This window comes from Robertmurraya siralis (assembly GCF_005502275.1).
GTDB classification, from domain to species: Bacteria; Bacillota; Bacilli; order Bacillales; family Cytobacillaceae; genus Robertmurraya; species Robertmurraya siralis.
This window is the reverse complement of the sequence record NZ_SWLZ01000016.1, coordinates 1-106934: the sequence shown is the minus strand read 5'-3', so window position 1 is coordinate 106934 and position 106934 is coordinate 1. Positions and strand designations below refer to the sequence as shown.

Genomic DNA, 106934 nt, shown 5'->3' with positions numbered 1-106934 from the left:
AGAAAGCAAGCTTTCTTGTGCAAGCGCTCGACTTGCATGTATTAGGCACGCCGCCAGCGTTCGTCCTGAGCCAGGATCAAACTCTCCAATAAAGAGTAAGATTAGCTCTTATGTTTAAAAATAAACGTTGGCTAGTTTCAGCTTCTTAAAGAAAGATAGCCTCCACTATAATTATTTGTTGACGTATGATTTGTTTAGTTTTCAAAGTGCAATAATTTTGGGTGATATAAAAAATATCATAAATCACCTTTGTCATTTCAACAACAACTATATTATAGTAGCACCTCATCAAATTCATGTCAATAATTATTTATGAACAACTTTTCTCCGTAAATAATTATGTTACTTTTGAATTATTATCTAATCAAGACAGCTTAAATATGTTAACACCTATATCGTCAGAGGTCAATACTTAATACCAGAAAAAATTTATAATGAACAATATTGTCGAGCACCTTATCCAGTTTTAACACACATAATATCCAATCGAAGGAGTCTGTACTGCTCTTCTTGGTTGGAGGCTATTTGAGCTCAAGGATAAGCCAATTTGCATTAGACAATGCTTATAATTATGAAATTTAAGCTCTTTCAAAATCATTTTAAAAAATTGATCCTCAATTAGGAATTCGAGCCGCATTTCTTCATACTATTGATTATACCTTTTGATGATCGCTAGATATTTTTTTATCTTTAACTTAAATCCTATCCTATTTTTGTGTACCTATAAAAATGAGAAAAATGAGATATCCCAAATCCATTGATCCCATTATCGGTTTCGGTATTTTTTATCAAATTTATATAATTAATAAATACATATTTTATAAACTTTGATATTGTAAAAAAAATTGATCTTACTTGCAAATGTAGAGAGCACCAAGATTAAATTCTCTTTACTTGATATTGACAAGTAAGCGTTTTATTTTTATACTTTAATCATAATTGAATAATCTTAATTAATCTTTGAATTGTAACTGTATCTCACAGGCAAGATCAAGTTAATGTAGACACTCTATTTCATTGCGTCTACGTTAGGTTGATCTTTTTTTATTTCTACATTTTAATGATAGGGGTGAATTCATTTTGAAACTTAAAAAAGTTTATAATAATAATGTTGTGCTCGCAGAGAACTCTCGAAACTTAGAACATATTATTATTGGCAGAGGAATTGCTTTTAACAAAAAGATCGGGGATCTAATTGAGGATACTAAAATTGAGAAATTATTTGTCTTGCAGTCTGCTCAAACTATGAATAGTTTTTTGAAATTAATGGATGAAATCCCTATAAATCATTTAGAATTAACAAATAAACTAATAGAAGCTGCGGAGAAAAAGTTAAGTGTAAAATTTGATGATAGTGTATATATAGGTTTAGCAGACCACATTAATTATGCATTGGAAAGAAACAAAAATAAAACAGATGTTAAAAATGCATTGTTATGGGAAATAAAACAATTTTATAAAAAAGAATTTGAGGCAGCTTTAGAATCATTAAAAATCATACATTACTATGAAAATGTTATGTTATCTGAAGATGAGGCAGCCTTTATTACACTACATTTCGTTAATGCCCAACAAAATGGCATAGAGATGCAGCAAACAATATTAAGCACTGAAATTATTCACGAAATCATAACTATTATACGTTATCAATTTAAAATGGAACTCAACGAAGACTCATTGAATTATGCTCGATTTGTATCACATTTAAAATTTTTTCTGCGAAGGGTTTTTGCAAATGAGCATACCACTTCAAATAATCTTAGCCTGTTCAAAGACATTGTATTAAAATTCCCAGAAATATTTGCCTGTGTTGCTAAAATCGTAACTCATTTAGAAAAACGATTAAAAATAAAAGTCCATGAAGAAGAAAAATTCTATTTGATTCTCCATATCAATCGAATAATCAATTAAAAAAATTAAGGTTGTAACTGTTAAATCAGGCAATACTTAATAAGTTATTTTACTTATTAAGTATTGCCTTTTTTATATAAAAAACAAAGTTTAGGAGGTTTCTATCTAAATGGGGAAATTTGATGAACTATCGCATTTTATCATCGAAAATGTTGGTGGAAAGGATAATATTATTGGATTGACACATTGTATGACAAGATTACGTTTTACTTTAAATGATTACAGCCTTGCAAACGAATCAAAACTAAAGGAGAACAAAGAGATTGCAACTGCTCAGAAGGCTGGAGGACAATATCAAGTTGTGATCGGCACCCATGTAGGCGATGTTTATACTGCTATTTTAGAAAAAATAGGAGCTGAAAAAAGTGTTGAAAGCAGTGAAAAAAAGAGTGTTCTTAATTCAATTATTGAAATAATCACAAAAGTTATAACTCCGATTTTAGGAATATTACTCGCCAGCGGATTAATTCAAGGTCTCCTTATGATATTAACATTTGCAGGGTTACTACAGGAAACTGACGGAGCCTATTTTATACTAAACGCTATGGGACAAGCTATTTTTAACTTTTTCCCTGTTATTCTTGGCTATACAAGCGCAAAGGCATTTAAACTCGATCCAGCTATAGGAATCATCATTGGAGCGATTATCACTTTTCCAGGCATGGTAGAGAACTTGGCAAGCGGTGATGCAATAATAACACTATTTGAAGGATCATTTGTAGCTACACCTGTCTATCAAACTTTCTTTGGCATTCCTGTTATGTTCCCAGCTATGGGATATGGTTCTACAGTTATTCCCATCATTTTTATTGTGTTCTTTGCATCAAAAATAAATCATTTTTTGAAAAATAAGATTCCAGCAGTTATGGCATTTACTCTCGTTCCTTTTTTAACTATTTTGCTTACTATTCCAATTTCTCTATTAGCCATTGGTCCTATAACAAATATGTTAAGTGAGCTAATTTCAAATAGCATTTCCGCACTTTACGGATTTTCTACAATTTTTACATCTTTTATTGTGGCACTTATTTATCAGCCATTGGTCATTCTAGGGCTGCATTGGCCGCTAATAACTTTAGGCTTACAAAATTTAAGCTTGCATGGTTCAGATTACATTTTACCTACATTATTTACTGCTTCATTCGCTCAAGCTGCTGTTGTAGCAGCAGTTTATTTTAGAACACAGGCAAAAACACAAAAAGAAATTGCTGTTCCAGCTTTTATCTCTGCTCTATTCTGTATTATTGAACCTGCAATTTATGGTGTTACACTTCAGGTAAAAAAGCGTTTTGTATTTTCCATGCTCGGAGGGGCTATTGGAGGAACTTTTATTTCAGCATTTGGCGCTGATATGTATGCTGGCGTTGTTGGAATATTTGGTTTTGTTTCATTCTTAAATCCAAATGGTGAGTACTCAGGTTTAATTATTTCAATTGTTGGTGTACTCATTTCCATTATTATTTCATTCTTATTGACTTACTTAATTTTTGACAAAAAAATTGAACCGAAGACAGAAGAGGCAGTTCATCATAAAAAATCTGGATTAGGCGAAAAATTAATTTATTCTCCATTGAAAGGGAACGTTACAAAGCTAGAAAATGCAACTGACTCAGCATTTGCAAACGGGTTATTAGGTAAAGGCATTTTATTTTATCCAGAAGGAAATCAAGTAGTAGCTCCTTTTGATGGGATGATTACAACGGTTTTTCCAACTGGACATGCTGTGGGGATAACTAGTACGGACGGAGTAGAGATGCTTGTTCATGTTGGGAAAGATACTGTAAGGTTAGAAGGTCAATACTTCAAAAAATTAAAAGAACAGGGAGATTTAGTAAAAAAAGGAGAAGCAATTGTCGAATTTAATTTAGAGGCGATCAAAAAAGAAAACTTTAGTATTGAAACACCGGTAGTTATTACAAATTCAGATAAATATGCGAACATATTAATTACAGGTTCTGGTTTTATTAACTATACAGATGAATTAATATCAATCCAATTGAATAGCGGGACTAGCGTTTTACCTAAGGATGGAGGAGTTTTGCATGACGACAAATGATGAATTATTAAAAAGAATAAAAGGAATCTTAATAGGAGGAGCTGTTGGTGATGCATATGGAATGCCCACAGAATTTTGGACGTATAAACAAATAAAAAGAAACTTTCCTAATGGAATTCAAATGTTGTTGCCATCTTTAGAAAACCCATTAATTCCAAGAAATTTACCTGCTGGATCTATTACTGATGACACAATAAATACTGTTATGATTCTAGAGTCGATTGTTCAAAATCAAGGAAAATTAAACGCAATGAATTATATTGAGCATTTGACAGAGTGGATTTCTAATGCAGAGGATTCTAAATTGGTTTCTGGTCCCTCAACACTTAAGGCTGTCCAAGCAATAAAAAAAGGTGTTCCTATTAACAAAACTGGATTTGGTAATACAACCAATGGTGCAGCCATGAAAATTTCACCGATCGGTCTCATATCTGATTACAAACATTTAGATGAGCTGATGAATAATGTTTATGAGATATGTTTACCAACGCATAATACGAGTATAGCTGTGTCTGGTGCATGCGTAGTAGCAGCCTGTATTAGTTATGTTGCTTCAGGTGGAATGAATCTGGACGAAATTTGGGAAATCGCTATTAAAACAGCTGAAAAATCAAAAGGATTGGGAGCTGAATTTCCGAGCCCGTCCTTATCCTTCCGAATTGAATATGCCCGTGACATTGTTAAAAATTGTACTGAAGAAGAAGCAGTTACACGAATTGTTAATGAGTTAGGAACTGGTGTTGAAACAATCGAAACGATTCCTGCTGTTTTAGCTATTGTGCAGCTCGCTAACGGAGAGCCTATGAAAGCTGCAAAAATCAGCGCAAGTGTCGGAGCTGATACAGATACAATTGGAGCTATTTCAGCAAGTATTTGTGGGGGGATGACTCCATTTTTTGATGAGAACGATGTGTCAACAATTGAAGAAGTCAACTCCTTAGGAATTGTTAGACATGCCGAAACAATACTTCCGTTCTCACCGTATTATAAAGAAAAAGGTGAGTAGCTTAACTTTTCGCCCATATTTATTGCCATTATACTATGCCTGCAGTTGTCTAATTTGTTCTTTGGAGAACTTTTATAGCTTGGCATGTACCTTTATGGCAACATAATAAAAATCAATGCCGTGGCTATTTGCAACATCATTGAATAAAAACATTCAGCGTAAAGTTAAATTAAAGAACTATTTAGAGCGCACTCTCGTTTCACTGGATATTTATAAACAAGAAAATGACACTACAATTTTCTGACAACTAAAACAGCCAAAGAACCAGTATTATAAGGATTCAAGGCTGTTTTTATATTTATTTCACTTGCAAAAATCGAAGATAACAACTTTATACAAGAAATAAATGTATCGACCTCCCAATACGGGGGAGATCGATCAAGTTTCTCCTTATGCTTTTGTGACAGCTACAATATTTTCCTCACCTTTTTCCACAGTACCTTGTTTTTGAATAACAACCTGTTCACCCTCAGCTAGATTTGTAAATACAACTGGTGTAATAATAGAAGGAACTTTATCTTTAATCACTTCAAGATCTACCTTTAATAAAGGTTGGCCTTTCTCCACACGGTCATCTTCATTAACTAAAGCTTCAAAGCCTACGCCTTTTAAATTAACCGTATCGATCCCAACATGAATAAGTATTTCCCGACCGGAGTCAGCTAGTATTCCTAAAGCATGCTTTGTTGGAAAGAAATTAACGATTTTACCATCGACTGGTGAAACAACGATTCCTTCAGTCGGTACGATCGCAAAGCCATCACCCATCATTTTTCCAGAGAAAACCGCATCTGGAACTTCTGTAATCGGCTTGATTTCACCTTTTAACGGAGAAACAAAATCATCCTTGCCCAATTTCATATCAGCAGGTGTTACATCCTCTGTTTGCCCCGCACCTTTAACAGAGTTTTTTTCCACTGGACGAGGTCTCTTTCCTTCCATTATATCTTTCATCTGTCCTTTAATCGTTTCAGAGCGAGGTCCGAATATCGCTTGAATATTGTTTCCCACTTCAAGAACCCCTGATGCGCCTAATTTTTTCAAACGTTCTTTATCTACATTTTCAATATCATTTACCGATACACGTAAACGTGTAATACAAGCATCTAAATGAGAAATATTTTCTTTCCCACCCATTGCATCAAGAATATCGTATGGAAGATCACTCGTTTTTCCTTGCGTATCTTCATCATTTGCATCCTCATCTTCACGGCCAGGAGTTTTCAAGTTAAACTTCCGAATCGCAAATCGGAATCCAAAGTAATAAATAACCGAAAACACTAGACCAACCGGAATAACTAACCAAGCGTTTGTTTGTGGGTTAATTAATCCGAATAAAATATAATCAATTAGTCCACCTGAGAAAGTCATCCCGATTTTTACATTCAACAGATGCATGGTCATAAATGAAAGACCAGCAAAGATAGTATGAATACCAAATAGTACAGGTGCTACGAATAAAAATGAGAATTCAATTGGCTCGGTGATCCCTGTTAAGAAAGCAGTAAGGGCAGCAGATGCCATCAATCCTCCAACCACTACCTTTCTTTCTGGACGAGCTTCATGATAGATCGCTAATGCCGCCGCTGGCAAACCAAACATCATGAATGGGAATTTACCTGTCATAAATGTTCCCGCTGTTAAATCTTGAACATTGTCTGTAATTTGCGCCATGAAAATACGTTGGTCGCCACGAACCAATTGTCCAGCCGCATTGACATATTCACCGAATTCATACCAGAATGGAGAATAGAAAATATGATGCAATCCAAAAGGAATTAACGCACGTTCAATAACACCGAAAATAAAAGCCGATAGTGTTAAATTAGCGTGAACCATGTTTTGCGAGAAAGCATTTAATCCATTTTGAATTGGTGGCCAGATAATCAGCATCAATAATCCTAAAACAACTGCTGAGCCTGCTGTAATAATCGGTACAAATCGCTTACCTGCAAAAAAACCTAAGTAAGATGGCAATTCTATTTCATAAAAACGATTGTAAAGTGATGCAGCAATGATTCCAACAATAATACCACCAAATACTCCAGTCTGTAAGGTCGGAACTCCAAGCACACTAGCATAATTTAATCCGTTGACATCTTCTGCTGTAATCCCAAGAGTTGTCCCCATTGTTACATTCATGATTAAGTAACCGATGATCGCCGCTAGCCCGGCAACACCGTCACCTCCAGCTAAACCAACAGCTACCCCTACAGCAAATAAAACAGGCAGATTACCGAAAACGATATCACCAGCGTTTTGCATAATAGATGCGACCAAATCAACCCCGCTATTATCTAAAAAGGGCGCTAATTCAAGTAAGGCCGGGTTTCTCAACGCAGCTCCCAACGCCAGTAAAATACCTGCAGCCGGCAGTAGTGCTACTGGTAGCATTAGTGCTTTACCAACTTTTTGTAACACCCCAAAAAATTTTTTAAACATGTTGCCAACCTCCTATTAATATTTTTCAACTCATTAAGCTTCATTTCAAAATTTCTGCAAAACTCCAGCTTTGAAAGCACAAAAAAAGGCATGAGGAAAAAATAACTGAATAGAGCTGTTTGGGCTTATCGTACCCTTAACAGTTTGATTCAATTACATTTTTCACTCATGCCTGATCGAATCAGTAACACGTGATATTGAAACCGAAAGGCTTCTTTCGGAATTTAATTAACTATTTAACCTTTTTCTGAAGACGCTGTAAATGCATGGTCAAGTATACTGCTTCAGCATTATAAACAGGCTTCCTCAGCTCTTGCTGCATAACCTTAATGAGTTTCCATGAAAGATTGTAACACACCGGATATTCTTCCTTCAAGAGCAAACTGATCTTTTCTGGTTCTTCTACCTTTTCCCCAGTTTGAACCCGTTCAATCGTGAAACGAATATGGCGTACAAGACGCATATAATCAACGCTTTCCTTATCCAATTTAATCTTCAATCTTTCCTCAATCATGTCCACCAGCTTTGTAACAAGTTGGGAATGACGATTCACATCTGAAAGATTTTTGTTCATGACAGCAGAATGGATATGAAGAGCGATAAAACCAACTTCCCCTTCTGGAAGCTTCACGTCTGTTTTCTCTCCAATCAGCTTGACAACATCTCGGGCAATATCATATTCAAACGGATAGAGCGCTTTCGTTTCAATCAAAAAAGGATTGCTCATTTCCATTCCTTTTGAAAGCCTTGAAACAGCAAACAATAGATGATCCGTTAGCGCAACATGAATATGCTCATTCAAAGTTGCTTTTGTTCTCTTCTTGATTAATTCAATACAAGAAATGAACACTTCTAATAAATCATTATCTAAAAATGGCAGAAGCTTTATATAATTCTTTTGCTCTTTTTCATCTTTCAAAACAAAAAGCTTTTCCACAACGGTCGAATCAATGCTATCTCCTTGCTGGCGATTGAAACCGATCCCTTTTCCGATGATCACAACTTCCCCATATGTCGGATGATTACCAATTAACACATTATTGTTGAGCGCTTTCAATACTTTTAATTGCTCCATCGTATCTCCTCTTTCATCACACCCATTCCTTTATGCTATATAAATATTGATAAAGAATCAATAAGAAAAGTTGCAAAATAACAAAAAAGAACTGCACATTAAAGTGCAGCTCTTCTTTCAGCAATTATTATTTCAAGAAAATAAAGTAAAGAACAAAGACGACAAATAGTCCGTACATAATCGGGTGAATTTCTTTAGTTCTTCCTTTTACAATCATTGTAATTGGATAAAAAATAAAGCCGATCGCAATTCCTGTTGCAATGCTATATGTTAATGGCATTGCTAGAATTGTCAAAAATGCAGGAACCGCAATTTCGAATTTTGTCCAATCAATTTTTCCAAGTGATGCTACCATTAAGACCCCAACAATGATTAATGCCGGTGCAGTAACCGCAGAAGTAACCACTGATAACACAGGGAAGAAAAATAATGATAGTAAGAATAAAACTGCTGTTACAATAGAAGCAAATCCTGTTCTCGCACCTGCAGCAACCCCAGCAGATGATTCGATATAAGAAGTTGTAGTGGATGTCCCTAGCACTGCACCTGACACTGTAGCTACCGCGTCAGCAAAAAGCGCTTTACCGGCGCGAGGCAACTTATTATCCTTCATAAGACCAGCCTGATTTGCTACTCCAACTAAAGTCCCCGCTGTATCAAAGAAGTCTACGAAAAGGAATGTCAGTACAACGACAAGCATTTGTGTCGTAAAGAACGAGCTATCACTAAATGCACCAAATGCTGCACCAAAAGTTGGAGCTATACTTGGAATAGAGTCAACAATTTTTTCTGGTCTATCAATTAATCCTAATAGCATTCCGGCTATGGCTGTAATTACCATCCCGATAAAGATTCCACCATTCACGCCTCTTGTCATTAAAATAACCGTAATGATAATCCCGAATACAGCAAGTAGCACATTGCCATCGTGAATATCGCCTAAAACAACTAAAGTAGCATCATCATTGACAATGATCCCTGCATTTTGGGCACCAACAAATGTAATAAACAAACCGATACCAGCACTTACTGCATACTTTAATTCTGCCGGAATCGCATTTATGATTTTTTCACGAAACCCCGAAAGTGTTAAAATTACAAATATAACCCCAGAAATAAATACTCCACCTAAAGCGTGCTGCCAAGGAACGCCCATCGTTAAAACAACAGTAAACGCAAAAAAAGCATTCAAGCCCATTCCTGGTGCCAAAGCTATCGGATACTTAGCAATCAATCCCATTAAGAGAGAACCGATAGCTGCAGCCACTGCAGTTGCAACAAATACCGCTCCCATATTCATTCGCATTTCATCTGGCAAGTCTGGAACATCTGCTAGAGAAAGCATAAGAGGGTTTACTACTAAAATGTATGCCATTGATAAAAAGGTTGTTACACCACCAATAATTTCGCGACGGTAGTTTGTACCGAGCTGTTCAAACTGAAAATAATTCTTCATTCCTTCGATTCCTCCTAAAGAGTTGTCAGCGTTACTTCATATTTTCAAGAATAAATAAAAAAAACGCCCCGTACATACCAGGAGCGTTGACAACGAGCTTGTGAAACAATCGAAAAAAGAAAAATAAGAGCATTAACCGTTCGATCATCACTTACTTCGTAGTCAAGCCATTTACGGTAGCCTGGTAGAAACTTTTGGGCCATATCCCCAACATTATACGATGTACACGACAATATTAAATTCTTTCTCATTTTAACAAGGACAAAGACCTACGTCAATATATAAAAGCGAACATTATTCAAGGTTATTTTTTTATTGTTCGGATATTATTGTTTAGTTGAGTCCACTTCATAATTGCGCACTTCAAGTAAAAAAACCAACGTTCATTTTAATTTTACATTATTTTAAGGAGTAAATGCGGACATAAATGATTATTAAACGTAATACTGTTCGTTTTTTAATTAGCAATGGTACATGATGAAATCGATTCAGTTACCGAAGAAAACTTCTTCTTTTTGGCCGGATCCACTACTTGTTTCATATTCCAAAAATTATTTAAGGCTTATTTGCTATAATGAAAGTAAAAGCATCGGTTACAAATCATGCCTAATCATCCGAATTTAATTTAAAAATTGCCTGTCTGTAAGGATAAAACTAATTGTTTAGGAGTAGAAAAATGAAAGAAATTTCAATATTGATCGCCGATGACGAAAAGGAAATCGCAGACCTCATTGCAATACATTTAAAAAAGGAAGGCTTCCATGTTATTAAAGCATCAGACGGACTGGAAACAATTCGTATTGTGGAGTCTCAATCAATCGATTTACTAATTTTGGATATCATGATGCCCAAAATAGATGGATATGAGGTGACCAAAAGGATTCGCGAAAAATATAATATGCCTATCATTTTTTTGAGTGCAAAAACATCCGATTTCGACAAAGTACATGGACTTGTTATTGGAGCAGATGATTATATGACTAAACCATTCACTCCGATAGAGTTGATTGCTCGTGTCAATGCTCAGCTTCGCCGTTTCATGAAGTTAAATCAAACCGTTAAAGATATTAAAAATGATTTAGAATATGGTAGCTTAGTTATTTCTCTTGAACAGCGTAAAGTTACTCTTTATGGTGAAATTATCGAGCTTACACCAAAGGAGTTTGATATTTTATATTTGTTAGCAAGTCATCCAAAAAAGGTTTTTAGTGTGGAGAATATTTTTACACAGGTATGGGGAGAAGCATACTTCGAAGGTAGAAACACCGTTATGGTCCATATACGCACACTTCGGAAAAAGCTTGAAGAAGATACACGAAAAGAGAAATGGATCAAAACAGTTTGGGGAGTTGGGTATGCATTCAATGGTTAAGATATCCCGTAGTTTTCGTGCAAAAATGATACTATTATTCGTAATAAGTATGTCTTGTTCAGCAAGTATTACCTATCTATTCTTTAAAGGTTTGCAGTTCTATTATCACACAAGTGCTCAACATGAAGATCTAATTGCTCAAATTCGCATTCTGATAGGTAATTTTGGAGACTTTAATCTCTTTTTCATTTTATTTATTTTGTTATCTTTCCTCTTTTTCTTTTTTCTTACTAAACCTTATTCTGTTTACTTTAATGAAATTTCAAACGGAATTCGTTATCTCGCGCGCGGTGACTTTAATCATAAAGTGCATATCCCATCAAATGATGAATTTAAAGATATCGCTCTAGACATTAATTTAGCAAGCGAGAAATTGCAAGAAGCGATTCAACGAGGAGATTTTTCGGAAAGCAGCAAAGATCAGTTAGTCGTAAATTTAGCTCATGATTTACGCACTCCACTTACCTCTGTTCTTGGATATTTGGATTTAATCCTTAAGGATGAGAACTTAACTAAAGAACAAGTCAGACATTTTTTAACCATTACTTTTAATAAATCCAAACGATTGGAAAGACTAATTGACGAATTATTTGAAATTACTAGAATGAATTATGGAATGATTACCCTTAAAAAAAGTAGAATTAATTTAACCGATCTCCTTAATCAATTAAAAGAAGAAATGTATCCTTTACTTGAAAAAAATCGTTTGACTGTTCGCTTGGATTGCGATCCTCATCTATTCATTGTAGGGGATGGAGATTTACTGGCACGTGTGTTCGAAAATCTTCTGGCTAATGCGATTCGTTATGGAAATGATGGTCAGTACATCGATGTTAACGGTTTTACAGACGACAGCAACGCTGTCGTTCAAGTAATCAATTATGGAGGAAGCATCCCTTCCGATGAACTTCCACATCTCTTTGAAATGTTCTATACAGGAGATAAATCGCGAACGCATAAAGAAAATAGCACAGGTCTTGGATTGTTTATAGCAAAGAATATTGTGGAACAGCATAAAGGAATGATTACTGCCGACAGTAACATAATAGAGACTGTGTTTGAAGTACGATTGCCAAGAGAAGAGTAAAGATACAATACTCTAGCTCCAATTTCTTAATTTAAGAAAAATTTAAGTTTTACCCTACTTAATATTTAAATAGTTTTACCTATACTTTACCTAGCATAAAAGAATATGTTAGCAAAGGGTAGAGGTTACATGAAAAAATTGATAACGTTTATGTTAGTAATTGCAGTTGTAGTGTTGTTTTTTTTATTTAAATTAGAAGATAGCGAAAGTACAGAAATCAAGGAGTCGAATGATTACGTCAATCCAAACATTGATATCATTGATAAAGAAATCCAAAGGGATACGACCGATTACACCAGTCCATATATTTATCTGATCGATAGAAAAACAGGGAGTGTGGTTCATGAAAAAAATGCGAAAGAAAAGGCATATCCCGCATCGCTTACAAAAATAATGACAGCCATCGTAGCACTTGAACATATTAATGATTTATCGGAAACTGCCCCTATAGATATAGATACATATAAAAAAATGGTGGCGAGAAACTCTTCAATGGCAGGTTTTTTTGGAAGAGAAAAAGTAACCTACCGTGATCTATTGTATGGTACGATTTTAAGTTCAGGTGGAGAAGCCGCTAACTCCTTAGCCGTTCACATCGCAGGAAATGTGGACAGTTTTGTTCAAATGATGAATGACAAAGCGGATGAAATCGGCTTAAATGATACGCACTTTACTAACCCAGAAGGTCTCCATAATGAAAATCAGTATACGACGGCATTTGACATGGCCAAACTCTTAGATTATGCATTAGATAACGGTCATTTTAAAGCAATTTTTACAAAAGAGACCTTTCAAACAACATCAACAGCGGAGCATCCCGATGGAATTTTGTTAGAGTCCTCTGTTCTTAAGTTTCTTAATAAAGAGGAGCAGAACGGATTTGAAATTATTGGGGGTAAATCCGGCACAACGTCCGAAGCTGGACAATGCTGGGCAACACTTGGGTTGGTAAACGGTCATGAATATATATGTATTGTCATGGGCGCTCCATTAAAAGATATTCGTAATCCAGATAGAGCACAAATCGCAGATACTCTAAAGCTATATACAAAAGCCAAGTCTAACATATAATCAACTTAACTTATAGATGATATCGCTCACTTAAGGGCTGTTCCGCTCAGTATGAACACAATCAGAAATAAGGATGCTGTAAGCCAACTGTTTTCAGTTGGTTTTTTCTTAATTTGAGGATTTCTCCCCTTCATTTTATATTTAAGAAATACGTAAAGAAATGAAAAAATTGTAATAACAATACAAAGAAAACAGATAAGACCCTAAATCCTTATCCGTTAAAGGCCATCGGTTCACCTTCAATTGCTTCCGCACTATATGGTATTTTCTTTGTTTCACCTGCAAAGCGCGGTAAAATTATTTGCTGCAGGACTCATCATCACAGCCTTGATCTTGCATTTTACCACTATTTGTAATTCGGTTCTCCACGTGTTATTTGGTTGTCATGCATCATCTTCAGAAAACCAGAAGATGATGCATTTTAGTCGTTTGCCATAAGGTGCAACTTCAATTCATTTAATAAATGTCTTTTTATATTTCATCCAGATACTCTCCGGAACCTTGACTGCCGGCACTCATTCGCGACCTCAAGAACGACACCACCACGATCGCAATAGCGACTCCAACCATCCCGACCCATGTAATGGCTGATAGAGACACACGGTCGACCATGATGCCTCCGATTGCAGCGCCCGCAGCCATGGACAACTGCATCATGGATTGGTTCAGGCTCAGCATGATTCCAGAATAATTCGGTTCAATCCGAACTAGATTGACTTGTTGCGTTGGACCGGAGGACCATGCAGCAAACGACCACAAGATCAGGAGGATGACAATCGGCAACCACGAATGCGTATAGGTAACGGTGAAAGAGAGGAGAAGCAGCGCTAAGACATGCAAGAGCATCCCCCCTGACAGTGTCGGAAATACCCCCCATTTATCCGTGCTGAAACCGCCGAATTTGGATCCGAGCAAGCTAGCGATGCCGAAAGCCAACAGCACTCCACTCAGCATCCCTTCTTTCAATCCGGCAACATCAAGTAGATACGGTGAAATGTAGGTATAGGCGATCGAGTATCCGCCAAGCCAGAAAAAGGTAATCGCAAGTCCTAGCGCTACGTTTCCGTTTTTCAAAAAGGCAAGTTGCTTGGACAACGGAATCGGTTTATCCCCTTGAACTCGAGGGATGATGGCGTACAGAACGAACATAGCTACCAGACCGGCCAGTGCCAATATACCAAAAACAGTTTTCCATCCGAACTGTGCTGCAACGATACGTCCAAGCGGCACGCCGATAATCAGGGAAGCCGTAAAACCCATCACCACGGTAGCAATCGCGCTGGCTTGTTTGCCTGGAGCCGCAATTTTTGCGGCGATGTCCAAAGCAGTTACCACGACCATTCCCGCACCTAAAGCCATTATGACGCGAGCGGCGAGAAACGATGCATAGCCAGGCAAAACGAATGACAATACATTCCCAATTACGAAGATACCTAGCGCCCAAACCAGCAGTTTTTGTCTTTCCACCTTAGCAGTCAAAGCCATAAGGATTGGGGTGCCAATGGCGTATACAAAGGAAAAAATCGTGACTAACTGCCCCGCAGAAGTAACGGAAATACCCATTGTATCCGAGATTTTATCTAAGATGCCGGAAATAACGTACTCTGATGTACCCACTAAAAAAGTAACTAAAGCCAATAAATAGACTCTCCACGTGTTAGACATTACGTTCACTTCTCCTTTTTTATTGTTTTTACAATTACCGATATGAGGATCCTTTTAATAAATTTACATATTGCGATATTTCGATATGTAGGGCCGAAAAACTGAATACGTTTAAGGTATTCAGTTCAGAGCTTCTGATTCAAATATGCAGCCAACTCACTGATCTTTTCTTCATCCCGTTTGTAGTACGTGTATTTGCCGATCCGCTTAGTTCGAATCAGTCCGGCCCGTTGTAGAATGAACAAATACTGCGATGCTGTCGACTGTGTCATGTTCAACTTATCCGTCACTTGACTGACACACACCCCGATTTCCCTCATATCCACTCCTTCATGGGGCACAAAATGTTTTTCAGGCTCCTTAAGCCACTGTAAAATCTGTAATCTCGACTCGTTAGACAACGCTTTGAACACTTTAATTGGATCCATGCTTTTATTATATCTACATTTCGCGATATGTCAATCCTAATTAGTTCCCTTCTACTCTCGCTCATTTTATTCCTCTACGGCGATACCGGCAGCCCTTAAGTGCCCATAGGCAACAATTTTACTAAACTGAGATGAAATCTCCTCTTTAGAAAGGGGCTTATCGTTTTTAATCGACCAAATTATAATTCCCATGAAAGCCGATACGAGGTATTCGATCAGTAATTCCTTGGATATCGCTAATGGGGCGTTTTCCTGAGCAGGTTTCCACCCCTCCATTAATTTATCCTTAATGATATTCTCCATTTTCGCTTGAAACTGATAGATTCGATTCTCTTCAATTAACATGGAACGGTAAAAGGTCATATTTAGAGAAATATGCTCCAGTACTGTTTGCATGACTGTCTCGAGTAGAGAAATGCTGAAAGGATTCATGCTGATCGGACAAAGAAGGATTGCTTCTTTTAAATCACTTAACAGTTCATTCACTAGGATCAGTCACAACTGTAAAGGTTTCCTTTTGGCGAAGATAATCCTTCAAAGGATATTTATAAATAGGTTTCCTTTATTAATTTACTCCCCTCACTTTCTAATCACACATGCGCGACAACACTAATAAACAATGACTTAAAAATGATTTAGATTCAAAAAAAGAGCCACTGCTTTTATACAGTAGCTCTACTTCCCTGCCTATTCCTCTGGCGGAATCTTGGCGGAGAACCTATTCATTTTTAATTGTTTTATCCATTTTTCATACCATTAAAATGCAGTAAAATCAACGTTTTCACTTCAAATACCCTTAGTGAACTACTCCCACTCTACTTTCACGGTGCTAGGTATAGAGCAATATCATTGATTTTAAAGGGTTTTTAGGAAGTATCAACTCTTATAATATGATATAAAAAATTAAAATAATGCAATTTTAATGCAATGAATGCAAATTACAGTTTAGAGTTATCACTATGAAAATTTGATATCTCAAACAAGAGACGTTTCAATTGAAGCGTCTTTTTTTATGGAAAAATCGAGTGATAAAAGTATACAACTTCAATTTATACTATGCATTCTTATGATAAGTAAATAAATCTTAATTGTCATTTAAACGGTAAACGTTGACAAATGACATTTTTTTATTGTGCAAATTTGAGGTGATAAAAATGAAATATAACATTATCTATGCTGATCCGCCGTGGCAATACCGACAAAGAAAAGGAAATGGTGTGGCAGAAAACCATTATCAAACAATGAATTTAAAAGATATTTGTAATTTACCTATTGATACTATCTCTCACAAAGATAGTGTTTTATTTTTATGGACGACCTTCCCTATGCTACAAGAAGCATTACAAGTGATAATTGCGTGGGGATATACATTTAAAACGGTTGCCTTTGTCTGGGTGAAACAAAACAAGTCAGGAAATGGCTTTTTCTTTGGTTTGGGTCATTGGACACGCTCAAACGCTGAAATTTGTTTATTAGCTGTAAAAGGACGTCCCAAAAGAATATCGAAGAAGGTTCATCAGTTAATTGTAAGTCCTGTGGAAGGACACAGTAAAAAGCCTGACATTGCAAGAGATAAGATAGTTGAGCTAATGGGCGATTTACCGCGAGTTGAATTATTCGCTAGGCAATCACCTGTTGATTGGGATGTTTGGGGGAATGAAGTGGAAAGTAGTATTTCTTTAGAAACTAAAAAGCAAGATCCTACATTAAAGATTGATTGCTTATGACAGGTCTTACATTAGGTAGTCTTTTTGACGGAATTGGTGTCTTCTCTTTAGCTGCTTCTCTTGCTAATATTACCTCAATTTGGGCAAGTGAGATTGAGAAAGCACCTATATCCATTACAAAAAGACACTTTCCAATGATGGTTCATATTGGAGACATTACAAAACTTCATGGTGGGGCTATCCCTCCCGTAGATATTATTACGTTTGGATCGCCTTATCAAAATCTATCTAATAACGGAAATCGAGAAGGATTGGCAGGAAGTCAATCAAGTTTATTTTATCATGCGATACGAATTATTGAAGAAATGAGGTGTGCAACGGATGGAGAATATCCAGTTATCGCTGTTTGGGAAAACGTCATTGGAGCATTTTCATCAAATAACCGGTTGGATTTTAAAGCCGTGTTGGAGTCGTTCACAAAAACCGATATTCCAATGCCTGCTTCTGGAGAATGGGCCAAGGCTGGAATGGTGCGAGGGAGAAACGTTGAAGTCTGTTGGCGACTCTTGGATGCCCGATATTGGGGAAAGCCCACGCTACCTCAAAGACGAAGACGTATCTTCCTCGTGGCAGATTTTAGAGGAACACGTGCCAGAGAAATATTATTTAAAGCCCGCAATTTGCAATCGTTTCCTACGTCTTGCGGAAAAGACAGGCTGTCCTCCACCAGCACCAGTCGAATATCTGCTCAAAAAACAAGGGGGAAAATACCCATCGTCCGCCCCTTTCAAGAAAGACGTATGCGAAGTACCGCAAAAGACAAAAACAAAACAGGATTCATTGGAAGTTTTGGGCGGACACATGACCCTTTTCCAACTTTGCTTGCAAGTTCCGTAAATTATTTTTCATTTTGGTATGAAGGAAAAGAAAAAGAAGGTTATATACGACAACTCACCCCATTAGAATGTGAACGTTTGATGGGATTACCAGAGGGCTGGACAGCTTTAGGACACAAAGATGAAGCAATTAGTGATCATGCAAGATATAAAGCGCTTGGAAATGGGATCGCTGTACCATGTGCAGCATATATCATGGCTGGCATTGCAGAAGCAATACAGATATAACACATTCACGTATGACAAATCTCCTGTCATGCTTTTTTTATTGTTTCATCTATGAAGGAGTGTGGTTTCTTTGGAAGATAACGAAACAAAGGTAATGGAATGGATCGATGATCATTTTGTTATGAATGAAATTGAGGTGGAGGACTTTCCGTTTTTTCCTTGTGGGAAGTTAATACGTGATAAAAATGGAGAAACGATGGTTGTATTTGGTGCATTATTTATGATCGGGTGGATTATCGTTTTCAAGAAGCATAAGGAGTGATTCATTCATGAAGATGTATTTTTCTCGTTCTCCTCCCTTCTGCCCATGCTCTCCATATGAATAAATAATCAAAAATTAATACAAGAAAAGAGGGCTACATGATGGAATTAAAATATGTGATTCCGAACATGGAAAAAACGTTTGGAAATTTAGAATATGCAGGAGAAGGAAAGGTCGAACAGCGCCGAATTAATGGACGGATGACAACACTATCTCGAAGCTATAATCTGTATTCCGATATTCAACGCGCAGATGATATTGAGGTCGTTCTGCCACAAGAAGCAGGAGAAAAATTCTTTGAACATGAAGAAAAAGTAAAATTAGTCAATGCACGTATCACCGCTGAAGGATATAAAATCGGCGATCGCGGTTTTACAAATTATATCTTACATGCAGATGACATGGTAAAAGCATAAGGAGGAAAAAAGATATGAGATTAGCACAAGGAATTGTGATTGATAAAGAAAAGACATTTGGATTACTAAAGTTTTCTGCATTACGGCGTGAAGTGTTCCTGCAAAACAAAGATGGTACGGTATCATCAGAAGTTAAGGAACGCACGTATGACTTAAAGTCTCGTGAACAAGGTCGTATGATTCAAGTGAGTATTCCTGCTTCCGTTCCCTTAAAAGAATTTGATTATAATGCGGAAGTAGAAATCATTAACCCTATCGCAGATACAGTCGCAAATGCAACATTCCGTGGGGCGGATGTCGATTGGTACATTAAAGCAGATGATTTAGTCTTAAAGGAAAAAGCGGCAACATCAACTAGTAACGTTCCAAAGTCTATCCCTAGTAAGGAAAAATAATGAAAGCTTTTAGAAGACGAGGGAAACGCATTAAAGAAAAAGATGCTTCCCTCGTTTTTCAATTTGTATTCTTTGGGCTGGCTGGTGTATGGCTTTTTTCCTTTATTCCTTTCCATCTGCCATTTTTACTTTCTACAACGTGGCAACTTGATATATTTCAAGCACATTTTATAAGTATGTATGGATTGGTTTCACTAATAATTAGTCTAGGGGCTGTAGCTTGTTGTTCTTATGTTTATTATCGTTATCGATATGATTTTATTAGACAGATTATTCACCGTCAAAAACTCGCTAAAATGATTTTGGAAAACGGTTGGTATGAAACGAAACAAGTACAATCAAGCAGTTTCTTTAAAGATATACCAAATGGAAAAACAAAAGAAAAAATCAGTTACTTCCCTAAAATGTATTATCGGCTGGAAAAAGGATTGCTTCATATTCAAGTGGAAATCACACTTGGAAAATATCAAGAGCAGTTACTAAACCTCGAAAACAAACTGGAAAGTGGTTTGTATTGTGAATTGGTATCCAAAGAATTACATGATTCCTATGTTGAGTATGTCCTTTTTTATGATATGATTGCGAATCGTATTTCGATTGATGAAGTTATCATAAAAGATGGCAGCTTAAAGCTCATGGACTCGATGTATTGGGAATACGATAAACTCCCGCATATGTTGATCGCTGGTGGGACAGGTGGTGGAAAGACGTACTTTATTCTTACACTGATTGAAGCTTTATTAAAAACAGATGCAAAATTGTATATCTTAGATCCGAAAAATGCCGATTTAGCGGATTTAGCCACTGTTATGCCTGATGTGTATTATAAAAAGGAAGACATGATGGCATGTATTGACCAATTTTATGAAGATATGATGGTTCGTAGTGAAGAAATGAAACAGATGGAAGGCTATAAGACAGGGGAAAACTATGCTTATTTAGGCTTATCTCCTCACTTTTTAGTCTTTGATGAGTACGTGGCATTTATGGAAATGCTTGTTTCTAAGGAAAATACAGCGGTGTTAACCAAGCTAAAACAGATTGTTATGTTAGGACGACAAGCTGGATTCTTCCTTATTCTCGCCTGTCAACGACCAGATGCAAAATATCTTGGAGACGGGATTCGAGATCAGTTTAATTTTCGGGTGGCTTTGGGTCGTATGAGTGAGCTCGGGTACGGCATGATGTTTGGCAGCGACGTACAAAAACAGTTTTTCTTAAAACAGATTAAAGGCCGGGGGTATGTCGATAAAGGGGATAATGTCATTTCTGAATTTTATACACCGCTTGTCCCTAAAGAACATGATTTTTTAAAGGAGATTGCTAAACTAGCCCAATAAAGGCTGCCCAGTGCGGCGGCGTGCGAAGCGAAAGCCGCTGTGCTGGGCTAAGCCTGCGTGGCGACAGCCACGCCTTACCCCCCCGTTTCTAACAGGGGGGTAGAAAAACAATAAGAAACTGTTCCAAAAGCTAATAACACCTGATGGCGCAACGGTTTGGAACATATGGAGAAGATGTCAGCTTTTAACCTTTAGTTGACATCTTTTTTAGTTTGGAGGAATGCACATGAACCAAGTACCTTGGTATCAACAATTAAAGGAAAAACGACTGGAATACGGTGTGTCTCAAAATAAACTGGCTGTTCATATTGGGATTTCAAGACAATATATTAGTGAAATCGAAACAGGAAAAGTAACTCCTTCCGATTCACTACAAGCTGCCTTGTTCGATATTTTAGAACAATTTAATCCAGATGCTCCATTAGAAATCTTATTTGATTATGTGCGGATTCGATTTTTAACAACAAATCCGAAGCCCGTTATTGAAGATATTTTGAAGCTCAAGATGGAATACATGTTACATGAAAATTATGCGTTTTATTCTTACCTTGAACAATATGTCTTTGGCGATATTGTGGTGATGGTTTCGCCTGATGAGGACAAAGGTTGTTTACTCGAACTCAAAGGAAAAGGATGCAGACAATTTGAGAATTTCTTATTAGCTCAGCAACGAACATGGTTTGATTTTTTCATGGACGTGTTTCGGATTGGTGGCGTTTTTAAACGAATTGACCTTGCGATAAACGATATGACAGGTATATTGGATATTCCGTTTCTAACTAACAAATGCCGAAATGAAGAATGTATCTCTGTGTTTCGTAGTTTTAAAAGTTACCGTTCTGGTGAACTCGTACAGAGTGAAGAAAAACCTGACATGGGAAATACGTTATATATCGGTTCGTTGAAAAGTGACGTGTATTTCTGTGCGTATGAGAAAGATTACGAACAATACGTGAAATATGGAACATCATTAGAAGATACGGACGTGAAAAACCGTTTTGAAATTCGTTTAAAGAATGACCGTGCCTATCATGCGATTGTGGATTTAATGATGTATGAAGATGCTGGACGAACCGCCTTTTCTATTATTAATCGATATATTCGTTTTGTCGATAAAGACGAGGAAAAACGTCGCAGTAGTTGGAAAATGAATAAAGAATGGCAACGATTTTTGGATTTGGGCGTGAATAGAAAAATTTCATTAACAACAAAACCTGAACCTTATACATTTGAAAAATCACTAAGATGGCTAGCTCGTCAAGTTGCCCCCACTTGGAAATTAGCGACAAAGATAGATGAACTCAACCAAACGAGTGTAATCAAAGACATGTTGGAGCAAGCAGAGCTATCTGAACGTCATCAAAAGATACTCATGCAACAAACCATTCCTATCAAGAAAGTGATTCAACCATCATCAGATAACGAATGATTAACTTATGAAGGGAGAAAATCCAAATGAATTTTGGGCAGAACTTATACAACTGGTTTCTAAGTAATGCACAATCGTTAGTATTAATGGCAATTGTCGTGATTGGCATTTATTTAGGCTTTAAACGAGAGTTTTCTAAACTAATCGGCTTCCTAATCATTGCTTTGGTTGCAGTAGGATTAGTCTTTAATGCGGCTGGTGTGAAAGACGTGTTGTTAAACCTATTTAATCGAATCATAGGATCTTAAATTGTACCGTTTTTTTGTGGAAGATAAGTGGTCTTCTTATTTTCTGCAAAAAAATGGTGGACCAAACGGTAGTGCGGTAGGGATTAAAAAGTCTATTTTGTGTATCAGCAGATAATAAGCTGCTGCTTTTTTTATGGCTATTTTAAATAAAAAGGATGTGAATATCTATGGAAATGCAAGTTTTTATAACGAATCTTGGTAAATACAATGAAGGGGAAGTTAATGGATCATGGTTTTCACCACCTATTGATTTTGAGGAAGTGAAAGAACGTATCGGTTTGAATGGAGAGTATGAAGAATATGCCATCTTTGATTATGATCTTCCTTTTGAAATTGATGAATATACACCTATTTCAGAAGTGAACCGATTATGTGCAATGGTCGCGGAAATTGAAGGTACACCACTTTATGATTCACTTTCCGAAGTTCAAAATTATTGGTTTAATAGTATAGAAGAATTGCTGGAGAACCAAGATGATATTATGTATTACCCTGATTGTGAGGATATGACAGATGTTGCAAGGTATTTTGTAGAGGAAACAGGAGCACTTGGGGAAGTTCCTGCCAATCTACAAAACTATATTGATTATGAAGCTTTTGGACGTGACCTAGAAATAAGCGGTAATTATCTTGTTACATCACATGGTGTCTTTGAGTATCTTGGGTAAATAAATATGTTATAAAACTGTGAAACAGTCTGTCTATATGCAGGCTGTTTCACTTTTTGAAAGGAGAACGTATGAAAAAACTAAAAAGTTATACTCGTATTTGGTCAGTCGAAAAAGTGATTTATGCCATTAATGATTTTCGTTTACCTTTTCCCGTCACATTCAATCAAATGTCATGGTTTGTACTTTCGCTCTTAGTTGTCATGTTGTTAGGAAATCTTCCCCCGTTATCTTTGATTAATGGTGCATTATTAAAATATGTCGGAATACCAGTTGGTTTGACATGGTTCATGAGTCAGAAAACATTTGATGGCAAAAAACCGTATAGTTTTCTCAAGTCTGCATCGACCTATTGGTTTCGACCTAAAGTTACGTATGCAGGAAAACCTATCAAACTACAACATGTAAAGGTAAATGAAAGCTTAACGGCTGTTAGGAGTGAAATCCATGCGTTATCCGATTAAATATCTTGAAAACAATCTTGTTTTCAATCATGACGGCGAATGTTTTGCGTATTATGAGCTGTTGCCATATAATTATTCGTTTTTATCGGAGGATGAAAAAATACAGGTGCATGACCACTTCCGTCAATTAATTGCACAAAATCAAGACGGCAAAATTCATGCCTTACAGATTAGTACCGCAAGCAGTATTCGTTCGGTACAAGAACGTAGTAAAGAGTTAGTGTCGGGGCGTTTACAAGACATCGCTTATGAACGTATCGACGACCAAACGGAAGCTCTAGTCTCCATGATCGGGGAACATCAAGTAGACTATCGTTTTTTTATCGGTTTTAAACTTTTGTTGAATGAAGAAGAAGTCAATATGAAATCAATGGGGAAAAATATTAAAAACTCACTATCTTCATTTGTCCGTGATGTAAACCACCATCTGATGGGAGATTTTGTCTCGATGCCACATGAAGAAATTAGACGTTTTTCTAAAATGGAATCTTTATTACAAAACAAAATATCTAGGCGTTTTAAAGTACGCCCTCTAGATAAAAATGACTTTGGCTATCTAATTGAACATCTTCATGGACAGTCAGGAATTGCTTATGACGAATATGATTATGTCCTCCCTCTAAAGAAATTAAAAAGAGAAACTTTGGTGAAGCGTTATGATCTGATTAAACCGACTCGTTGTTTGATTGAGGAAAACCAACGTTATTTAAAAATCGAACAGGAAGAACAAACAACGTATGTGGCATACTTTACGATTAATTCCATTGTCGGTGATCTTGAGTTTCCATCGGATGAAATTTTTTATTATCAACAACAACAATTTGATTTTCCAATTGATACCTCCATGAACGTAGAAATTGTAACGAACAAAAAAGCTTTATCTACCGTACGAAATAAGAAAAAAGAATTGAAAGACTTAGATAATCATGCCTGGGAATCTGATAATGAAACAGGCAGCAATGTCATCGACGCGTTGGAACAGGTCAATGAATTAGAAGATGTGCTCGATCAAAGTAAAGAATCGATGTATAAGTTAAGCTACGTTATTCGCGTATCTGCTTCTAATGAAGACGAACTCAAACAGCGTTGTAATGAAGTGAAAGATTTTTATGACGATTTAAATGTGAAACTTGTTCGTCCATTTGGAGATATGATCGGTTTACACAGTGAATTTATTCCAGCCAGCAAACGCTATATGAATGATTACATTCAGTACGTTACATCCGACTTTTTAGCTGGGCTTGGATTTGGGGCTACACAAATGCTTGGTGAAACAGAAGGGATTTATTTTGGCTATAACTTGGATACGGGAAGAAATGTCTATCTCAACCCTAGCTTAGCTAGTCAAGGGGTTAAAGGTTCGGTCACAAATGCCTTAGCTTCTGCTTTCTTAGGTTCACTTGGTGGTGGGAAATCTTTTTCCAACAATCTACTAGTCTATTATGCGGTTCTTTTTGGAGGACAAGCACTCATTGTTGATCCAAAGGCAGAACGGGGAAACTGGAAAGAAACGTTGCCTGAAATTGCTCATGAGATCAATATTGTAAATTTAACAAGTGATGATTCCAACAAAGGATTACTTGATCCTTTTGTCATTATGAAAAAGAAAAAGGATTCGGAAAGTCTTGCGATTGATATTCTTACTTTTCTCACAGGTATTTCCAGTCGGGATGGAGATAAATTCCCTGTATTACGACGAGCTATTCGGGCAGTTGGTCAACAGGAAGAACGTGGTTTGCTTCTTGTGCTTCATGAACTTAGAAGTGATCCTAATCCATTAGCTGGACCGATTGCTGACCATATCGAAAGTTTTACAGATTACGATTTTGCTCACCTTCTGTTTTCAGATGGAACGGTGAAAAACTCGATTAGTTTAGAAAAACAGTTAAACATTATTCAAGTGGCAGATTTAGTGTTACCAGATGCAGAAACGAGTTTTGAAGAATATACAACGATGGAACTGCTTAGTGTTGCGTTGTTAATTGTTATCTCTACGTTCGCATTAGATTTTATTCATTCTGACCGCAGTATATTTAAAATTGTTGATTTGGACGAAGCTTGGAGCTTTCTACAAGTTGCACAAGGGAAAACACTTTCCAATAAATTGGTTCGTGCAGGACGTGCCATGAATGCTGGTGTTTACTTTGTCACTCAGAATGCTGCGGATTTAACCGATGAAAAGTTAAAAAATAATATCGGTGTGAAGTTTGCTTTTCGTTCCAGAGATATAAATGAAATTAAAAAGACACTTGAATTCTTTGGAGTGGATAAAGAAGATGAAGCGAATCAAAGGCGACTACGGGAACTCGAAAATGGACAATGTTTGATGCAAGATTTATATGGTCGAGTCGGGGTTATTCAAGTCCATCCTGTCTTTGAAGATTTATTTGATGCATTCGATACGCGACCACCTATTAGGGAAAAGGAAAGGCGGTGACAATATGAACAAACAAAAAATAAAGAAGATCGTCCTAACGGTGGTACTCATTGGTGCCGCCGTTTTTCTTTGTCTTCTTTTACTTGGAACATTTGCACAAGCTGCTGGTTTAGTGGATGATACGGTATCGGAAGACAATTTGTATTCTAAATATGCCCTTGACCATTACCAACTCGATTTTTACGTGGATACGGGTTGGGATTGGCTCCCGTGGAACTGGAATGATGGCATCGGAAAACAAGTGATGTATGGCCTATATACAATCACCAATTTTATTTGGATTATTAGCCTATATTTATCAAATGCGACAGGCTACTTAATCCAACAAGCCTATTCATTGGATTTCATTTCACAAACAGCGGATGCCATCGGGAAGAATATGCAAACATTAGCTGGAATCACCGCCAGTGGTTTTAGCAGTTCGGGGTTTTATGTGGGCTTCCTGCTTATCTTTATTTTAGTAATCGGGATTTACGTGGCCTATACAGGATTAATGAAACGGGAAACGACAAAAGCCATTCGAGCGATTCTCAATTTTTTAGTTGTGTTTATTTTGTCTGCCTCCTTTATTGCCTACGCTCCAACATATATCAGTAAAATCAATGATTTTTCAGCAGATATTAGTCAAGCAAGTTTAGATTTAGGAACTAAAATTTTGATGCCTAACTCTACAAGTCAAGGAAAAGACAGCGTGGATCTGATACGGAATAACCTCTTTTCCATTCAAGTGGAACAGCCTTGGATGTTATTACAATTTGGTGATTCGGATAAAGAAACGATTGGCGAAGAACGTGTCGAAACCTTAGTTTCTATCAATCCTGATACGAATAACGGGAAAGATCGTGAAGATGCTGTCAAAGCAGAAATTGAAGACCATGACAATAAAAATTTAACGATTACGAAGACCACTACACGTTTAGGAATGGTCTTCTTTTTATTTCTATTCAATATTGGGATTTCAATTTTTGTGTTTCTTCTATCGGGAATTATGATCTTCTCGCAAATTCTGTTTATTATCTATGCGATGTTTTTACCCATCAGTTTTTTACTGTCGATGATACCGACTTTTGAAAACATGGGAAAACAGGCGATTATGAAACTATTTAATGTGATTATGCTTCGGGCTGGTATTACGCTCATTATTACAGTTGCCTTTAGTGTTTCATCCATGCTTTACAGCTTAACAACAAGTTATCCATTTTTCTGGATTGCCTTTTTGCAGATCGTGACGTTTGCAGGCATTTACATGAAACTTGGTGACATTATGAGCATGTTTAAACTGCAAAGTAGTGACTCGCAACAAGTTGGACGTCAAGTTATGCGTCGCCCTTACCGAATGTTTACTCGTGGCAGCCGGCGATTACAGCGAACAATCGGACGTACCCTTGCAGGGGCAACAGCTGGAGCAACGGTCGGGGCAATGGTTGGAAAATCAAAGCAAACAAAAGTTTCGTTCTCTCCCCTACGTCCATTGCAACAGTTAACATCGACTACAAAAAATAACAAAGAACGGCCAACTGATCGCACGAAATCAACATCTTTAAGTCAGAAAGTAGGTCAAGTCACAGGAAAAGTGCTTGGTGCGAAAAGTCAGTTCCGTGCAAATATAGATCATCGTAAAGAACAACTACATGATTTACCTACTACTGCTCAATATGCGGTGATGCAAGGAAAAGAACAGCTTACAAAACCCGCCCGTGATTTTAAAGAAGGCATGAAGCAAGCAAAGGAAAAGAGACAAAAAAAAGATGCAGACCGTCAAGCAAAACATCGTCAAACCATTGCAGATAGGCGGCAAGCATTGGATAAAAAACGTACCCCTTCTCGAAAGACTGCTAATTATGAACGACCAGTCACACATGATGTCAATGAATCTGCACATCAAGATAGATTAAAGAACCCAACTGTTCAACAAAAAGAAAAGACAAGACCTGTCACAAAAAGCGAGCATATGAAGCAATTCAAATTACAACGACAGTTATCGAGTCCAGACAGAAAAAAGCATTTTACAGATAATCCCAAACAACCTGTTAAAAAAGAAAACCGATCTCTCAATGAAGAACGTTCTCTACCAAAAAATAGTTTGATATATGTTGTTCAGGGTGAGAAATCCAAGTCTTCCTCTCTACTAGCACGCCTAAAAGAATAACAAAAAGGAATGGAAAAAATAATAGTTGAACGAGAACAGTAATTGGAAATGCAATAACATTTTCTATTACCATCTCTAAATAATTAACATTTGCTTCTTCTGATAATTCCTTAAACAAAGAGAGAAACCACCATCCAGTAGAAATGGTTAGGAACGATAGTGTACCTATAACAAATAGAGCTTTTTCCTTAAATCGTTTCGATTTAAAAATCAATCCTTCTATTAATAGTCCAGCGATCCCATAGAATGCAATGATATCTGCCCCACCTATAAAAACCTGATGTGTGAAGCCAAATAAGATCATGAAGAGCGAGCGTCTTCGCAATAAACGCTTTGATTCATTTACAGATATCCCTTTATCTAGTTGGCGTTTAACCATTAGTGCTATTCCAAACCCAAATAGTAAAGAAAACGTAACAAACGCACGACCATCGACAAAGGTTACTACAAACGCCTTAAATAATTGATCTGAGATTGCAGGTTCATTAACTCCCTCTATTAATTTGTGAAAAAGAGGTGCATGTGCTACAGCGATTAACAAAAGCATAAAGCCACGGCCAATGTCAGGTGTTAAGTAACGCTTGTTATCCATATACTCCACCTATATTTACACTAAATCTTATTTTGTCTTTACTATTTACTTGTTTAGCCATAAACCTTCCGAACATACTGATTCTCCCCCTGATCTTTCACAACTACTCCCAGCTCATTTAGATCCATTTTTAAATTTTTTGCCTTTTTCTTATCACCTTCTCTAATTGCTTTTCTACGTTCATATAAGATGGAATTGACTTTCTCCCCAAGTGTATGATCTTCTAGGGTCCAAAGATTGAATTCATTTACATAAGGGTCCTGTTCACACCAAGGGTAATGATGATACAGGAAGATTTCTCGTATTTTTTCCTTCTTAATATCCGTCTTTTCACTCAAAAGTTCTTGACCTTTATGATCCGTAATTACGACCTCATTATCTTCCATGAATATTGCTTTTATCTCAGATTTTTGAATTGTCTTTTCCTTATCATCTTTATTGATCAATATTTCATGATCGCTTATGTTCATTTTTAGTGCTTCACTATATATTGTTAGTGCTAAAAAAACCCCTATAACTACACCTACGAACATCAAAATAATAGACACCCAAAAAGGGTTGAATGATTCCAACAGTTGAATGGCTTTTGAATCAGAAAAGAAGGATATCCTTTTTATAAAATCAAACAACTTGGGAAGGAACCAACCTATTGTTCCTAAAACAATAGGAAACAATACTGCAATCAAATTTTCCATAAAGCCCATACCAATTTTGGATGTGTTTCCCATTAAAATTATTACCTCCTCCGAGAATTTTACTTATAAGATAGTTGAACTAAGATTTATGGAGTATTTTGGTTTGGACGACAAGAATATTAAATACAAGAGAGTAAAGAATAACTTATTGAATATATATAATTGGCATTCAAAATGTATCTCTTACTATTGAATTAATGGAAATAGTCCTTTTGTTTTTACAAGACTATTTTTGTTATCATTCTGGTTAAATGATCCTTATATTTTTCAAAACTAAAGGAATTATTCTGAGATAGCATGCTTTCCTCTATTGCGCCTTGAATCAAGACGCACATCATTTCTACATCAAATTCATTAGAAAACTCTTGTCTCTTTTGCCCCTCTAATAAAATATCTTTGAGCAATGCATTTAACAGATCTTCTTCGTCATCATCAGCTTTATAATATGGCACACCTTCTTCATTTTTAGCATTAAAAACAATTTCGATTAATGCGATATTATTTTTATAATGTGCTACTTGGTAAGCCAAACTAGCTTCAATATATGCTTTCAATTGTGAAATAGACGTTTCTTCTTGAACAACCTTTCCACTAATAAAATCTAATTTTTTGTTAAGTAAATACAGTAAGGTTTGATTGATTAAATCCATTTTGCCAGAAAAATGATACGAAATTAATCCTGTACTTACGTTTGCCATTTTAGCTACTTTGGTTAAACTGACATTTGTATAACCATATTCGTCAAGTGTATCAATGCAAGCTTGAATAATCTGTTCACTTCGTGCTTTAGCAATAAAAGATTGTTTATCTTCCAACAGAATCTCCCTTTCTACAATTTGATTAATCAATTTTTATTTTGGTTGAACAATTAATTTTATTTTAGTATATATTTCTTGTCCCTGTCAACACAAAAGTAATACGCAATCCACTTCGAATTAATATATAGTTGAACCACACGCATTCTCACACTAACCTGCCTTGACGAAAGAGACCGCCTTACTGAAATCTCCTCGTTGTTTAAAAGCACCTGTTAGTAAATAAAGTGATTTATATTCTATTTTCTCTCTCTGTATTTTTTAACATTCTCTACAAGTATTCATCTAATTGTTACGTAAAGCAAAAAAAATGTCACAAGAAGCTCTTGCAAACATATGTGATGTATCAAGACAAACAATAAATGCAATTGAAAATAACAAATACGATCCAAGTCTTGCTCTTGCATTTAAAATCGCTACTACTCTGAATATAACAGTTGATGAGCTTTTTCAATTTCACTCAGAAAAAAGGAGGGATTTCAATGAAAACTAAAAAGCTAAAAGTAATTAGCGGAATTATACTAAGTATTGTAACACTTGTATTATTAGGACTGTATCTTGTAGATTTTGTTAATGATAGTGAAGGACGATTTACTGATATTATGATGTGGTTTATAATTATCTTAGCATGGTTCCAGTTCGCAACATGGGGTAACGATTCAAAGGCTCAAAAAGATGAAATGGGACAAGAAATCAGGAATAAAAGTGGAAAAATAAGTTATTATATCTTAACCGTTTTCCTATTTGTCTTTTGGATTGCAGATAACCTCATAAATCAAAAACAAGGGGAATTTGGTAATATCTTTTTATTTTCTGCATTGTGTTTAGCGGTCTTAATATTTCCTATATCACAGTTCCTTGTAGCCAGGAAGATTACAAAAGAATAATTTGAAGAGACCGGGACAAAACTAGCCTCAGATAAATAAAAATGCTTGTGTTTATCATGAAAAGATAAGCACAAGCATTTTTTATGTCTTCAGGTGAAAATGTACCATTTTCAGTGTTAATGACGGCGTACTTTCTTATATTTACCGCCATTAACGCAAATCCCATTTCGTTATGCACTTGGGGTTTTCCTCGAACCGACATTCGAGTGAAACCTAAATTAGCCTTCAAAAATCCGAAAAATGGCTCAACATCTATTTTACGTTTCCCGTAAACTTCGCCTGTTTCTTCGTTTGAAAGCTTTTGTCTTATATATTCTTTTTGAGATTCCCATTTTTCATTATAAAACAACTTTCTGTTTTTACCTTCTGTTGCTTTTGTACAGAAAGAGCGTAATGGGCAATCCGTACAATCTTCACATTCGTATACTTTAAAGTTTCGTTTAAATCCATATTTATCTTTTCGATTGGATTGATATGCAAAATATAATCTGCGATTATTTGGACAAATAAACGAACCTGTTTCGCCATCATATTGCCAGTTTGCCGTTTTAAATGGATCATTCTTAAACTTCTTTTTCTTCTCTTTTCTATATTGATTATATGTAATAAGTGGAATTCGCTTACGCACATTTAATACATTATCATAGTTTTGTTCACTACCATATCCGGCATCGGCAACGATATATTGTGGTAGTTCGAAATAATTATCTTCTATATTATTTAAAAACGGAATCAAAGTGCGTGTATCTGTTGGGTTCGGAAATATATCATAAGCTAATGCATACTGACCTTCGGTAGCTACTTGTAGGTTGTACCCAGCTTTTAATTGTCCATTCTGCATATAGTCATCTTTCATTCGCATAAAAGTTGCATCGTGATCTGTTTTGGAATAACTGTTTCTATCTTTAAATATTTCCATATCGCGTTGATATTTTGGTTTGCGCATTAAAAAATTTGTAAAATGCTTACGATATTTCTTTGGTTCCTTGCGCTCTGAGCGCAATTGTTTACGTTCACTTGTTATATCCGATTCATCAATTTTCTTCGTGTATGTATCAATCGTGTCATCTAATTTTTTAACAATAGATTCTAATTCCTCAACCGAAAGTTCCTGTTCATTTTCACGTTCAATTGATGGAATAATTTCCTTTTCTAACAGCTCATCATACATTGCGTTTGACTTCTCAATCAAATTGGAACTATATCTTTCAATGGATTTACGCCAAACGAAAGTAAATTTATTAGCGTTTGCCTCTATTTTTGTACCATCAATAAAGAGAGCTTCTGCATCTATCTCTTCTTCTTGAACAAGTTTAGAACGGAATTGTACAAAGCATTGTCGCAACAATTCAGCTACTAAAGGATTTGTACGAAATCGATTTATGGTGCGATAGGTAGGCTCGTATCCTTGAGCTAACCACATCATACGGATACTGTCTTTGAGTAATGCTTCTATTTTCCGTCCGGAAAATACAGACTGAGTATATGCGCATAAAATAATTTTCATCATCATACGTGGATGATAAGCTGGACAACCTGTACTGCGTTCAAATTTTTGAAAAGATTTTGCAGGAATACTTTCAATTAAATCATTCACTGCAAAGGCAATATCATTTTTTTTCTAATTTAATTTCTAAATCTAAAGGCAAAACGACTTGATTTATGCTATAATATTTATACAAAAGAGCACCTCCGTAAGTTATTGTGTCGTTACTTTAATTTTACCAGAAGGTGTTCTTTTTGTTTAGCTATTTTTTGGAATAATCAACTAATTTTCAAGAAATATAAAACGGAAATCCAGCAAGTGCTGAACTTCCGTTTTTCTATTTAGCTGAGTTTTGTCCCAGCCTCTTGTTTCTTGCAGCATTGAAGAAGTAATAGTATCAAATCGACGCATTACAGTTGTTGGAGATGACAAAGGAATTCATAACAAAGACCCTCCCGAACAATCGAGAGATGTTTCGCTCTTATTTGTTTACAATGCGATTGTACGTATTAACAGTTAATACGTAATAGACTGCATAGATGATAACAAAGAAGACTATAGCCATTAGAATAGGGAAGATAAGATTGATTCCAATGAGATTAGAAATAAAGTTGCTAGTAAAGTACAATGCCACACAACTGTGCAATATTCCTACGGTTAGTGGCAATCCAAACACAAATAATGACTGCCTTTTGATTGATTTACGTATATCCTTTTTATTGACACCGATTTTTCTAAGGATTTCATACTGTCCTTTCGCCTCATTCGCTTCTGTTAACTGTTTGAAATAAATGATACTTCCACTTGCCGCTAAAAATACAAGCCCCAAAAATCCAAAAATAAAAAGAGTAATTGCGTTTCCTTCTTTACCTTGCTTATACTCCGTATAAAATGATGAAGAAACTTGAAAATCGTTTCCAACCAGTTTATTTACTTTCTTTGATGTGGCTTGTGCCGTTACTTCATTTTCCACTTCATATACTTTATAAGTTAATGGAGCCTCTTTTTTGGCTATCTCAGCAAACATTTCGTTACTGACTACGAGAAAGAAATCGGGATAATCGAAAGGTAGCACATTACTTTCAACCATATGAACAAATGGCAGTTCGCTGCTTCCTTGAGGCAATTGAATCGTTATATTTTCTCCTTTAAAAACCGACTTCGTATATTCAGTAAACCTTGGCTGGATTACTGCTGCTTGATTTCTTGATAGTAAGACTGTTTCATCCTTATTTAAAGCATTCGCTGCTTTATTAAATGTACTTTCTGAGATTAATTGCACAGGATTTATGTCATAATCCAGTTGAAATGAGAGTATTCCTTTTACCTGAATGACGGGTATGTCTAGTTGGGCTTTTATTGGATGTCGATGATCTGCTTTTATTATTCTCTCCACCTGCGAATCAAATTCTGGACCTTTTGACAAATGCGAATAGCTGAACGGAACAACTTCCTCAGCTCTTTTTTCGTTGCTGTAATACCCACTGTAAGTTGCACCTAAGAAACAGATCGTTGCAGAACTCAACAATGCAATGACTGTAAAGGTACGTGCATTCCCTCTAATACGAAACAGTAAGCGAGATGTTTCAATTATTCTAGTTCCTCTGTAATAACGCGACTTATTTTTTTGTGATAATCTTAATAAATAGACCGTTACAGATCGAAAAAATAAATGGGTGCCAATGACAAGAGCAACAAAAGCAATACCATAATTTTTCATTAAATATTCCGTAGTAAATTCGTCAGGAAATGGTTTTAATATCAGCCAGTAACTAACGACAAGCAATATAACTCCGATAACAGCCGATATAAGTGAAACCTTTGGAATTTGTTCACCTTTTTTCTCATCATAGAATAATTCGATTAATGTAAAACGATAAATCAAACGGTAACCTTGAACGGAAGTGAATAAAATAATGACCATAAAGACTATGACTGTTTGGGTAATCGCTAGAATGGAAATACCGAAGTCCACCTCGGCAATTGAACCCATAAGTTTTATTAAAATCATTGCAAATAATTTGGAAAGTAAGGTTCCAAGAATAATTCCAATAACTATTGCAATGATTCCCATAATCAAATTTTCATAAAATAACATTTTTGCAATGGTTTTCTTGCGTAAACCAAGTATGGCGTACAATCCGACTTCTTTCTTCCTTTTTCTTGTGAAGAATGAATTGGAGTACAAAATAAAGATTGCTACGAATAAAATTAAGATAATTGATGATACCCCAAACATGAAACTCATTGTATCCGACAATTCAATGCTTTCCTGAATTTTTTCGCTATATTGTAAGGAAGTGAACGTATAATAAATAACCATGCTGAAGACGAGCGTAACAAAATAGACAAAATAATTATTGAAGTTACCTTTAATATTTTTCCTTGCTAAACTAAATAACGTCATTTGCTCCACCCCCCAGTGCGGATAGAACATCCAACACCTTGTTGAAAAATTCTTTGCGGGATCTTTTCCCTTTCACAAGTTCTGTGAAGATTTTACCGTCTTTAATAAATAGGACGCGATTACAATAACTTGCCGCATAAGCATCATGGGTAACCATTAAAATTGTTGCCTTGTCTTGTTCATTAAGATCCTTTAAACTTTCTAATAAGTCTGTTGCTGATTTCGAATCCAACGCACCTGTTGGTTCATCTGCCAATATTAGGTTTGGCTTTGAAATAATCGCGCGTGATGCTGCCGTGCGTTGCTTTTGTCCCCCAGAAATTTGATACGGGTACTTATTTAAAATGTCGCGAATGCCAAACTTATCTGCCACTTCATCTGCTCTTCGTTCCAATTCCTTAACGTTCAATTTTGCCAAGGCTAACGGCAAGATAATATTTTCTTTCACAGTTAGAGTATCTAATAAATTATAGTCTTGGAAAAGGAAACCAAGTTTGTCACGGCGAAAGGCAGATAATTGCTCTTCATTCATCTTTGTCAAATTGATTCCGTCAACCACGATGTCACCAGCAGTCGGCTCGTCAATTGTTGCCAATATATTTAGTAAAGTTGATTTACCAGCACCCGAGGGACCCATAATACCGACGAATTCACCTTCCATGACGGTTAAGTCTATATCCTCCAAAGCTGAAAATACATTTCCCTTTGCACCATAGACTTTTTTTATTTGTTTTGCTTCGATAATAGTTTTCATATTTAAATCCTCCATTCAGAGTTGTTTTGTTTTACGTTTTTATTTTACAATAGGTGTCCTTTATATAAACTTACAGCTTGATCTCGTAACCTTACATTTTCGTCACATTGATAAAAAATATGTTTAAACACGATATTTTCTTTGTATGTTGGTCGATATTCAATTAATATGATGTTAAAGAAGGATGATTGTTTGGAGGGAAGAGGAATGAAAATCATGATTGTGGAAGATGATTTGACCATTCGTGATATGGTAGGGGAAACATTAGAAAAGTGGGGTTTTGAAACCGTTAAGATCGAAGACTTTGACCAAATCATGCAGGTATTTCTTAATCATGATCCTCACCTAGTCATCATGGATATCAATTTGCCATCGTTTGACGGATTTTACTGGTGTAATAAAATCAGAGAAATTTCAAAGGTCCCTATGATCTTTCTCTCTTCCCGTGATACACCAATGGATATAGTGATGTCGATAAACATGGGAGGAGATGATTATATTCAAAAACCTTTCCATATGGATGTATTGATTGCAAAAATTAATGCACTCCTCCGCAGAACGTATTCCTACATGGAAACACAGTCTAAGACAATCGAACATGATGGAATTATATTAAACCTTGAGAACGGAGAGGCCTTACATGGAGATCGAAAGTCGGAACTCACGAAAACAGAATTTCTTATTTTGAAAATCCTGATGAAAAATAAAGGAACCATCGTCAGTCGTACGAAAATGATGCGTAGCCTTTGGAAGAATGAAAATTTCGTAGACGAAAATACATTGACGGTTAATATTGCTCGTCTGCGTAAAAAGCTTACTGAACTTGGAAAAGAACACTTCATTATGACTAAGAAAGGACAAGGTTATATTATCCAATGAGTTTCTTTCAATATCTAAAAGATAAACGGAATTTCTTTATATTAAACGTGATCATTATGTCCTTTGTTTCTTTGATGACGATTGTGAGCACAGATTCCAGAAACACTGTAAGTAATATCGTATATACCAATGTGGTTATCTTTTTTATTGTAGCTATATACGTAATCATCGAATACTATTACAATAGAGAATTTTATCGGGAATTAAATGATTTGGTTGAAAGTAATCATGAAGAATTTCTCGCAACTCTGCCTAAACCGCGAAACGATGAACAACTGTTATATCTTGAGTTATTAAAAAAAGTAAATAGTGTGCATGGCGATCAATTACAAAAGTTGTATAACGAAAAAATGGATCATCAAGACTTTATTACATCTTGGATTCATGAAGTCAAGGTTCCGATTGCGGCAGGTCGCTTGCTTATGGAAAACAGTAATGGAAGAACTGTTGAATACCTTGTGGACAAGTTTGAAGATGAGTTGGATAGAATCGAAAATTACGTGGAGCAGGCTCTTTATTATTCTCGCATTGATTCTTTTTCCAAAGATTATTTTATTTCCGAGGTAGTGTTGGATCAAGTCGCTAAAAACAGTGTAAAGAAATTTGCCAAATCTTTTATTAACAAGCAAATTCGTTTTCATATGGACAATATTGAACAGGTTGTCCATACCGACAGTAAATGGCTTGGTTTTATTATGGATCAAGTTTTTTCAAATTCTTTAAAATATACAGGTGAAGGCGGGGAAATCTCCGTACAATTTGAGGAAGATCTAAAAGAAAAGCGGCTACAGATTCAAGATACAGGCATTGGAATTAAGCCAGAGGATATCAGCCGCGTATTTGAAAAAGGATTTACAGGATCTATTGGGAGAAGTCATGCCAAATCTACCGGTTTAGGTCTCTACCTTGCAAAAGAAATGGCTCTTAAATTAGGACATGACCTTTCCATTCATTCAGAAGATGGGAAATATACGAAGGTCATCATCCACTTTCCAAAAATCAGAAATTATTATCATCTATAAGTATAATGGTGGGGTTAAAGAAATTGGTTAATCGGAAAATAGTATCAAATTAAAGGTGTTCAAGTAGAATAATGTTTATCGTAAGGCTTAAGAAATATTAAATAATATAGCCAATAGTAAGTGAATTAATTGATAAAAAAATAAGTACTTGAAAATAGCTATAACCAGGTTTTTATTATATTTTAATCGAACTTTTCAAATATGGTTTTATTAATACCACGATAAATCAACGTTATATGTCCTCTTTTTATCTCCAGTTCCAAGTATGGGAAATATTATCCATGGTTTTAACATGCATATGCAATGACTTTTGAAAATCAATTGAGGCTCAAACACTTTATTTAAGATTTTTATTTGGTTATATTTTTATGGGGTAATCGGAAAATAGTGTAGAAAGAGGGTTAAAAATAACCCTCCTCCATTGCTTTAGTCAGTGGTGAAAAGTCAGCACCATAGATTTCTTCATAAACCCATTCATAGCCTATTTGACCCCAATTCGGGAATTGATCAGGTAACAATTTTATGAAAGTAGCTTCAACTTCTTTGAATTTCTTTTTCTTTTGGGTATTCGGATTATAGTGTTGAAAAACCCTATTAAATAAATTAATATTCATAGCACTGTAAATCGTATAATTGGATCTACGCCAATATTCTGGACACAAAATAGATGGTGGATTGGACAGAGCTCCATTTCATAAGAGTGGGTTGGTCTATGTCGCTTGACATGGAGCCTCTATGGGCATGGGTGTCTTGCGAAGGGCGAAAGGGTCAAACAATCCTTTCGCAGGCGGACGAGCCTAACATGCCCCCCTCCATGTAAAGCGCCGTGCTCAGACATGATGCAGTGACTAAGCCGCCACCCGGATTTCATCTTCAACCTGTTGTGGGGTCTTATATTGAAGGCTGCCATGCATTCGCTTTCGATTATACCAGCCTTCAATGTATTGGAAGAGATGAATCTTTGCAGAGGCGTAATCCAGATAAGTTACGTGATGTATTTCTTCCTTCTTCAAAATAGCATGGAAGGATTCAATACAGGCGTTATCGTACGGGCAGCCCTTTCGACTGAATGATTGTCTGATCTTTTTTGACTCAGCCTCTTCCATGAAAGCCTCACTCGTATATTGGGAACCCAAGTCACTGTGCAGAATTAACTCCTCTGGTGGTAGCTGCGTGGCATAGGCGTTATCCAATGCTTTAATCACCAGGTCTGTTGTCATTGTACAAGAAAAGGAATAGCCTACGATTTTCTTTGAATGCAGGTCCATCACAGAAGCAAGGTAGCACCAGCCATCCTTTAATGTATGGATATACGTAATATCGGCCACCCATTTTTCATTGATGGTGGTCGTAGAAAAGTCCCTGGCCAGGATATTCTCGCGTTCGATAACTGTTTCTTTGCTTGGTGTTGGCCGATATTTTTTAATGACGATGGAACGGATGCCCTCTTTTTTCATCAGTCTCTGTACACGTTTCAGACTTACTCTATATCCTTCCGCACAGAGATATTGGTGAATTTTTGGGGCTCCATAACGCCCTTTGCTTTCTTCGTGGATCTCTTTGATCCTTTTTGTCAGCTCCTTGTTTTCCCGCTCACGCTTGGATTCGGTTTCTTGGAGTGTTAGGTAGTAGGAGCTTCGCGGCAATTCCAAGACTTCGCACATAGTTTGGATGGGATGTTGGTCTTTATGTTGATCAATCACGGAAGCTACTGCAGATTGGCTTACCTTTTCGCGAATATGGCCATAGCCTTTTTTAAGATTTCATTTTCTTCCTGCAGCCGGCGAAGCTCCTTTTGAATCTTGGTATAGTCATCCGCCGTTGCCACGGTTCCATCTTCAAATTTGACGGGAGAAAACTTTTTGACCCAATTATAAATGGAGACATCAGATACGCCATATTCGCTGGTTAATTGCTTGACTGGAGTGCCAGATTGATATAATTTCACAACCATCCTTTTGAAATCTTCATTAAATTTATTTTGGTTTTTATTATGGCCTTTCATTGGACACACCTCTTCTTAATCTTATTCCTCAAAAATTATGAAACTAACTAGGATGTGTCCATGAAAATATACTAGCACCACATGTTTGGGGTGGGAAAAAGAAAAAAGACCATTATCTTGAACAAAACGTTTGGATCATTTCCAGAAATATTTCATTTCCCTAAACCCTACATCCCAAAGCTTTTCATTCCCCTTAACGATTATCGTAATCTTACTTGCACGTTCAAGTGGAATTTCAAACATTTGTGGAAACAATTCCGGATAATTCAGTTGCTCCGTTCCAGAGCCGGATAATACCTCACGACCATCGACTAAAACTCGTATACTTCCATCACTATCCATTAAGTCCGGTATTCCATAATAAAATGAAAAAATAATCTCCTTCTTGGACGTATAAGTGTAGGTTTCACTTCCTTTGCCTTTGGCGCCAAATATATTATATCCAGGTTCGACGTTTTGACCGCTAACTTTAAAGCTGTACGGTTTTGTTCCCGCTGTTGTATGCCCGGAACTATTTTTCAGTTCATTTAAAGCTATAAAGGGACCCTCTGCTTTGGTGAACGTTTTCTCCACAATTCCGCAAATTGCTAATACCCCGATTAGAATAACAATACACGTGATACCGGTAATAGCCATATTTAGCCAAAAGTTTTTTGTTCGATACCCTAGTTTGTACGCTCCGAATCCGATGCTTGCGCCTAGAGAGTTTTGAATGGCATCGTTAATATCAAAGCTTCCGAGCAAAGTTAGTGCCTGTATGGTTTCGATCACGAGAATAGACAGGAAGAACAATGAAAAGAAACGAATAAACTTCACACGGAATAACAATGGAATCAATATGCCGAATGGAATAAAGGCTGCCACATTTCCTAGATCTACGAAATCCATCAGAGTAGGATGCAGAAAATCAGAAATCTTTGGCAAATGGTAGAACTCAATCGGAAAAAAAATAAAGGTGACCCCAGTCGTGCTTGCAGATGCACCTATTCTGCCGAAAGCGAAAAAAATAAAATATAGTATCAAAATAGTATAAAGAATAGTTACGGTAAAAATAACTGTACTTTTTTGTGGCAATGTTATTTTGCCCTTGGCAGTCATATAAAAACACCTCCTGAAACAGTGTATCAAAAGTCATGTTTAAAATACATGATTTACTATAACCGTTACAGATATCAATGGAACCTAAAAAAGATGACCCCTATTCAATACAGAGATCACCTTCTTAAGTCTGCCTAGCTTTTTTATGATTGTCCTTTACAAAGGGTACAGTTTAAAGAAGGAATGGCTCCTTTTTTGTGGAAATAATCGCACCTCTGGTTGTCTATCCGCTTCGTGGACAGGATTATCCTCCACACCGACTAAATATTTTTATGGTCAATTCCACAAATTTATTGACAGACCTGTTTTAGGACCATTTTGCACAGTGGCAAATCGTGCAGGAGTGACCCTGCCACCTTTTCTAAAGAGTTGATTCATAAATGGTAATGAGGAGTATTTCATAGTACTGGAATCACTTTCTTCAAGTAGCTTGGCCTTATAAAAGTGTCTTTTACAAAGGGTACATTATAAATTTAAAGTCCTCTTTATAAATATATTTAGAATTTGAATCAAACGTTGTTCTTATGCCATTCTTCTCGATTTAATTCTCCGTTTATTGCGGCTGCGGATACAGCTCCTGAAGCAGCTGCAACAATAGATTGGTGCAAGTGTGTAGTTGCATCCCCAGCTGCATAAACACCAGGTACACTTGTTTTTCCAAACTCATCGACTTCAATTATTCCAGTATCCAACATCCGGCAACCAAGTGCGACAGGTAATTCCGATCCAAGTACCAATTCTGCCTTGAAGAAAATTCCTGTGCATGGAATTTCTGTTCCATCCTCAAGCTTAACATGCCTTACCATGCCTTGATTTGATTGGATGGAATGAATTGGTGAATGAAATAACGGGATATTATGCGCACGCAATTCTTCACGTTCTGCTTCACTCAATTCATTGGGACCATTTGTACAAACTACAAACTGCTTTGTCCACCCGTAAAGCAATGGGACAAAATGCATTAGCGCTGCTCCTCTGTTTATGACAACTAATTGCTGATCTCTTAGTTCCCAGCCATCACAATACGGGCATACAAATGCGCTCTTACCATAGACCTCCGCCAACCCTGGTATGCCAAGATCGCGATCCTTCATTCCGATAGCAAACAACAGTTTTCTAGTGGCTATCTTCAACCCTGAAGCAGTTTCCAACAAAAATTGACCATCTTCACCTTCTATCAACTCGATAGTATCTTCCAAATGTGAAACTGACGGATAAGTGTGAAGCTGCGATTTAGCAATATTTCTAAATTCATGTGGGCTAATGCCATCACGTGTTAAAAAGGCATGAGCCTCTCTAGTCACTGCATTACGCGGTTGCCCCTCATCGATAATCAACGTCTTCTTCCTAGCCCGTCCTAGTATAAGTCCAGCGCTTAAACCAGCAGGACCTCCTCCAATAATAACAACATCAACTTCCTTCATGATTAACTCCCTTCCTCTTATTAGTTTAACTTTCCAAATGTGTATACGCCCAATAATTACTCTGTACATCTCATATGTAGTTAAGACCTAACCAGTACTACTGAAATACTGTATTCTCACTCTGCTACGATGTTACATGTTGGCATCACCTCCTTACATAAGAACTTATCCACTAGCTCATTCGACTTTTAAATAATTTGCACATCTTTGAAACATCATCGATAGGCGCTGATTTTACTCTGTATATAGATTTTTCAGTCATAAATCCCTAGTAAAATTCGATGACAGTCAGCGATATGAATATGCAGACTACGTACAGAAACTCTTCCTTAACTTTCGATCTCTTTCCTATAATCTTCCGGGGACATCGTTTCACAATACCGGATTAAAAATCGCTGTATCTTGAATCAACTTATACGGTCCTTTTATACATGTTCATTTTTGGATTCTCCTAATTTTTTATTATAATTTCATTAAAGACTATAGAGACACTTATTATCTATAATTGGTTGAAAGAATATGTGCTAGAAAACGATGTTCATTTCCCGCACAAGATCGGACATTTTTTTATTTCTCAAATGCTCTTCCATTTTTTCCTCTGCTTCCAATACTACTCTTTGAATCGGACAATCTGGTCCGTGATCGAAACTACAATCAAACAAAGAGGCAGATCCCTCAATCGCATGAATAATGTCAAGAAACGAAATATCCTCCCAATTTCGTTTCAGTCTGTATCCACCATTCACTCCTGTTATGGATTCAATCATACCAGCCTTTACTAGCTTGGTCAGTATCTTGGACAGATAAGTTGGTGACACCTTTTGCTTCTCAGCAAGCAGCTGAACGCCCACAGGTTTATCCGGAGTCGCTGCAGTAAGAAAAAGCATCGTATGTAGAGCATAATCTGTAGCCTTTGAAAACTTCATTCATCATCACCCTAATTAAGGATTTTATTTATCTATAATAACTTGAATGTTGTTAAACTCCAAGTATAATGCATGGGCTATTATATTATAGCAGCTAGTCGAACTTCTTGAAAATGCTCTAATCGTGACTATAAAACCCCATTTCTCTCGTTATGAATGGTAATGCTTCTCTTATATATTATTATGTAGACACATTACTACGATATTGTCAATCTATGCCCCCAACTTAATATAACAGCTTATAACCTATCCTTCTTTCTAATAATAGCTTGTAGAAAAATTCTTTTAGTTCTTTTTTATAATTATTTATATATTTGGTTTGAAGGCTTCAATGATTTTCATACATTGTGAATTAAGTAGAGTTTTGGAATTTATTATTTGAAATAACAATTCTACGGTGTAAACTCGATTTGTCTTTTCTGCTTATTTCATTCTAGCCTTGACTTTTATTAAATAGTCTATCAAATTTCGGGTATTCGGATTATAGTGTTGATAAACCCTATTAAATAAATTAATGTTCATAGCACTGTAAATCGGATAATAGTGTGTAAAATCATAAATTGTATGTAATATCTTTTTCTGTATCCATCAAACTGATTAACCTTTAATGTAGTTTTCGTTTTGAACCTTTTAACTATCGAATCATAATTGTATTAATAATATTTACAAATTTAAAGAACCACGTCCAAGTTTTCACTTGGGCGTTTTTACGCTGGGCGAGAAATTCAGTTTTCCTTTCTACAACTCCGTTAAGTTCATTCCAATTCGACTTTTATAAAAAGAATACTTGATGGTTGACTCTCCTCTAAGAGGATAGTTTATAGTTCCTTTTGTAATAAATGAAGGAGGGAACAATATGTATGACCATTTTGAAATAGTTTTAAACGCTGTTAGCAAAACATTTGGCAAAAAGGCAGCCTTAAATAATGTGTCTCTTAAAGTGAAAAAAGGTTCTATCTTCGGACTAATTGGTCCAAATGGTGCAGGAAAATCTACTTTGACGAGTATATTAGCTACTTTATCCTTGCCAAATGAGGGTACTGTCAAAATTTCGGATTTAGACGTTGTTTCAAAGGTGAATGAGGTTCGAAAAAAAGTTGGAGTCACATTCCAACAAACAACTGTATTTTCGACTGGAACAGCTTGGGAAAACATATTGATTGCAGGAAAAATGTATGGCATCAGAACTTCAAAAATAATGGAACGAGGAGAACACCTGTTAAAGGAATTTGATTTGTTCCAAGTATCCAACGATTTGGTTGGTACTTACTCAGGTGGAATGAAAAGAAAATTGGATATTGCAATAAGTTTGCTTCATAAACCTGAAGTTCTTTTACTGGATGAACCTACAGCTGGATTAGACCCAGAGTCAAGAATTACCTTTTGGAAAATAATTACAAAAATTTCTCAAGATGAAGGAACGACAATTTTTGTAACAACACACTATTTAGAGGAAATTCATCACCTAGCAACTGAAATTGCATTGATCAACAATGGAAAGATACTTGATATTGGGACGCCAAAAGAATTGATCAATAAACTTGCGGCTGATCAAATTGAAATCCACTATCACAAATTAGATTTGGCCAGCATTTATAAAATCGAAGAATATATTTCTGACCTAAAAGAGGTCGTTAGCCACGAAATAAAACCAACAGCATTAACAATTATAACGAGTCATGGACAACAAATATTATCTGAATTATTGAGATACTTAATTCAAAGTAATGTCGAAATTGAATTTAGTGAACTGAAACAGGCAACGTTAAATGACGTTTATTTAATAAACTTTAATGAGAAAGGAGCAGAACAATGAATAACATAACATTCGTTTTGTTATTATCAAAAAAGAGGCTAACACCGCTAATTAAAAATCCAATAGCAATTATCATTTCAATGTTCCAACCATTGATTTTCCTAGTGCTGTTTGGAACGATATTTTCAAGCATCTTCCGTTAGTGGATTTGAAGAATCCAATTATGTATCGTATATTTTACCGGGAATTCTGATCATGAATGCTTTATTTGGCGGAATATATTTAGGAATGAGTACTTTAGATGATATGAGAGAAGGAATATTTAACCGATATTTAATCGCCCCGAAGAATAACTTAATTTTCATCATTGGTGATTTAGTCTACATTTTCACTTTTCAATTGATCCAATCCACTTTGCTAGTGATTATTGGCTATTTTATGGGATTCAGACTTCCAATGGGAATCGTTTCACCAATTCTTTTTCTTGCTACACCAGCATTATTTTCGTGTCTAATCGGATCTATTTCAATTGGAATTGCCGTTCTAACCAAAAAGCACTCAACGATGATCACTGTCATGCAGTTTTTCTCTTTCCCATTGATTTTTTTGTCTTCTGCCTTTATGCCAAGCAATTTATTACCAAAGTATATAAGTATCCTCTCAAAAGTAAATCCAGTTGACTGGGTAGTTAGAGCATCACAATCTACTTTCAACCATTCTCCCGCAATTAACTACTATTTACTGATTGTTTCATGTCTTGTTATGGCTGTTTTCTTTTGTAAATTCACGTATGATGTTCAAAGAAAATAGTGAAATAAATGTGTTGACTCTTACCTTAGAGGATACTTTAGTATAAAGAGCATTGAAAGGAGGAGAAGAAATGTATACCGTTCATGAAGTTGCAAAACTAGCTCATACCACAGTAAAGACATTACACCATTACCACAAAATAGGTCTTTTGATTCCGGAGCAGACGACAGAAGCCGGATATCGCCTATATGGAAAAAAAGATTTAGAACGATTACAGCAAATACTTTTTTATAAAGAGTTGGATTTTCCTCTCAAGGAAATAAAACAATTATTAGATGGTGAAATCAACAGGGAAAATACGTTGATTCAACAAAAATATTTACTAGAACAAAAAATTGATCGATTTAAAGGACTAATCAGGACGATCAATTCCTCTATTAAAAATACCAAAGAAGGAGTCGATATAGATATGGAAACCATGTTTAAAGGTTTTGAAACTGAAGACGAATGGCAAGAAGCCTTAAAAGACCAAAACGAACATTTGAAAGAAGAATATGATTTTGACTTAAATCAGACAATTGATGTAGAATCGATGAACGACTCTGCCATGGAAGCACAGTCATTTAATGAAGATATGATTCATTTCTTACAAGAAGGTTTCTCTCCAAATGATTCAAAAATTTTGGATCGTGTAAAAGAACATTTATCCTTTTTAGAAAAAAAAGGTCATCCATCAACGCCGCAAGACTTTCTAAATCAGACTGAGTTTTTCATCGTTGACGACTTTCATAGAAATATGCTTGAGCAATGGCAAGTGGGTTACACTTACTTTCTAAATAAAGTAGCAGCTAGTTATATGGCAAATATTAAATAGAACCAATACCAAATAATATAAATAATAATGGTATCCTTTTTTAAAATGTTTGATTCCCTTCCACCTAGTTGACCAAAGATATGAAATCAAAGGGCTGTTTCGGCAGCTCTTTTTGAATTTCTTTCTATTCATATTGGTAAAAATGAAGTGTCCTGAAAGGAAAGTAAAATGTTAACAAATATGATTAATCTACCAAACTTAAAGATTCTCGATATGAAGGAGAGTGAATATGATTATAGATTCCTAGTAGAGTCTACTACTCCATCTCCATCACATTGTCCTAAATGTGGGGCAATTCCTAACCTGTACAAACATGGTAAAAAGGAACAACTATTCTTTGATCTACCGATGCACACTAAACGTGTAGGGTTAATTATCAAACGGCAGCGTTATAAGTGCCGTGAATGCAATGAAACATTTTTTGAAGATTTACCAGATATGGATGTCAAACGTTCTGTTACTAATAGACTTTTAATTTGGATTCAAGAAACCAGTCTTGAAAAGACATTTACCAGTGTTGCAGACGAAATAGGCGTTGACGAAAAAACTGTACGAAATATCTTTAATGATTATGTAGCTGAGCTTGAAGCTCAAACAGATTTTAGAACTCCTAAATGGCTTGGTATAGATGAAGTCCATTTACTCAAAAACTATCGTTGTGTCATCACAGACGTTGAAAACAAGTCTGTAATTGACATTTTACGAAAACGTAATAAAGATACGGTTATCAGTCACCTTTCAAATCTCCAAGATATTGATAAAATTGAACTCGTAGCAATGGATATGTGGAATCCATATAAAAGTGCTGTTAATACGGTGATACCACATGCAAAAATCGTAATTGATAAGTTCCATGTTGTTAAATTAGCCAATGAAGCGTTAGAAAAAATACGAAAAGCTAACCGTCAAAATGTGTCAGCCAAAGAACGCAGACAACTTATGAGAGATCGTTATGTTCTTCTTACAAGACGAGATGATTTAAATGATTTCGATGATCAAATAAAGTTGCAAGTATGGACTGATAAGTTCCCTTTACTTGGTCAAGCATACGAACTTAAAGAGCAGTTCTTTGACATTTATGAAGCTAAATCAATTAAGGAAGGCTACAAACTGTACCAAAACTGGCTTTCAAATGTTCCTAAAGAGTTAATGACTTATTTTGAAGACCTGATTAAGTCTATGAATAATTGGGAAGAAGAGATATTCAACTATTTCAATTCTCCCATTGCAAACGCCTATACGGAGTCCTTGAATCGTTTGATTAAGACAATGAACCATATTGGCCGTGGTTATTCTTTTGAAGCTCTTAGAGCAAAAATATTGTTTACACAAGGTTATCGTAAAGTAAAAAAGAAAAAGAAATTCAAAGAAGTTGAAGCTACTTTCGGAAAATTGTTACCTGATCAATTCCCAAATTGGGGTCAAATAGGCTATGAATGGGTCTATGAAGAAATCTATGGTGCTGACTTTTCCACACTAACTAAAGCAATGGAGGAGGGTTATTTTTAACCCTCTTTCTACACTATTTTCCGATTACCCCAAATTTCAAGTAATGTAACATGTACTTTGCAAGTGTTATGATTGCAAAAATCAACATTAAAATTATTGTGATGGAAGCGCCTGGTGGTGTACCCAATTCATAAGAAGTGACTAAACCACTTAACATGCCGACAAGTGCAATGACCATTCCATTTAATATGACACCGTAGAAGCTTTTGCTTAAACGAAGCGATATAGCTGCAGGTAAAATGATAATGGCTGAGACAAGTAAAGCCCCGACAATCGGCATTATTACTGCTATTGTGACCCCTGTTAACACATTAAACAAAATCGACATCGTTTTAATAGGCAGGCCAGCTGTAAAAGCTGTTTCCTCATCAAATGTAAGAACATACATAGGTTTTCGATATATTAAATATAATAATCCGATAATTATCGTTAATCCTAGTAACATCCATATTTGTTCTTTGTGAATAGTAACAATAGAACCGAATAGAAATTGCGTTACACTTAATGTAATTCCACCAGCACTTATTTCCATCAGGACAAGCGCTACTGCCATTCCGACAGACATTAATATGGCAATCGAAATTTCAGAATATGTGCGATAAATTTGACGCAAAAATGCAAGCAGAGTTGCGATAATGATTACCACGAGAATATTGGTCCATGTCGGATTGATGCCAATTAACAGACCAAGCGCTACCCCAGATAACGAGACATGGGATAAAGTATCTGCCATTAGTGATTGCCTACGCAATACCAAAAACAATCCTAATATTGGAGTGATTAATGAGATTAAAAATGAAGCTTGGAAAGCTCTTTGCATCAATCCATAGAAAAACATCTCCAAGGTGAGTCCTCCTTCCGTATCAACTCAATGTGTTTATTAGCGTAGTGACGAATCTCTTCATGATCGTGTGTAACCATTAAGATACCCTTGTCATGCTCTGTACTATTGTGCTTCAATAATTTATAAAATTCATTACGTGAACGTACATCCATTCCAATTGTAGGTTCATCTAATATAAACAAATCTGGATCTGTTGAGAACACACGAGCAATTGATATCCGCTGCTTTTGTCCACCTGATAATTCCCCTATCTTTTTATGACGCATCTCCCACATTCCCACTGATTCAAGGGAACGACGAAATTGCCCTTTATCTTCTTTATCTAACCTTTTAAACCATTTGCCTCTTTGAAAACGCCCTGACTGCACCAGTTCTAGTACAGTGCTCGGGAGATAGATGAGCTTGTTCAGCAATGTCTTTGATCGTGATGTCATCCAGCAGATGGGCTTCCATGTATTCGATTGTCTTTTGTAATGATTCTACCAGTGCCATATGATTCACTCCTTTAATGGCATGTTACCTTATTAACTTCTCTAAATCCTGTCATTTTGCGCTCGATCCAGACAGTTGCCTTTACGTAATAAATCATACCAACATAAACCAAACGAATTAGTCAATTTTCATAACCTGTTAGCACAGCAAGTAGTCGATATTTTCTATATCTTTTTTTCAACTCATACCTTAACAATACATTGCCAGAATGAGAGGGAATACCCCGACCTCTCCGCTACTCAAATATGGGACTGGCTAAAGGAGCACGATCCGGAAATTGAAGTTGGGGAAAATACGGTAAGAAGCCGCATCCGGCCGCTGCGAAAGATGTACGGGAGCCCAAAGGAGGTGCAACAAAGGCAGTATGAAGCCGTTCCCAATCCCCCCCAATGGAACAAGAATCATGAATCCACTTTTCTAAAACTCATTTTTTGAAAGCATCGCAGTCAACAGATTCTTGATAGTTGATTCATTGCTTCATATTCTTTGTTTGATAACTCTAAAAGAATATCAGAAGCCTGATTTAGGAATAGTAATTCATGAGTCTCTCCAGCCTTATTAATAAGCTTAGATACCTCCTCCCACATAGGTGCGATTTTAGTAAATAGAATATATCCATTTTGTAAAGGAGTATAATCAACTATACTCAAACATTCTTTTAAGAAATCTCTATACATATTTCTAAATAGGGATTCTCCAGTTCCCCCTCGCTCCATTAGTGTGGCTGCTAAAACTAAATCATCCTCAATATTTTCACTTCTCTCAAACCACTTCTTAATCTCTACAATTGTTTTCTTAATACCTTTATAGCCCAAATTTTTGATAGGAGGATTCTTATAATCTAAAGCGTTATTTTTGATTGCTGTTATAATCACATCCTTTAAATTTGGCATATCCTCTTTTTTCTTAATGGTATAAGACAGATTTTTTGAGACATTGGACCTTTTTCGTTTCTTGCCAATGCCAAATTTTCAAGACTTGTTTTTACCATTCCCCCCTGTTGCTTTGTATCAATCAGGTAGGCAAAACTGTCGTCATATCCATACATTGCCACATAATGACCAGCAAATTGTACCTTATTAGTGAAATAATCCAAGTAATAACTGGCAAGCTTTAAGTCTACTACAACTCCTTGATCTATGTTTTGTCTAACATGTTCCCAAGCCTCCCTTTTTATGTTCTTACTATTTTATTTAGCTGGACCTTTCATGTTTAATTACGTTTAACAGATAAGAAATGACTTTAAAAAACTTTATTTTTGTATTATTCATTATTTTGTTCGATCAGTTTTTATGGAATTGTAATAAAATAGAGTTTGACATTTAAAGTATTTCTTCTTTTGGTCCTTTATATTAAATATTAAAAATGATTCTACCCAACTGTTAATATTCAGTTGTGTTATTGTTTTTTTAAAAATTTTTCTCTGATTTTTGGCATTTTACAAAAAAACTTGTTGAAGGTAATGAAAGGGGAAATCATCACCCATCTTTGCAGTTTCGAAGAGAGTTGAGTGTATGGTACCGAACGGCAGGTGCGTTGTGCATTTAACGCTTTTTGTAAGCGAGTACTGAAAAATGAAGCAATCAACATATACAAAGAAAGGCAGAAACGGAGATAACATTTTCAAATTTAACACCGCTAGAAGAAAAACAGCTCTATACCTTAGACAAACACTAAAAGGGAGAAGAAATAGAAGGACTTCAAGTAGCTGGTAAGAGAATTACTCCTACACTTCTTGCAAAAGCGATGCATAGCTTGCCAGTTGAGAAGCGTACTATCATCCTACTATACTACTTTTTTAATCTTTCTGATGTAAAAATTGATCAATTGTTCAACATTCCACGTTAGTACTGTACAGTATAGGCGAACGAGTTCTTTAAACCGTTAAGACGTTTTTTGGAGGAACATGCAGATGAATGGGATGATTAATACTAATACGGAAAGAAATGAGCGTGGCTTGTTGCCGTATCCAATCATTTTAGCTGCAAATAAGGGTGAGCTAGAAGCAATGAAAGTAGTTGTTCTACATTATAGAAGCTATATGACAAGTTTATCCATGTGTAAGCTCCGTGATGAACAAGGAAACACTTATTGGGGCATCGATGAAGATACACGCGAACGCTTACGAACGAAGCTTATGCAATCTGTTTTAGCTTTCAAAATTTGAATACAGAATGGTTAGGTTTTCCCTTTCATTAATCATATATTTGTTCTTTGACAAAGAAAGCACGGAAGATTACGCCGTGCAGTATAAGCAAAAAATCAGATACGTTCTACTGATGATGAGCCACTTGATTCATACGCCATGACTTTCGTTAGAAACGAGCGATAATCTATGAATCTAATGTAATCGTGGTGGATTGCTGGCGATAACCCATCAGTTAGGATAATGATACTCCCCTATCGTCATGGTTCGAGCGTTTGAACCGTCGCAAGCTATGAGTAGGGCTGGAAGAAATACTTGCAGGGGTGAAATTCCCGTGGAGCTGCACCAGCAGCCGTCTGATTTTTGATATTCAATTTAGCAAGATAGGTTAAAGTAACTATCAAGTTATGACATTAAATCCTTTTAATTTTAGTGCAAGAGCCAAATTCACGCAACGTATTAGAATTAGTTTTATAGACGCGATATAATAATAGACAGATATCAAATAGCATATCCTAGTCTATGGAAAGGAGTTCATATGGTCACAGTCACTAAAAAAGACTTGATAGCACTAGGTTATGGTCCCTCTTTTTCAGCTGATATCATTAGAGAGTGTAAAAAACTAATGATTTCAAAAGGGCATACGTATTATCAATCTAAAAAGTTAGATCGTGTTCCTAAAGAAGCTGTAGAGGAAGTATTAGGGATAACTTTAGATGTGTGATTTGTACTTCTTGCACTAATTGCGTAAGGAGTGAAATCATGACTAAAGATATCGTCAAAAAGGCAAAGAACGGAACTTATTATTTTAGGGCAAATTTAGGATATCACCCCATCACTGGCAAGCAAATTCAGAAGTACCGCAGTGGTTTTAAGACAAAAAAAGAAGCAAGGGAAGAATATTCGAGGTTACTGCTTACAAAGTCAGACGCATTAGAAGAAAAGCAAGATGACGTTTTATTCCAACATTTTATTGAAGATATTTTCTTACCTTGGTATAAAACACAAGTAAAAGGAAGAACGTACGATAATCGATTACCAACTGTAAGAAAACATTTCACTTTTTTTAATAACTTAATCACAACAGAAATTACCCCGATTCATGTTCAAAAATGGCAATTAGCGTTATCTAAAAAGAAGTATCGTTCTTCTTATATTAGAAATGTTCAAGGGTTGTTTTCTATGGCAATGGATCGAGCTGTTGTTTTAGGGTTAGCTGAAAATAATCCATCAAAAATTGTAGGTAATGTGAAGAAAACAAAGACAAAAATAGACTTTTGGACAAAAGAGGAATTTGAAAAAGTCATCTCTCTTTTCTATAAAGAAGATTATTATCAACATTTTTTATTTATTTCATTGTGGTTTTTATTTATGACAGGCATGCGAATTGGAGAAGCCACTGCGGTTCAATGGGAAGATATTGACTTTGACAAAGGTCTGTTATATATCGATAAAACACTTTACTATAAGAATTTGGATAATTATTCTTTTGTAGAACCAAAAACAAAGGCTAGTGTTCGTCATATTGCATTAGATGGAGATACATTAACGTTACTCCGCGAATGGAAGGACGTGCAGCAATCTATCGTCCAAACCAATTTTGTGATGAGCTATAATGGTATCCCTACACAAAAGCATACGTTAGCAAATGCCATTACACGTTATTCAAAAAAGGCTGGGGTTCATCGAATAAGATTACATGCTTTAAGACATTCTCACGCTTCTCTGCTTATTAGTATGGGAGAAAACCCATTAATTATTAAAGATCGCCTAGGACATGAAGATATTGAAACGACACTCGGCACCTATGGACATTTGTATCCAAACAGTAATTTTGAGGTCGCTCATAAACTAAAAGGTATATTGTCTTATCAAACTGCAACTGAAAATAAAGATACTTCTCCCAAAAATCAATTCACAGTTCAATATTTGCGTAAGGACTTAGAAACAAATAATGCAATAACAATGCAATGAAAATAGAGTAAAGAGCCGAAACCCTTATAAACAAAGGGGTTTCAGCTCTCCTTCTACTACTCCCACTCAATCGTAGCTGGTGGCTTACTTGTAATATCATACACTACACGGTTAACGTGGCTTACCTCGTTGACAATGCGCGTTGAAATGACTTCGAGAACATCCCACGGAATTCTTGCCCAGTCAGAAGTCATTCCATCGATAGAAGTAACGGCACGGATGCCGATCGTGTAATCATACGTTCTTGCATCGCCCATTACACCGACGCTGCGAATATCCGGAAGGACAGTAAAGTATTGCCAAATATCACGGTCCAACCCAGCTTTCTTTATTTCTTCACGTAAAATCCAGTCGGATTCACGGACAATTTCAAGCTTGTCTTCTGAAATTTCCCCGAGAACGCGAATGCCAAGACCTGGTCCTGGGAATGGCTGCCTCCAGACAATCTCATCAGGAATTCCTAATTCTGTTCCTAGAGCACGGACTTCATCCTTAAAGAGCGTATTCAACGGCTCAATTAGCTTGAATTGCATGTCCTCTGGAAGTCCACCAACATTATGATGTGATTTAATTGTTTGCGCTGTCGCTGTCCCACTTTCAATAATATCCGTATAAAGAGTTCCTTGTGCTAGGAACTCAATTCCTTCAAGCTTCGTAGCCTCATCATCAAAAACATAAATGAATTCATTTCCGATAATTTTACGTTTTTTCTCTGGATCGCTAACCCCTTGGAGCTTGGATAAGAATCGTTCCTTCGCGTCGACTTTAATGACATTCATGTTAAAGCCGTCAGCGAAAGTTTTCATGACACTATCAGCTTCACCCTTGCGCAATAAACCGTGATCGACGAAAATACAAGTTAATTGATCACCGATCGCTTTGTGAATCAAAACTGCTACAACAGAAGAGTCAACTCCACCGCTGAGGGCACATAAAACTTTTTTATCTCCAACGGTTTGACGAATTTTTTCCATTTCAATTTCAATAAAGTTCTCCATTGACCAATTCCCTTGACACTTACAAACATTGAATACAAAATTTCTCAATAGCTCGTTTCCGTATTGGGAATGACGCACCTCAGGATGGAACTGCACCGCATACAGATTGCGAGATTCATCGCTCATCGCCGAAATCGGACATGAAGGACTCGTTGCATCAACAGTAAAGCCAGCCGGTGCTTCAACAACAAGATCGCCATGACTCATCCACACAATTTGCTCCTGTGGAAGCTGTCCAAAAAGTCTTGTCTCATTTTCAACTTTAATTTCAGCCTTTCCATACTCACGATTCTTCGCCGGCTCCACTTTCCCATTAAAATGCTGAGTCATGAGCTGCATTCCATAGCAAATCCCCAAAATTGGGAGTCCTAAATCAAAAATAGCCTCATCTGCACGGAAGGAATTCTCATCATACACACTATTTGGTCCGCCAGAAAAAATAATTCCTGTCGCATTCATTTGTTTAATTTCTTCTGCCGTAATCGTATGTGGATGAAGCTCACTATAAACGCCAAACTCGCGTATTCTTCTTGTGATTAACTGATTATATTGACTTCCGAAGTCCAACACAACTATTTTTTCTTGTCCTTGTAAACCCTCAATTGTCATCTCTTTCGTCCACCTCGTTATTTAATCTCAGTACTAGTTTGCCTCATTATGTGTTTATAACTCCTGTAAATGAGGTTCTAGCAAGTGTTATTCCATACCGTATTTTATCCATCCTTCATATGAGTGACCATTCTATCTCCGCAATAAAAAAACTAGAGTCTCCTCCAAAAAAAATGACGTGAAGGCAGAATTCTAGTTTCGTAGCTAAAATAGAATATTCCTGCCTTCATAGTCAAATCATTTAAGGTGATTCGGTAGAGACTCTCGGACCATATTACCGAGGATATATGAAGGATTCATGTTATAAACGCTCATCGTTCCAATTAAGACATATTGTAACAACATGCAGATCGACAGGTCAAGCGATTGTTTTTTTAATTAAATTTTCCCACAATTCTTTTGTATTTTCCCAGCTTCCCTCTTGCAACTTCCCCTTATAAAGATACTGCTCATAGGTTGAGGTTAATGCACTCATCTCCCCACTGGAAAAATAATGGTCGACATAGCGGGCATATTCCCTTAAGGTTTGTTCCTGGTTCCTCTTCAAGCCGTACCGATTTAACTGTGTTAATAAGGCGATATATGCTTCAGGGAAATCCTCGTCATTTTTTCTTCTCCTGTAGCGGAAGATTAAAAAGTAAGGAAGCCATTTTAGTCGTGTTTTATACAAAATGTAGGTTGTTAAGGTAAGCACCGCAATCGCAGCTGCAAACCACAGCCAATTTGTGCGCAAAAATTGCGTAGTCTTATCGAAAGTATCTTTCCATGAAAAAGAAGTTTGGGCAGATTGCTCAGGGGCATCCGTTTCTTCTGGTTTATCCACTTCCGGTGCCTCCGGCGCTTCTAAAACATCATCCTGCTGACCCGGCTGCTCACTGTCTAAATCAAATGTAAATTGAGCGTTATTCGAGAATCCTTTCGTCGGCTCAAACGGCACCCAGCCTACTTCAGGAAAAAACACCTCTACCCATGAATGGGCATTATTATTCGTAATGACATACAGCCTCTTACCTGAGTCTGTCATCCCGCGAAAATCGCCTTCCGTGTAACCCTTAACCCAGCGCGCTGGAATTCCAATCGACCTAAGCATCACAACCATTGAAGTTGAAAAATTATCACAGTAGCCTTTCTGCGTCTCAAATAAAAACTGATCTACATAGTCTTCATTTCTTCCTGGAACTGCTACGTCCTTCTGATCATATTGAAAATCTACACGACCAAAATAGTCTTCGATCGCTTTCGCTTTCTCATACCAATTCTCTTTGTCCTGTGTAAGCTCTAACGCCAAGTCTCTTACTCTCTCAGGCAATTCATCAGGCAGCTGTGTGTAACGGGCAAGGAAATCTTCTGTTAAAAGTGGATGGTTTTGATCAACCGTACTCATCATCCCGCGAATGCTGAATCTTGGTGATTCATATTCCACTGTATACTGACCGATACCCGGGAGATTTCCTAAATCAGCACCACTTATTTTTTCTAAGCTCAAATCCACTTCGTATGAATGCCCAATGTCATTTTCAACAACTTTCAATCCTAACGGATAAATAATATGAGGATATTGAAGAAACGGCCTTATCGTCGCTGTTCTTTCATCCACGGTCATTTCTTCATCTGTATAGTTAGAAATCGGAAACTCTTCTCCTTGGGCAAAGGCAATCTTTTCTCCGTTCTCTTCAGCAATAACCCAGCCTTTTCCTGTATAAACATCCTTCGTTTCAACCTTCCAATACTGGCGATGATCCGCTTCCGTCTCATAAACAACGGTATCATCCGGCATGAACGGACCTCCCAAAGTGGAGTCATCCATTCCATACCCGACCTTTCGTATCCCCCCGCTGCCATTTCCATCTTCACGATTATCTTGTGAATAGGATTTAATATATGGAACTGGATCAGGCCAAATAGGACTTGCCTTCGGTGCAGCGTAACCAATAATAATACTTACGCACACCATCCCCACCAATGGAATAAGCCATTTTCTCGCGAAAGCAGCTGGCATTTGCAGGTTTTCCCGATCTAAAATCCGATAAAATGTCAATATTCCCATAAGCGCAAAACCAATTACGATTGTCCGGACAATGGCAAATTCAGCTTCGTAGGGAGTAAATGTATCAAGGACGGTAATATATAATAAAGTCATAAAAAAGAAAACGAAGATTTGCCTTCGACTTATGAGCCAATATCGAAGCAGGTAAGCCATTAGCCCAAGCAAGATGAAAAAAAGGATGCTTCGAAAGTCATCGGTTAAAGATACCCAGCTCCCTTGAAATACAGCTCGCATGTTCTCAATTACTGAATCTGTCACATAAAAGAACCACTTCAGCTTAAAAAAGGAGTCTTCAAAATACAACAGATTTATTGTGTAAAGAACATAAAGCAGCTTAATGCCATTTCGAACAAAAATATTGACCTTAAAATAAGCTAAAACGAGCGATATGACTAGAAAAATGATAAAGACAGTTAAGTTGGCCGTATCCGTCAACTGTTTTAACGGTCTGAGCCATTCCCATAATAAAAGAAAGCCACATATATAAAGCCACATATTCAATATATTGCTTTGTAATTTCCCTCCGTTCATCCTCTACCCACCTCCGAGAAAGCCTGGGAGAACTGACCATTATGAACAAATACAACCCGTACGCCTCTTGAGTTCGCTTCGCTTTTTAAGGCAATTTCTTTGCTGCCGATCGTTTCTTGCTCCTCTTTTAGCAGATATATCGTCATCATTCCTGTTCTCATGGAAAATTGACTTGCTTTCTCTACCAACTCTTTCGTTAATTGGGAAGTGATTAACATAAAGGAAGCATTTTGCCACATCATAAAGCTCTCACTGTCAAGTACAGCATCTAATGCTACTGGACTTCGATCCTTTACTTTCGCCAAATGGTAAAAAAGTTGCTGCTGATGACCCTCACCACCTTGGATCGGAAATAATCTTCTCTCCTCTCCATAAGTAAGAAGTCCGACTTGGGCCCCTTTGCGCAAAATTCCTCTCACCAGCGATGCGGTAAAAGAAACGATTGCCTCAAATCTGATATCTGGAGCACAATCCATCATTAAGAAAACATCATGTGATTTCCGTTGTTCAAATTCTTTAGTCATAATGTCATTTCTCTTCGCTGTTGCCTTCCAGTTAATCCACGAATAACGATCGCCCGGTTGATATTCTCTAATTCCAATCGCCATAGAAGTATCCCTCTGTACTCTTTCCTTTGATGCAGTCATTCCCTGCTCATAATGATTGTCCATCAACCGATAGATGATCTCTTCATAAGCTGGGTAGACAAGGAGCTTATCATCTTCTGTTTCAATATGAATTTGTTTTTCTATGAGCCCTAAAGGATCGCCAAACTTAATGTGAATTCCTTTTAAGTGATGTTCTCCTCGTGGAAGGGATTCAATCACATACTCAAAATCTATTTCCTTACGAAAATGGGGGTAGACAAATGTTTTCATCTGACCTTTCTGAGTCGGGGCCAATAATTCATTGCTTAAGTCATCCTCAATTATCATATAAAAAAGAGGAAAAGATGAGGGGCGTTTCAACTTGATTTTTACTTTAAGTTTTTCTCCTGCGTGGTATTCTTCTTTCAAAAACTCTCTTTTCACTGTCATGTGCCGAACTCCATAAAACACCAGTGCCAGACTATATAAAGCAAAAGGAAGAAAACTATAAAATAGAAACCAACTCACAAACCCTCCCTGAAACATCGCATAGGAAAAGGTCAAGACAACTAAAAATAATAGGACTAACAGCTTCCACACAGGCCTCATGCGATTCATAAATTGTCTCATTTTATTTCACAAGCCTTTGAACTGGAATCGGCACCCGAGCCAATACACGCTCCAGCACATCCTCAGCTGAAATTCCTTCAAACTTCGCTTCCGATTTTAAAATAATTCGATGGGCAAGCACATATGACGCTAAAAATTGCACATCATCCGGTAGTACATAATCACGTTTATACATATAAGCATATGCTTGTGCCGCTTTCATAAGCGCAATCGAACCACGAGGGCTAGCACCTAAGTAGACACTGCTATTTCTTCGTGTTCCATTTACGATATCGACAATGTAACGTTTAATCGTATCATCTACCGTTACAAGTTTAATATTTTCTTGTAGTTCTCTAAGATCATTCAAATCGATAACCGACTCTAGCTCTTCAATTGGCATCGTCCTTTGAGCACGACTAAGCACTTCCATCTCTTCGTTCACATCAGGATAGCCCATTTTCATTTTTAACAAGAAACGATCAAGCTGGGCCTCTGGTAAAGGATAAGTTCCTTCGTATTCAATAGGATTTTGCGTCGCCATGACAAAAAAAGGCTTCTCCAAACGATGGGTTATTCCGTCAACGGTTACACTGCTTTCCTCCATTCCTTCCAGCAATGCCGATTGAGTTTTAGGAGAAGTACGATTAATTTCATCAGCCAATATAATATTTCCCATAATCGGACCTGGGCGAAATTGAAACTCTAATTCTTTCGGATTGTAAATAGACACACCTGTCACATCGGACGGAAGAAGATCAGGAGTGAACTGAATGCGTCGAAACTTGGCATTCACCGATTTTGCAAGCGCACGAACCATCATTGTCTTTCCTACACCTGGGACATCCTCAAGTAGGACATGCCCACCTGATAACAGCGCAACTAAACTTAATTCCGCCACATTTCTTTTTCCAATCATTACTTTTTCTATATTTTCTAAGATCCTTCCGATCGTCGGATTCAATTGTTCGTGTGTCATGCTTTCCCTCCCGCAATTTGCTTTTGATGTTTCTTCTATTTTAACTTATTTTCGATATGATTCTGCAAAATTCCTCTTAAAAGGAGAAAATTAACAATGTATTAATGCAGCAAAAGCCTCTATCCGCTCTTCTCTTACCCTTATTTATTGTCCAAATAACCTTGTACTTTAGAGAGCCCATATTTATAAATTTCTTTAATTTCAAGCAAAAAATAATACTTATTAATTAGACGCTTCCTACTAATGAAAGTTTCAACTCAGCTATTTTAAACATCTCTTCGTACTACTTGACCTTTTCTGAGAATAACTTATAATAGTTAATGCTGATTATTGGAAAAACACGGGGATGTTTAAAGGAAAATTCGTGGACAACATTTCACATGAACGAACTGCTTCTTGAGCATTTCCTTTCACGTGTAAAGTTAATTATGTCCCAGTAGCTCAGTAGGATAGAGCACGTTCGAGTCCGCTTCTCTGATTTTTCTACAGCGTACTGATTGAGTCGCTCCTTGAGTTTGCTTTCTGAAATCAGGACGACAGTTTCCTTTTGTGTGCGTAAATTATCATATATTTTATTTCAATATGTCCCAGTAGCTCAGCAGGATAGAGCACGTTCGAATCCGCTTCTCTGATTTTTCGACAGCGTACTGATTGAGCCGCTCCTTGAGTTTGCTTTCTGAAATCAGGACGACAGTTTCCTTTTGTGTGCGTAAATTATCATATATTTTATTTCAATATGTCCCAGTAGCTCAGCAGGATAGAGCAACAGTTTCCTAAACTGTAGGTCGGGGGTTCGAATCCCTCCTGGGACGTCCTGTATGTTTTAAAGCGTTCTACCAAAAAACGCCAACCCCAATTGTATCAAGGGATTGACGTTTTTTATTTTTCTTAGAATCCTAATGAAAACTAGAGTTTTCGAAATCATTTTGCATTTTTTTGATTTGATTTTAGGCTTCAATTAATTGTTCAGGTGAATAATATTCGCATTCTAATTTTTTTAAATCTTTTTTATCCCATGTAAGTACGGGGAGATTTTCTTTAGATTTTACACTTAGTAATGCGTCGGCAAAATCAACGTTTTTTTCTGCGAAAACTTTTAATGCTTCAATTGTTATACTTTCTTCGGTTCCATTTTCTATAGTATTTACTGTTCCAATGCTTCTGGATAAATAATCGTATCAAATACTTCCCCAGTATCAGCATCTTTTAGAAAGATGGTTACTTTATAATCATCAGGATTCACACCATCAAACATCTGATACAACATACTGCTAATAGCCACACCTAAAACTGCAAAGCCATCAAAACTACCCTCGTATTTTTCTCTAATTACCACCAAAGTGATCTCAGAAAAGGACTTATTATATTCCACATCTTTGATTGAGGCAAAATCTTCACTATTTTTCATTTCTTCAATAGAAGTTTTTGTCTCGTTTTCTAACTCACTCATCATTTCTTTATGTTTTGCTTTTGACATTTTATAAGTTAAGGACCCATCACTATTCTTAGTAACACTAATACCTTCTGATTCTGCCTCGGCAATCACTTGAGCAATATCCTGCTCTTGTTCCTTAAAGAATGACTCAGGTAATGTTACCTCAACATCTAATAAATTTTTATCTACTTCTATCTTTTCATTTCCCTCTGTTTTATTATCGGTTTTCTCGCTGGATTCATTTTGTTTAGCTTCTCGACTTCCACAGGCAGAAACTAAAAGCATTATAGTCGCTAAAAGTATCATTATATTTCGTGTTTTCACTTTGTTACCCTCCAATATTATCTCTATTATTCAATAGTATAATATATTGGGAAAAATAGGCATCATTTTTTTAAACATATAGCTGTAGGGTTTTTCTCCCCTGCTTATAAGCTCATTGTTCCATCCCCTTCACCTATCAAGTATTGCTACCAAAATTTACGTGTACATAAATAAAATATTTAAAGTTACAAATCACCTACATATTAGTGCTTACGTCAGGGAATTTTATCCTTAACGAGAAAAATATAATTTCTTTATTAATCACTTTGCTATTGAATCGTTTTAGTCATTACAGCTGCTAATAAAAAATCGTTTTTATTCACATTTTTAAATGCCCAACTTTCGTTTTTAAACTTGAAGTACACAATTAAAAAATGAACGGACTCTAATTGAATCCCAATTTAGGAGGAAGTGCATCCATGGTAACTAATTTCATTCGAGTTTTATTAATTTCTTCTTTAGGGAGCTTATATTTCATTCCCCGAAAAACAATTAAGCGATTTTTTCCAGTAACTACCATGTCTCTATTAATCACAATGACCATTAATTTTATTGGAGCACATTTTAATTTATTTAAAGTTAAAGGCGGAATCTCAAATAAAATCATTAATATCTTGTCTCTTGTTTTGTGTGGTTTTTCTGTTGCTACATTTTGGACATTCAAATTAACATACGGGAAATTTTGGTTATATTTACTGACAAATTTATTGCAAAATCTGCTTTTTTCATTTCCATTAATAGCCTTTTTTGAAAAAACACAATTTCTTAACTATGTGAAGTTTTCCCGGTATCATCATTTTTACCTCTCGATGGCAATGGCTTTATTTTTATATGGTTATCAAAAATTCATTGACAAGTAAGAGCCAAGAGTTTAACACAGACTCAAATTCGTATTTTAAAACCTAACAAACACCTATATTTTTAATTATTGTTTATATGCCAAGCACTCGATCGCATAAAATTAGTAACAACCCAAAAGGTGGAGTGCGAGTGAAGACAAATAATCATAAATTTATCTTTTACACCATTGAAGGTTCTAAAATAAAATCTATCTTTACGTATGATATTATGCTGGGAACAACCCTTTATTATGTTTTTAAAGCGCTTTTTTCAATTGAAATTCTTTCATTAATTGGTTGTATCGTTGGAACGGAAGCCGTGAAAAGATTACGAAACTGTAAATTTACTTAAACCCAGGTTTCATATTTGCCTCCGCTCAATCTTTACTTTTCTCCCATTCCCTTTAATCAGTCACCTACAGCAAATCGAGAAAATGATATTGGAATGGAACATAGTGCGTACATTGTGCTCAAAATCACCGATAAAGGGGACGCAATTATTTAAAGAGTTAGAGGTATGGGCCTCATTCACAGACTTGAACTGACAGTCACAATACAACCGATATTGCACTAAAGAAAATGGGCTTTGAAATTGAAGGCGGAAAAAAGCATTTTTTAAAAGTCGATCAGCCGTTTATAGATGCATACTACATGGTGAAATGAATGTAAGCTCCACTTTGCTCCTCCTAACAATGCTCACTCGCCTCATGAAACTCGGCTTCACCCAAATTGCCTCTAGCTTCAATCTATATTAAACTTTTATTAACAATACAAGGTAATGAAATCGGAGGAATTTGGATATGAGTGTGTTGGTTTTAGGTGGGGCTGGTTATATAGGCTCTCACGCCGTTTATCAATTAATTGATCAAGGGGAAGAGGTTGTCGTTGTTGATAATCTCGAGACAGGACATAAAGATGCGGTTCATCCAAAAGCAAAATTTTATAAAGGGGACATTCGTCATATCGAATTCCTTCGATCCGTGTTCGAACAAGAAGCGATCGATGCGGTTCTCCATTTTGCAGCCCATTCTTTAGTCGGAGAATCGATGGAAGTTCCACTTAAATACTTTAATAACAATGTTTATGGAACACAAATTTTGCTTCAAGTAATGAACGAATATGATGTTAAAAAAATAGTCTTTTCTTCCACAGCAGCTACTTACGGTGAGCCTGAGACTATACCCATTTCGGAAACGATGCCGACGAATCCGACGAATACATACGGAGAAACAAAACGAATGATGGAAAAAATCATGAGCTGGGTCGAGAGAGCTCATGGTATTAAGTATGTTTCCTTACGATATTTCAATGTGGCTGGCGCTAGAGAATCTGGAGAAATCGGAGAAGATCATTTTCCCGAAACCCATTTAATTCCGCTCCTGCTCCAAACAGCACTTGGACAGCGACCGCATATTACCATTTTTGGAGAAGATTATGACACAGCGGACGGGACATGCATCCGTGATTACATTCATGTAGAAGACCTCATTGCTGCCCATCTATTGGCGTTAAAACATTTAAGAGAAGGCGGAAAAAGTGGTATTTTCAATCTCGGCAGCAGCCAAGGTTTTTCTGTTAAAGAAATGATTGAGACGGCAAGACAAGTGACAGGTAAGGAAATTCCCGCACTGTCAGGGCCACGCAGAGCTGGCGATCCTAGTATTTTAATTGCAAGCTCGGAAAAAGCTCAGCAAATGTTAGGCTGGAATCCTATTCGTACCTCCATTACGAAAATTATGGAAGACGCTTGGAGATGGCATTCTACACATCCAAACGGCTATCCAAAAGAGAAATAGCTTAATGATCCACTCTAAAATTAGGAATGAACATGCATCTCATCATAAGTGTTGCACATCCCAAATGAGGTTTATCGGCGGTTATGGTGATATATCGGCGAAAAATTGAATTTATCGGCTTTTATAAAGATATATCGGTGAAAAAACAAATATATCGGCGAATCCGCCTTAACTGCTGAAAAAGCTGTGGCAAAATAGCGTTGACACAGCTTTTTTCGTGGTTAATTTAACTCTTTTTTGGCTGCAGACAAAGCTGCAGCTATCACCTGATGCATATCATAGTACTTATACATCCCTAATCGGCCACCAAAAATGATATGTGGTTGTTCTTCGGCAAGCTTGGCATACTGCCTGAATATCTCATTGTTTCGGGTATCGTTCATTGGATAATAAGGCTCATCACCCATCTCCCATGTTTTCGGATATTCTCTCGTTATGACAGTTTTCGGCTGATTGCCAAATTCAAAATGCTTATGCTCAATAATTCTTGTATATGGGGTTTTGGCGTCCGTATAATTCACGACCGCATTCCCTTGATAGTTTTCCTGTTCCAAAACGGATGTTTCAAATTGTAGACTGCGATATTCTAATTGGCCAAACTGATAATCAAAAAATTGGTCGATCATGCCCGTATAAACAATTCTCGGATAATCTTTTAAATATTCCGCTTTATTTGCAAAGAAATCCTTATTCACTTCCACCTCGATTTTCTCGCTGGAAAGCATTTTCTCAATAATTTGTGTATAGCCTCCGATTGGAATTCCTTGGTAGCGATCGTTAAAGTAATTATTATCATAAGTAAATCGCACAGGAAGACGTTTAATAATAAACGCAGGCAGCTCGCTTGCTTTTCTTCCCCACTGTTTTTCTGTATAACCTTTAATCAGCTTTTCATAAATATCAATCCCCACCAAGGAAATAGCCTGTTCCTCTAAATTGGTAGGGTTTTCGATATTTGCTTCTTTTCTTTGCTCCTCTATTTTTGCCTTTGCCTCTTCAGGGGTAGTAACGCCCCATAATTTATGAAAGGTGTTCATATTAAAGGGCAAGTTATAAATCTCCCCGCGGAAGTTTGCAATAGGACTATTTGTATATCGATTAAACTCGGCAAACTGATTGATATAATCCCATATTTCTTTATCATTCGTATGGAAGATATGTGCCCCATATTTATGCACGTTAATCCCTGCGATATTTTCCGTGTAAATATTCCCACCAATATGCGCTCTTTTTTCAATTACTTTTACTCTTTTTCCTTTTTTGGCTGCTTCATAAGCGAACGTACTGCCAAATAAGCCAGAGCCGACAACTAAATAATCAAAACTCATGTTAATATTCCTCCAACTGAAAATTAAGCAAAAATAGCCCTCTATGAAATTTTTTCATAGAAAGCTATTTTTACATGAACATTAATTGAATCCAACCAATTTCTGTGATATTTTATAGGCCCCGATTGAAACACTGCGTCCTAACCTACCTGGTAAATTCATTAAATGCCCCATCATACCATAACGAATATCATGATACAACTCCGAGTCTTTTTCCTTAATATAGTTCCATAAATCTTTTTTCTTCTGGATATTTTCAGCTGTCCCTGAACGGATCAAAAGGATTGCCGATACAACTGTAACAATTTCAAGATGATGGAATAGATACTGGCGCAAATTCGGATTCTTAATCGTGCTTAATGGGATCGTATCGATCATTAGCTTATTCACTTTAATCTGCTGGTCAATTCTTTTGATCATGATCTTTTCTTGAACAGACTGATCTTCTCTACCAATATAGTATCTGTAAAACTCCACGTTCATATAGTACATCGTCTTAACATGCTTAAGAGGAACATAGACAAATAAATTGTCAACATAAAAAGTATGCTTCGGTAGCTCCAACCCACAATCCTTTAACAATTGTGTTCGATATATAAGCGAATGCATTAAGAGATACTGGCCTTTGCGAAATGGCTCTATATCGTCCCAAGTGAAAATTTCTCCAATTGGCAGCACGTTTTCATATTTCATCACTTTCTTATACTTTGCGCCTTCTTTTTCATAAACAAAATTGCTAACCAGCATGTCGATTGTTTGATTTTTTGCTGTAAATTCTTGAAGCTGATGCAATATTTTCAGATAAGCTCTCGTATCAACCCAATCATCACTGTCAACTACCTTCAAGTATAAACCAGCTGCATGACGAATGCCTGCATTCACAGCTTCCCCATGTCCACCGTTCTCCTGATGAATCGCCCTGATGATTGAAGGATATTTTTTTGCATACTCATCTGCAATTAAAGCGGTATTATCAGATGAGCCATCATTCACTATCAGCAGTTCAACACTTTCACCACCAGGCAAAAGAGATTCTATGCAATATCTCATATAGGCTTCTGAATTATAGCAAGGAATTACCACTGATAATAATTTCATTACTCGCACTTCCTTTACTTGACCTTGTTTTCAGGTTCTTGCTTGAAAATAATTTTGAAAATTGGAAAGAACACCCAGAATGAAATAGCACTATTGATAATCATCGTAATAACATCTGCCGTTGTTTCCCCGACTGCTCCCCATCCCCAAGTATTCATCAATAGGTTATAAATTGGAGCTTTATAGAAGCCTTGTGCTGCCGCTGCCCCAATCGTAATGACAATATAAGCAACTAAGTACCAAAAAGCAGCTTTCCAAATATTACTGTTTGATTTAAATGTAATACTTCTTTGGGCAAAAAAGTTAATGACCTGCGCGATTCCAATCGTAATTTGAACAGCAAGGAAATACGCAAGACCGCCACCACCACCTGAGGCAAGTGATCCTGCCGCATAATCAAAAACGTAGTAAGGACTGCCGTCAAAATTGTGACCAAACTGCAATACTTGAAAATTTGTAGTGACTAAGGCTGTTTTCGCGAAAATACTCTTAAAAACAGGCATTAATACTAGCTGTAATACGGTGATCCCATTACTTAACATAAAGAATACAAGGAACTGTGCAATATTAGGATGTTTTTCTTTATAATTGTTCCAAAAACCTACTGTCCTAGCAAGAACTTTATTATTTTTGTTATTCAGGTTGCTCATTCTATTCTACATCTCCTTCTCCATTCTTGCTAGGGGCTGTTCTACCTTTATCTTTTTTATCATCTTTTTTCTTTCTCTTAGCACATGCCTCAGACCCTTAAAAAATCGACCATTAACAATCATTAAAATGCCGTCTAGCATCGGCATATTAATGATTCCTCCGGTCATTCTCGCTACACCTCTAAACGGCATGTGATAGACTGACATCATGATTAAATTGGCTGTGCTTCTTTTTCCAATTTTCCATAAAAATCTATGGGCAAAAGTAATGGCATGAAAGGAAAATCTTGCAAAAGCACCCTTTGCATACTGGCATTGGGCAATCGTATCATTGTATCCAAGTGGACGGGTACGATTCCATTTCGAGTCCGGCACTTTATAGCCTAGCAGCTCTTCAAATTCTTCAACGCTCACATTATTCGCTTTGCCAGAATAGTAGCTAGGTAGCTTCACCTTCTCATATGGAAGTGGTGCACCTGTACCTGCAACAAAATGAGATTCTACTAAGCGAATATCTTCGCTTGATGCACCAATCATAATCTCATACTCAGCTTCTTCAATTTCCCATTTATTTGTCTTTACATTGAAATAACGGAATGTTTTATCATCAAACGGGATCAAAACCGTTTTTGTTTCACCGGCATTCAAAAATACTTTCGCAAAACCTTTTAACTCTTTTTTCGGTCTAAAAATATCTGTCGACTGACATCCTACGTATAGCTGGGCTACTTCCATCCCCGCCATCTCCCCGGAATTCGTTAAGTTAAAAGTAACTCCTTCGGTTGTGACATGGATATTTGTATACTCAAAGCTTGTATAACTGAGTCCAAATCCAAATGGGAAAAGAACATCTACATTTGCCGTATCATAATAACGATAGCCGATATAAAGACTTTCTCGGTATTCTACACTAACTTCTTTCCCTGGAAAGTTATGATAAGAAGGGGTATCCTCATAACGAAGTGGATATGTTTCCGCTAATTTCCCCGAAGGATTTACAGCGCCGGTAAGAACCCGAAGAATTGCCTTCGTTCCAGCCTGTCCAGCTAAGTATCCATGAACCAACCCTTTCACTTTATCAATCCACGGCATTTCTACTGCTGCTCCACATGAAAGAACGACAACAATATTTTCATTCACTTCATGCAAAGCCGATAATAAATCAACCTGGTTCTGCGGGATCTTCATGTTTTGTCTATCTAAGCCTTCCGCTTCGGTTACTTCATCAAGACCCATATATAAAAGAACAACATCTGCCTCTTTCGCAAGTGCACATGCTTTATTTATCTTCTTCCGACTATTTTTCCCGTAACGGTCAAATCCTGGTTCATAACCAATACTTGTAATCCCCGAATCGTTAAGACTATCCAATGTATTATCAAGTCGCGTTGGGTTAACGATTGATGACCCTGCACCTTGATAGCGTGGATTATGGGCAAAGTCGCCAATAATGGCAACCTTTTTGTCCTTTTGCAGCGGTAAAATATGGTCGTCATTTTTTAGCAGTACGATCGATTCCTCAGCAGCTTTTTGGGCCAGCTTATGATGTTCCTCGACATCGAATTCTCTCTGCGGTTGTTTGTAGACCTCTTCGGTTGTAAAAATTAACTCTAATAATCGATCTACACATTCATCTAAGACTTCTTCTTTTAGATTGCCACTCTTAATGGCAGCGATTATTTCTTCGTTTGTTTCACCTGCTGTCGTTGGCATCTCCAGCTCATTACCGGCAATCAGTCCTGCTACACGATCATTGCTGCCACCCCAATCCGTCACAACAACTCCATCAAATCCCCATTCATCACGGAGAATTTCGCGCATTAAGTGGATATTTTCATTGGTATAGGCGCCATTTAGCATATTGTAAGCAGACATGACTGTTTTTGTTTTGCCTTCTTTTATGGCGATTTCAAATGCTGTTAAGTAAATTTCCCGCAGTGTCCGTTCGTCAACAATCGTATCAATTGACATCCGTCTTTCTTCCTGATTGTTTACGGCAAAATGTTTCACACAAGCTGATATTCCGTGGGATTGGATTCCTCTAATCATGCTTGCAGCCAGCTTACCTGCTAGATATGGATCTTCACTAAAATATTCGAAGTTTCTCCCAGCAAGTGGATTTCTCTTCATATTGATCCCTGGACCAAGAAGGACATTCACTTTTTGGGCAAGTGCTTCTTTTCCTAAATAATCTCCTATTGTTTCTCCTAGTTCAACATTCCAACTATTTGCTATTGTTGCAGCAGTCGGATAACAAGTTGCTGGAATACTTTCATTTAATCCCAAATGATCTGCAGCAGCAGCCTGTTTGCGAATTCCATGAGGTCCATCGGCTAAAAAAATGCTGTTAATGCCGAGACGCTCTATGTCCATCGTTTGCCAGAAATCTTTTCCTGACATCAATGATGCTTTCTCTTCTAAGGTCATTTTGTTTATTAATTCTCTGTATTTCATGCTCAATTCCTCTTTTTATGATAAGGCGATACGTAAAATAGTATCGCCTTATCACTTATTTTTAGTTGTAATTTCATGTAGCGTTATTACACTAAATCGATATTTATTTCGTCTCTCTTCCTGCTATTCCGAAAGACAAAGTAGAATGCCGTTGCAATAACTAAAGCAAGCAGAATGTCAACAATAATAGTAATCACAACCCATTGAGGCATATCCGTGCTCAAGCCTCCATCAATAGCACTACTATTAGCTATCGTATATAAAATATTGTGAGCAGCATCCCTTAATGCCCATAATGTATCATTACTGTCAGTATTTATTTCCGGTACTCCCATTGGTGCAGCACCTGTAAGCATTAAATCATTTCCGTTGCGGACCGCAAGCTCTACATTCATGTATGGATAAGCATTAAGTCCACCACCATTCATATAGAAATCCGTAATCACATGGCCATTGAAACCCCATTCTTTACGGAGGATTTCCTTAAGCAGACCGTCATCAGCTCCAGCCCATTTATTTCCGATACTGTTAAATGAGGACATGACAGCTTTTGCTCCTCCTTCTTTAACAGCGATTTCAAATGGCTTTAGATAAACTTCTCGAATGGCTTGTTCGTTACTCCAAGTCAGCACGCCAAATGTACGGTTTGTTTCCTGATCATTTAATGCAAAGTGCTTGATATAGACATATCCACCTTGGTTTTGGAATCCCTTCGTTACTGCAGCAGCCATTTTACCAGAAAGAAAACCGTCTTCTGAATAGTATTCAAAGTTTCTTCCAGCAAATGCTGTACGATGTACATTTATACCTGGGGCATACCAACCACTAACACCATAGGCTTTAGCTTCGGCGCCAATATGCTCTCCCATCGCTTCGGCAAGCTCAAGATTCCAAGTTGCCGCAATCATGATTTCTGACGGGAATGCCGTACCGGATTGACCATTGGCAGCCATATTCATATTATTAATAGCAGCTGGTCCATCATAGTCTAGTGTTGCAGGTTTTCCTACAGACTCAACCTCGATCGTTCTATATCCACCAAGTGTTGCTAATTCTGCTAATTCTTTGACTGTCAATTGATCAAGTAATTGATTCCATGACTCATCATTAATATCCACACCAACATAATCTTCTAATTTCTTCCCATTATCAGCTCCTGTAGTTGGTGCTGAATCATGCGTATCAGCAGGTACATCATAGCGAATTCCATTAATGAAGTTAACAAATTCTGAATCTACTAATTTACCTAAGACCTCTTTAGTTGTTCCATCCTCTGTTGTTACCGTATAAACTTCATTTTTATTTAATTCTGTTAGGTTTTCAAAGCCGTTGGCTCTTGATAAATAGGTGGAGATACTTCCTTCACCTGTTACTTCATCATCAAACTGGTTAATGGCAATTTGTTCATCAGTAGAACGCCCTGTAGTATCATAGACAACTTCACTAAGGTTTTTACTTCCTACATCAGCAATCTTGTCATGAGAATTGTTCATAAGCATAAGTTTATATTCGCCTGCTTCTAGAACGTATGAACCAGAATTGCTGTATTCTTTGTTCGCATCATAAGCAGCCATGTCTTCCACATTAAATGTAAGTGTTACTGTTTCAGATTCTCCTGGCTTAATGATATCGGTTTTTTCAAATGCGATTAAATCAATGGAGGAGCGTTCAATTTTCCCTGTGTAAGGTGCTGAGAAATATAATTGAACAACTTCTTTTCCTTCTACTGCTCCTGTATTTGTTACTTTTACATCGACCGTTACTTCCGAATCAGTCCAATTTAGACTGTTTGCAACAACTTCTTGTTCAAAATTGGTGTAACTCAACCCATAGCCAAATGGATACTGAACTTTTTCTTCATAATTTATGACACCTAACTCTGCAGCCGTTTCATAGAAGCGATATCCTACATAAATTCCTTCTGAGTAATCCACATATTTTAATGGGACATTGCTTGAGTCAAAGGCCTGTGCATAGGATCCATCTGCGTTTTCAATTACATAATCAAAATCACCAAAGTTTATCATTGCAGGTGGATCAAGAAGATCCTTTGTATAAATATCGACCGTTTTACCTGATGGATTTACTTCCCCAGAAAGAACCTTTCCTAATGAATTAAATCCATTTTGACCCGGTCCGGCGACATTCAATATACTTTTAATTTCTTCGTACTCTTCAACCCACCCTAGTTCAAATGTATTAGCACTGTTTACAACAAGAATAACGTTATCAAAATTTTCTGTGACAGCATCAATCATTCCTTGCTCTCTATTGCTTAATTGTAAATAGTGCTTACTTGCATCTAGATCATCCTCGTAACCAAACTTTTGACCTGTTGGACCAAATGCGCCCCCGTTTGGATCAAATGTATCTGGTCCGTCCATACTTCTAGGTAAGTCTGCACCTTCACCACCTGAACGAGCAATGAAAATAATGGCAACATCTGAGAAATCTTTCGCCTGTTGCATCAATTCACTTGTATAGAATTCAGATGGCTTTGGTTCTGGAATTGACCAATCCTGTCCATCCATTCCAACAATAGGTCTTTCAATCCCTGTATCAACATAAGCTTTATATAAATGCTCATTAATTTCAAAACCTGCGTTTTCAAGGCCCGCCTTCGGTGTTACAGCTTTTGAGGCATCGGCTGAACCTGAACCAGTACCACCATAAATTGGCTCCGTGAAACTCCAACCAAAAACATTTACCTTAGCCTTATTATCTTCTGATGTTTGGATAGGCAAAGTATTATCATTATTTTGTAACAGAATAATTCCTTCATCAGCAATTTGCTCAACAATGCCCTCTGATTTTTGGCGAGCTTCGACTGCCTCAGCACTCTCTAGATCTATCGTTGAAAAATAAGCAGAAATGACATCCGAGAACTGAGCTAACGCAACGTTCGCTGCAACAATAATAACAAGTAAAACTGATAATATAGAGCTCCATACGATACGAAACTTCTTCTTACTCATTTTCTTTTTTTTCATCTTCTTTTCCCCCTATAAGTCTAAAAAAGATAAGTAAGCAAACCATGTACTTCTTTTTACCTCCCTATTAGTCAATGTATTAAGCGCTTTCTTTTCTATTAAAAATATTGAAGGGATCATGACTGTGCCTAACGCTAAAGTCAAAAGCGCTTTCATCAAGCATTTAAGAGAGGTAAACACCCCTATCTCTTTCAACGAAAATGGTAACACATTTACTCCTCGATATTATCGAGCCTTCATAAACTGTTTGATTTTTTGCATGAACTGTAATCGTATACATGAACTAAAGCACGGAGACCCTCGGAACAATTAAAGTTCGAATCGATCATGCGATGCTGAATTAAAGTCATGTTCATTTGTGCCCATCACCGTGCAGCCTGTCTATTGATAATGAAAACCTACGGTTAAAATATCATTGGCTGTAAAAATCCAAGTACCAATATTTACAGGCTTTAGGCTGCTTGCCAAGACTAGATGCACTCATTGAAAGAGCTGTACACAACTAATTTCCTCAACAAAAATGAAAGCTTGGATAGGTATCTCCACACCATCCAAGCCACTAAGTTTTCCAGCAATTAAATACTTCTAAACCAATTGTTGAGGCATTAATATTTTTAATTCAAACCATTTATCTTTCTTCGCTACATTGACAACACCGTTGTATTTTTGCACGGAATAGCGAATACTTTTTAAGCCGTAACCATGGTTGAATGTATCGAGCTTCGTCGTTGTCGGCAATCCACCTTCAAGATTAAGTTCTCCTTCAAAGTAATTTTCAAAGCGGATCATAATAAACCCTTTTTGAGAAAAAAGCGAAACGTGGATCAATCTCTTTTCCCGATCGGCAATTTTTTGCACATACTCAATCGCATTATCAAGGGCGTTCCCAAATATCGTACAAATATCGATGACGTCCATTCCATTCAGCAATGAACCATCTGCAACGCAAGTTAATGTAATCCCATTCTTTATGCAGTGCATGTTTTTACTGGTGAGCACAGTATCCAGCACCTGGTTTCCTGTTTTATTTTGAGCTTCATACGCCTTAATTTCATTTTCCATTTGCGTCAAAAACGCATTTCGTTTTTCCGGATCTTCCTCAGCCCTTAATGCAATAATCTGATTTTTTAAATCGTGATACTTATAATTAATCATTTCAATACTTTCTTTCGATTGCTGATATTGTACGTATTGATTTTGAAGGATATCGTTTACAGCTTTTAATTCATGTTTAATCCTTAAGTCGTTTAATTGAATATGGTAGGCATATAATATTGAAAAACCACCCAAGTCTACTAATGTACGAATATTAAATATCTCCTGGGCATATTGCCCACTAAAAGGGGTACGAGACGAAACAAAGCTTAAATTACTAATTCCAAAAACAGCAACTCCGATTAAAACCGTTGACCATAGTTCTCCTTGTCTTATATTTAGCTTCCCTTCGTCCGGTATATGACGTTTTTCTAAGAACCAGATAAACAAGAATAAAAGTGCAAAAATAAAGACCAAAAGAGTTAAATCTAAAATCAAACGATTTTCTTCTCCACCTAAGAAAAAGAAATGCACCTGCCACTCTAATGAGGCAACAAATTCTGCTGCCACGAATGCTCTTACGCTAAAATAACCTGCTTCTAATGGATTGATGTCGCAACACATATAAATGAATAAATACATGATTCCGATGGCAACAATCATACACGGAATCCAAAAGACAATCGGCAAATTTTTCGTAACGATTAAAAAAACAGACTGTAAAATAAGAATTCCGGCAGCAAAAGAATAAAACTTCCATCCGCAAAGCCTCTTCTTTAAAACAGAAATATAAATCATGCAAGCAATCCATTCAGCCAACGCTGTATAAAACCGTGGAATATCGGGAATGACATCAATCACTTGATCACCTCACCCCAATAATGGGACAGTGCTTCCATAAACGCCTTTCTTCTATTTCGACTTATAAGAAGTTCCTTTCCCTTCACAATTGCACAGTTATCGTTCATTCCTTCTACATGCTCCAAATTAATCAAATAGCCTTTATTCCCACGAAAGAAATGAAAACTAGATAACTGTTTTTCTAATTCCTTTAACGTCCCCGAAGTGATAAAATCTCCTGCCTTGGAAGAAAAAACAAGATTATGCCCCTGGCTTTCAACATAATAAATATCGGAAATTTTAAACCGTTGTACGCCCCCTTTTATCTTTATCGTAAGATGCTGCGTCTCCCTTTTCTTCATTCGTTCTGCCGCCCGATGTAATCGCTGAGAAAATTGGAAATACGAAATCGGTTTCAAAACATAATCTAGCGCATCAACCGCATAGCCTTTGATCGCATACTGCGCCAAATTCGTAATAAAAATAATGACCACTTCCGAGTCCTTATTTCGAATTTCCTCTGCTGCGGACATCCCATCCATAAATGGCATTTGTATATCCATTAAAATAATGTCAAATTGCGCCTGATAATTTTCAACAAATTCATCGCCGTCAGTATAAGTTTCTATTTCAATTTTTTCGCCCCTGTCTTGCTCAAACCTGCGAAGAAATTCGATCAACTGTTCTTGATAATTCATTTCGTCTTCGACTACTGCAATTCTTATCATTCTATCCCTCCTTAATAAACAGCAATAATAAGCATTCATTTATAAGAAGCCAAGAACAACTTATTTTAAACTTTGTTAAATGAAAAAATTATCCCGTGTAGTTATAAATAACGCTATATCCTTCAAATACAAACAACTAAGGACGCAAGTAAAAAATTGACTACACTAATTATAAAAAGATTCTACTGGATCATAAAAGCCTTCCATTATAATAAACTATCGTTCCTTCTGCCTATTATAAGACAAGAATGCCTTTTTAGCATCCAGAGTTGTTAAATCTTTTTTAACAGAAAAAACGCTTCACCATGAACGGCCATAATACGAGAAACAGCTGCTCCTCGAAACAATTTCGGACTAAATAAAGGAGTACAAAGCACCCAGCACCTTGCAACTTATTTCACTCATAACAGCAATTCGTTGATTGCATGATGTCAACACCCGTAGCCAATAAGACGCATGCCTAAACAAAAATTAAATTGCCAGAACGCTCTAGCTAAAAGATAATAAATCTGTGCCCCATAAACCATAAATCGGAACGAATCAGGTGATAAATATGAACACAGCTAATATTTATTTTAAAATTAACGAGCTTGAATACACAGATAGCGGTTACCGCATTTCCGTGTCTTACTCATTTTGGAAGCCGCTTATGAACTATATTTTAGCTATGTCTGATTCGATAGAAATTAGATGCTGGAATGATGAAAAAGAAGTGATAAATGAGCTAAAAGAAAGATTCTTGACGGAGCTTGTCTATAAAGTGGAACGAAATGAAACGGTATTTTCCGGAGCGTTAACACCAAAAATCGCAGAATATCTTACTTCTAATTTTCTTGGCAAGGAAAACCAGCTAAAGTGGTTTTCCCTATTCTTTCATAGAAAAGGTCGTTTCTTGTTTTCTTCTGAACATAATGGGACCGAATTTGTTGGTTATGATTTTAATACAGAACAAATTGAGACAATAAAGAAACGAATGCCTAACAATATAAACTTTCATACGTGGTAATCTTTCTAAAAATAAGTACCACCCGTGAGAACGGGTGGTTTTCTCTGCGGCTGAAAGCCTTTGTTACTGACCAAACCCTAAAGGGCTACTGAAAGGTTCGCCAATTGTACTACTTCTACTGGCCAGACCTCAAAGGCCTTCTCCCCTTAATTTTTCCTTTTCTTTTTCTTCACTTCTTCTCCTGTGAATGGATCGATATATTCCATCATCGTTAATTGTTCTGCGACTATATCATCTTGTATTTGATTACGTATATATTCTTCTATTACCTTCTTATTTCTCCCTACCGTATCCACATAATATCCTGTACACCAAAATTTTCGATTTCCATACTTATATTTCAGTTGCGCATGTCGATCGAATATCATCAAGCTACTTTTTCCTTTTAGATATCCTACGAATGCTGATACACTTAATTTTGGCCGGATACTCACTAACATATGTACATGATCCTTACACGCTGTCGCTTCTATTATCTCCACACCTTTCCTCTCACACAAAGTACGCAAGATTTGTCCAATATCTTTCTTTATTTTCCCGTAAATAACTTGTCTTCTATATTTTGGCGCAAATACTATGTGATACTTACAATTCCAAGTTGTGTGTGCTAAACTATTATTGTCTTTTGACATAAGGACTTCCTCCTGGCTATTTATTTTCGGTTGGCGAACCAAAAATATTTTAGCACCATGAGGAAGTTTTTTTAATACCACGCTGTAAGCTTTTTGGAACCCTAGGCATAGCCCAGGGTTTTCTTTTCTATAAAAACGAAAAGCATCGATTTCAACAATCGATGCTTTTTTAGTTCAATAAGCTTATTTTCCTTCCTTTGGATTTGAGATAGCACCGATAAACAAAATTGTACCGGACTGTTCATCCGTCATGACTATTACAAATGGTCGATTTACATCCATGTAGAATGGCTCTTCAGAAGTGATTTTCGCTGATTCCTCCATTGTTACTGAAGTTACCGCAGCCGCTTCCGACCCTTCTTCATTCACGTTGAGAAATGTTTTCTGCTTTACTTCACTAATTGCCACAGAAGAAGCACCTTCGAACATGTTTGAGAAATTTGCATCATCGTTAAACGCTGAGGGCATTCCAAGAGCGATTAACGCATCATTTAACAATGTTTCATATTCCATTTGAAACTTCGGGAGGAGCATCGTTCCTTCCTTTTCTTGAAAGTGAGAATTCCACTTTATCCAATTATCATATGAGAATATTTGTTCAAGCTCTTCTAAACTGGAGCTTTCTCTCGGCAAGAATATTTTCATACTCATTTCTCCATCGCCGTAAGGAAGAGACACTGCTTGAAAATCCTCGTTCTCCATGTAGGGTAATTCTTCATTAAGAAGCATTGCAGGAAGGTCAATAATAGTTCCACCATCACTATAAAACGGGCGAGACTCTGTTTGATTCTTGTTAAAACCATATTTCCATTCACCATGAAAATAAATGGCGTTAACAAGCATCGCCACTAATGACGGATCCAATTGATCCGAAACAATTTTTTCTATTTTTTTATTTGTGTTTTCCTTAACCCAATTGTTAATCTTCTTGGCTGATTTAGGCGCAGAAGGATCAATTTCTTCGATCATGGCATTATAGTAATCTTGATTATTTTGAGCAAAATCAGCTTGAAACTGATAAGCCTCATTTAGCCATATTGAATTGGCCACATTCAATTGAATTTTCTTGGAGTCCTTTTGCAGCATCGATGCCATAGATGCATTAGCCTGATTCAACTTCTCTGCATCTATTCCTTTACTATTTAAAACATTGGTCATTTCATCTTTCGTTACACCATCTGCTCCATTAAAAACCATTGATAATGCCATAAATAAACTAATAGGTGAAATCAAAATATTTCCATCATCATTAGGCTCCACTTTAGAAAGTAATTCAAACCCTAATTGATTATTAGGTGCAACGATTTCTTGATAATCATCCTTTTGAAAGTCGGCATTGCTAGTTTCTTTCCCACAACCTGTTGTCACTATAACGATTGTCATTAAAATACTAAGCACGTTTAACCTCTTCAAACTATTCACCACACGATCTTTTATAACATTAGACTGTAAAAAGGAAGAAGTCGTTACAGTAAAACCTCTGCTAAATACAGTACTGAATGATGAATAGAAAACGAATTTTTAAAAGAGTATATAACTGAAGATGAATTCATGCTTAAATCCTTTACAACAAATTGATTTTAAGAAAGGAGGTGTTCCCATTGCCAAACAACATAAATAAAATCCAAAATAAACAAGCTAAAGGGTTTAACAAAGAGGGTTCAAATTATCATCAAGAACATGCAGGAAATGTGGAAGGATACGGAGAGCCACATCCTGTGAATGGCAAAACAGCTAAAAATAAAAACTAATTCATTGTTGTTTAAGAGTGAATGATCTCTCATTCGCTCTTTTCAGCTTTTTGTGTCGCCTATGATATTGTCTCTATAATGAGGTGACTATCTATTGTTTAAGAATTTTGGTAGTTGTGTAGCCATTGTGTATAGCCATCACGGCGATTGATAAAGAACAAACAAAAAATCGTGTGTATTACGTAAACGAAGGTGAATTCCGGAAAAATCGTGATTAATTCCGGAAAAAGCAGAGGTATTTCCGGAAAAATTGCCTTAATTCCGGAATTTCACCCTACAATTCCGGAAAACAGATCAAAAGCGTGGTAACTAGTTTCATTTAAAAATACCATCTGACCAGAAGGAAGATTTAACTGTGCCAGCGCCTCCTCCTGAATACCAAATCAACTGCAAGCCGAGAACCTCTTTATACCATGAAATGGACGTCTCCATATTTCTTACAGGTATTTCATTAAACAAGATTTTTTCCAACATCACTTTTTCTCCCTTACATTACTTATAATTTACAGGCGCTTATTAGTGGATGCAATTAAATTTGAGTATACATATTCATTACTATTCAATTAAAGATAGCAAAAAACCTCCTTTCCTCATAATCAGATCGGAGGTCTCTCGCGTATTTACATTTATAATTTAAACTGTTTAATTAAATCTTGAAGGTTTTCTGCTAAATTGGCTAAGGATTGTGCTGATGATGCAATTTCCTCCATCGCTGCTAGCTGTTCTTCGGTCGCTGCTGTAACCGATTGTGTACTAGCGGCAGCCTCCTGTGAAACCCCCTGTACTTCAACAATAGACGTGTAAACTTGATCTGTTCCCGTAAGAAGCTCTTTAATTAGTTCCGAAACCTGATTTATTTGAGGAACAACACCATTAATAGCTGTTTCAATTTCGGTGAAAGTCTTTCCAGCTTCTGCTACAACTAAAATTCCTTCCTTCACTTCAGCAGTTGTATTATTAACAGTTTCCATTGTTTCTTTAGTATCTGTTTGAATATGTGCAACTAATTTGGAGATTTGTTCTGCAGAATGAGCTGATTCTTCTGCCAATTTCCTAACCTCATCTGCGACAACCGCAAAGCCTTTTCCATGCTCACCAGCTCTTGCAGCTTCAATCGCGGCATTTAGTGCCAGTAAGTTGGTTTGTGCTGCGATATTCGTAATCACTTCAATAATATTACCAATCTCTTTTGAACGAGCTGATAAAACATTAAAAGATTCAACCAGTGAAGTCACCTTATTATCAATAAACATCATTTGGTCATTTACTTGGTTAATTACTTTTCTTCCATCTCCAGACATCTGTGCTGCCTGATGTACTGTTCCAGATACCTTTTGTGTATTCTCATATATTTGTTGAGTGCTGTTATTTATTTGACTAAAGACACTTGTACTCTCTTCAATATGCTTCACCTGATCCTCTGCTCCTACAGCAAGCTCTTGAATCGTTTCTGAAATATGCTCACTAGATTTTGTGCTTTGCTCAGCACTTGCGCTCAATTCTTCAGAGGAAGCGGCAACTTGTTCAGATGTTTCCCCGACCGTACGAATAACCTTATTTACACCCTCGATCATGTTATTAAATGATTGATTCAACATTCCAATTTCATCCTTTGAATCATAGCGACCAATAACGGTAAAATCACCTTTTTCAGCTAAACCTAGTAACTTCTGTATATCTTTAATTGGTTTTGTAATTAATCCTGCAATCAATATACCGACTAAAGAAGAGATTAATAAGGAAACAATAATCACAATAATGACAATTTTCGTCGCATTTTCAGAATCGGACACTGCCAATTCATAAGTGGTTTTCGCACTTGTTGAATTTAAAGTTGAAATATTTTCAATAAGGTCATTCAACTCTACTCTTTTATCCTCTATTTTCTCTTGAAACAATTCATAAGCTTGCCCATTCTTGTTCTCCATTGCTAATCTTTTTACGTCTTCTCTTGCAATATTCAGCTCTTCATTAAGCGAAGTTAATAGATCTAATTGTTGTTTTATTTCGGGGTTCAGCTGCATTGAGGATAGTTCTTCTAATATGCTTTGCGAATTTTTGATCGTTTGATCAATATTTTCACTTAAATATAGGTTTCGTCCAGTATCTTCCGTAATTAAAAGTTCTAATAAGTATGAATTTATTGCTCTGTTGTCCTCACTAATTTGACTGAATAATTCAGCTGGAACAAGTTGTTCATGATAAATTGTCGCTGAACTTTTTGCTGTCTCAGATAACTTACTAATACTGACATATGAAATGGCTAGGATGGATATAGCAAAAAATACTATAAGGAAAAGAAGCTTGTGTAATACTTTCATATTTTTTAAGAATTTTATCGTTGTTCTCCCCATCTATAAATTTTTAAATGCATTAATAATGACCCATTTCTATTGATAAATAGAATGGGCCATTTTAAGTTAAAATTTTTTCCATTTTTATTCCTGCTTTTTGTTCACCTTTTCTCTTCTCCCACGCTCTTATAATGGGGTAAGCATTAGAGTAAAGCAACTACGGATTCTCCCCTTTCATGCAAAACTTGTCTCAGCTTTTTTAATGTGTAAACAAATATTATCACAGTTAAAATGAGTTTAATAGTATTATTTTTTCTAATTAGAATATTATTTCAATTCAGACTCATAATGAACAAACACTCATTAAAAATAAGAAAAGTCAATTTACCATTTAAGAGTTTCAGAAAACAGGTTTTATCAATTCAACTCTCCTAATCACAGGGAAATTTTTAATAGATCTTATTAAATATTACTCTCTGACTTGTTCGAGCTATTCAACACTTGCGCCCACAATCCACTCAAAAAAATATATTTCTTTAAAATTTTAATAACTTTTTTGGAGATAGGTTAATTCATTCTGTCGGCACTTTGCCTAAAAAGCTCTCTTTATTTTTGTGCAAGATGCCATTGTCCATCTATACAGCTAAAGGTAGACTATTGTTGTAAGCCTTTTCAAAACAAAAAGGAGGTCATAAAGATGGCTCAATTAAAATTAGATCATGTTTATAAAATATATGACAATAAAGTAACTGCGGTAGAAGACTTCAATTTGCAAATTGAAGATAAGGAATTCATTGTATTTGTTGGTCCGTCTGGATGTGGAAAATCTACAACATTACGAATGATTGCAGGGCTTGAGGAAATCTCAAAAGGCGACCTCTATATCGATGAGAAGCGGGTTAATGACGTACCGCCAAAGGACAGAGATATTGCTATGGTATTCCAAAACTATGCCCTCTATCCGCATATGACTGTATACGATAATATGGCTTTTGGATTAAAGCTCCGAAAATTTTCTAAAAAGGAAATTGATGAGAGGGTTAAAGAAGCTGCAAAAATATTAGGATTGGAATCTTACTTAACTCGTAAGCCAAAAGCGCTCTCCGGCGGTCAACGTCAGCGTGTTGCACTTGGTCGTGCGATTGTTCGTGATGCGAAGGTGTTCTTAATGGATGAACCTTTGTCCAATCTTGATGCCAAACTTCGCGTGCAGATGCGTGCGGAAATCGTTAAGCTTCATCGCCGTTTAGAAACAACAACGATCTATGTTACCCACGATCAAACCGAAGCGATGACGATGGCAAGCCGCCTAGTTGTTATGAAGGATGGAGTGATTCAGCAGGTTGGAGCTCCGAAAGAAGTATATGAGAACCCTGAAAATATCTTTGTAGGCGGCTTTATCGGTTCTCCTTCCATGAACTTTTTCAATGGAATAATTGAAGAAGGCAAATTTGTAACCGGCAGTACAGAAATAGATATTCCTGAAGGGAAAATGAAAATGTTGCGTACTCAAGGATATGTGGGGAAAGAAGTCGTCCTAGGAATCAGACCAGAAGATATTCATGATGAGCAGTTATTTATTGAAGCCTCTCAAGGCTCTAAGCTTCAAGTAAAAGTTGATGTTGCCGAGCTTACAGGTGCTGAAACGATGATCTATTCTTCCCTGGAAGATCAGAACTTTGTTGCCAGAATCGATTCGCGCAGCCAGATCGCGCCAGGTGAAAACATCGATATCGCATTCGATATGAACAAAGTACATTTCTTTGATAAGGAAACAGAAATGAGAATTCGCTAACATAGACAAAGTCAAAGATGATAAATAGCCGTTTCCCTTCAGACTGAATGAAACGTTTGTCTTTCGAGGGAAGGAGCGGAGTTACCTTAATTGGTAATGAGCACCGGACAAGGCGAAGCAACAAAGAAAGCGAGCGTTTGCAGGTAAGTCTGAAAGGAGAACTTTTTCACATGAAAAGGTTCTCCTTTTTTCGTTATTGAAATGGATTGTAAAAACGATTCCCGTCATGAAATGTAATGATAAGACTGGCAGCTAAAATCAGAATAAAGCATGTTAGAACTAGGTAATCACTTTTTTGAAAAGGACGGGAGCTATACCACGTTCTTTTTTTGTTTTTCCCAAAACCGCGGAGTTCCATCGCATTGCTAATAGTTTCGATTTTATCTAAGCTAGATAATATAAGCGGAATAATGATAGAAGCGGCATTCTTCACACGCTTTGGCAGCTTCTCCTTATTCGACATATCCAGCCCTCGAGCCTGTTGGGCCAGAGCGATATTGCGAAAATCTCTCTGCACATCCGGAATGTAACGAAGTGCCAAAGAAACTGCGTAAGATATTCGATAGCTAATTCCAATCTTATTTAAAGAAGCTGCAAATTCACTTGGATGTGTCGTTACAATAAAGAGCAATGCCACAGGGGCAACTGTAAAGTATTTTAAGGTAATATTAAATTGATAAAAAATCTGTTCCAGCGTTACATTGTATCTCCCTGCTATTTCAAACAAAACATGGCTTGTACCATAAATCTTGACTCCTTCTTGAGGAGAAAACCCATAAATCGCCACATTATTCAACAGCAAAAAAATGAAAATAAAAATGAGAACAAAGGAAACCTCTTTTATCTCTATCTTTGAAACAATGAAAATCCAAATGCTCATAAGAAACAAAAAAATAAGGATGCGGGTATCATAAGTAAGCATTGCCGCCGTAGACCAGAGGATAAAGCATAGGAGCTTTGTAACACCAGTTAAGCGGTGCACCGCCGTATTTTTTTCTATATATGAGAGCATTTCTACTGCCATTTCCCTCGCTCCTCCCTATCAAAGACAATGAAGCGTTCAACAAACTCCTTTGGTTCCTCTATGCCGATGCGCTCTGCCAACTCAAATAAGGATGTTTCTTTTAAATTAGCTTGTTTAATAAGTTCCCTATTCGTCAACACAGCCGCTGCAGAATCGTCGGCTATGATTTGTCCATCTGTAATGACAATCGCTCTCGATGTATACTCAAGCATAATGTGCATATCATGAGTAACCATGAGAATTGTCATTCCTTGCCGATTTAATTCAACTAAGAACTCCATAATCTCTGTATAATGGCGAAGATCCTGACCAGCAGTTGGTTCATCAAGAATGAGGATTTCCGGCTCTAAAACAAGAATCGAGGCAATGGTTACTCGTTTCTTTTGCCCAAAGCTTAAAGCTGAAATCGGCCAGTTTCGAAACGGATAAAGGCCGCAAACTTTCAGTGTTTTTTCCACTCTCTCTTTAATTTTGTTTTCCGGGACACCACGAATTGTTAATCCTAAAGCAACCTCATCGAAAATCATGTTTTTGGAAATCATATGATTAGGGTTTTGCATCACCATGCCAACTCTAAGAGCTCTCTCTTTAATCGAATCCGCGGTCACCTCTTGACCATGAAACATAATTTTCCCAGACTGGGGCTTTTCAAATCCACAAATAAGCTTCGAAAGGGTTGATTTCCCTGCTCCATTCTTACCAACGATACTGACCATTTCACCTTTCTGGACCGAAAAAGAAATGTCTTGAATGATTTCTTTACCACCGTGATATGAAAAAGACAGGTGTTCGACTTCTAGCACAGGTGAGCTGCTTTTTGTCTTCCCTTCTCTTTCCACATTTTCATACCATTCTATCAGCTTTTCTTGACAATTTTTTAAAGCAAATGTATGCAGCCGGGAAGGACGCATCTCTGCTGTTAATGCACAGCCAGCGTATTTTGCTGCTTTCACATATAATGGTTCTCGAATATGATGCTGTTCTAAAATTGAGCTTGCCAATATTGCATCCGGATGCTCATCAGCAACGATTCTCCCCTCATCTATAACAATAATGCGATCAACATTTCGGTGTAAAACATCCTCTAAGCGATGCTCGATAATGATGATCGTTTTATTCATCTGCTCATGAATCTGATCAATAAGTTCAATGGCTGATTTTCCTGTCGTCGGATCAAGATTAGCCAGCGGCTCATCAAACAATAAAATATCAACTTGGTCAACCATCACTCCTGCTAATGACACCCTTTGCTTTTGTCCGCCAGACAAATGATGGACAGACGATTGCAAGCGTCTTTCCATATCCACCATTTTCGCAATATCATCGACCATTTGAACCATTTGAGATTGGTCGATACAATCATTTTCTAACGAAAAAGCAATATCTTCCCCAACTGTCAGACCAATGAATTGACCATCCGGATCCTGCAAAACAGTCCCGACCATTTTTGATAAAGTAAAAATATCTAAATTCCTTGCTTCTTGGCCAAAAATCGCAAGGCTTCCAGTCACTTCACCTTTATATGAAAAAGGAACCAACCCATTGAGGCACTGACCAATCGTACTTTTCCCGGAACCAGAGGGTCCCACAATCACCACTTTTTCCCCTTCGTAGATAGTAAGGTTCAGATTGTGCAGAGTGGGCTCAACCTGGCTGTTGTATTTAAAGCTATAATTGCTAAATTCAATGACTGGTTTTTTCATCTTCTTAATCGAATCCTCTCGAAATACTCCTTATAATTCCTTATGCAAGCTGTTGCTCTGACTGCGCGTTTTGGCATAGGCGAATAGCAAAATCGTTCCTAATACCCCCACCGTAACAATGTTAGACAGTCCAGCAAATACACCTTGTGCGAATACTTTATTAGCCGGCTCTGCATAAATAAGAATGTCTAACGCCGGGGCAATCAAAAACCAACCAATTCCTTGAGCCACTGCTTGAATAACATTGAATGTAATGACTTTTTTTACGGTAAAACCACCTGCTTCAATGTTTATTCTCTTCGCAAACAGACCAATCGTTGCTCCTACAAATAAGGATACAATAACCCAGCTCCACCACACTGACCCATAGGAGATCGCATCATTAAGGGCGTGACCGATAAAACCAATTAACCCACCTGCAATCGGCCCAAAAACTGCAGCCATTAACGCTAAAAATGCATAAGAGGTTTGGATTGAAGTATTCGGAATCGGAGAAGGAATGGAAGCAAATTTGGCTAAAATCATAAATAGTGCAGCTCCAATTCCAATAGCTACGATCGTTTTAATGGATAAATAATTTCTGTTCAATATGTCCAGCTCCTTATCTTTTGAATATTACAATTACTAATTATAAACTCTTTTCTAAATATTTGTTACATTTTTCCGCATATTACAAAGGAATTCTCATTAATTGTTCGGAAAAACCACTAATTATAGCTTATATTCTGAACTTTACGTATCGAAATTGTCCAATTAACCCCTGTTTCAACATGGTATGCTTTTGCAAAAGAACCTTGGTTTAGAGCAACGCCTATTTTATCTAAAGAATTGACGTATAGAAGTGGTTCTCCTAAATGACTGTCTGCGAAAGAACGACCAAAAGTCATAATGTTCTTATAGACCTGACGTGTATCATTCTCTATCGTCACTTCAAAGGAATCACCATAGACGATGTCTAATTGCTTAAAAAGTTCTCGCTCGATATTGGTCCATAAGTTTCCAAACCGAACATCAAGAATATCAATGCTGCCAGTCACGCCCCCTTTAATCAATTTTGCTTCAGATACTGGCAATTCAATAATTGAATCGACCTCTACCTCAGGACCAACTTGTTCGTACGTGATGATTCCTGTTGCCAACCTTGCTCCCGTAAACGCATATACATCACGACCATGGAATGTATATGACTCGCCTGATTTCGGAAGGCGATTCACCTTCTCGTCAATAATTCTTGCTTCAACTATTCCTATTTCCTTCTTAATTTGTGTCAATGTTCCATTATCGGGAGTGACAATATAGTGGTTGGTTGCTGTTTTCACGACAACACTCCTTCGTTCAGAACCAACACCAGGATCAACAACAGATACGAAAACTGTACCTTCAGGCCAATAAGAAATGGTTTGATAAAGGCGATAAGCCCCTTCCCAAATATTGTATTGAGGGATGTCATGAGTTAAATCAAATATTCGAATAGCTGGATGAACGGATAAGGCAACTCCATACATCGCGCTCACAGCACCGTCACTGATCCCAAAATCCGTTTGTAGCACTAAATAGTTATTCACAATAATTCCTCCCTATTAGAAAAGTGGAAGCGCCTTGCTCATCGCCGTACGAACTGGAAGGTTTCGACTGAGATACAGAAAACTTGAATGGTGAAAAGCAATCCAAAGTTGACTTATCGTAAGGAAGAAACTGAAGTTTGATAGGCGATAGGCGTTGGAGCTTGACAATTCTCTAAATTAAAATTTAATGTTCCTGTAAAGAAATAAAAAAACACGTCTTTATCCATCACTGGATAAGGACGTGTTTATCATTCACGTGGTACCACCTTACTTCACTGTTTGCTCGCACAAAACAGCCTCAACGAGTACATGGGCATTTTTCTCCCAGATACTGTGGTATTGATAACGAGTACCAAATCTCGTCGGAACCTACTAATATCAATGATGATATGTTCAGCACGAAACTCAGAGGCCATTGTTCAGATTCGAATTTTTGCTTCTTTTCAGCTACCGAAGCTCTCTGTGTAAAATTGCAAAATCCTACTTTTTCTCTTCATCGTCTTTCATTTCTTAAATTTCAATTAATTTTAAAATTGATTATAGAGCATTCTTTTCGTGAGCGCAAGAAGAATTTTTTTAATTATTTTATTGTTGGGTAATTCTTGTCCACAAAACTCATAATAATGCTGATTCTCTTTTTTTATACTAAAAAAACAAAGGAGATTTATTCATGGCAAAAGATAAAGTGAGAAAACCTTTTTATAAAAAATGGTGGTTTTGGTTATTAGCGATCATTATCGTTATTGCCTTAACCCAGTGTGGAGATGAGGAGGCAAACAATAACGAAACTGCCAACAAAAAGGCGCAGACAGATGAGACGAACAATGAACGTGATAAAGAAGCGCCAACGGAGAAAGAAGGGAAAAACGATTCCAAAATTAATGCAGGGGTGTATAAAGTCGGTTCCGATATCCCTGCCGGCGAGTATCTGGTCCTTGCCAATGGAACCGGTTACATCGAAAGCGCATCTGATAGTACTGGACAATTGGATAGCATTATTTTTAACGACAACTTAGTGAGCGGAGGGCACACTTATGTGACGTTAAACGACGGGGAATATTTCAAACTTCAAGGTACAGAAATGTATCCAGTTGATTCGGCTCCATCAATTATTCCAGAAGACGGACTCTATCAAAATGGAATGTTCAAGGTAGGGCAAGATATCCCTGCAGGTGAATATAAAGTAATTCTAGACAGTTCAATAGGGATGGGCTATTTAGAAGTTTCGAAAAACAGTAGACACCAAATCGACAGTATTGTCACAAACGAAAATGTCCAATCTGATATGTACATTACGATTAGCGATGGACAATATATTAAACTTCAAGATTGCCAAATCCAAGCATAATTGAAAAGCTGGTGCCTTAAAACGCACCAGCTTTCATCATTTATATTTTAAACTTCGCAAGTTCATTTTGCAGTGTTTCAGACATCTCACTTAACGACTTAGCTGATTCTGAAATCTCCTCCATCGATGCAAGCTGCTCTCTGGAAGCTGTAACAATCGTTTGAGTTCCTTCAGAACTTTGTGTTGCGATCGTTTGAACTTCTTGAACAGATGCTGATACCTCTTGTGTATTGGCTGACATCTGCTCAGAAATGGCAGAAACTTCATGAATTTGCTCTGCAACCCGGATTTCGGCAGCTAAAATCTTCTTAAAGGCTTCGCCTGCTTCATTGACATCCAATGTCCCTGCCTCAACCTCTTCGACAACTCTCATCATTGACTGAATCGAATCATTCGTGTCTTCCTGTGTCTTTTCAATCAATTCTTTAATTTTCCCTGCTGACTCTTGCGATTGCTCAGCTAATTTTCTTACTTCATCTGCGACGACAGCAAAGCCCTTCCCATGTTCTCCTGCTCTTGCTGCTTCAATAGCTGCATTCAAGGCAAGCAGATTTGTTTGACTTGAAATATCAGTTATCGCTGTAACAATGTCACCAATTTGCTTTGATCTTTCCCATAATTGTTTAATAATTGCAGAAGTCGATTCGACTGTTCCAGAAATTCGACTCATTTGTTCTACTGCTCGGTCAATCTTTGTATTTCCATCTTTGGCTATATCAGTAGATTGCTGCGACATAGCTGCGACTTCTGAAGAGGACTCCGCAATTCTTTGAACACCGATGCTTACCTCTTCCATCGCAAGCGCACTGTTGGTCGCTACTTCTGCCGAAACTTCAGACCCCTTCGCAACTTCATTGATATTATTAACGACATGCTCAGTGGCAGCCGTTGTCAGTTCAGCACTTGCCGACAATTCCTCCGATGATGCAGCTACTTGCTCAGTCACTTTTTGCACACTCTCAACCAAGCCTTTTAAACTTACAGACATCAAATTAACTGAAGTACTTAACTGTCCGATTTCATCGTTAGAAATTATTTTCAAATCATCCCCTGTGAAATCTCCTTTGGCAATTTGGTTCATCTTTTCAACAACATGATGAACCGGTCTCACAATATAATTAGCAAGGAAAAGAGCAACTGCTACGCCAAGTACAATCGCGATAATCGTTAAAATAATCACAAAGCTATTCATGGCAATCCCACGATTAAGCAACTCCTTGCCGCTTTGTTCGACCATTTTTTCTTTCTCGCTAACCCGCTCGTCAAATGAATCCATCAATTGCTGCCCAATCGGGCCTACTTGATCATTGACGATTTTCAAAGCCAGCTCGCGTTCGCCTCTGTCATAAGCTGTAAACACTCGTTCCTGAATGAGCATGCCCCAGTTGTTACTTGCATATAGAAGCTGTTCCAGCTCCTTGGAATTATCCATTTCCAATAGCTTATCTTCTAACTTTTTACTATTTCTTGTGTGTTCATCAAAAAGCTCTTTATCTTGTGTATCGCCGAATAAAAGAAATCCCCTCAACATCGCCATTCGATTGGCGATATTGTAACTCATTTGTGACTCATATGTAAGGGTCTGTACATCCTCTTGAATCGTTTTTTCAATTTGACGATTAAGGCTGTTTACATTAAAAAGAACACTCGCTCCCAATATAATGAGCAATAATAAAACAACCCCATAACCGAGCAAAATTTTCGTTTTTAAGCCTTGTCCTTTTATGTTTATAAACGATAGCCTCTTTAAAGAAATACTTTTCTGCTGAAAGTTTTTCTTTTGAGAATTATTTAATTTTTTAAACTTAAATCTTTTTCTCATATACGAATCCTCCTCTGTTGATAGCGGGCTGTTTGGCGAAACGTTTCGACATTTCTTTCTATAAAATTTTTCACTTCATGCTGTTTATCTTCGTTGCTTCTTTCATTTTTTTATTCATTATTACTATTTTCATATAAAAAAATGTACATGAGTAGATTTTACTGTTTTAAAAGACCTATTTCCATAAAAACATTTCATTTTTTCGAATTCAGAATTAGTATTATATTTCAAAAATTTAAACACACAAAAAAAGAGCTTACACGTTTTGTACTGCACCCCAAAAGTTAGAGTGAAATTTAACTTTTGCGTGTATTTTTATGGCAAAATATAGTGAACAATTTAAGTTAATGCTAGTTAGAGAGTATCAAAAAGGAAAATTAGGATATGATCTCTTGGCAGAGAAATATAAAATGACAAGCAGTTCTCCAATTAAACGTTGGGTAAAACTGTACGAGAAATTTGGGATGGATGGCTTGATGAGGAAGAAGGAAAAGCAAACTTATTCTGTTCAATTCAAGCTTGATGTATTAAGCTTTATGAAGAGAACAGGTTCTTCTGAAACGGAAACAGCCCTCCATTTTGGGTTAACGAACCCTCCCTTAATAGCATCATGGAAGAAAGCTTTTCATGATGGGGGTGTTGAAGGCCTGAATAAACTTAAAGGACGGCCTCCTATGTCTGATAGAGCAAAGAACACAAAAAACACGGAATCAAAAGAAATGACATATGAACAAAAGTTGGAAAGAGAAAACGAACTTCTACGTTTAGAGGTAGAATACTTAAAAAAGTTGCGAGCTTTTCAGATGGATCCAGAGGGCTATCTCGAAAAGCACAAGCAGCGTTATCATTCGAACTCAAAGAAACCTTCAAGCTAATAGATGTTTTACAAAAAGTCGGCATTCCAGAATCCTCCTACCATTATCATATGAAAATGTTGAAGGAGGAGAATCCAGACCAGGAGTTGGAGGAACTTATTCAGTCCATTTTCGAAGAACATAACGGAAATTATGGTTATCGTCGTATTCAATTGGAATTAAAAAACCGTGGGTTTGAAGTGAATCATAAGAAAGTGCAACGTATCATGAATAAACTCGGGCTCAAAGGAGATAAATTCAGATTAAAATTGCGCAAGTACAGTTCTTACAAGGGTACGACTGGAACTGTTGCCAAGAACCTTATCAATCGTCGTTTTTACACAAACGTGTGTCATCAAAAATTAACCACAGATATTACAGAATTTAAGTGTTCAGACGGTGTAAAACTGTATCTAAATCCAATTATGGATATGTTTAATGGGGAAATTCTTTCATTCGGGATAAGTATGCGTCCAACCCTAGAATTAGCAATGAAGCCTCTCGAGGAAGCACTAGAAATTGTAAGAGATTCAAAGTTTAGAACTACTATACATTCTGATCAAGGGTGGCATTATCAACATACTAAATGGGTAAACACGCTCAGAAAAAACAAAGTGTTCCAGAGTATGTCGCGAAAAGGAAACTGTTTAGATAATTCGCCCATGGAGAACTTTTTCGGCTTATTGAAACAAGAAATGTATTATGGAGAATCACTGTGCGCTTTTGATGAATTAAGAAAGAGAATGGAAGAGTATATCAATTATTATAATAACAAGCGTATAAAGCAAAAATTGGCAGGCATGAGTCCGGTTCAATACCGTACCCATACCAGCCAATTAGCTGCTTAAATTAAAACTCTAACTTTGTGGGGTCACCACCAGGTTACTTTTAACCGCGGAGCTTTTTCTGATTTTTATCCAGATTAATCTCTTACTTTAAATTGCTGAACCAATTCATTTAATCTAGTTGCATTCTCTTCCAACAATCTTGCACTATTTGATACTTCTTCCATTGCACTGCTTGACTGCTGTGAAGTCGCTGACACTTGCTCCAAACCAGCAGCACTTTCTTCAGAAACAGAAGCAATATTTTCGATTGAATTATTAATGGATTGAGTGTTATCCAGAATACCATACAACGATGCCGCCATTGATTCGATATTGTTTTCCACTTCTTCAATACTCCCTTGAATTTTCATAAAGGTTCTTCCTGTTGAAGAAATTTGGGCTGTCCCTTCTTGAACAAGTTCGTAACCATTATCTAATGAATCCACCACTTGTTTTGATTCATTTTGAATATCTGTGACAATTGAAGTGATATCTGAAACTGAGTTACTAACTTGCTCAGCGAGCTTTCGTACTTCATCGGCCACAACAGCAAAGCCTTTTCCTTGCTCACCAGCACGAGCAGCTTCGATGGCTGCGTTCAGTGCTAATAAATTCGTTTGGTCAGCAATTTCTCGAATGACATTAACCAATTGTGTAATTTCATTTGTTTTACTGTCTAAACCCTTGACCATAGAATTGGACTTCTTCATACTTTCATTAATCACTGCCATTTTTTGAATCGATTCATCCATCGCATGGCTGCCCTCATTTGTTAATTGAACCATTGAGCCTGCCTTTTCTTTTACCCCTTCCCCTTCAACCACTACTTGCATGATCTCTTGGGCAAAATCGCTCATTTTTTCATTTAAAGAAGCTGATGAACTTGCTTGTTCTTCTGCCCCTTTAGATAGTTCCTCCATCGTGGTGGCAATTTGTTGACTACCAATCTTTACTTCATCAGCATATTGAGTGAGTTCTTCACCTTGGCTCGTTACATCCTCAGAAACGTGTCTGATTTGAATAATCATATTTCTAACATTTTCATTCATCGTATTAACAGCAGTAATTAACTGACCAATTTCATCTTTTAACTTTGTCTTCAGTGGTTCTGCTGGAAGCTCACCTTTAGCAATGATGTTCATCCTATTTACAATTAGTCTGATCGGTTTTGTAATGACTCCAGACGTATATGTGGCGATTGCTAAGCCGATGAGGACAATGGCGATAGAGACAATAATGCCATTCAACTGAATATTTTCTCCAAACTCTAAAGCACTGTTACCATTTTTGATAGCATTTTCCTCTTGCTTCTTTGCAAGCGCCTGATATCGATCTATAAGGTTCTCAGCAACTGGCTGTGATTTCGTTTCTAAAATTCTCGCAGCCTCATCTCTTTCCCCCTTATCGTAAACGGCAAACACTTCTTCTTGGATTACTCGGTGCCATTCTTCTGTTAATTCAAGCAGTCCTAAAATCTCTGCAGATTGCTCACCTTTAAGAAGCTGCTCCTTAATATCTTCACTCTGTAAGTAGTATTCATCATAATCGCTTCTATAGCTCTTGTCCCCATACAGCATAAAGCTATTTAATAGGGAAACTCTATTAGCGATATTATACGATAATTCCTTGCCCGCAATTAACGTTGGCAAGTCATTCGAAAGCATCCCCTTTGTTTTTTGATTCATCATAGAAAGTGAGAAATAATTAAATATGGCTAAGCCCGAGCAAAGTACGATAATCGCCAAAAAACTTAATGTTAGTCTCATGCGGATACTCTTCATATCTGTAAGCGCCTTCTTTCTCTAGTCTTGTATTTAGAGTGATGCATATTCACTCTAAACCCTACAAATGATTCTTTAATACTATGTATTGCTGCTTCTATTATAAAACTATGGAACTATTTACTTTTGACACTTTTCCTATAATAATATCATATTTATATCATAATATACATAAGTCAATGCATCTTTTATCATAAAAAAACATCTTTTTTCCAGCGTCCTTTTATTTTAAAAAACAAGCATTAGTACCTTGACTGTATTTATAAATTTAGAACCCTATGGACTCAAATGGAGTTTCGAGACATCTGGGAAGTTTTTTATTATGTAATTGTTAAAAAACATCTCAACGTGTTTCCTTCAATCAAATAAATGAAATAGTTCTCTTGCATTTCATTATTTCCAACCCCCATATTTTTATTGACAAATCGAAAGACTTCTAATATAATATTATATTGTCAATTAAATACCTTCGTTAGGTGAGGCTCCTGTGCTGGAGATATGCTGCTGCCCAGAAATATCCAAAGATGCCAATGGGTCAACAGAAACCATCGAATTAAGGTGGTTTTTAATGTAGCTGGAATTTATTCCTATGCCGCACAGTGCTAAAACTCTACGAATGAAGGAAATCTCTAAAAAAGTTGTATTTTATTTGATATTACACCTTCATTCTGTGATGGTGTTTTTTTATTTTTAGGGGGTGGTTAAAAATGGATAGTAGTCCTTATTCGCATAGGTTAATGAACAGAATATTAAGAAACAAAAGGATGTATGTCCATTTTAAGCACTCTCAAGAGTTGCCTTCTTTTAAAATGGACTGATACATCCTAGTTAAGTAGAAGAAGGTGAGAACAATGGTAAAAGACTATACGCTAAATGAAATCACAATCCAAGTGATTCAATACCTCAAAGATGCAAAGAGAACTGAATTTAATCGTTTATTAGATGAATTACATCCGTATGATATTGCACGAATTTATGAATTGTTGCCTATTAAGCATCGAAATCGATTTTTATCGTTTCTAAATATCGCTCAATTGGCAAGTATGCTTCAAGAGTTGGACAATGAACAACAACAAAATGTCTTAAATCATTTAGGCATTGAAAAAGCAGTAAAAGTAATGGACAAAATGGATAACGATGACTTAGTAACCCTCCTTGAAGAACTATTGCCAGAAAGTAAAGAAAAATTTTTGGCGAATATGAAAAAGGAGGAGTCGCAAGTAGTTCAAGATTTAATGAACTATTCTCCTGAAACTGCAGGGAGACTTATGACGAATCGATATGTCTGGATCCCCCAACACTATACTGTTAAAGACGTAATGAATAAACTAAGGGAGTATGCAGAAATTGCCGAAAGCATAAACTACTTATATGTCATTAATGATAAGAAGCAACTAATTGGTGTTATTTCCTATCGTGACCTTATTTTATCCGAGCCTAAAGAACAAGTTGAAACGATTATGTATGAACGGGTCATCTCAGTGACAGTCGATACGGACCAAGAGCGCGCTGCCCAAATTATTCAAAGATACGATTTTTTAGCCCTGCCTGTTGTGAATCATGATAATGTTTTAGTTGGGATTCTAACAGTGGATGACATGATCGATGTTTTAATTCAAGAGGCTTCGGAGGACATTGAGAAATTATCTGCATCAGGAAAAGATATTGACTTTGATACAAAGGCTCCAATAGCAGCATACCGTAGACTGCCTTGGCTAATCTTGTTATTATTTATCGGACTAGTCTCAGGAACTATTGTCAGTACTTTTGAGGAAACGCTCCAAAAGGTTGTAGCTTTAGCATTCTTCATGCCCATGATTGCGGGAATGACAGGAAACACAGGCACACAATCTTTAGCAGTTGTTGTGAGAGGACTTACTTCTAGAGATATAAATAAAAAAGTAGTAATGAAGCTAATTTTCAGAGAACTACTTGTTGGAATTATTATTGGACTTACGTGTGGGATATTAATATCGATCATCGCTTATATATGGCAAGGAAATCCACTATTGGGGCTCGTTATCGGCAGTACACTCGTCATTACACTTATTATTGGAACTTTGGCAGGGACCATTATTCCACTAATCCTTCACCAATTTAAAGTCGATCCTGCCGTAGCATCTGGCCCGCTGATTACAACCTTAAATGATGTTTTGTCATTATTAATCTATTTTGGAATAGCATCCATATTTATATCTCATTTAATGTAGAGCCTTCTCTAGAAAGAAAGGGCTCGCTTTGTAAAAAATATGTAAAAACAGGTTGTCTCAAAAATCTATGCTTTTGGGACAACCTGCTTTCTAGTTAAATATCTATCTAAGTTTTATTGAGGAATAACCATTATTCCTAACGCCACTAAAATATTGGCAATAATACCAACTGCAATTGCACCTAGTGGACCGACAGCCATACGAACAATCGGTCTTCCTGCTACCTCATTCAATAAATAGAAGCCTGCAATAAAGAAGAAACCGAAGCCAGGTGCGATCATGTTAGAAGCGTTTGCACCACCAATTAACAAGGCAACTTCTAGAAGTTTAGTCATAGCGCTACGAATATTCTCCCCAGAATTTCTAACACCAGGATATTTATCTAGAAATCTTGCAATAAAGCTTAATAACATTACTTCACCAAAAATAACGATTGCTCCGATAACGACTGCCAACCATACATTTGGAGAAAATAAACCAACAACAAAAATTAATGTGAATCCAACAGGACTGTATACACCTGTTGCAATTGCCGTACTAGCAACTAACGGGATAAAGCCAATCGCTCTTGCAGCTGCCGCAATACCTGCATCTGTTTGTTTCCCTTCAGCAAGTAGATTTAATGAAATCGGATCTCCTGCCATTAATAAAAGGTTAGTCGCTCCCGCAATTAGACCGCCAATAATCATAAAGAAGACAACGTTTTTCTTAATAGACTTTACTTTATCACTAAACACTGAAGCTAAATCAATACTCGCCCCGTCTACCGCTTTTTCTTTCATTGCATAAGTGAATAAGAAAATCATTCCAATAATTAAAGCCATACCCTCTTGGTTTAATGTGACTACATTGTCTCCAATCTTTAAAAACTCACTAGTATTCATCCATACCGCCAACTGTCTAACTAAAGCGGATACAATAAAAGTTAAAATCCCTTTTTTAATACCAAATTGCATGGCAACAGCTAAAGCTGGGAATGCCATAAACGTAACAACAACCGGGGTTCCCACTTCACCAAGCGGAGTTAAAAAATTCACCGGCAAATGATCAAATAATTTCACGAAGCCTTCCAAACCGGCAATAAGTCCCCAGCCATATAAAGCACCGATTGCAGCGGCAACAGGAGTTCCCCATTTATTCCTTGGCGTGATTAATCCAATAATATCTGTACCTAATAAAATACTATGAATTAAAATAATACTGGCTGATAACGTAAACGGAATACCGAAGCCGATAACTAGCCCAAAGCTCATGGCAAACGCTGTTAATCCTAGCTCTCGCCGTTTCAGCCTTCCTTCACTATTTTCCGAAACAATTGGTCGTAAACCATCATTAAAAACAGCAATATTTCTATTCGATAAAACGGCAGCGACTGCACCAATTAATACAACGAATAATGTTTCCATCTCTTATTTCCTCCTATCTCAGTTGATTATGAATTTGATTTAATCGCTTTAATGATCATTGGTACTGCCTCATCAACATGATCTCCAGTAAACCCAAAAGCTTTCTTTCCATTTTGTACAGCTTCCAGTACTTTTTCTTCATTTGGTTTCTTACCTGGCATGGATACTGTTTCACATTTATCTTTCCCAATCAGGGCAATGGCCATTGCTAAGGCACCGCCACCACCCGTATGACATGCACCAAAATAATAATCAGCCTGTCCTGTTTTCATCAACATAGCCGCTTCTAAATCAGACTTCACAACAGTCTCAATCGATGAATCCAACTCCTTAATCAAATTCTCAATTTGTTTCTTTTCTACTTGCCCACCTACGACAATTTTCATTTTATTTTCCTCCTTCACTATTTACATTCAGTACGGTTGTGTAATGCATATATAGATAGTTTTTCTCTTCCTCAGGTATGGAACTTCCCCATTTTTCTTCAATTAAATCTACCTGCGCCTTTGCAATCGGGAAATAATTAGATTGAGTGATTTCATTCATGATCGCATTACTTGGACCTTCTACTTCTTTTCCACTATTGCAACGATCTAATGCCATCGGTAAATGAGTGAATAACATTTCTGCTTGCTCAACATCATTTTTATTTAGCTTTTTACTCAACTCTTTAAATGCAAGTAATGCAAGATCATGAGATTTACCAGAAATCACGTTTTGTTCCAGTAGAATTTTTAATCTTTCGGTATACTCGTATAAATTCATTCTTTTACTCTCCTTTCAACAAACAAATTATTGTAAATCCAAGCCTGTAAATTTAGGTTCCTGAATAAAATAACGCTTCCAAATTTCTGGCATTGAAATGACCTCTTCAAGTCTTGCCGCCATCTCAAGAGCAATCATTGATGTCTCGAAACCTTTTTTGGCAATGATCACTAATCCACAAGCTAATGTTTCAATTGGAACCGTAATAGCGGTTGTTCCACACATGTTGGCTGCTCTCACTAGGTATTTACCATGATTTCTTGTCAGTTCTCGACCCGGATTTCCCAAAAATTGTGGAATCGTTTCTCCATAGCCATACACATCGATGGGTCCCTCACAAGTAACGATTATGTCAGCTCCCCTTTGTTCAAAGGATTCATGGATAATTTCTATTCCGCGTTTTCGGTCATCGATTCCACTCATCTCTGTCTCTTCAACGGAGTACTCACCACATTGTATTTTTGACAGGTAGTGCATAACTTTTTTATTCATATCTTGACCATCTGGACAGTTAACAGTTCCCTTTTTTGGCACAATGACTTTGAATCCTCTATTGGCTTTCCTCTCAAAATTTGTTCCGATTAGGCATTCCATTACTTCTTTTAACGTCTTTATATTCTTACCGATAACCCCTATACTACCTGTAAACGAAAGCCCCTCTGTAGACTTCTTTTGATGTTTTACTAAAAGTCCAAGTCCTGATCCAATCATTGAAGGCAATTGACAACTAAGTGCTGGGGCTAATACAGAACCTCCCCCATCAGTTCCGATAGCAAAATCAATCATTCCCTTCAAGATATTGATTGGACCACCGCTTGTCGAACCTGTCATAACACGATAGGTAACAGGATTGATTAAGTCTGTATCTATGGCACGTCCTCTATTTGATGCCTTATCCACTGTTAACCAAAGATAATCGGGATGATATCTAAGCCTATTAATGATGTTATCAGGGATCTGGTTGGTATCCTTCAGCCCAAAATATAATGGATGTTGATTTTTTGTTTCACTTTCCTCTCTGACATTTGGATTGATATAGATAACAGACCTCCCTACTTCTCTTTTAGCAAGTTCAAGTTTGTTGCTCAAATTTGTCATTAAGCTCACTCGCAATCTATATCTAAACTATTATTCCTATACAATATATTGTATATTGTAATTATAGCGCTAACATTTGCTTCGTTCAATGTGATGTTAAGATTTATATTCTTTTATATCTTCATCAACAAATAAATTCATTTTGTAAACGAAGCTTTTTTAGTGCAGCTTTATCACCAATTAAGACAACATTAGGATGGCGCTGTAAAACAGAAGCTGGAAAATCCTCTGATATCTCTCCATTCATTAGTCGCTCTACTGCTTCTGCTTTCCTCTCTCCCGAAACTAGTAGAATAATCTTTTTACTTTTCATGATGGTATTAATCCCCATCGTAATGGCCCGTTCAGGAACATCCTCTATTGTTTTAAAATAGCGAGAATTTGCTTTTCTTGTCGATTCAGTTAAATGGACAAGATGCGTCCTGCTTAAGAAAGATGTACCAGGCTCATTAAAACCGATATGACCATTTAACCCTAAACCCAACACTTGAATATCGATGTTCCGTATTTTTGCTTCATAATTCTCACACTCTTGTTCCAAATCATTTGCCAATCCATTCGGAATGTGTATGTTATAATGCTGAATATCAATATAATCAAAAAAATGGCTATGCATGAAAAAGTGATAGCTGTTTGTATCTGTTTCAGAAAGTCCAATGTATTCATCCAAATTAAAGGTCGTCACATCTTTAAACGATACTTTATCCTGTCTGTTTTTTTGAATTAAACTTCTGTATAGACCCTCCGGTGTAGAGCCTGTTGCCAGTCCTAATGTTGAATGAGGAACATGTTTTATTTGGTCCGCAATCATCGCTGCAGCTCTTTCGCTCATTTCATCATAGTTATTCACACAGATTATCTCCACTCAATTCCTTCCTTTCATAAGTAATCATTCCCAGAAAGTTTTAACGTATTACGTTTCCTTTTGAATCGTAAATACCTAACAATTCAGGGTTTGTTGTTATATTTCCAACTACTGCTACCTGGGCATTTGTGACGAAGACTTGAGTACGAAAAGCATATATGGCCGTATCACCAATCTTGACATCATTTGTTTTCAAGGCACCATAATAATCGATATTGGTAGGATCATTTTCGACAATAGGATAGTATCTAAGGCTATCTATACTTGAACCTACGAGTGCCCCCTGCATTTTCGATCTCGGGTAAAATCCCCCTCCAAATACAAATGCTTTGTCATTATAGAAATGGGATACTTCTGAAACATAGACCATAGCTGGTTTCTCTGCTAAATCTTCCATTGCGTGCAATGGAGTGGTACCTGTCAATGCATGCCCCGGTTCCCCCTGTGTGGCACCGCACATTTTCAACAGATTTAGCGTCGCTGTTGATGTGGCACTTGGCATATTCATTTCAAGACTTTGATAATCTCTTCCTTCTAAAAATTCCTTAACTTTAAGCATAGACTCTACATTCGGAGTTGTTTCTGGAATGCCTCCATCTATTAATAAACAAGGAAAACTTGTCAATCCTGCGATTTCTATTCCCGTCAATTTCTCTAGCTGTTCAATTTGTTCTGTTAGTTGTTTATACGTGAAGCCACCTTCTTGACCGTCGTAAAGAAAATCATTTTCATTCGCAACCCGTAAAAATATTTTTTGCTTTTTATTCATGCTGGCAGAAACATCACTAATATTTTTAGCATTTTCATAACTAAAAACAGTCACAAAATCTGGATTAAGCATAAGGATTTGGGGAATCATCTTTTTAGGAATCTGTACAAGATGCCCTACATGTCCGATTTTGATCCCATTTTTATTTAAGGAAAGTGCTTCCCAAGGATCAACTGCAACCGCTTTTTCTATACCGGCTTCAACAATCGCTTTCGAAAGCAAAGGATTGCGGCCAAATTGCTTTGTCATGAAAAAAAGTTCAATATCCAGTTTTTTGGCTTCTCTGGAAATAGCTTGACTATTATTTTTTATCGTTTCTAAGTCAACAACATATGTGTTCGGTGAGATGAAGCCTTTCTGATGAAGCTCTGTAGCAAATTCTACTAATTTAGGATTTCTTCTTTGAACGACTTCTAAAAACATAATTCTCACTCCTTTCTTGGCTGTTCTATTAGTGGGAGAAATGATGTTCCATTTTCTATATTTGATAGACCCAGGAAATCTGCTGCTGTTGCCGCAATATCTGATAATGTCTTTCGCTCTCCCAATTCCACTGGTTTGCATTGTTTTTGATAAGCTAACAAGTAAGTTTTTTCTCTTGTATGTTGATTATGACCGATTGTAGGATCGTTTCCGTGATCAGCACTCATAATCAGGAGATCATCGTCTTTCATCTTTTCGAGTAATTTGGGTAAATAACGATCGACTACTTCGATCCGATTTGCATAACGAACCGGGTCTTGAGCGTGACCTGCCAGATCAGTTTCTTGGACAGTTGCTGCAATCACTCCATTTGAAACTTGATCTAGTTCAGCTAATATATCCTCCATTACTTGAGCAGTATCTACTCCAGGAAACTTATTAGCCCCCTCGCAATAAATAACATCCTGCATCTTCCCAACAAGTGAAACATTATAGCCTGCTTTTATAGCTAAAGTCGGCAATTGATGCTCCGGATTTATGCCAAAACCTAAATGTCGCACTTGATATCCTTTGTTATAAACATTGGATTTAGGAGAGTTAACCCCAACTAACCCATCTTCTCTTCTTTCTACAGAATTCTGCAGATGCTGTGGAGTAACATTTTCCCCACCTAGAGCAATGACCCGATTCACTTTTACATGCTCTCTTACACATTGACCAATCTTCAATACTTCATTAAACGCGATGTAGTCCAGCGGTGCACTTACATTATAAATTTGACCGTAGTCCGTCTCAATATTGTCCGCAACAATAACGAGATCATTTATTAATAAATAGGGCAAATCTTGATTTGGAATTGTGACCTTATAGCCTTCCTTCTCCAATGCCTCTTTTACAATTTCTATATTTTCGATAAACGGAGCAAGATAAGCTTTTTTCGGTTTCGTGCCCATAATCTCATTATGTCCTTCAAAACTATCTGCACCATGATGCATTAAGTTACAAACACCATAACTGGCTATACTGTCTCGATTTTTTAAAAGAGGATGATTTAAAATTTTATTTATGCCTAATTGTTCAAACGTTGGAATCGTTAGTTGTGGCACAGCATCTAGAATATGCGCAAAGGTATTTGCACCTACATCTTGTGGATGATAATCCTTCGCATCCTCCATAAAACCAACACCTAAGCTATCTAATATTAAAATAATTGCCCTTCTGTTCATGATACCTTCCTCCAAAGTGTTAAGTTAACGATTCTCTGTTACCCTTTCTATCGATGTTCGTAGTATTCTAACAATCGTTTCAACACCACTTCTTAATGGATTGATGCGAATCATCCTTTTTGCGAGTGAAGGCTCTGCAGCAAGAAATGTACCTGATACTCGATAGAACATTGGGACGATTTCATATTTAGATTCTGCTCCTACAGGGTTAGGAGCTGCCCCTAATTCATTTGCTTGTTTCAAAACCTCCTCAGCGATCGGCTCATCCAGCTCTACCAATAATACTTTTGATTGGGCATTAGCAAGATAAGCTTTTTTTACACCTGCCACTTCACCATTATTTAAAAGCCTTACTAATTCTTCGTTGACATTCGCCTGAATCGCTAACATAACTGGTGCATAAACAAGTCCACGAATTGCCTCTAAAGCCTCGTATCCTTGAACTTGACTACCACCTGAATAGTTTAATTTTTCTATTTGATTAATAAAGCGTTCTTTTCCAAGAATTAATCCGATTCCTTCTGGTCCCAGTAATTTAAATAGTGAAAAGGTAGCTAAGTCTGCTCCAGCTTGTGTACCAATCTTCTCTACTTTCATCGCTGCATAGTTATCATCCGTGATGATGGTTAGATTTGGACTCACTGAACGGATTGCCTCGATCGTTTCAGTTAGATCGTAATGATCATCCATCTTTTGACGTGTATGCTGGATCAGCACTCCTTTTAAACCTGGGTTACGCTCAATCACATTTTTTATTTGCTCATGGTTATGAAAATCTGCATGAACCGCCTGAACACCCATAAATTCTAGTGTCGTCTTGCTAGTTGGATATATCGGTGCATCATGCACCAGAAGCTTATCACCTGGCTTTAAGAAACTCATAAATCCGAAACGCAGTGCCCCGGTACCGGCCCCGCGTACGAGCATTGCTTTCTCAGCACCAAAATACTCTGCTAACGCCGCCTCCACTTTTTTTGTAAACCGTGGTTTGTTAAGTCCCTTTACAACACCCAGATCACCTAATGTAAGCAGCTCTTCCCCGTGAAAATGTCTCGTAATAATATCAACTAACTTAAATTGCCTCTTCATAGCTTCTTCCAGAGAAATGCTCTTCAATGGGCATGTGTCCATTTCATTCACCTTAACCTTCCATAAACGCGATTGGGTTCTTAATTAACATTTTTTCGATGGATTCATCTGTTAATCCACTTTGCTGCAAACGTGGAATGAAATGATCCAATAAGAAAGAATAGCCCAATCCACCTTGATATTCTAGATGGGATTTTCGAGTAATATCCATTGATAACAATACTCTGTCGATATATCCTAAGTCCTGGAGTTTTTTTAAAATATCAGCGCGCACTTGATCAGGCATGTAATTTTCTTTCCCAATCGTGTCAAATTCGACGTATGCTCCTTCTTTTATAATTTTCAGGATATAGTCGAAATCCCCTGTTAAATCAACATGTCCAATAATCACTCGATTTAAGTCAACGCCATGCTTCTTGAAAAACTCAACCTGCTCATGTCCGAGCGTTCCTAGTGAAGTATGTGTTGTAATCGGTTTATTTGTTTCCTTATGGACCATGACGACCGCCTCAAATACCTTTTTCTCTGCTTCAGTCCAATTATTATAACTTGTACCAATCTCCCCGATAATTTCTGCTTTCTCTTCCGTTCCTTTTATGCCTTCATGAATTTCTTTGAACATTCTCTCTGCTAGCTGCTCTTTTGATTCACGAAAAACCTGGATGGGATAAAATTTATCCTGGTAAAACCCTGTTGCATAAATAATATTAATCCCAGATTCTTTAGACACTTTTTGAACAAAAGGGATATTTCTCCCCATGCCAAAATTCGTGACATCGACAATGTTACGAACACCTTTTTCATATAGCTTTTTATATTCCTTCACTGTTTCAGAAAAGACGTCTAATTGACAGTCTTCATTACATTTTAATTCTGATAAGTCAATCGTTGTGTGCTCATGCATATAAGTAATTCCATACTCCAACATCAAACTCACACTCCTTCTCATTTTTGGATGAAGCGGATGTCACATCGGATAAAAGACTAATAGCTTGGCAATCTTTCTCCAGATTCTACGCTTTTTTGAATCTCTAAAACCCTTTGAATTTCAACAGAGTTCCATTTATCGGTTATTTCATCTTCACGTTCTCCATCAATAACAATAACGGCCTCTGATGTCCCTTCAGATATTTCCTTTGCAGTGGGAGATTCAAAGTCAATCGCTTTAAAAGAGCTGCTCATCCTCCGATCATCCATATTCCACACTGCCGCATCAATACTTTTAGAATGGAGCATGTCAAATATTTGCATATAATTAATGTTTACAAATTCAACATTACGCCCTTCAAATTCTGCAAAGGTTAAACTCTTCTGGTCAAGGGAATCTAAATCTACCCCGATTTTCATACCATCTCTTACACTTTCTATTGCTGGATCTGATATGAAAATTTTATGAACTGAAACATAACTATTTGTTCCTAGTTCCTTCATTATTTTCAAACTGGGATAATCAGCCAGCACTTTTTCAGCTGTGACCTTCGAAACGATAGCAAAATCGCTTCTTTTTGTACGGACTGTTTCAATCCGCTTAAGTCCGCCCCGCATATAGGTTAAATAAATTTTTTTTCCTAAAAACTCAAATGCCTCAATAATTCCTGTAGCCAACCCTTCATATTTCCTTGAATATGGTAATGGCATGGAACCAATTAATGGAGATATCCCTGCAATTTCACGAAGCAAATCATTATCCTTCCTCATTAAAAAAGTCCCTAAATGACCTCTTGGTTCCAATTTAATAGCTTTCATTTCTTCAAGTAAACTTAATGCACTTTGTACTGTCCCTCTTCCGAAATTCAGTTTCTCACTGTAATCCGCAACTCGAGGTATCTTTTCCCCAATCTCTAGTTCTATTAGTTCCTGTGCAATAATTTTTGCTGCCAATCCATTTTTCGAATACAATTTTTCCCACATTTACATCGACTCCATAAACAATATACTATATTTTGTATATTACAATTATAAACGCTTCCATTTAGTTTTTCAATAGCTTATTTTCTTTGTATACTGTAAGTTACAGATGAACAAAGAGAGGCTAAAAAACAAAACTCGCTCTTTTTTCTATTTTATAGCAATGTTAAATAATATGATGGAAAACTGAGTAAAAAGAGAGGTCGTTATGATGACAAAGTTCATTGAATTAGAAGATGAAGCCATTTTATATTATGTTTATAATTTGAACTGGTTATTGCCAAAGGAAAATCAGGAAGAAGCAATTGACATTTTATCAAAAATAGATCCAAATAAAGCCGATATGATCCTCCCGAAATACGGAAAGGAATGCTGGGAGAACGGGGTACAAGTGTTGAAAATCATGGGGTATCCATCTAATAAGAAAGCACTTCCCCGCTTGGCAGCACTTCTGCAAGATAGAAATTGGCCCGGTGCCCTTGAAGCAATTGAATTATTTCGTTCCCTCGGAAAAGAAATTGCATTGCCATATATTGAAAATGCATGCTTAGAAGCAATAGAACAAAATGATCTTGATTGGCTAGAACATCTCTTTTTTGCTTGTGAAAGTCTCGATTATCATGAAGAAGACTTTTCTAATACAAAAGCTTATGGTTTTATGAAAGAAAGCGCACAATCATTGCAGTAAGATGGCTGCAGAAACTTCAAATGATTTTCACATAATTTTCTCTCCTTTGCGAAAGCTATGATGTAGATGTAGGAAGGAGTGGGAATTAATGTTGCTATCATTTATGCGAATTTTTCTATTTTCTTCTTGGGCGAGCGTATTCATTATTCCGAGAAAATTACTTAAACGCTTTTTACCCGTTTCAATTCTTGCCTCTTTATTAACATTAATTATTGTTTTTGTTGGGACCCACTACGATTTTTGGAAATTTAAAGGAAGTTCAAAAACAAAGATTCTCACTTTATTATCGATTGTTCTTGGGGCATTTCCTGTCGGAGCATTATGGATCTTTAGATTTACTTTTGGGAAGTTTTGGCTGTATATACTAACAAATTTGATTCAAAATCTAATTTATGCCTTTCCCATTATTACATTTTTCGAAAAAATAAACTTTATCAAATATGTTAGGTTTACGCGTTTTCACCATCTGCTCGTGTCCATGACCATCTCGCTTATTTTGTATGGTTATCAATTATTCATCGGCCATTCACATTCAGAGTGATTGATTTAAGAAGCACTTATGATCTTCGAGTGCTTCTTTGTTATTTAATGGTTTAGAAAACCCCTGGCTATGCCGGGGGTTCCAGAGAGCTTAAAGCGTGGTAACAAAAAAACCTCACTTCATGGTAGGATAAAGTTGGTTTCCCGACCACTTTATCTCACTCA

At 36.8% G+C, this 106934-nt stretch carries 93 protein-coding genes, 1 tRNA gene, 1 rRNA gene, 2 pseudogenes, 3 riboswitches and 1 other annotated feature; of the genes and pseudogenes, 42 read left to right on the top strand and 55 right to left on the bottom strand.

Annotation, left to right across the window (positions count from 1 at the left end; genetic code table 11):
* A 16S ribosomal RNA gene (locus FCJ93_RS16990) occupies positions 1-92 on the bottom strand; the annotation flags it as partial.
* A 988-nt stretch (positions 93-1080) separates the two neighbouring features.
* Here FCJ93_RS16990 and licT point away from each other — a divergent pair.
* The 3 genes from licT to FCJ93_RS16975 all read left to right on the top strand — a co-directional run bounded on the left by licT (position 1081) and on the right by FCJ93_RS16975 (position 4973).
* Positions 1081-1911 (top strand): BglG family transcription antiterminator LicT, encoded by an 831-nt coding sequence (gene licT / locus FCJ93_RS16985; protein ID WP_095314192.1) that lies wholly within the window; start codon positions 1081-1083, stop codon positions 1909-1911.
* 109 nt (positions 1912-2020) lie between these two features.
* Positions 2021-3967 carry a beta-glucoside-specific PTS transporter subunit IIABC gene (locus FCJ93_RS16980; RefSeq protein WP_137744245.1) on the top strand — a complete coding sequence of 649 codons (1947 nt, stop codon included), beginning with the start codon at positions 2021-2023 and terminating at the stop codon, positions 3965-3967.
* Positions 3954-4973 carry an ADP-ribosylglycohydrolase family protein gene (locus FCJ93_RS16975; protein WP_137744244.1) on the top strand — a complete coding sequence of 340 codons (1020 nt, stop codon included), beginning with the start codon at positions 3954-3956 and terminating at the stop codon, positions 4971-4973. Before FCJ93_RS16980 ends, FCJ93_RS16975 begins: the two co-directional genes overlap by 14 nt.
* A gap of 390 nt (positions 4974-5363) precedes the next feature.
* Here FCJ93_RS16975 and ptsG read toward each other — a convergent pair whose 3' ends face one another.
* The 3 genes from ptsG to FCJ93_RS16960 form a co-directional block, all read right to left on the bottom strand.
* Positions 5364-7415 carry a glucose-specific PTS transporter subunit IIBC gene (gene ptsG / locus FCJ93_RS16970; protein WP_137744243.1) on the bottom strand — a complete coding sequence of 684 codons (2052 nt, stop codon included), beginning with the start codon at positions 7413-7415 and terminating at the stop codon, positions 5364-5366.
* A gap of 232 nt (positions 7416-7647) precedes the next feature.
* Entirely contained in the window at positions 7648-8490 is an 843-nt protein-coding gene (glcT, locus tag FCJ93_RS16965) for a glucose PTS transporter transcription antiterminator GlcT (RefSeq protein WP_095314205.1), read from the bottom strand.
* Between the two features lie 127 nt (positions 8491-8617).
* Entirely contained in the window at positions 8618-9946 is a 1329-nt protein-coding gene (locus tag FCJ93_RS16960) for an NCS2 family permease (protein WP_095314207.1), read from the bottom strand.
* A 139-nt stretch (positions 9947-10085) separates the two neighbouring features.
* Positions 10086-10187: riboswitch (purine riboswitch) on the bottom strand.
* A 435-nt stretch (positions 10188-10622) separates the two neighbouring features.
* On the opposite strand from FCJ93_RS16960, the gene FCJ93_RS16955 reads away from it, so the two are divergent.
* The 3 genes from FCJ93_RS16955 to FCJ93_RS16945 all read left to right on the top strand — a co-directional run bounded on the left by FCJ93_RS16955 (position 10623) and on the right by FCJ93_RS16945 (position 13476).
* Positions 10623-11318 (top strand): response regulator transcription factor, encoded by a 696-nt coding sequence (locus FCJ93_RS16955; protein WP_095314210.1) that lies wholly within the window; start codon positions 10623-10625, stop codon positions 11316-11318.
* Positions 11311-12405, top strand: a complete 1095-nt coding sequence (locus FCJ93_RS16950; protein WP_095314289.1) for a sensor histidine kinase — start codon at positions 11311-11313, stop codon at positions 12403-12405. Before FCJ93_RS16955 ends, FCJ93_RS16950 begins: the two co-directional genes overlap by 8 nt.
* A 129-nt stretch (positions 12406-12534) precedes the next feature.
* A complete protein-coding gene (locus FCJ93_RS16945; RefSeq protein WP_211344131.1) occupies positions 12535-13476 on the top strand; it encodes a D-alanyl-D-alanine carboxypeptidase family protein in 942 nt (313 codons plus the stop codon).
* Between the two features lie 471 nt (positions 13477-13947).
* Here the strand turns inward: FCJ93_RS16945 and FCJ93_RS16940 are convergent, their stop codons facing one another.
* The 3 genes from FCJ93_RS16940 to FCJ93_RS16930 form a co-directional block, all read right to left on the bottom strand.
* On the bottom strand, positions 13948-15141 hold the full coding sequence (locus FCJ93_RS16940) for an MFS transporter (protein ID WP_137744242.1): 1194 nt from the start codon (positions 15139-15141) through the stop codon (positions 13948-13950).
* A 125-nt stretch (positions 15142-15266) separates the two neighbouring features.
* A complete protein-coding gene (locus FCJ93_RS16935; protein WP_095314216.1) occupies positions 15267-15569 on the bottom strand; it encodes an ArsR/SmtB family transcription factor in 303 nt (100 codons plus the stop codon).
* Positions 15570-15635: 66 nt separating this feature from the next.
* The gene (locus FCJ93_RS16930) at positions 15636-16055 is read right to left on the bottom strand and encodes a TetR-like C-terminal domain-containing protein (protein ID WP_235879528.1); all 420 of its coding nucleotides are present in this window, start codon (positions 16053-16055) and stop codon (positions 15636-15638) included.
* Positions 16056-16723: 668 nt separating this feature from the next.
* Here FCJ93_RS16930 and FCJ93_RS16925 point away from each other — a divergent pair.
* From FCJ93_RS16925 to FCJ93_RS16875, 12 genes are all read left to right on the top strand, one after another.
* On the top strand, positions 16724-17296 hold the full coding sequence (locus FCJ93_RS16925; protein ID WP_137744241.1) for an MT-A70 family methyltransferase: 573 nt from the start codon (positions 16724-16726) through the stop codon (positions 17294-17296).
* Positions 17293-18360, top strand: a complete 1068-nt coding sequence (locus FCJ93_RS16920; RefSeq protein ID WP_095314223.1) for a DNA cytosine methyltransferase — start codon at positions 17293-17295, stop codon at positions 18358-18360. The genes FCJ93_RS16925 and FCJ93_RS16920 overlap by 4 nt, the downstream gene beginning before the upstream one ends.
* Before the next feature lie 70 nt (positions 18361-18430).
* Complete coding sequence (locus FCJ93_RS25055) at positions 18431-18622, top strand: hypothetical protein (RefSeq protein WP_235879527.1); 192 nt, start codon at positions 18431-18433, stop codon at positions 18620-18622.
* A gap of 101 nt (positions 18623-18723) precedes the next feature.
* A complete protein-coding gene (locus tag FCJ93_RS16915; RefSeq protein ID WP_095314227.1) occupies positions 18724-19038 on the top strand; it encodes a YdcP family protein in 315 nt (104 codons plus the stop codon).
* 14 nt (positions 19039-19052) lie between these two features.
* Entirely contained in the window at positions 19053-19433 is a 381-nt protein-coding gene (locus FCJ93_RS16910) for a YdcP family protein (protein WP_095314229.1), read from the top strand.
* Positions 19433-20773: an FtsK/SpoIIIE domain-containing protein gene (locus FCJ93_RS16905; protein WP_095314231.1), complete on the top strand. Its 1341-nt coding sequence runs from the start codon at positions 19433-19435 to the stop codon at positions 20771-20773. The genes FCJ93_RS16910 and FCJ93_RS16905 overlap by 1 nt, the downstream gene beginning before the upstream one ends.
* Before the next feature lie 226 nt (positions 20774-20999).
* Positions 21000-22202 carry a MobT family relaxase gene (gene mobT, locus FCJ93_RS16900; RefSeq protein WP_137744240.1) on the top strand — a complete coding sequence of 401 codons (1203 nt, stop codon included), beginning with the start codon at positions 21000-21002 and terminating at the stop codon, positions 22200-22202.
* Positions 22203-22228: 26 nt separating this feature from the next.
* On the top strand, positions 22229-22450 hold the full coding sequence (locus tag FCJ93_RS16895) for a hypothetical protein (RefSeq protein ID WP_077702580.1): 222 nt from the start codon (positions 22229-22231) through the stop codon (positions 22448-22450).
* 167 nt (positions 22451-22617) lie between these two features.
* Entirely contained in the window at positions 22618-23118 is a 501-nt protein-coding gene (locus FCJ93_RS16890; RefSeq protein ID WP_137744239.1) for an antirestriction protein ArdA, read from the top strand.
* 71 nt (positions 23119-23189) lie between these two features.
* Positions 23190-23582, top strand: coding sequence for a conjugal transfer protein (locus FCJ93_RS16885; RefSeq protein WP_018705628.1), 393 nt, complete (start codon positions 23190-23192; stop codon positions 23580-23582).
* Positions 23566-26019 carry a conjugal transfer ATPase TcpF gene (tcpF, locus tag FCJ93_RS16880; RefSeq protein ID WP_137744238.1) on the top strand — a complete coding sequence of 818 codons (2454 nt, stop codon included), beginning with the start codon at positions 23566-23568 and terminating at the stop codon, positions 26017-26019. Before FCJ93_RS16885 ends, tcpF begins: the two co-directional genes overlap by 17 nt.
* Before the next feature lie 4 nt (positions 26020-26023).
* Entirely contained in the window at positions 26024-28168 is a 2145-nt protein-coding gene (locus tag FCJ93_RS16875) for a CD3337/EF1877 family mobilome membrane protein (RefSeq protein WP_235879526.1), read from the top strand.
* Here the strand turns inward: FCJ93_RS16875 and FCJ93_RS16870 are convergent.
* The 3 genes from FCJ93_RS16870 to FCJ93_RS16860 all read right to left on the bottom strand — a co-directional run bounded on the left by FCJ93_RS16870 (position 28071) and on the right by FCJ93_RS16860 (position 30270).
* Positions 28071-28760 carry a DUF418 domain-containing protein gene (locus FCJ93_RS16870; RefSeq protein WP_137744237.1) on the bottom strand — a complete coding sequence of 230 codons (690 nt, stop codon included), beginning with the start codon at positions 28758-28760 and terminating at the stop codon, positions 28071-28073. The genes FCJ93_RS16875 and FCJ93_RS16870 overlap by 98 nt on opposite strands.
* A 53-nt stretch (positions 28761-28813) precedes the next feature.
* Positions 28814-29488, bottom strand: coding sequence for a YqeB family protein (locus tag FCJ93_RS16865; RefSeq protein WP_063608853.1), 675 nt, complete (start codon positions 29486-29488; stop codon positions 28814-28816).
* Between the two features lie 185 nt (positions 29489-29673).
* Positions 29674-30270 carry a TetR/AcrR family transcriptional regulator gene (locus tag FCJ93_RS16860; protein ID WP_063608854.1) on the bottom strand — a complete coding sequence of 199 codons (597 nt, stop codon included), beginning with the start codon at positions 30268-30270 and terminating at the stop codon, positions 29674-29676.
* Between the two features lie 289 nt (positions 30271-30559).
* Here FCJ93_RS16860 and FCJ93_RS16855 point away from each other — a divergent pair, with 289 nt between their 5' ends.
* Together FCJ93_RS16855 and FCJ93_RS16850 are read left to right on the top strand one after the other, a co-directional pair.
* Positions 30560-30763: a helix-turn-helix transcriptional regulator gene (locus tag FCJ93_RS16855; RefSeq protein WP_268951602.1), complete on the top strand. Its 204-nt coding sequence runs from the start codon at positions 30560-30562 to the stop codon at positions 30761-30763.
* Positions 30753-31157: a hypothetical protein gene (locus tag FCJ93_RS16850; protein WP_095239545.1), complete on the top strand. Its 405-nt coding sequence runs from the start codon at positions 30753-30755 to the stop codon at positions 31155-31157. The genes FCJ93_RS16855 and FCJ93_RS16850 overlap by 11 nt, the downstream gene beginning before the upstream one ends.
* Here the strand turns inward: FCJ93_RS16850 and FCJ93_RS16845 are convergent.
* From FCJ93_RS16845 to drcA, 3 genes and pseudogenes are all read right to left on the bottom strand, one after another.
* A pseudogene (locus tag FCJ93_RS16845) lies at positions 31144-32839 on the bottom strand (IS1182 family transposase). The gene FCJ93_RS16850 and the pseudogene FCJ93_RS16845 overlap by 14 nt on opposite strands.
* A gap of 285 nt (positions 32840-33124) precedes the next feature.
* Positions 33125-35050, bottom strand: coding sequence for an ABC transporter permease (locus tag FCJ93_RS16840; RefSeq protein WP_018705606.1), 1926 nt, complete (start codon positions 35048-35050; stop codon positions 33125-33127).
* A complete protein-coding gene (gene drcA, locus FCJ93_RS16835; protein WP_137744236.1) occupies positions 35037-35804 on the bottom strand; it encodes a daptomycin efflux ABC transporter ATP-binding protein drcA in 768 nt (255 codons plus the stop codon). Before drcA ends, FCJ93_RS16840 begins: the two co-directional genes overlap by 14 nt.
* 207 nt (positions 35805-36011) lie before the next feature.
* Between drcA and drcR the strand changes: the two genes are divergently transcribed.
* Both drcR and drcS read left to right on the top strand, forming a co-directional pair.
* Positions 36012-36683 carry a daptomycin efflux response regulator transcription factor drcR gene (drcR, locus tag FCJ93_RS16830; protein WP_137744235.1) on the top strand — a complete coding sequence of 224 codons (672 nt, stop codon included), beginning with the start codon at positions 36012-36014 and terminating at the stop codon, positions 36681-36683.
* Entirely contained in the window at positions 36680-37705 is a 1026-nt protein-coding gene (drcS, locus tag FCJ93_RS16825; RefSeq protein WP_137744234.1) for a daptomycin efflux sensor histidine kinase DrcS, read from the top strand. Before drcR ends, drcS begins: the two co-directional genes overlap by 4 nt.
* Positions 37706-38106: 401 nt before the next feature.
* Here the strand turns inward: drcS and FCJ93_RS16820 are convergent, their stop codons facing one another.
* The 3 genes from FCJ93_RS16820 to FCJ93_RS16810 form a co-directional block, all read right to left on the bottom strand.
* Positions 38107-38319 (bottom strand): hypothetical protein, encoded by a 213-nt coding sequence (locus FCJ93_RS16820; RefSeq protein ID WP_033369738.1) that lies wholly within the window; start codon positions 38317-38319, stop codon positions 38107-38109.
* A gap of 234 nt (positions 38320-38553) precedes the next feature.
* Positions 38554-39710 (bottom strand): IS3 family transposase gene (locus FCJ93_RS16815; protein WP_095314245.1). Its coding sequence is split into 2 segments (ribosomal slippage): positions 38554-39467 and positions 39467-39710, totalling 1158 coding nucleotides; the frame shifts between segments, so codons are not numbered across the junction.
* A 135-nt stretch (positions 39711-39845) separates the two neighbouring features.
* A complete protein-coding gene (locus tag FCJ93_RS16810) occupies positions 39846-40808 on the bottom strand; it encodes a VanZ family protein (protein WP_039237233.1) in 963 nt (320 codons plus the stop codon).
* Between FCJ93_RS16810 and FCJ93_RS25955 the strand changes: the two genes are divergently transcribed.
* On the top strand, positions 40776-40946 hold the full coding sequence (locus tag FCJ93_RS25955; protein WP_373315257.1) for an IS3 family transposase: 171 nt from the start codon (positions 40776-40778) through the stop codon (positions 40944-40946). The two genes, FCJ93_RS16810 and FCJ93_RS25955, sit on opposite strands and share 33 nt — an antisense overlap.
* Positions 40947-41317: 371 nt before the next feature.
* Here the strand turns inward: FCJ93_RS25955 and FCJ93_RS16800 are convergent, their stop codons facing one another.
* Together FCJ93_RS16800 and FCJ93_RS16795 are read right to left on the bottom strand one after the other, a co-directional pair.
* The gene (locus tag FCJ93_RS16800; RefSeq protein ID WP_095314249.1) at positions 41318-42232 is read right to left on the bottom strand and encodes an NAD(P)/FAD-dependent oxidoreductase; all 915 of its coding nucleotides are present in this window, start codon (positions 42230-42232) and stop codon (positions 41318-41320) included.
* A 524-nt stretch (positions 42233-42756) separates the two neighbouring features.
* Positions 42757-43158: an RrF2 family transcriptional regulator gene (locus FCJ93_RS16795; RefSeq protein WP_018705597.1), complete on the bottom strand. Its 402-nt coding sequence runs from the start codon at positions 43156-43158 to the stop codon at positions 42757-42759.
* 856 nt (positions 43159-44014) lie between these two features.
* Here FCJ93_RS16795 and FCJ93_RS16790 point away from each other — a divergent pair.
* The 4 genes from FCJ93_RS16790 (at position 44015) to FCJ93_RS16775 (ending at position 48047) form a co-directional block, all read left to right on the top strand.
* Complete coding sequence (locus FCJ93_RS16790; protein WP_095314253.1) at positions 44015-44974, top strand: ABC transporter ATP-binding protein; 960 nt, start codon at positions 44015-44017, stop codon at positions 44972-44974.
* 111 nt (positions 44975-45085) lie between these two features.
* A complete protein-coding gene (locus tag FCJ93_RS16785) occupies positions 45086-45724 on the top strand; it encodes an ABC transporter permease (protein WP_170211340.1) in 639 nt (212 codons plus the stop codon).
* 70 nt (positions 45725-45794) lie between these two features.
* A complete protein-coding gene (locus FCJ93_RS16780) occupies positions 45795-46538 on the top strand; it encodes a MerR family transcriptional regulator (RefSeq protein ID WP_095314262.1) in 744 nt (247 codons plus the stop codon).
* 168 nt (positions 46539-46706) lie between these two features.
* The gene (locus FCJ93_RS16775; RefSeq protein ID WP_137744233.1) at positions 46707-48047 is read left to right on the top strand and encodes an ISL3 family transposase; all 1341 of its coding nucleotides are present in this window, start codon (positions 46707-46709) and stop codon (positions 48045-48047) included.
* Between the two features lie 13 nt (positions 48048-48060).
* Here FCJ93_RS16775 and FCJ93_RS16770 read toward each other — a convergent pair whose 3' ends face one another.
* From FCJ93_RS16770 to FCJ93_RS25950, 4 genes and pseudogenes are all read right to left on the bottom strand, one after another.
* The gene (locus FCJ93_RS16770; protein WP_095314267.1) at positions 48061-48891 is read right to left on the bottom strand and encodes a metal ABC transporter permease; all 831 of its coding nucleotides are present in this window, start codon (positions 48889-48891) and stop codon (positions 48061-48063) included.
* Positions 48867-49280, bottom strand: a pseudogene (locus FCJ93_RS16765) (metal ABC transporter ATP-binding protein); the annotation flags it as partial. The pseudogene FCJ93_RS16765 and the gene FCJ93_RS16770, both read right to left, overlap by 25 nt.
* Positions 49281-49829: 549 nt before the next feature.
* Positions 49830-50306, bottom strand: a complete 477-nt coding sequence (locus FCJ93_RS16755; protein ID WP_256205324.1) for a DUF4872 domain-containing protein — start codon at positions 50304-50306, stop codon at positions 49830-49832.
* Positions 50264-50560: a BtrH N-terminal domain-containing protein gene (locus FCJ93_RS25950; protein WP_095314270.1), complete on the bottom strand. Its 297-nt coding sequence runs from the start codon at positions 50558-50560 to the stop codon at positions 50264-50266. Before FCJ93_RS25950 ends, FCJ93_RS16755 begins: the two co-directional genes overlap by 43 nt.
* Before the next feature lie 735 nt (positions 50561-51295).
* On the opposite strand from FCJ93_RS25950, the gene FCJ93_RS16740 reads away from it, so the two are divergent.
* The 3 genes from FCJ93_RS16740 (at position 51296) to FCJ93_RS16730 (ending at position 53503) form a co-directional block, all read left to right on the top strand.
* Positions 51296-51550: a helix-turn-helix domain-containing protein gene (locus FCJ93_RS16740; RefSeq protein WP_095314275.1), complete on the top strand. Its 255-nt coding sequence runs from the start codon at positions 51296-51298 to the stop codon at positions 51548-51550.
* A 517-nt stretch (positions 51551-52067) separates the two neighbouring features.
* Positions 52068-52253, top strand: coding sequence for a DUF3173 domain-containing protein (locus FCJ93_RS16735; protein ID WP_018709270.1), 186 nt, complete (start codon positions 52068-52070; stop codon positions 52251-52253).
* A 38-nt stretch (positions 52254-52291) separates the two neighbouring features.
* On the top strand, positions 52292-53503 hold the full coding sequence (locus tag FCJ93_RS16730; RefSeq protein WP_095314277.1) for a site-specific integrase: 1212 nt from the start codon (positions 52292-52294) through the stop codon (positions 53501-53503).
* A gap of 56 nt (positions 53504-53559) precedes the next feature.
* Here the strand turns inward: FCJ93_RS16730 and guaA are convergent, their stop codons facing one another.
* From guaA to FCJ93_RS16710, 4 genes are all read right to left on the bottom strand, one after another.
* Positions 53560-55110: a glutamine-hydrolyzing GMP synthase gene (gene guaA / locus FCJ93_RS16725; RefSeq protein ID WP_095314280.1), complete on the bottom strand. Its 1551-nt coding sequence runs from the start codon at positions 55108-55110 to the stop codon at positions 53560-53562.
* Positions 55111-55319: 209 nt separating this feature from the next.
* Positions 55320-55421: riboswitch (purine riboswitch) on the bottom strand.
* 47 nt (positions 55422-55468) lie between these two features.
* On the bottom strand, positions 55469-57688 hold the full coding sequence (locus FCJ93_RS16720) for a DUF4129 domain-containing transglutaminase family protein (RefSeq protein WP_137744232.1): 2220 nt from the start codon (positions 57686-57688) through the stop codon (positions 55469-55471).
* Positions 57685-58905 (bottom strand): DUF58 domain-containing protein, encoded by a 1221-nt coding sequence (locus FCJ93_RS16715; protein ID WP_095314285.1) that lies wholly within the window; start codon positions 58903-58905, stop codon positions 57685-57687. The genes FCJ93_RS16720 and FCJ93_RS16715 overlap by 4 nt, the downstream gene beginning before the upstream one ends.
* A gap of 1 nt (position 58906) precedes the next feature.
* Positions 58907-59863 carry an AAA family ATPase gene (locus tag FCJ93_RS16710; protein WP_137744231.1) on the bottom strand — a complete coding sequence of 319 codons (957 nt, stop codon included), beginning with the start codon at positions 59861-59863 and terminating at the stop codon, positions 58907-58909.
* 738 nt (positions 59864-60601) lie between these two features.
* Between FCJ93_RS16710 and FCJ93_RS16705 the strand changes: the two genes are divergently transcribed.
* Positions 60602-60675: transfer RNA gene (locus tag FCJ93_RS16705), tRNA-Arg, on the top strand.
* A 332-nt stretch (positions 60676-61007) separates the two neighbouring features.
* Here the strand turns inward: FCJ93_RS16705 and FCJ93_RS16700 are convergent.
* Together FCJ93_RS16700 and FCJ93_RS16695 are read right to left on the bottom strand one after the other, a co-directional pair.
* Positions 61008-61622: a hypothetical protein gene (locus FCJ93_RS16700; protein ID WP_235879525.1), complete on the bottom strand. Its 615-nt coding sequence runs from the start codon at positions 61620-61622 to the stop codon at positions 61008-61010.
* 385 nt (positions 61623-62007) lie between these two features.
* Complete coding sequence (locus FCJ93_RS16695) at positions 62008-62229, bottom strand: hypothetical protein (RefSeq protein ID WP_137744230.1); 222 nt, start codon at positions 62227-62229, stop codon at positions 62008-62010.
* A 383-nt stretch (positions 62230-62612) separates the two neighbouring features.
* Here FCJ93_RS16695 and FCJ93_RS16690 point away from each other — a divergent pair, with 383 nt between their 5' ends.
* Both FCJ93_RS16690 and galE read left to right on the top strand, forming a co-directional pair.
* Complete coding sequence (locus tag FCJ93_RS16690) at positions 62613-62813, top strand: hypothetical protein (RefSeq protein ID WP_095312810.1); 201 nt, start codon at positions 62613-62615, stop codon at positions 62811-62813.
* 448 nt (positions 62814-63261) lie between these two features.
* On the top strand, positions 63262-64257 hold the full coding sequence (galE, locus tag FCJ93_RS16685) for a UDP-glucose 4-epimerase GalE (RefSeq protein WP_137744229.1): 996 nt from the start codon (positions 63262-63264) through the stop codon (positions 64255-64257).
* A gap of 221 nt (positions 64258-64478) precedes the next feature.
* Here the strand turns inward: galE and glf are convergent, their stop codons facing one another.
* The 7 genes from glf to FCJ93_RS16650 form a co-directional block, all read right to left on the bottom strand.
* On the bottom strand, positions 64479-65585 hold the full coding sequence (glf, locus tag FCJ93_RS16680; protein WP_095312813.1) for a UDP-galactopyranose mutase: 1107 nt from the start codon (positions 65583-65585) through the stop codon (positions 64479-64481).
* An 81-nt stretch (positions 65586-65666) separates the two neighbouring features.
* A complete protein-coding gene (locus tag FCJ93_RS16675; RefSeq protein WP_137744228.1) occupies positions 65667-66683 on the bottom strand; it encodes a glycosyltransferase family 2 protein in 1017 nt (338 codons plus the stop codon).
* 14 nt (positions 66684-66697) lie between these two features.
* Positions 66698-67333 (bottom strand): hypothetical protein, encoded by a 636-nt coding sequence (locus tag FCJ93_RS16670; RefSeq protein ID WP_095312817.1) that lies wholly within the window; start codon positions 67331-67333, stop codon positions 66698-66700.
* A 6-nt stretch (positions 67334-67339) separates the two neighbouring features.
* On the bottom strand, positions 67340-69787 hold the full coding sequence (locus tag FCJ93_RS16665) for a glycoside hydrolase family 3 C-terminal domain-containing protein (protein WP_137744227.1): 2448 nt from the start codon (positions 69785-69787) through the stop codon (positions 67340-67342).
* An 86-nt stretch (positions 69788-69873) separates the two neighbouring features.
* Entirely contained in the window at positions 69874-72777 is a 2904-nt protein-coding gene (locus FCJ93_RS16660; RefSeq protein ID WP_137744226.1) for a beta-glucosidase, read from the bottom strand.
* Positions 72778-73362: 585 nt separating this feature from the next.
* Positions 73363-74673 carry a sensor histidine kinase gene (locus tag FCJ93_RS16655; RefSeq protein ID WP_211344130.1) on the bottom strand — a complete coding sequence of 437 codons (1311 nt, stop codon included), beginning with the start codon at positions 74671-74673 and terminating at the stop codon, positions 73363-73365.
* Positions 74670-75380, bottom strand: coding sequence for a LytR/AlgR family response regulator transcription factor (locus FCJ93_RS16650; RefSeq protein ID WP_095312824.1), 711 nt, complete (start codon positions 75378-75380; stop codon positions 74670-74672). Before FCJ93_RS16650 ends, FCJ93_RS16655 begins: the two co-directional genes overlap by 4 nt.
* 553 nt (positions 75381-75933) lie before the next feature.
* Between FCJ93_RS16650 and FCJ93_RS16645 the strand changes: the two genes are divergently transcribed.
* Positions 75934-76386, top strand: coding sequence for a hypothetical protein (locus FCJ93_RS16645; protein WP_095312826.1), 453 nt, complete (start codon positions 75934-75936; stop codon positions 76384-76386).
* Positions 76387-76532: 146 nt separating this feature from the next.
* On the opposite strand, the gene tnpA is transcribed toward FCJ93_RS16645, so the two are convergent.
* The gene (tnpA, locus tag FCJ93_RS16640; RefSeq protein ID WP_137744225.1) at positions 76533-77018 is read right to left on the bottom strand and encodes an IS200/IS605 family transposase; all 486 of its coding nucleotides are present in this window, start codon (positions 77016-77018) and stop codon (positions 76533-76535) included.
* 183 nt (positions 77019-77201) lie between these two features.
* On the bottom strand, positions 77202-78416 hold the full coding sequence (locus FCJ93_RS16635; RefSeq protein ID WP_137744224.1) for a serpin family protein: 1215 nt from the start codon (positions 78414-78416) through the stop codon (positions 77202-77204).
* 203 nt (positions 78417-78619) lie between these two features.
* On the opposite strand from FCJ93_RS16635, the gene FCJ93_RS25050 reads away from it, so the two are divergent.
* Entirely contained in the window at positions 78620-78769 is a 150-nt protein-coding gene (locus FCJ93_RS25050; protein WP_170211339.1) for a hypothetical protein, read from the top strand.
* 315 nt (positions 78770-79084) lie between these two features.
* On the opposite strand, the gene FCJ93_RS16630 is transcribed toward FCJ93_RS25050, so the two are convergent.
* Both FCJ93_RS16630 and FCJ93_RS16625 read right to left on the bottom strand, forming a co-directional pair.
* The gene (locus tag FCJ93_RS16630) at positions 79085-79243 is read right to left on the bottom strand and encodes a VOC family protein (RefSeq protein WP_095312830.1); all 159 of its coding nucleotides are present in this window, start codon (positions 79241-79243) and stop codon (positions 79085-79087) included.
* A 152-nt stretch (positions 79244-79395) separates the two neighbouring features.
* The gene (locus FCJ93_RS16625) at positions 79396-81090 is read right to left on the bottom strand and encodes a methyl-accepting chemotaxis protein (protein ID WP_170211338.1); all 1695 of its coding nucleotides are present in this window, start codon (positions 81088-81090) and stop codon (positions 79396-79398) included.
* Between the two features lie 670 nt (positions 81091-81760).
* Between FCJ93_RS16625 and FCJ93_RS16620 the strand changes: the two genes are divergently transcribed.
* Positions 81761-82858 (top strand): ABC transporter ATP-binding protein, encoded by a 1098-nt coding sequence (locus FCJ93_RS16620; RefSeq protein ID WP_137744222.1) that lies wholly within the window; start codon positions 81761-81763, stop codon positions 82856-82858.
* Positions 82859-83051: 193 nt separating this feature from the next.
* Here the strand turns inward: FCJ93_RS16620 and FCJ93_RS16615 are convergent, their stop codons facing one another.
* The 4 genes from FCJ93_RS16615 to FCJ93_RS16600 form a co-directional block, all read right to left on the bottom strand.
* A complete protein-coding gene (locus FCJ93_RS16615) occupies positions 83052-83882 on the bottom strand; it encodes an energy-coupling factor transporter transmembrane component T family protein (RefSeq protein ID WP_137744221.1) in 831 nt (276 codons plus the stop codon).
* Complete coding sequence (locus FCJ93_RS16610; RefSeq protein ID WP_137744220.1) at positions 83873-85585, bottom strand: ABC transporter ATP-binding protein; 1713 nt, start codon at positions 85583-85585, stop codon at positions 83873-83875. Before FCJ93_RS16610 ends, FCJ93_RS16615 begins: the two co-directional genes overlap by 10 nt.
* Positions 85586-85615: 30 nt before the next feature.
* The gene (locus FCJ93_RS16605; protein ID WP_095312840.1) at positions 85616-86173 is read right to left on the bottom strand and encodes an ECF-type riboflavin transporter substrate-binding protein; all 558 of its coding nucleotides are present in this window, start codon (positions 86171-86173) and stop codon (positions 85616-85618) included.
* A gap of 119 nt (positions 86174-86292) precedes the next feature.
* Positions 86293-87153: an SAM hydrolase/SAM-dependent halogenase family protein gene (locus tag FCJ93_RS16600; protein ID WP_211344132.1), complete on the bottom strand. Its 861-nt coding sequence runs from the start codon at positions 87151-87153 to the stop codon at positions 86293-86295.
* Positions 87154-87382: 229 nt separating this feature from the next.
* Positions 87383-87656: a binding site (T-box leader), on the bottom strand.
* A gap of 164 nt (positions 87657-87820) precedes the next feature.
* Between FCJ93_RS16600 and FCJ93_RS16595 the strand changes: the two genes are divergently transcribed.
* Positions 87821-88498: a hypothetical protein gene (locus tag FCJ93_RS16595; protein WP_137744219.1), complete on the top strand. Its 678-nt coding sequence runs from the start codon at positions 87821-87823 to the stop codon at positions 88496-88498.
* A gap of 40 nt (positions 88499-88538) precedes the next feature.
* On the opposite strand, the gene FCJ93_RS16590 is transcribed toward FCJ93_RS16595, so the two are convergent.
* Positions 88539-90320: a methyl-accepting chemotaxis protein gene (locus tag FCJ93_RS16590; RefSeq protein ID WP_137744218.1), complete on the bottom strand. Its 1782-nt coding sequence runs from the start codon at positions 90318-90320 to the stop codon at positions 88539-88541.
* 317 nt (positions 90321-90637) lie between these two features.
* Between FCJ93_RS16590 and FCJ93_RS16585 the strand changes: the two genes are divergently transcribed.
* Both FCJ93_RS16585 and FCJ93_RS16580 read left to right on the top strand, forming a co-directional pair.
* On the top strand, positions 90638-91195 hold the full coding sequence (locus FCJ93_RS16585) for a helix-turn-helix domain-containing protein (protein ID WP_137744217.1): 558 nt from the start codon (positions 90638-90640) through the stop codon (positions 91193-91195).
* Complete coding sequence (locus FCJ93_RS16580) at positions 91096-92022, top strand: IS3 family transposase (protein WP_137744216.1); 927 nt, start codon at positions 91096-91098, stop codon at positions 92020-92022. Before FCJ93_RS16585 ends, FCJ93_RS16580 begins: the two co-directional genes overlap by 100 nt.
* Before the next feature lie 74 nt (positions 92023-92096).
* On the opposite strand, the gene FCJ93_RS16575 is transcribed toward FCJ93_RS16580, so the two are convergent.
* A complete protein-coding gene (locus tag FCJ93_RS16575; protein ID WP_235879524.1) occupies positions 92097-93767 on the bottom strand; it encodes a methyl-accepting chemotaxis protein in 1671 nt (556 codons plus the stop codon).
* A 476-nt stretch (positions 93768-94243) separates the two neighbouring features.
* Positions 94244-94410: riboswitch (M-box (ykoK) riboswitch) on the top strand.
* Positions 94411-94633: 223 nt separating this feature from the next.
* Between FCJ93_RS16575 and mgtE the strand changes: the two genes are divergently transcribed.
* Positions 94634-95992 (top strand): magnesium transporter, encoded by a 1359-nt coding sequence (mgtE, locus tag FCJ93_RS16570; RefSeq protein ID WP_095312848.1) that lies wholly within the window; start codon positions 94634-94636, stop codon positions 95990-95992.
* Positions 95993-96105: 113 nt separating this feature from the next.
* Here mgtE and FCJ93_RS16565 read toward each other — a convergent pair whose 3' ends face one another.
* From FCJ93_RS16565 to yhfZ, 10 genes are all read right to left on the bottom strand, one after another.
* Positions 96106-97398 carry a YhfT family protein gene (locus FCJ93_RS16565; protein ID WP_095312850.1) on the bottom strand — a complete coding sequence of 431 codons (1293 nt, stop codon included), beginning with the start codon at positions 97396-97398 and terminating at the stop codon, positions 96106-96108.
* Positions 97399-97424: 26 nt separating this feature from the next.
* Entirely contained in the window at positions 97425-97784 is a 360-nt protein-coding gene (locus FCJ93_RS16560) for a DUF2620 domain-containing protein (protein ID WP_095312852.1), read from the bottom strand.
* Between the two features lies 1 nt (position 97785).
* Positions 97786-98163, bottom strand: coding sequence for a PRD domain-containing protein (locus FCJ93_RS16555; protein WP_095312853.1), 378 nt, complete (start codon positions 98161-98163; stop codon positions 97786-97788).
* A 27-nt stretch (positions 98164-98190) separates the two neighbouring features.
* Positions 98191-99261, bottom strand: a complete 1071-nt coding sequence (locus tag FCJ93_RS16550; RefSeq protein WP_095312855.1) for an amidase family protein — start codon at positions 99259-99261, stop codon at positions 98191-98193.
* Positions 99262-99385: 124 nt separating this feature from the next.
* Entirely contained in the window at positions 99386-100126 is a 741-nt protein-coding gene (gene nagB, locus FCJ93_RS16545) for a glucosamine-6-phosphate deaminase (RefSeq protein ID WP_137744215.1), read from the bottom strand.
* A gap of 40 nt (positions 100127-100166) precedes the next feature.
* Positions 100167-101318 carry a YhfX family PLP-dependent enzyme gene (locus FCJ93_RS16540; protein WP_095312859.1) on the bottom strand — a complete coding sequence of 384 codons (1152 nt, stop codon included), beginning with the start codon at positions 101316-101318 and terminating at the stop codon, positions 100167-100169.
* A gap of 5 nt (positions 101319-101323) precedes the next feature.
* Positions 101324-102544, bottom strand: coding sequence for a phosphopentomutase (locus tag FCJ93_RS16535; RefSeq protein ID WP_095312861.1), 1221 nt, complete (start codon positions 102542-102544; stop codon positions 101324-101326).
* Between the two features lie 24 nt (positions 102545-102568).
* Positions 102569-103675: an aminotransferase class V-fold PLP-dependent enzyme gene (locus FCJ93_RS16530; RefSeq protein ID WP_095312981.1), complete on the bottom strand. Its 1107-nt coding sequence runs from the start codon at positions 103673-103675 to the stop codon at positions 102569-102571.
* Between the two features lie 10 nt (positions 103676-103685).
* The gene (locus FCJ93_RS16525; protein WP_095312863.1) at positions 103686-104561 is read right to left on the bottom strand and encodes a phosphotriesterase family protein; all 876 of its coding nucleotides are present in this window, start codon (positions 104559-104561) and stop codon (positions 103686-103688) included.
* Positions 104562-104617: 56 nt separating this feature from the next.
* A complete protein-coding gene (yhfZ, locus tag FCJ93_RS16520) occupies positions 104618-105544 on the bottom strand; it encodes a GntR family transcriptional regulator YhfZ (protein WP_095312865.1) in 927 nt (308 codons plus the stop codon).
* 208 nt (positions 105545-105752) lie between these two features.
* Between yhfZ and FCJ93_RS16515 the strand changes: the two genes are divergently transcribed.
* Both FCJ93_RS16515 and FCJ93_RS16510 read left to right on the top strand, forming a co-directional pair.
* Positions 105753-106229: a hypothetical protein gene (locus FCJ93_RS16515; RefSeq protein WP_095312867.1), complete on the top strand. Its 477-nt coding sequence runs from the start codon at positions 105753-105755 to the stop codon at positions 106227-106229.
* 88 nt (positions 106230-106317) lie between these two features.
* Positions 106318-106770 (top strand): hypothetical protein, encoded by a 453-nt coding sequence (locus FCJ93_RS16510; protein WP_137744214.1) that lies wholly within the window; start codon positions 106318-106320, stop codon positions 106768-106770.
* Positions 106771-106934 lie beyond the last annotated feature (164 nt).

What these genes read in the sequence shown, in the direction of transcription:
- FCJ93_RS16910 (WP_095314229.1), top strand. Translation starts at nt 19,053, where the DNA reads ATGAGATTAGCACAAGGAATTGTGATTGATAAAGAAAAGACATTTGGA.
- FCJ93_RS16615 (WP_137744221.1), bottom strand. Translation starts at nt 83,882, where the DNA reads ATGGCAGTAGAAATGCTCTCATATATAGAAAAAAATACGGCGGTGCAC.
- FCJ93_RS16510 (WP_137744214.1), top strand. Translation starts at nt 106,318, where the DNA reads ATGTTGCTATCATTTATGCGAATTTTTCTATTTTCTTCTTGGGCGAGC.
- FCJ93_RS16565 (WP_095312850.1), bottom strand. Translation starts at nt 97,398, where the DNA reads ATGGAAACATTATTCGTTGTATTAATTGGTGCAGTCGCTGCCGTTTTA.
- tcpF (WP_137744238.1), top strand. Translation starts at nt 23,566, where the DNA reads ATGCGTTATCCGATTAAATATCTTGAAAACAATCTTGTTTTCAATCAT.
- FCJ93_RS16550 (WP_095312855.1), bottom strand. Translation starts at nt 99,261, where the DNA reads ATGACAAATTTGAGCAACAAACTTGAACTTGCTAAAAGAGAAGTAGGG.
- FCJ93_RS16950 (WP_095314289.1), top strand. Translation starts at nt 11,311, where the DNA reads ATGGTTAAGATATCCCGTAGTTTTCGTGCAAAAATGATACTATTATTC.
- FCJ93_RS16720 (WP_137744232.1), bottom strand. Translation starts at nt 57,688, where the DNA reads ATGAACGGAGGGAAATTACAAAGCAATATATTGAATATGTGGCTTTAT.
- FCJ93_RS16585 (WP_137744217.1), top strand. Translation starts at nt 90,638, where the DNA reads ATGGCAAAATATAGTGAACAATTTAAGTTAATGCTAGTTAGAGAGTAT.
- FCJ93_RS16775 (WP_137744233.1), top strand. Translation starts at nt 46,707, where the DNA reads ATGTTAACAAATATGATTAATCTACCAAACTTAAAGATTCTCGATATG.
- FCJ93_RS16515 (WP_095312867.1), top strand. Translation starts at nt 105,753, where the DNA reads ATGACAAAGTTCATTGAATTAGAAGATGAAGCCATTTTATATTATGTT.
- FCJ93_RS16795 (WP_018705597.1), bottom strand. Translation starts at nt 43,158, where the DNA reads ATGAAGTTTTCAAAGGCTACAGATTATGCTCTACATACGATGCTTTTT.
- FCJ93_RS16925 (WP_137744241.1), top strand. Translation starts at nt 16,724, where the DNA reads ATGAAATATAACATTATCTATGCTGATCCGCCGTGGCAATACCGACAA.
- FCJ93_RS16935 (WP_095314216.1), bottom strand. Translation starts at nt 15,569, where the DNA reads ATGGATCCAATTAAAGTGTTCAAAGCGTTGTCTAACGAGTCGAGATTA.
- FCJ93_RS16905 (WP_095314231.1), top strand. Translation starts at nt 19,433, where the DNA reads ATGAAAGCTTTTAGAAGACGAGGGAAACGCATTAAAGAAAAAGATGCT.
- FCJ93_RS16735 (WP_018709270.1), top strand. Translation starts at nt 52,068, where the DNA reads ATGGTCACAGTCACTAAAAAAGACTTGATAGCACTAGGTTATGGTCCC.
- FCJ93_RS16660 (WP_137744226.1), bottom strand. Translation starts at nt 72,777, where the DNA reads ATGAAAAAAAAGAAAATGAGTAAGAAGAAGTTTCGTATCGTATGGAGC.
- FCJ93_RS16980 (WP_137744245.1), top strand. Translation starts at nt 2,021, where the DNA reads ATGGGGAAATTTGATGAACTATCGCATTTTATCATCGAAAATGTTGGT.
- FCJ93_RS16645 (WP_095312826.1), top strand. Translation starts at nt 75,934, where the DNA reads ATGAACACAGCTAATATTTATTTTAAAATTAACGAGCTTGAATACACA.
- FCJ93_RS16710 (WP_137744231.1), bottom strand. Translation starts at nt 59,863, where the DNA reads ATGACACACGAACAATTGAATCCGACGATCGGAAGGATCTTAGAAAAT.
- FCJ93_RS16675 (WP_137744228.1), bottom strand. Translation starts at nt 66,683, where the DNA reads ATGAAATTATTATCAGTGGTAATTCCTTGCTATAATTCAGAAGCCTAT.
- FCJ93_RS16865 (WP_063608853.1), bottom strand. Translation starts at nt 29,488, where the DNA reads ATGGGAAACACATCCAAAATTGGTATGGGCTTTATGGAAAATTTGATT.
- FCJ93_RS16975 (WP_137744244.1), top strand. Translation starts at nt 3,954, where the DNA reads ATGACGACAAATGATGAATTATTAAAAAGAATAAAAGGAATCTTAATA.
- FCJ93_RS16875 (WP_235879526.1), top strand. Translation starts at nt 26,024, where the DNA reads ATGAACAAACAAAAAATAAAGAAGATCGTCCTAACGGTGGTACTCATT.
- FCJ93_RS16595 (WP_137744219.1), top strand. Translation starts at nt 87,821, where the DNA reads ATGGCAAAAGATAAAGTGAGAAAACCTTTTTATAAAAAATGGTGGTTT.
- FCJ93_RS16955 (WP_095314210.1), top strand. Translation starts at nt 10,623, where the DNA reads ATGAAAGAAATTTCAATATTGATCGCCGATGACGAAAAGGAAATCGCA.
- FCJ93_RS16940 (WP_137744242.1), bottom strand. Translation starts at nt 15,141, where the DNA reads ATGTCTAACACGTGGAGAGTCTATTTATTGGCTTTAGTTACTTTTTTA.
- ptsG (WP_137744243.1), bottom strand. Translation starts at nt 7,415, where the DNA reads ATGTTTAAAAAATTTTTTGGGGTGTTACAAAAAGTTGGTAAAGCACTA.
- FCJ93_RS16530 (WP_095312981.1), bottom strand. Translation starts at nt 103,675, where the DNA reads ATGGACACATGCCCATTGAAGAGCATTTCTCTGGAAGAAGCTATGAAG.
- drcR (WP_137744235.1), top strand. Translation starts at nt 36,012, where the DNA reads ATGAAAATCATGATTGTGGAAGATGATTTGACCATTCGTGATATGGTA.
- FCJ93_RS16810 (WP_039237233.1), bottom strand. Translation starts at nt 40,808, where the DNA reads ATGACTGCCAAGGGCAAAATAACATTGCCACAAAAAAGTACAGTTATT.
- FCJ93_RS16790 (WP_095314253.1), top strand. Translation starts at nt 44,015, where the DNA reads ATGTATGACCATTTTGAAATAGTTTTAAACGCTGTTAGCAAAACATTT.
- FCJ93_RS16885 (WP_018705628.1), top strand. Translation starts at nt 23,190, where the DNA reads ATGAAAAAACTAAAAAGTTATACTCGTATTTGGTCAGTCGAAAAAGTG.
- FCJ93_RS16670 (WP_095312817.1), bottom strand. Translation starts at nt 67,333, where the DNA reads ATGAGCAACCTGAATAACAAAAATAATAAAGTTCTTGCTAGGACAGTA.
- FCJ93_RS16800 (WP_095314249.1), bottom strand. Translation starts at nt 42,232, where the DNA reads ATGAAGGAAGTTGATGTTGTTATTATTGGAGGAGGTCCTGCTGGTTTA.
- FCJ93_RS16870 (WP_137744237.1), bottom strand. Translation starts at nt 28,760, where the DNA reads ATGGATAACAAGCGTTACTTAACACCTGACATTGGCCGTGGCTTTATG.
- FCJ93_RS16695 (WP_137744230.1), bottom strand. Translation starts at nt 62,229, where the DNA reads ATGATTTTATTTGAGATTCCGCCTTTAACTTTAAATAAATTAAAATGT.
- drcA (WP_137744236.1), bottom strand. Translation starts at nt 35,804, where the DNA reads ATGAAAACTATTATCGAAGCAAAACAAATAAAAAAAGTCTATGGTGCA.
- FCJ93_RS16665 (WP_137744227.1), bottom strand. Translation starts at nt 69,787, where the DNA reads ATGAAATACAGAGAATTAATAAACAAAATGACCTTAGAAGAGAAAGCA.
- tnpA (WP_137744225.1), bottom strand. Translation starts at nt 77,018, where the DNA reads ATGTCAAAAGACAATAATAGTTTAGCACACACAACTTGGAATTGTAAG.
- FCJ93_RS16840 (WP_018705606.1), bottom strand. Translation starts at nt 35,050, where the DNA reads ATGACGTTATTTAGTTTAGCAAGGAAAAATATTAAAGGTAACTTCAAT.
- FCJ93_RS16715 (WP_095314285.1), bottom strand. Translation starts at nt 58,905, where the DNA reads ATGAGACAATTTATGAATCGCATGAGGCCTGTGTGGAAGCTGTTAGTC.
- FCJ93_RS16890 (WP_137744239.1), top strand. Translation starts at nt 22,618, where the DNA reads ATGGAAATGCAAGTTTTTATAACGAATCTTGGTAAATACAATGAAGGG.
- FCJ93_RS16960 (WP_095314207.1), bottom strand. Translation starts at nt 9,946, where the DNA reads ATGAAGAATTATTTTCAGTTTGAACAGCTCGGTACAAACTACCGTCGC.
- FCJ93_RS16850 (WP_095239545.1), top strand. Translation starts at nt 30,753, where the DNA reads ATGAAAACTAAAAAGCTAAAAGTAATTAGCGGAATTATACTAAGTATT.
- FCJ93_RS16650 (WP_095312824.1), bottom strand. Translation starts at nt 75,380, where the DNA reads ATGATAAGAATTGCAGTAGTCGAAGACGAAATGAATTATCAAGAACAG.
- FCJ93_RS16540 (WP_095312859.1), bottom strand. Translation starts at nt 101,318, where the DNA reads ATGTTTTTAGAAGTCGTTCAAAGAAGAAATCCTAAATTAGTAGAATTT.
- FCJ93_RS16920 (WP_095314223.1), top strand. Translation starts at nt 17,293, where the DNA reads ATGACAGGTCTTACATTAGGTAGTCTTTTTGACGGAATTGGTGTCTTC.
- mgtE (WP_095312848.1), top strand. Translation starts at nt 94,634, where the DNA reads ATGGTAAAAGACTATACGCTAAATGAAATCACAATCCAAGTGATTCAA.
- glf (WP_095312813.1), bottom strand. Translation starts at nt 65,585, where the DNA reads ATGAGTTTTGATTATTTAGTTGTCGGCTCTGGCTTATTTGGCAGTACG.
- FCJ93_RS16630 (WP_095312830.1), bottom strand. Translation starts at nt 79,243, where the DNA reads ATGTTGGAAAAAATCTTGTTTAATGAAATACCTGTAAGAAATATGGAG.
- FCJ93_RS16575 (WP_235879524.1), bottom strand. Translation starts at nt 93,767, where the DNA reads ATGAGACTAACATTAAGTTTTTTGGCGATTATCGTACTTTGCTCGGGC.
- FCJ93_RS16740 (WP_095314275.1), top strand. Translation starts at nt 51,296, where the DNA reads ATGAATGGGATGATTAATACTAATACGGAAAGAAATGAGCGTGGCTTG.
- FCJ93_RS16730 (WP_095314277.1), top strand. Translation starts at nt 52,292, where the DNA reads ATGACTAAAGATATCGTCAAAAAGGCAAAGAACGGAACTTATTATTTT.
- FCJ93_RS16780 (WP_095314262.1), top strand. Translation starts at nt 45,795, where the DNA reads ATGTATACCGTTCATGAAGTTGCAAAACTAGCTCATACCACAGTAAAG.
- FCJ93_RS16590 (WP_137744218.1), bottom strand. Translation starts at nt 90,320, where the DNA reads ATGAGAAAAAGATTTAAGTTTAAAAAATTAAATAATTCTCAAAAGAAA.
- FCJ93_RS16535 (WP_095312861.1), bottom strand. Translation starts at nt 102,544, where the DNA reads ATGAACAGAAGGGCAATTATTTTAATATTAGATAGCTTAGGTGTTGGT.
- FCJ93_RS16820 (WP_033369738.1), bottom strand. Translation starts at nt 38,319, where the DNA reads ATGAATATTAATTTATTTAATAGGGTTTTTCAACACTATAATCCGAAT.
- FCJ93_RS16555 (WP_095312853.1), bottom strand. Translation starts at nt 98,163, where the DNA reads ATGAATTTATACGAGTATACCGAAAGATTAAAAATTCTACTGGAACAA.
- drcS (WP_137744234.1), top strand. Translation starts at nt 36,680, where the DNA reads ATGAGTTTCTTTCAATATCTAAAAGATAAACGGAATTTCTTTATATTA.
- FCJ93_RS16625 (WP_170211338.1), bottom strand. Translation starts at nt 81,090, where the DNA reads ATGAAAGTATTACACAAGCTTCTTTTCCTTATAGTATTTTTTGCTATA.
- FCJ93_RS16525 (WP_095312863.1), bottom strand. Translation starts at nt 104,561, where the DNA reads ATGTTGGAGTATGGAATTACTTATATGCATGAGCACACAACGATTGAC.
- FCJ93_RS16895 (WP_077702580.1), top strand. Translation starts at nt 22,229, where the DNA reads ATGAATTTTGGGCAGAACTTATACAACTGGTTTCTAAGTAATGCACAA.
- guaA (WP_095314280.1), bottom strand. Translation starts at nt 55,110, where the DNA reads ATGACAATTGAGGGTTTACAAGGACAAGAAAAAATAGTTGTGTTGGAC.
- mobT (WP_137744240.1), top strand. Translation starts at nt 21,000, where the DNA reads ATGAACCAAGTACCTTGGTATCAACAATTAAAGGAAAAACGACTGGAA.
- FCJ93_RS16620 (WP_137744222.1), top strand. Translation starts at nt 81,761, where the DNA reads ATGGCTCAATTAAAATTAGATCATGTTTATAAAATATATGACAATAAA.
- FCJ93_RS16915 (WP_095314227.1), top strand. Translation starts at nt 18,724, where the DNA reads ATGGAATTAAAATATGTGATTCCGAACATGGAAAAAACGTTTGGAAAT.
- FCJ93_RS16610 (WP_137744220.1), bottom strand. Translation starts at nt 85,585, where the DNA reads ATGAAAAAACCAGTCATTGAATTTAGCAATTATAGCTTTAAATACAAC.
- FCJ93_RS16945 (WP_211344131.1), top strand. Translation starts at nt 12,535, where the DNA reads ATGAAAAAATTGATAACGTTTATGTTAGTAATTGCAGTTGTAGTGTTG.
- glcT (WP_095314205.1), bottom strand. Translation starts at nt 8,490, where the DNA reads ATGGAGCAATTAAAAGTATTGAAAGCGCTCAACAATAATGTGTTAATT.
- FCJ93_RS16560 (WP_095312852.1), bottom strand. Translation starts at nt 97,784, where the DNA reads ATGAAAATTGTCGTAGGTGGGCAAGTAGAAAAGAAACAAATTGAGAAT.
- galE (WP_137744229.1), top strand. Translation starts at nt 63,262, where the DNA reads ATGAGTGTGTTGGTTTTAGGTGGGGCTGGTTATATAGGCTCTCACGCC.
- yhfZ (WP_095312865.1), bottom strand. Translation starts at nt 105,544, where the DNA reads ATGTGGGAAAAATTGTATTCGAAAAATGGATTGGCAGCAAAAATTATT.